Raw genomic sequence first — 115,343 nt, 5'->3', positions numbered from 1 at the left:
GTGCAGACCGGTCACCCGAATTCGGAAGGAGTTATGCAAGGCAGATCTCAGAACAACTGAATCCGACTACAGATATATTATTTTCTCACAGCTCTACTCTTATGTCTTATCTGAAAACAAATAAGCATAAGGTTATATATACTGATGCTACGTTTGCTTCGATGATAAATTACTATGACTATTTTACAAATCTTAGTCAGCAGTATATTAAAGAAGGAAATCAGATGGAGCAATTATCATTAGACTCAAGTAGTTTGGCTATTTATAGTTCTCAGTGGGCTGCTGATAGTGCAATCAAAGATTATAATGCGGATAGGGATAAAGTAAGGATTGTACCCTTTGGTGCAAATATCTCTACTCAGAAAATATCTTTAGAGGAGATAAAAGATATACTTAAAAAAAGAAGTACAGATGTTTGTAAGATTCTTTTCCTAGGTGTTGACTGGTTTCGCAAAGGTGGTGATATTGCTATCGATGCTGTTAGGTATTTGAATGAAGAACTACTTCAATCAGCCGAATTACATATTGTAGGTATCGATGATTTGTCGGTAGAAAACTTACCACCTTATATAATCAATCATGGGCGTATAAGTAAAGCTACTCCCGAAGGGATGAAAAAGGTAGAAGATTTAATTTTACAAAGCCATTTTCTTTTTATCCCATCACGGGCAGATTGTACACCGATTGTTTTTTCTGAAGCGATGTCGTATGCTGTTCCGTGTGTATCGGCTGCAACAGGAGGAATTCCTTCTATCGTGAATGATACGAATGGGATAATCCTAAGCCCCCAAGTAGAACCTAAAGAGTATGCGCAACAGATATATAAAACATTCGAGGATAAAAGCTATTATAATGAGTTGGCTCTGTCGGCTTACCATGACTTCGAATCCCGATTAAATTGGGATACAGCAATGAAGACCATTGTAGGTTATATGAAAGAATTGTAAGGATTATATTCCGCTTATAAGATTATCTATTATAGAAGTTTTTTAAGGATAAAGTAACAATAAAGAGTATACTGATAAGTGTTACTTTTACGTACGTTTCGCTCCTGTGACCGTTGGTTGTCACCTTTTAATAGAAAGTCAGAGTTCTTAAAATAAAAAACTATAAGGTTTATGGAAAAAGGTTCTACTGTATATCTATTTTGTATAGAACCGATAAAACCTTATAATCATGAAATATATGAAATTTGAAGTAGATAGTCAGACAAAAAAAGATCTAGAAATCTTTGAAACAGTCAAAGAAGGATTGTCTGTTGTTGGTTTATTTAATCATACACAATGCATTGGAGGTAAGAAAAAGTTATACGAGTATCTTGCAAATCCTTTGGCTGACTATAAGCAGATCACGGAAAGAAAGGAGACGATTGCCTTTTTTCATAAGCATTTCCCGAATGGTCTGAACCTGGATAAGGATGCTTTGGATTTTACTGAATACTATCTACGGCAGCCCGATTATCCGACACGGATGCCTTCTTGGTTTACGGCTATAGAGAAAATGATTGCGGACAAAATAAGTACAAGCAGTAATGAATACTACCTTGCCGAAAAAGGAGTTACTTCGACTGTAGACCTCCTAAAGAATATATATGAGTTTTCTATTATCTTGTCAGACAAACTTAAAGAAGCTGATGCTCCTGTATTCTTAGTGAAGAATAACGAAATTGTTCTGGAACTTTTCCAAAAAGAGGCATATAAAGAGATAAAGGATATGAAGAAATACAAGTCTTATGATATAATGAGGCTCGATTATATGTTTCGCTACACCGATAAGAAACATATACATTTCTTCCTAGACCTTGTACATGAATATGATGCCTTGTTTGCGGTGGCAAAAGCGGCTGCTAAATATCATTTGCAATACCCTGAAATATTACCTGAAACAGAGACTGTACTTGACTTGGAAGGGCTATTTCATCCTTTTGTAGAGAATGCTATCTCGAATGATGTGCATTTCGACAACCAGTCGAATCTATTATTCATATCGGGACCTAATATGGCGGGTAAGTCAACATTCCTAAAAGCGCTAGGTGTGGCTGTATACTTGGCACACGCAGGTTTTCCTGTTCCTGCCGGTAAAATGAAAATCGGTATTTTGTCCGGATTAAGTACAACTATAAATATTTCGGATAATCTGAGTACAGGCTATAGCCATTTCTATGCCGAAGTAATGAGGATCAAGGATCTGGCTCATCGGCTGGAAGCAAATAACAGAATATTGGTTCTATTCGACGAGCTTTTTAGAGGAACAAATGTGAAGGATGCTTACGATGGAACAGTAGCCGTTGTTTCTGCCTTTGCTAAAATTAGAACCTCATTTTTTGTTATATCAACCCATATTGTAGAAGCGGCAAGAGAGTTGGAATCAAAAGCTAATATTCAGTTCAGTTACTTTGATATAAAGGAAGAGGACGGGCATCCGGTTTATACCTATAAATTGAAAGAGGGAGTATCGGATGTAAGACTTGGGATGTACATAATAAACAAAGAGGGTGTGATAGATTTGATAAATAATATAAATTGTACATAAAAATAGATTGAATGGAATTTAAAATTGATAGTCAGACATTAAAGGATCTTGAACTTTTTGAAACAGTAAAGGGAGGAAAGTCTGTATTCAATTTATTCAATCTTACCCGTTGTTTAGGTGGTAAAAATAAGCTTTATGATTTCCTGAGATATCCTCTTTGTGACTATCTTGAGATAAACGAAAGAAAAGAGGCAATATCTTTCTTTAGTTCGAATCAGGTAAAAGAAGAATTGGAAATAGATAAAAATTCTCTTGATTTCGTAGAGCATTATTTAATACAAGAGAATTATCCGACAACGCCACCATCCAAATTGGGTGCTATAGAGAAAAAGTTTATTAATAAATTAAACCCTAAGAATGAATATTATATAGTTGAAAGAGGTGTTGATTATACTATCGATATGATAAACATAATATATCGTTTTTCTAAAATCTTGACACAAAAAGAGTGTCCGACCTTAATAAAAAGAAATAATGATAAAGTTCTGGCTTTGTTCTCTGAGACAGAATATTCAGAGATACTAAAGATCAAAAGCCTCGAAAAGATTGATAGTTATAGTACTGCAAAGTATGATTACATATTTCGCTATACGCATAAAGAACGAATTCGTTTTTTACTTCATCTTATATATGAATATGATGCATTTATAGCAGTAGCAAAGGTCGCTAATAAGTATAAATTCTCTTATTCAAATATATTGCCATCGGGTCAAAATAGAATGCAAATAAGTGGATTATTTCATCCCTTTGTAGAGAATTCTGTAAAGAATGATGTAGGGTTTGAATCAGAAAAGAATATACTTTTTGTAACAGGACCTAATATGGCAGGTAAATCTACGTTCTTGAAATCTTTAGGCGTTGCTGTATATTTGGCTCATGCAGGTTTTCCTGTACCTGCTGAAAAAATGGATATTAGTGTTCTAACAGGGCTATATACAACTATAAATATAGCAGATAGTCTAAATTCGGGCTATAGTCATTTCTATTCAGAGGTGTTGAGGGTAAAATATGTGGCGAACGAATTGAAAGAAAACAGAGCATTGGTTATATTTGATGAGTTATTTAGAGGTACTAATGTAAAAGATGCTTATGATGGAACTTTGGCTGTTGTTGAAGCATTAACTGAGGTGAAGAATTCGTTCTTTGCGGTATCCTCTCATATTGTAGAAGCAGCTTATAAATTGAATGACATATCGAACATACAATTTGCTTATTTAGAAATTATAAAGCGAGATAATATTCCCGAATATACCTATAAACTAAAAGAAGGGATTTCTGAAAACAGACTTGGAATGTATATACTTCAGCAAGAGAAATTGATAGAGACAATAAAAGAAATAAATAACTAATTAATATATACAAAATGAAATTATTTGATGTGTTCCCATTGTTTGATATTAACATAGTGAAAGGTAATGGATGCTATGTATATGATGACAAGGGAAATGAATACTTGGATTTGTATGGCGGGCATGCTGTGATATCCGTAGGACATACTCATCCGTACTATGTAGAAAAGCTAACAGATCAATTGAATAAGCTTGGGTTTTATTCAAACTCTGTTATAAACAAATTACAACAGGAGGTTGCTCAAAAACTTGGAGAACAATGTGGTTATCCCGATTATTTTTTATTTCTGATAAATTCGGGTGCAGAAGCAAATGAAAATGCCATAAAGCTTGCTTCCTTCCATAATGGACGAAAAAAGGTGTTAGCTTTTGCGAAAGCGTTTCATGGGCGCACTTCAGCTACAGTTGCGGCTACAGATATTCCGGCATATTCAGCTCCTGTGAATATGAATCCGAACTATGTGTTTGCTCCATTTAATGATATTGAATTTATAAAGAAAGAGCTTGCTACTAAAGAATATTCATCTGTTTTGATTGAAGGTATTCAGGGTGTTGCAGGAATACAAGTTCCTGAGGACAGCTTTTTAAAGCAGCTTCGTGATGTTTGTACCGAGACAGGAACGATCCTTATATTGGACGAAATACAATCGGGATATGGGCGTAGTGGTAAGTTTTTCGCTCACCAGTATGCAGATATACAAGCTGATATTATAACTGTAGCTAAAGGTATCGGTAATGGTTTCCCTATGGCAGGCGTGCTCATCAATCCGATGTTTAAGGCTGTATATGGTCAGCTTGGTACTACCTTTGGTGGAAATCATTTGGCTTGTGCTGCTGCTATTGCAGTATTGGATATTATGAAAGAAGAGAGGCTGGTCGAGAATGCTTACAATGTTGGTGAATACCTGATGCAAGAGTTGAAAAAGATTCCTCAGATAAAAGAAGTTCGTGGACGAGGATTGATGATTGGGATGGAATTTAACGAACCTATTAAAGAGAAACGTTCGAAGCTTCTTTTCGAAGAGAAAGTATTTACAGGAGCTACAGGAACTCATGTGTTCCGCTTATTGCCTCCTCTTTGTTTGACTATCGATCAGGCAAATATATTCCTCGAAAGATTTAAGAAAGTAATATAATGAAAAGTGGCGAAAGCCACTTTTTTTCTTTTACCGAGGAGGAGATAAGTAAATAAAAGGAGATATGGGTATGTTTCGTAGAATAAAGAATATGACTAATACGGCGATAAAGATATATCCCAGCTTCCCCGAAAAGTTAAAGTATTTCAGATAGTTCTTATTCTTTAATATGTAAACCTGAGCTAAGAGGAAATATATATATAGCAAGAAGGGGAGTATAATTATTAATAGAGCATTATACCGTAATGCTTGCAATATATTTCCGTGTAGCAGATGATAAAAAGATCGTTGACCGCCACATCCGGGGCACTGAAGTCCTGTTAGCTCGTGAAAACTACACTGTTTGCTCCATATATTCCCTGTTGTTGCATAATAATTGTAATAGACAAATGCTATGATTAAAGGAATAGCTATGATAATGATATATCCTATATATTTTCTCATATAAAAAAGGAAAGGTAATTGCTACGATTACCTTTCCAAATATATTAATAATTTAGTATTTATTTATTCAGCATATTTTAGAACCTCTTTGTATTGTTCAAGTACAGCATCCATTCCGCCTGTGATAAACATAATAATACCATAGATTAAATTGAGAGCGAATAATCCGATGGCAATCAGAGCAAAAATCTTAGCCTTTTGTGCATTTCCCTGTGCTGCCTCATATTCTCCTGCATTATATTTTGAATCTACTTGTGTAGAAAATACGATTGCAATAACACCTAATATCAGTCCTATACAGCATGGAGAGCATAGTCCTAGTACTGTACCTACAATTGATAAGACCAAGTTATTATCGGGTTTAACAGGTTTAGCAAAATCATCTAAATTATTAGCCTGATAGGGAGAAGATTGGTAATCTTGATTTTCTGTATTAAATTCTGACATAACTATCTGATTTTTAAGATTAATAATTTTTATCAAAAATAAATATAATTTCTACATATTAAAAGAAAATAGTAATTATTATCTTCACTAAAAATAATATTATCGTGTTAACTTTAATATCTGTATGAAAAAGAAACTCATCATATATTCTTCCCTTGGTGCAATACTGATTATAGCTGTTGTTATAACCGGATTGTATTTTGCTTATACCAAAGGGTATATACGAATGAACTACCCTTCTTTTGAAGAGTATCCGGTACAAGGCATAGATGTTTCTCATCATCAACAAACAATTGATTGGGGAAAATTAGACAAGCAATCCGTTCAATTTGCTTTTATAAAAGCTACAGAAGGAGGTAATCATAAAGATTCTCTTTTTCAGGAAAACTGGAGACTAGCCATTCATCATAATGTACCGGTAGGTGCTTATCATTTTTTTACATTTTGTAAAGATGGAGATGCACAGGCCCGAAATTATATTCATTATGTACCTAAAGATAGTATAGACCTTCCGCCTATTATCGACTTGGAGTATGGCGGAAATTGTCAGCAGGAAAATCGTAAAGAAGATATTATCGCAGAAATTGCCAAGTTTATAGAGATTCTGGAAAATCATTATCAACGGAAGGTGCTTATCTACACTACAAATGAGTTCTATAAAAACTACATGATCGGACAGTTCGTTGATAATCCCATTTGGATAAGAGATATAGTTTCTAAGCCAAAGCTGCCTGATGGGCGTAAATGGTTGTTTTGGCAATATACGAATAAAGGGAAAATAGAAGGTATAAAAACGGATGTTGACCTGAACGCATTTGCTGGAACTAGAGAGGAATTTAATCAACTGATAAAGAAAGATTGACAATAAGCCTATAAAATAAAAATGGGTTCGTTTTCTACGAACCCATTTCTTTTAAAACCTATTTATATTACCAGATATCAGCTCTCTTTTCTTTTGGAATATATAGAGAATCTTTTTCTGTGATATTAAATGCTTTATACCATGCATCGATATGAGGTAATGTACCATTTACACGCCATTTTCCTAAAGAGTGTGGGTCTGTTTTTGTACGACGTAGGATTTCTGCATCACGAATATTACCTGCCCATACTCCTGCATAAGATAAGAAGAAACGTTGAGCCGGAGTAAAGCCGTCTATTTTATCACCTTTTTTAGCTTCATCTGTTTTTTCGAATGCATTGTATGAAATTTGAAGTCCACCAAAGTCTCCGATGTTTTCTCCCAGAGTAAATGTTCCATTTGCAAATACACCCGGAAGAACCTCTATCTTGTTGAAGTGTTGAACAAGCACCTGTGCTCTTTCGTTGAATTTCTTAGAGTCTTCTTTTGTCCACCAGTCCGACAGGTTACCTTCTTTGTCATATTTAGATCCTTGATCGTCAAATCCGTGAGACATTTCATGACCGATAACAACACCGATGGCTCCATAGTTAACCGCATCATCTTCGTTTAGATAGAAGAATGGAGGTTGTAGAATTCCCGCAGGGAAGCAAATTTCATTTGTTGTTGGATTATAGTATGCATTCACCATTTGTGGAGGCATATGCCATTCACTCTTATCTACAGGTTTGTTGATCTTTTTGATCATTTCGTTATGATCGAACTCACTTGCCCGTACTACATTTTCCCAATAAGAGTCTTTCTTTATATTAAGCGTTGAATAGTCTTTCCATTTGTCCGGATAACCAATCTTAACAGTGAAAGAGTTCAGTTTTTCCTGAGCTTTAGCTTTCGTTGCATCGCTCATCCATGTCAAGTTGTTGATGCGTTCGCCCAAAGTTACTTGCAGATTTTTCACCAACTTCAGCATTCTTTCTTTAGCTTCAGCAGGGAAGTATTTTTCTACATACATTTGTCCTACAGCTTCACTAAGAGCTCCATCCACAACTCCTACAGCACGCTTCCAACGAGGTTGTAATACTTTGCGACCGCTTAGTTGTTTTCCGTAGAAGTCAAAGTTTGCATTTACAAAATTGTCACTAAGATACCCGGCTGCAGAATTTATCAAGCACCATGAAAGATAAGCTTTCGATTCGTCGATAGGTAGTGTATGTATCAAATTTACGGCTGTTGCAATCGGTTTTACCTGAGCTACATTGATCTCTGTAAAATCTTTAGCATCGGCTGCATCGAAAAAGGCTTTCCAGTCAAAATTAGCTACTGATTTATTCAAATCGGTAACATTCATTTTGTGATAATTCAATTCAGGAATTCTAGTATCTTCTTTTTTGAAGTGATCTTTTGCTAAAGCTGTTTCTATTTTTAGAACTACGTCAGCTGATTTTTGTGCATCAGCTTCGCTGTAGCCCGCATTTACAAATTGAGTCTTTATCAAGTTGAGATATCCTTTACGGATAGCAACCGATGTAGAGTCTTGTGCTACGTAATAATCGCGTTCTCCTAATCCGAGACCTCCCTGGTATAGTTGAACGATATTCATAGAGCTATTCTTGTCGTCGGCACCTACATATAGACCAAAAAATGGAGAGTTCGCGTACTTTCTTAGTTCTCCCGTTAGTTTTACTATATCAGCTGCTGTAGAAGCTTTGTTTATATTATCCAACTGAGCTTTTATTGGTTTTGCTCCGTCGGCATTCAGCTTCGTACTATCCATTCCCAACGCAAACAGGTCTCCAATCTTCTGAGCGATAGATCCTTGATCATGTTTTGTTTTACCCAATTCTTCAATAAGACCTTTTACTTGCTCTTGATTTCGTTCAGCCAATTGATCGAACGAACCATAGCGTGCATATTCGTCTTTCATAGGGTTTGCCTTTGCCCAACCGCCTGTAGCGTATTGGTAAAAGTTATTGCCGGGGATAGCTGTAATATCCAAATTAGCAGTATCAAATTTCTGTGCGATATTCATAATATCAGCATCCGAGTCCTGTGCGCTTGCCTTTTGTTTACAGCTCACTTGCGTTAGAGCGAGAGCGGCAATCGGTAAATAGAAATAGATTTTGTTCATATAAATTAAATTAGTTACTCCTCTACATATTTTCGTATTTGGTCTACCCAAACTGTGTATCCGTTATCGTTCAGATGTAATCCGTCCGTTGTGTATCTGGTATCTAAGGTTCTGTCTTCGCTCAAAAATGCAGGATAAATATTGATAAAGGTTATATTCTCCTTTTCACAGAAAGCTTTTAACTCTTTATTCAACTGTTCTATCTGCCACTCTTTATTCAACATTCGTTGATACACATTTCTATTGTTGTTGATTGGCAATAGACTTTGAACATAGATTTTTGTATAAGGCGAGCCTGTTTCTATTTGGTAGATGATAGACTTGATGCCTATCATTATTTTTTCATTCGATCTGCTGAGAGATATATCATTGATTCCTGCCATGAGGAATACTTTCTTTGGCTTAGCAATTATAATTTCGTTTAACCGATTGAGCATACCCAATGTATTGTCACCAGATATACCTCTGTTTACAGGTTTTTGATTTGGGAAGTATTCATTCCATTTCCCGCCTTGTGTCAAACTATTCCCTAAAAATATTATTTGCCCATTAGTCAGAGGGTTTGCCTTGAAGTAAGCCATTCTTTCGAGATAGGTTTTATTTTCAAGGATATTTTCTTGTATTTCCTGTGCCGATAAAATCATAGTACAAAATAACATCAAAATTGACAATATAGTTCTCATAGAATGCAAATTTAGTCTTTCGAAATATTTTGAAGTTCAACAGTCAATTCTTCCCATTTGAGCATATCGTCTTCCAACTCTTTTGATAATAGTCCATGTCTTTCGAATAGAGAAGCGTCGGCCGCACCTTCCGGTGTTGTTAGTTTAAGTTCTATTTCGGCTATTTCGTTCTCTTTACTTTCTATACTTTTTTCTATATCCGAAATTTGTTTTTCTACTCTTTTTATTTGACGAGCTAATTCTTTTCGCTCTTCGTAAGATAACTTATTTACAGATTCTTGATCCGTAGTCTTATCAGATTCGTTAAGCGGAGATGTAGATACTTCAAGTTCTTTGAGGCTATCCATTTTTTTCTTTTCAAGAAATTCATAGATTCCGCCTAAGTGCTCTATTACTTGTTGGTTGCCAAATTCGTAAACTTTTTCTACAAGCCCGTTTAAGAAATCTCGATCATGGGATACTACGATAACTGTTCCGTCAAATTCTTTAATTGCCTTCTTCAAAACATCCTTCGAACGCATATCGAGGTGATTGGTCGGCTCATCGAGAATAAGCAGATTGACGGGTTCGAGCAGCAGTCGTATCATTGCCAAGCGGCTACGTTCTCCACCCGACAATACTTTTACTTTTTTGTCAGACGCTTCTCCCCCAAACATAAAGGCTCCCAGTATGTCTCTGATCTTAGTTCGTATATCACCTACAGCCACATAGTCTATTGTTTCGAACACGGTATGATCCCCGTTTAATAACTGAGCTTGATTCTGTGCGAAGTAGCCTATTTTTACATTATGTCCTAGTTCGAGTTTGCCTTTGAAATCAATCTCGTTCATAATGCATTTCACTAAGGTAGATTTCCCTTCTCCATTCTTTCCTACAAAGGCTACTTTATCTCCTCTATGTATTGTAAATGTCACATCTTTGAAGATCAGATGATCTCCATAGCTTTTTTCTACATTTTCTACAATTACAGGATAAGAACCTGAGCGTGGTGCAGGAGGAAATTTAAGATTCAGCATAGCATTATCTTCATCATCTACTTCCAGCCGTTCTAGCTTATCCAATTGCTTTATGCGAGATTGTACTTGTACCGATTTTGTCGCTTTGTAGCGGAAACGCTCTATAAACTCTTCGGTTTTCTGTATTTGCTTTTGCTGATTTTCAAAAGCACGTATTTGATGCTCGCGGTGCTCCTGCCTCAGTTCCACATATTTGGTATAGGGTACTTTATAATCGTAAATACGTCCGAGAGATATTTCTATTGTGCGTTGGGTTACAGCATCCAGAAAAGCACGGTCATGCGATACGAGTAAGACGGCATTGGCTCGGGTCGAGAGAAATGTTTCGAGCCACTGAATCGACTCTATATCAAGGTGGTTAGTCGGTTCGTCGAGTAAAAGTACGTCTGGACGTTGAAGAAGCAGTTTCGCTAATTCGATACGCATACGCCATCCTCCACTAAACTCACTGGTTGGACGTTCAAAGTCTGTACGTTTAAACCCCAGACCAGTCAGTGTTTTTTCTATTTCTGCCTGAAAGTTGCCGCCTCCGGACATCATAAACTCCTCGTTGAGATAAGATGATTTCTCAATCAGGTTGTGATAGGTTTCCGATTCATAGTCGGTTCTTTCAGCCAACTGTTTGTTTACATACTCTAATTCGGTTTCTATCTTCTGTATGTGAGAAAATGCTAAAGAAGCCTCTTCAAAAACAGTATTACCTTCTTTTAGGGTCATGTGCTGCGGCAGATAACCGATCGTTATGTCTTTGGGTACGGAAAGATTTCCTCGTGTAGGAGCTTGCAGCCCCGCAAATATTTTAAGCATGGTTGATTTACCTGCTCCATTTTTACCAACAAGGGCTATTCTCTCCTTCTTGTTGATAACAAAAGATATATCGTCAAAGAGGCTGAAACCTCCAAATTCTACCGTTAGTCCTTCTACTGAAATCACATCAATTAAGTTTATAAAACGTACAAAAATAGTCAATTTTACTGCATCTGACTATTTTTGATCTTTATTTTCAGCGTTCAAGCCTATTCCGACTCGAATTGTATATCAGATCTTTCGAGTTTTTTATATCTTATGTCTAAAACATTTAATATGACAGATAATACAATAAGCATTTCGAATGGAAAGCTAAATCGGGAATTTGTTCCGTATGTAACAAAAGCTTGTAGTATCGATGCTGTGAATACTATTATAGATATTGTAAGTTGAGGGGTAATCTTCTTTTGCTTTATACCTCTGAATATATTGTAAGGGATGAGGATTATAAACGCAATCTTTATTAATTGTAACAGAATCCTTTCTAAGTAGCATATATACAATAGTATTTCATTGGCATGAGGAATAGCAAATTTATCATATTCCCAATACAGTGATGTTTTCCAAAAGTCACGCCAGGAGATAAAAACCTGCTGCAAGTACGCTGTCGGGTTCTCTTTAATTGTAGCGATACTATAATCATAGAGCCTCTTGGATAAGTCGGGGAACGATAAACCTGTTTCCGATTCCAATTCAGGGTATGCTTCCCAGATAGTCATTGCTATTTCCTTGTCCGAAATTCTATTGTCTCTATACTTGGCATATATATTGCCTATTGGAGCATATTCAGGAGTCGTTTTTTCTGCAAAGTTGACACAGTTCTGAGCAAGATTGAATCCGTAAAAAGTTGTGGAGGTGAAATAGCCTGTATTCTTTTTGTTTACATAAGACCAACCTAGAAAAACAAAAAGAGGAATTATTAAGATAAAGGATAGTCTGGTTAATAGGTACTTAAATGAACTTCCATTTAATAATATAAAAAAGAGAATTACGGGTAAGAATATATAAAAAGGCTTTATCAAAACAAGGTATCCACACAATATACTTAGTCCTATATATTGATTCGACTGCCCCCTTCGAATTCTAAAAAACAGGTAAAATGTAAGCGTTATAACGAGTAATGTTAGTGTTTCGGTAAGAATAGTTACCTCGAAGAAAATAGTTGGTAAATAGCAACTTAATATAATAGTTAAGTAAAAGGATATCTTTTTGCTCAACCTCACCGATAGGCATGTTTTGTAGAAGTAAATAAGAGTAACTATTCCTATAATAAACTGTAGTGCACCTGTTGTAGAATAAGAGATATTACTCAACGCAAGTAAAATAGGATATCCCGGAGAACGTTGACCTTCATAGCCTGAAAAATCAAAGTTGAGTATTCTCTTAGCTAACTCTACATACCCTTCACTGTCAGGATAGAGGGTTATATACTGATATAAAAAGGCAACAGCTAAGCGAACTAAAGTACCTACAATAATGATGCTTTTTATCGGATTATCTGTTACCCATTTTCTTATTTTAGCGAATGTGTTCAATAAATTTTTTTTGATAAAATTAAGCTTTATATCGATTGGTGATGTGTATTGCAATAAATAATTATTTTTGTAATACCATTAGCGAACTTTTTATACTCCTTTTTGATTTTATATAATAAGAAAACAAACTTAAAAAATATAATCCAATGTATGATAATGAAAAAAGAGCTTTTATAGCTATTTCTCCCGAACAGGAAGTTTGTATGGTTCCTAAAATGGCTAATCGACACGGACTTATCACCGGAGCCACAGGCACAGGAAAAACAGTGACGTTACAGACCTTAGCTGAGACATTCAGTAAAATGGGAGTTCCTGTATTTGCAGCAGATGTGAAGGGAGATTTATCCGGTGTAGCCGCCGTTGGAGGAAATAAGGAGAGCGTTACCCAACGTGTAGAATCATACAAATTGGCAGACAAAGGATTTAAATTTCAAGATTTCCCTGTTCAGTTTTGGGATGTCTTTGGAGATCAAGGATCACCTATCAGAGCTACGGTTGCAGATATGGGGCCGCTTCTATTAAGCAGGCTTTTATCTCTCAATGATACTCAATCGGCAGTTCTCTCTATTATATTTAAATTGGCAAAAGATGAGTCTTTAGATATCATTGACTTGAAAGACTTACAAAAGCTATTGGAATATGTAGGAAATAATGCCAATCGTTTTACAACAAGCTATGGCAATATCTCTACGGCAAGTGTTGGAGCTATACAGCGTGGATTAATTGCGTTAGAGCAAGAAGGTGCTGATAAATTCTTCGGAGAGCCGAATCTGAATATCGACGATCTGATACAAACAGTAGGAGAGAAGGGCGTTATAAATATATTGGCAGCAGATAAGCTAATGAATTCTCCACGTGTATATACTACGTTTTTGATGTGGCTGATGACCAAGCTGTTTGATGTAATGCCCGAAGTCGGTGATCCGGACAAACCGAAACTGGTATTCTTTTTCGATGAAGCTCATTTACTGTTTAGTGATGCGCCGAAGGCGTTATTGGAAAAGATAGAGCAGGTGGTTCGTCTCATTCGTTCGAAAGGGATAGGCGTCTATTTTATATCACAGACTCCTGCAGACATTCCCGACTCTGTATTAGGTCAGTTAGGGAATCGTGTACAACATGCTTTGAGAGCCTATACGCCGAAAGATCAGAAAGCCGTCAAGGTTGCGGCGCAAACTTTCAGAGCGAATCCTAAATTTGATACAGAACAGGCAATCTCGGAACTGGCTACGGGAGAGGCCTTAGTTTCTCTTTTGGATGAAAAAGGACGTCCAAATATGGTCGAAAGAGCTTTTATTCTACCCCCTGAAGGGCAAATCGGCCCATTGGATACTGCTACCCGTAATCAGATGACGCAGGGTTCTATATTGTATCGCCATTATGCACAAGTAGTAGATCGAGAATCAGCTTACGAAATCTTAACGGAGCGCTTGCAAGGTACTTTGAGTGAGAAAGAACAAACGGCGCAGGATAAAGCAACCGCAAAAGCTCAGAAAGAAGCCGAAAGGGCACAGCGTGAACAGGCTAAGATTGACCAAAAGAATGCTGTAGAAAACAAACGATTTTGGAGTAGAATGGCAACGACAGTGTTTGTCCCTATTGCCAAACAGGTGTTGAATGCATTTTTCAAAAGCTCATCAAAGAAAAGATAGAGCCTGATATATAAATTATAGAAAGACAGTCGACTGGAATCATCCATTCGGCTGTTTTCTTTATAGATACAATCTTTGTTTATTTTTTTTCAAAATTTACTGTCGGATTAATTTATCGTCCTACCTTTGTAGTCTTGAACCCAGAAAACAATAAAATCTTCAAATACGAACATTTGTTGAGCATTGATTTCGCTTTCAAATTCAGACTGAATAAAAGGAAATAAAGATGCAATTACTCAGACCGCAGCATTGGAAAGATTATGAACTGATCGACTCGGGCGATTATGAAAAATTAGAACGTTTTGGTAAATACATTATCCGACGTCCCGAACCACAGGCAGTATGGCGTAAGTCTCTGCCCGAGAAAGAGTGGGAGGACGCAGCCGATGCCACTTTCAAGAAGGAGAAAGGGAAGACTTCTCAAGATGGCAACGACAAAGGTGTTTGGGTACAAAAAAATGGAATGCCCGACCAATGGTTCATCAACTATCAATATAAGGAAATGAAGCTTCGATTTCGTCTGGGGCTTACATCTTTCAAGCATGTAGGGGTGTTTCCTGAACAATCGGAGAATTGGGACTTCATATACGATACAGTTCGAAGCCTCAATGTTTCCGAACCAAAAGTATTGAATCTTTTTGCATATACAGGTGGGGCTTCAATTGCTGCTAAAAGTGCAGGAGCTGATGTGACGCATGTAGATTCTGTGAAGCAGGTAATCACGTGGTCACGTGAAAATATGGATGCTTCTGATCTGCATGATATACGCTGGATTGTAGAAGACGCACTTAAGTTTTGTCGCCGCGAAGTAAAAAGAGGTAAGAAATATAATGGGATAATACTAGACCCTCCTGCATATGGTCGTGGTCCTGATGGCGAGAAGTGGATATTGGAAGAGAATATAGCCGAAATAATGTCTCTTTGTGCGCAATTGCTGGAGGAATCAAACTCATTCCTTATACTAAATCTATACTCTATGGGCTTTTCGGCTGTGATAGCTGATAACCTTATAAAGGATTATTTTCCTGATGTCAAAGATCGCACTTACGGAGAACTGATTGTTCCTGAAAAATCCGGTAAAAATTTACCTCTGAGTATTTATATTCGTTTTATCAGAAAATAGTGTCACTTTCTGTATATTTTCGTTTCTTGTGTAAGTGTCTTGTATATATAGTGTTATGTGGGTTTTTTTGAGCAAAAGGTGACAAAAGTGACAGTTGTTCGTATGTTTTTATTTGTAACTTTTGAGATGTTTCTTTTTTTACATTTACTCATAATATATGATAACTTTCAAGAATAATCTTTCATGATATAACTATATACGAACATAATATATTTCATAACATGACTTATAACAAAATTGCGAATAAACCGTTAATAAAATAAACAAACACAAATACATAGTATAAAAATCGAAGAGAAAAGTATGAAAAAAGCTCTAACTATTGCGGGTGTTGTTGTCGTTGTGCTTATAGTGACTATGATAGCAATTCCTTTCTTGTTTAAAGATAAAATCAAAACTGCCGTATTGAATGCCGCAAACGAAAAACTAAACGCTACAGTGGATATTAAGGATTTTGGACTAAACTTGTTTTCCAATTTCCCTAATGCAACACTCTCCCTAAACGATGCTTCGGTAGTAGGTGTCGGAGACTTTCAGAAAGATACACTATTGAGTGCTAAATCGGCAAGTGTTACTATCGACTTGATGAGCCTTTTTGGAAGCGAATATAATATATCCAAAATCAATCTGGATAAGGCTTCTATATATACAAAAGTGCTTGAAGACGGACGTGCCAACTGGGATATAATGAAGGTTGACTCTACTGCATCTGCTTCAACCGAAAGTGAATCTGCTTTCAAACTCAATTTGAAAAAAATTACGGTCAACGATTGTAGTTTTGTTTATCAGAACGATTCTACAAAGATGAAAGTGACACTTAATAAATGGAATGGAGACCTGCATGGCGATTTTTCAGCTAGCGAAACAACATTAAATACGAATTCTACTATCGGCGAAGTTACATTTGTTATGGATGGCATTCCATATTTGAATAAAATACAAGGTGTGGCAGATGCTACCATCAATGCTAATCTTGATAAGATGCAATTCTCCTTTAAAGAAAGTAACCTACAACTAAATGACCTTAAAGCATCTATTGACGGTACTTTTGCTATGGTGGGCAAGGATTATGAAGATATGGAGTTCGATCTTAAGCTGAATGCGCCGGATACCCAATTTAAAGATATCTTATCTCTTGTTCCGGCTATGTATACAGCCGATTTTAAAGATGTGAAAACGTCAGGAACTGCAAAGTTGGAGGCATATATCAAAGGTCTTATGCATGGTGATAGTTATCCTGCATTTGATGTAAAGATAATGGTGAACGATGCGATGTTCCAATACCCTTCTTTACCCAAAGCTGTCAATAATATAAATGTTGCTATGGCGATAAACAGTAAAGGAGGCTCGTTAGATAATATGATTATTGATATCAGCAAGTTTAGCTTCAATTTGGGTGATAATCCTTTCTCGGGAAGCCTGAAAGTGTCCACTCCGATGAGCGATCCCAATCTGAAAGCTCAGGCAAATGGAACGATTGATTTAGGTATGATTAAAGATGTATATCCGTTAAAAAAAGGAACAGCTTTAAATGGTAAGATGATTGCTAATCTGAATGTTGCAGCTCGGATGTCTGTAATCGAAAAAGAACAATATGAGAATGTGTCGGCAGCAGGCAGTTTGAAATTGAGCAATATGACTTATAAGTCTCAAGACATGCAAGATGTGGTGATTAACGATGCCGGATTGGAATTTTCGCCACGCTATGTAAATCTATCGTCACTGAACCTGAAGATTGGCAAAAATGATCTGTCAGCTACAGGACGACTCGAAAATTTTATTGCTTATGCATTGAAAGATCAAACACTGAAAGGTCAGTTGAATATAAAATCAAACTATCTGAATGCGAATGATTTTATCAGTAGCGAAACTGCCGGAACAGAAGAAACAGCATCAACAACAACAGAAGACATTATTATTCCTAAAAATATAGATTTTGTATTGAACGCCGCCCTCAACCAAATTGTATATGGAAAAATGAACATTACAAATATGGTTGGCAATATGACTGTTAAAAATGGAGTGCTTACTCTTAATAATGTTGGAGCTAATGCTTTGGGTGGTTCTTGTAAGGTTAGCGGAACGTATGACACATCAAGCCCTAAAACTCCGAAGGTTAACTTTGATCTGGCTTTGTCGAAAGTATCCTTTGCTGAAACATTCAAGTCGGTCGAATCAGTGCAAAAATTTGCTCCTATATTCGAAAAATTAGGAGGAACATATTCTATGAACTTCAAATTTAATACATCTTTAGGTGAGACAATTATGCAGACTTTAGCAGGTCTTACAGGTAGTGGTGCGTTACAAACCAATGATGTGAAGATAGAAGGTGTTGAGGCTTTGACCGCTTTGTCTTCTTCATTGAAGACTGATGCTTTGAAATCATTCTCTACAAAAGATTTAAATCTGCCTTTTACTATAAATAATGGAAAACTGAATACGAAGCCTTTCAATGTAAACTTTGGCAATGGCGGTGTTATGAAATTAGAGGGGGCAACAGGTCTTGATCAAAGTATAGACTATAAAGGCACTGTTACGCTTCCTAAATCGTTGGCAAACCACTACGTGTCGTCTGTGCCGATTACAATAGGCGGTACATTTACAAATCCCAAAATTGGAATAGACACCAAGGCGTTGGTTGCCGGAGCTGCTTCGTCTGCCGTAAATGAGCTTTTGGGTGGAGAGAAAGGAGCTGATGTTTCAGCGAAGGTGTCTGAAGAAAAAGCGAAACAAATAGAAAGGATTAGATCGGAAGCGGATGCGACGGCAACAAAGTTGGTGGCTGAGGCTGAGAAACAATCACAGGCTTTGGAAGAAAAGGCAGGAAGTAATCCTCTTGCAAAAGCCGCAGCTAAGGCGGCAGGAAAGAAGCTTGTAGAAGAAGCTAAAAAGCAAGGTCAGAACTTGAGAGATAAAGCCGAAGAACAAATAAAGAAAGTAGAAGGCACGGGTAACTGATAAATAATATAATTAAAAGCTGTCTGAAAAGAAGACTCAGAATGACAATATACAATACAAATCTTCTTTTCAGACAGTTTTTTTTAGTCCCTATTAAGCCCTCCGCCCAATGCTTTGTAGAGAGCAACTAACGAATAGAGTTCGTTTAACGTAGCATTATTCAAAGCTATCTCGGCATCGAACAACTGACGTTGTGCATCCAGGACATCGATATACTTAACAGCTCCGTTTACATATTGTAACTTAGCCAGCTCGTGATAAGAGTTAGCTGAATTGTATAAAGCTTCTTGTGACAGATATACCTCTTTCATTTTATTGAACGTAATGATAGAGTTGTTTACTTCCTTAAATACATTCAATACAGATTTTTCGTAGCTATATACTTCTTGCTCGTATGCAGCCTTTGCCACATTATGTCTTGCTTTGTTTTTGCCCATATTGAATATAGGGCCGGTAAGTACTCCCGAGATAAACCATGTCGGACTTTTAAGAAAGTCTGTCAGTTCGGTATTTTCTCCACCTAAACGCCCTGTAAGTCTTAACGAAGGAAACATATCCGTGTAGGCCATCCCTACTTTAGCATTAGCCTCTATCAGCTTTTGCTCTGCCTGTATCATATCCGGACGGCGTTTCAGTAGCGACGACGGTAAGTCGATAGGTAGGCTGGCTGGAACTTGCAGGTGGCTAATGTCATCTTTCCCTCTGGGAATGTTTCCGATGGGAAATTCTCCAACGAGTACAAAAAGGTCATTCTCTTTCAGCTTTATCTCATTTTCGAGATTTGGAATCAGCGTTTCGGTACGGGCAAGTTCAACAAGGCTTTGCCTGTATGGTATTTCAGATGTCAAACCACCTTCGTAGCGCAATTTGGCAAAACGAACTCCTTCACGTCTGGCATCCAGAGTCTGTTTCACTATTGTAAGCTCTTTATCTAATGCTTTTAATTCAAAATATGCCTGAGCAACCTGTGCCACAATGGTTAAGTGCATAGCTTTTTGCGCTTCTACCGTTTGCAGATATGCAGCAACTCCGGCTTCGTTGGCCCATCTCAGTTTGCCCCATATATCCAACTCCCACGATACATTAAGATTGGCTCTAAGCTCAGGTGAATATTTCTTCGAATCGCCTCCATAGTTCAGATATTCCTTTTGTCCTGCGACTTCAGCCCCTACTTCAGGGAATAGGTTTGCAAATGATATCCGTTTGTTTGCAGCCATTTCTTTTATACGGGCAGCCGCTATGAGCATGTCTTTGTTGTGGTCGAGAGCTTTTGTGATGAGTCCTTGTAATACAGAATCCTTATATAGGGCGCTCCATCCGATGTCAGAAGCATTTCCCTCATTCGTTATTTTTGCATCAAATGCCTGAGGTATATTCATTTCCGGCTGTTCGTATTTCTGACCTATTTTACAAGATGAGAATAATACTGTGGAAATGAGTAGTATATATGTGAGTTTATTCATTGTTATCTCTTTTTATAAGTTTCTTTATTTTGGGGAATTTAGGAAACTTAAGCTCCGGAATCTTAAACTTATCCTTTACTTTATATACTATCACAAAGAAGAATGGCACAAGTATTATTCCTAATGTAATAGCTACAATCATACCGAAAAATACACCTGTTCCTATCGAATGCCTACTGGCTGATCCCGGTCCGGAAGCTATTACCATCGGTAACATACCGAGTACGAATGCTAAAGATGTCATCAATATCGGGCGGAAACGTAATTTGGCTGCCTGCATTGCCGCAAATATGGGTTGCATACCTGCATCGACCTGTATCTTGGCAAATTCTACGATAAGGATAGCATTTTTAGCGGCTAATCCAATTAAGGTTACGAGTCCGATCTGAAAATACACATCGTTATCCAGTCCTAATATCCAGATGCCGATAAATGCTCCTAGCGCAGCAATAGGTAAGGATAATATAACGGAAATTGGTACAGTCCAACTTTCGTATAATGCTGCCAAAAACAAGAATACAAATATTAGAACCAGTACTAAGACTGTACCTGTTTGCCCGCTGGCCTTTTGTTCCTGAAAAGAGAGACCGCTCCACGCTACCCCGATATTGGCGGGGAGGTGTTCTTTTGCGATGTTTACAATTTCGCTCATCGCTTGTCCCGAGCTATGTCCTGCCGAAGGGGTAACCTGCATAGATGCCGATGTGTACATATTGAAGCGTGAGATATTCCCCGGTCCTGTAGTATAGCTTGTTTTACCCAAAGCTGTAAGCGGAACCATGTCGCCGCTTTTCGTTTTTACGAAAAATAGATTAATATCGCTGGCTGTTGCCCTGTATGATTGATCAGCCTGAATGTATACTTTGTATATGCGGTTAAACATATTAAAGTCATTTACATATACTGACCCCAGATAGGCTTTCATCGTTGAAAAAATATCAGACATTGGCACTCCGAGCAGCATTGCCTGGTCTCGATCCACGTCAAAATATAGTTGAGGTATTTCTGATTGTAGAGAGGAAGAAACATTTGAAATGATCTTAGACTTATTGGCATAATACATAAACGTATCAGACGCAGCCACCAGATCATCCCACTGAGCATCGGAGCGGGCTTGAAGCTTCATCTCTACACCTCCAGCCGATCCGAGTCCCGGAATGACGGGAGGGCGACTCACAAATGCTCTTATTTCGGGGTAATTATAAAATTCTTTTTGTGCATCGCGCATTACCTGATCCACTCCCGTACTTCTTTCTTTCCACGGTTTAAGGATAACCGTCAACGTTGTGCGTCCCTGATTGGTTCCTACACGAGGGCTTGATCCTGTTACATTTTGCACATATTTTACCGCTTCATGATTGTCAAGATAAGCTACTGCTCTATCCGTAACTGTTCGCATACGCTCGAGTGTTGTTCCTTCGGGCATTTCAAGCTCTACGGTAAAATAACCTTGATCTTCTTGCGGAATGAAACTGGTAGGAACTATTTTATTCAATACGAAAATAAATACAAGCACCATACCAAATGCAGCCATCGTACGTCTAGGGTTGTTTATAACCTTTAGTAATATGTTTGCGTATTTCTTATTTCCATTCCCTAGCCAGATATTTATTTTGCGGAAGATGAAGTGCTTTTTCTTTTTTGATGGCTTTAATATTATTGCACACATGGCTGGACTGAGGGTCAGAGCTACTACTGCAGATATAAGTACCGATACTACAATCGTTACAGAAAATTGCCTGTAGAGTGCTCCTGTTATTCCATCAAGGAAGCTTACCGGAACGAATACAGCAGCAAGGACTAACGATGTGGCAATCAAAGCACCTGTCAGTTCTTTCATTGCCCTGTGTGTAGCTTCCCGTGCGTTTACCCCTTTCTGTTCCATAATGCGTTCTACGTTCTCGACGACGACAATCGCATCATCCACAACAATACCGATCGCCAAAACCAATCCTAGGAGAGTCAGCATATTGAGGGAGAATCCCATCATAAGCATAAATCCGAATGTGCCGATCAAGGAAATAGGCACGGCAACTATCGGGATAATAGCCGCACGCCAGTTTTGTAGTGAAAGGAATACTACTATAATAACAAGCGTCAGAGCTTCGAACAATGTTTTATAAACTTCATGAATAGATTCTCCGATGTATTCTGTCATGTCGAAAGGGATCAGATAATCTAAGCCTTCGGGAAAATCTTGTTTTATATTTCCCATGGCTGCCTTTATTTCATCCGCTACTTCCATCGCATTAGCACCGGGAAGAAGAAAGATGCTCAGCATGGTTGCATATTTACCGTTCAATCCACTCTCCGTACTATATGATGATGCCTCCAGAGACACTCTTGCTACGTCTCTCATACGGATAAAAGAGCCATCGTTATTGGCTTTTACTACAATATCTTCGAATTCACTCACTGTAGACAAACGTCCTTGTGCTGTGATAGGCATAGTCACATCTACGTGGACTATCGGTTGTTTACCGAGTTCACCCGCAGCAGACTCTCTATTCTGGTCTCTTAGAGCATCTTGCAAATCTTTGATTGTTAGTCCAAAACTGGCGAGCCTGTCGGGATATACCCATATTTGCATGCCATAATATCGGCTACCGACATTCGAAACACGTCCCACTCCGGGTATACGCCTGATAACGTCCAGTATATTTATAGTTGCATAGTTGCTTAAGTATATCTCGTCATATTTAGGGTCGTCAGATGTCAAAGCAATAGTCATTAATTGTCCGGGTGCTTGTTTTTCAACAGAAATTCCACCTTGTAGAACTTCAGCCGGTAAACGACTTTCGGCTAATTTTACCCGGTTTTGTATTTCTACTGCTGCGAGGTCTGCATTGGTATTTACATCAAACGTAACGGTGATGGATAGTCCTCCCGAGTTGGAACTGCTTGATTCCATATATATCATCCCGGGCGTACCGTTCAACTCTTGTTCGATGGGTGTTGCCACTGCTTGAGAAACTGTTGTGGCATTTGCTCCCGGGTAAGAAGCTCCTATTTTTACAACGGGAGGTGTTATTTGCGGATACTGTTCGATCGGCAATAATACGAGCCCAATGATACCTATAATAACAATCAGTAAGGATAAAACGGTAGAAAGTACAGGCCTGTCTATAAATAATCCCGGCTTCATTTTTTATCCTCCTTCTTTTTTTCATCCGCTTTCTCGAGAGCCTCTATTTTTGCTTCCTCTTTAGTACTCCTCGATATAACCTTTTGTCCGTGAGTAAGCTTTTGATATCCTTCTACAACAATGTGTTCATTCGGGCTCAATCCACGGATAACTACTATCTTATTATCATGTTCGGGGCCCGTCTCTACATAGCGTTTTTCCACTATATTGTCCGGACGTATAACGAATATATGAGCTCCTCCTTTTTCTATCGAAATAGCTTTGCGGGGGATAACAACAACATTCTCCAATACATTTAGTAATAGTTTTACACGCGTGAATTGTCCCGGTAGAAGAACCTGATTGGGATTAGGCAATACGGCACGAACGCCAAAAGTTCCTGTTTTAGGGTCAACAAGGGGGGATGCAAAGTCTACAATTCCTTTTTCGTTGTATACAGAGTTGTCGGCAAGCGTAACAGTAACAGTTGGCTGCCACGACCGGGTTGTATCCAGTTCGCCTAAATGCACATTCCTGCGTTGACTTCTTAGATAGTCGAGAGAAGTAAGTTTGAAATCGACCAATACGGTATCTCTTTTTACTACTGTAGCTAGTAACGACTTTGAATTTCCTACCAAAGTGCCTATGTCTACATACCGCTCACTAATATAGCCGGATAGGGGAGACCGTACCACTGTATAACTTAATTCCAATTCGGCTTGTTCCAAATCGGCTTTACTCATAGCCACATCAGCTTTCGACATATTCAGTGCAGCTACTGCATTGTCAAGGTCTAGCCTGCTGGCAGCATTTTGATTATATAAAGGTTCTATCCTTTTGAGATCACTTTCTGCTTTTAGAGCTTGCGCTTCATCTCTTTTGAGCTTTGCTTTTGCTTTTTCAACTTTAGCTTTGTAAGTTCTGTCGTTAATGTAAAATAAAGGCTCTCCCGCCTTCACTTCTTTTCCTTCATTAAAGGTCATCTTTTCGAGGAATCCCTCTACACGTGCATGAATTTCCACATTGCGTGATGCTTTAATAAGACCTACGTATTCTCCGTATATTTCGAAATTATCTGTTGTTACAGTTTCAACTTCAACAATTGGAGCCTCGACTTGAGTTTTTTTACATGCGCATAGTAGTAATGTACTAAGTAAGGTGATAGATAAAATACTTCTTATGTTATTCATAAATAATTAATTGTAGTCAAATCTTAAACAACCTATTAAGCTTTTTTGTTTAACATATATTGAGTTTATATTATTTCTTTTAGTGTACAGGGGACGGCAATTCAGAGTCTTCTATATTTGTGTATATATATCGTATAGAAATTGTCTTCGTTTCGAAATAAGTTTTGCTAATTGCAAATGTCCAGCATATAATCGCAAATGTACACATTCATTTAATATATTGTGTATAATGGTTATATTAAAGATTATAAAAGGTTGATAAACAAAATATATGTTACAATCCGATTGCAATCGTTTGCATAACAAAAAGCAGCTTTTTATAAAATCTTTTGATACAAAACAAAATAGGTCTTCTCATATTTGTACTATAATCCTAAAATGTCATGAAAATACAAGTGTTTCTAATGTTAAATCTAAACCAAGATTTATTTAAAAATATACAAAATATAACATTTGTCTCTTCTGTCCTCTATTCAAAATTCAGGGTTGATCAGAATTTTATTGAATACGAATAGTATGTTATGCACGATAGAATATATAAACCGATTATATAGAAATAAGTAATAAACTAATCAATATTAATGTTAATCTTAATATTATTTCGCATGAAAAGAAAGATTAAGAACAGATGTTTAAATGTATTCCTACTATTTATGTTAGGAATATTGGTGTCAACATCAAATATTTTTGCGCAAGGCGGAAATATCACAGTTAAAGGTAATGTGAAGGACAATAACGGAGAACCTATCATTAGTGGTAGTGTTGTTGTTAAGGGTACAACCATAGGTACTGTAACTGATGTTGATGGTAATTATGCAATCAATGTACCTTCTAACGGTACGTTAGTGTTCACTTACGTAGGATTCAAATCACAAGAAGTTTCTGTAGCCGGAAAATCTACAATTAATGTCACATTGGAGGAAGATACCGAAATGTTGAAAGAAGTTGTAGTAATCGGATATGGTAGTGTGAAGAAAGAAGACCTTAGTGGGTCAATCGTTGCAATCAAGGCAGAAGAGATAAACAAAGGAGCAATAACATCACCGCAGCAAATGCTACAAGGTAAGGTTTCCGGTTTGTTTGTGCAGCCGGGGAATGGTGCTCCAGGTTCGGGTTCTACAATTCGTATTCGTAGTGGTGCATCATTAAGTGCAAGTAATGATCCTTTGATCGTTATTGATGGTATTCCTACATCGAATGATGCTGCTCCAGGAACTCCAAATGCTTTAGCTACAATCAATCCGAATGATATTGAATCATTCACAGTGTTGAAAGATGCTTCTGCTACAGCGATCTTTGGTTCAAGGGCATCAAACGGTGTAATTATTATTACAACAAAAAAAGGAAGCCAATCTAAAGGAGTGAAAATCTCTTATAGTAGCACATATAGTTTTAATGACCCTTATAAGAAAATTAAAACGATGAATGCTCAAGAATTCCGTGATGTAATTTCTACTTATTATCCTAAAGGAACAGATGCAGGAGATAATGCTCAAGAACTGTTGAATAAATATCCAGATCAATCGACAAACTGGCAAGATGAAATCTTCCGTACAGCCTTTAGTACAGACCATAACTTGGGATTTAGCGGAAAAGCAGGAATATTGCCATACCGGGTGTCAGTGGGTTATACAAATGAAGATGGGACATTGCAAACCTCAAATTATGAGCGTTTTACGGGAAGTATTAGCTTGAGTCCGAAGTTTCTTAATGATCATTTGAGTGTAAATATTAATGTTAAAGGAACAATAAATAATAATAGATATGCAGATTCCGGAGCAGTAGGTGCTGCAGCTTTTTATGATCCGACAAAACCAATTTATGATGAAAATGGATATCATGGTTATTGGAATCACATGCAAGGAACTGAACCGAACAAGTTAGCTCCTGTCAATCCATTGGCATTGTTATATGATGTCGACAACTCCGGAAAAACTAAACGCAGTTTAGGAAATATTCAGTTTGATTATAAATTCCACTTCTTACCTGAACTACGTGCTAATTTAAATCTGGGTTATGATATTGCTACTTCTACAGGTAATAACGGACCTTCAGCAGGGTCATACCAAGCAGCGAAAGATTCGGACCTGCCGAATATAGGAAGATATACATCTTGGGATAATTTGCGCCGAAATCAATTGTTAGACTTTTATCTGAACTATAATAAGTATTTTGAGTCGATAAAGAGTAATGTTGATATAATGGGTGGTTATTCTTATCAACATTTTTATAAATCAGATTTTGATAAAACGTTCTCTAATTCAACAAAATCTATTGGAACTATAAATGGATTTGAATACAATGAATCTACTAGTCAATATGTTTGGACAGCTAGTCGAAAAATCCCTTCTGAAAACTATTTGATATCATTCTTCGGTAGGTTGAACTATAACTTCATGGATCGCTATTTATTGACAGCAACTTTGCGTGATGATGGTTCTTCTCGTTTCAGTAAAGATAATCGTTGGGGTTTATTCCCATCTGCAGCATTTGCTTGGACAATTTCTAAGGAACCATTTATGCACGGTAAAATTGATGCATTATCTAATTTGAAATTGCGTGTAGGATATGGGGTTACAGGTCAACAAGATATAGGTAAGGATTATGCTTATATTCCATCTTATATTTTTGGAACAAATCCGAATGGAACATATTTAGGGTCGGGTCTACTAAAACCTGATGGATATAATCCAAATCTAAAATGGGAGCAAACTGCTACGACAAACTTTGGTATTGATTTTGGATTTTTGAATAATCGTATTAATGGTAGCATCGAATATTATCAAAAGAAGACAAAAGATTTGCTTAATACAATAGATTCTCCTGCAGGAACTAACTTCTCTAATGTAATTGTGGCTAACGTTGGTACAATGAAAAATGATGGAGTTGAGTTTAATATCAATGCTGTAGCTATAGAAACTAACGATTTTTCATGGGATCTAGGTTATAATATTACGTGGAATAAGAGTGAGATTACTAAGTTGACCGCATCTTACAATCCTGATTATCCGGGTATACAAATCGGAGACCCTGGTTATGGAACAGGACTTCGCACACAAAAACATCAAACAGGATATGCTCCTAATACTTTCTGGTTATATCAGCAGGTTTATGGAGAAGATGGAAAGCCTCTTCAAAATGTATTTGTAGATCGTAATAAAGATGGACAAATTACAGAGGCCGATCGTTACCTGACAGGAAAGAGCCCTATGCCAAAGGTATTTATGGGATTTAGTTCAACATTCAGATATAAAGATTTTGATTTAGGATTTAATTTACGTGCTAATTTAGGTAATTATGTATATAATGCTTTTGCTGCACAAAATTCAACGCCATTGACTTTCAACAATCAAGGATTCCTTTCTAATATTTATACAGGAGTGTATGAAACCGGATTTACTCATAAGAATGGAACAGAGCAGCAGCTGTCTGATTACTTCCTAGAGAATGCATCGTTCCTAAAATTGGATAATCTGACATTTGGCTATAGTTTCAAAAATATATTGTTTAATAAACTATCCGGACGTGTGAGTTTTTCTGTTCAGAATGTATTTACTATCACCAATTATAGTGGAATTGATCCTGAAAGCTCTAATAATAAAGATTATCTTGGCATTGATAGGAATATATGGCCACGTCCAAGAACCTATACATTTGGTTTAAATCTTAACTTTTAATTGACATGAAAATGAAAGCAAAATATTTATTGACATTATTTAGCGGATTAGCGTTGACTTTAAGCTCTTGTTTGGGAGACTTAGATGTACAGCCGTTGGATGAGAATGTAGTGACTGGCGAAATAGCTTATTCTGATGCTGCCAGTTATACCAAAGGATTAATGAAAATATATTCAGTATGGGCTATTAGTGGACAAGATGGTGAAGGTAGTTCCGATATTGAAAATCTCGATCCGGGTAATGCTCAGTTATTGCGTTCATGGTGGAATCTGCAAGAAGTGTCTACCGATGAGTGTAAAGTAGCGTGGGCAAACGACTCATGGGTTCCAGAAATCAATAACATGACTTGGTCTAATTCTAAGAATGAATCTATAGAAGGCGTTTACCAAAGATGTATGTTTATTGTAGCATTGGCTAATGAATATCTGAAACAGGTAGGAAATGCCCCAACGGATGCTAATCCTACTCAATTGCGTGCAGAAGCTCGTTTTTGTAGAGCGTTGGCTTACTATGTGTTGATGGATCAATATGCTAGACCTCCTTTTATCACAGAGAGTAATTATTCAGTATCTCCGTCCCCATTAAGTAGAGAAGAACTCTTTGTCTGGATAGTAAAAGAATTAACAGAGATAGAAAAAGATCTTCCGGCTGCACGCCAGGGTATATATGGGCGTGCTGATCAAGGTGCTGTAAATGCTTTACTTGCACGTGCCTACCTGAATGCAGAAGTATATACAGGAAAAGCGATGTATACAGAATGTATAACAGCATGTAATAAAGTTATTGCCGGCGGATATGCATTGACTGCAGATTATTCAAACATATTTAAAGCCGATAATAACGTGGTTGCTAAAAATGAAATAATTTTCCCTATTTGTTTTGATGGGGCAGCAACTAAAACTTGGGGAGGTATGACATTCCTTATTTGTTCTTCTCGTGGTGGTGCTGAATATGTATTAGCTACTGACGGCGTTAGTTCAGGATGGGATGGAACTCGTTCAACACAAAACTTAGTGAATAAGTTTGCATTCTCAAGTAATAATAAAACTGCAGCAAATATTGTAGATAAGCGAGGCATATTCTACTCTGAGGGCCGTTCTGTGGAAATAAAAACTACACCTCTAGGAACATTTACCAGTGAGGGTTGGGCTGTATACAAATTTAAGAATGTAAAATCAAATGGAAGTTTGGCTTCTGATACTCAATTCCCTGATACAGATTTTCCTATGTTGCGTTTAGGTGATGTATATCTGATGTATGCTGAAGCGGTTCTTCGTGGAGGAGCAGGAGGTGATAAAAATACTGCTCTGGGATATGTAAACGAGCTTCGCAAACGTGGATATGGAGACGACTCAGGTGCTATTACATCTACTGAACTTACAACAGACTTTATATTGGATGAGCGTTCTCGTGAATTGTATTGGGAAGGAACTCGCCGTACAGACCTCATTCGCTATGGATTATATACATCTGGATCTTACCGCTGGCCATTCAAGGGAGGAGTATTGGAAGGTGTGGGAGTAGATAATACTCGTAACATTTTCCCAATTCCAGTAACAGATCTTTCTGTAAATGGAAATCTGACTCAAAATCCAGGATATTAAGTAATAATTGTCTTATAAATATAAAATAGATATGAAACTATTAAAATATATACCTGTTGTTTTTCTTTCTCTAATAACTTTTGCTTCGTGCGATAGTGATTTGGATAAAGTAACATATCATGAAGAAGATGCAAAAATAGGGGCTTTAAATCCAATTGCATCATCTTATGTCCTTGATGATAAAAAGGCTGATGAGGTAGTCGATACGTTTAAATGGACGAAAGCTTCATTTGGTTATGACGCTGCTATTATCTATAAATTGGAAGTTGATGTGGCTGGTAAAGATTTTGCTAATAAGAAAACTATTTCGTCTCTTATAGGAAAGACTCAAGCTGCTATAACTCATAAAGAATTGAATAATGTGTTATTAAGCCTTGATTCTATATATAATATTCCCCCAAGAACAGAAGCTACTTATGATATACGTATATCTGCAACTATTGGTGATGTTATAACTCCTTTGTATACAAATGTAGTAACCTCTAAAATTACTACCTATTTATCATATCCTAAGAATGTATATATGATAGGAGCTGATTTTGGCGGATGGAACTGGAGTGATGCCGGTATTGTAGATATGACTCCTGTTTGGGGACTTGACGGGACTTTCTGGGCGATACGATATTTTAAAGCAGCAAATGGCTTCAAATGGAATACTTCTAAAGCGTGGGATGGTTCAGACTTTTATGAATTGGATTCTAAGGAAGGATATACAACGAATGGAGGCAATGCATTTGTTCCTGCCGATGGCTTTTATATTGTTTATATGGATATGCCTAATAAAAAGATTACAATAAAAGCGGCAGAAGTCTATGGAATGGGAGACTGTTTTGGTGGATGGAGTACTGCTACATATCCATTTACCGCATCTGGCAACAAAATGTCTATAACAACTACAGGTGCAGGTGAATTAAGAATGTATGCTGGTTATCCTGCAGTTGGAGGTGATTGGTGGAAAATGGAATTTATTATTCTTAACGGAAAAATAGAATATAGAGGTAAAGGTGGTGACCAAGATAGAGTTTCTGTTGCTGCAGGCAAAAAAGTTACTCTTGATTTCAATGCCGGTACAGGTACAATAGAATAAATTAGATTGATAGAAATACTGATTAGAAGAGGTGGCTGATTTGGTCACCTTTTCTTTTTGCTATAATCTGCAAACGTTTGCAGATTATTTTGTTTGGTTTACGAGAAAAGGATTCTATCATTGAACTCTAAATGTAGTTTCTTTGTATATAGGAAAATATTTTTTTAAGAATCATGAAAAAAATCATTAGTATTTCTATTTTTATTGGCTTTTATTTAATCTTTGGAACAGTGAAAGCGCAAGAACTCAAATCACCAAATGGAAATCTTACATTAAAGTTTTATTTGCAAGGTAATGGTGTGCCAACTTATACTTTAACGTATAAGGGAAAAGATGTAATTAAGCCTAGTAAGCTGGGTTTGGAGTTGAAAGACAATAGTGACTCTCATACCGATTTCAATGACTTTTCTATAAAAGGAAATACAGACTCACAAAAAGAAGACAAGGTTTCTTTACTCGACGGATTTCAGCTTACAGATAGCAAGACCTCATCTTTTGATGAAACATGGCAGCCTGTATGGGGTGAAGTAAAAGAAATACGCAATCATTATAATGAATTAGCTGTGACGCTAAATCAGAAATCAACAGACAGGCATATCCTTATCCGTTTTCGCCTCTTTGATGATGGCTTAGGTTTTCGCTATGAATTTCCCGAGCAAAAGAATCTTATATACTTTGTTATAAAAGAAGAGCGAACTCAGTTTGCTATGGCCGGCGATCATAAAGCATTCTGGATTCCGGGCGATTATGATACACAAGAATACGATTATACGACATCGAAGTTATCAGAGATAAGAGGGCTGATGAGTAAGGCTATTACTCCTAACTCATCTCAGACGCCGTTTTCTCCAACAGGGGTACAAACTGCTTTGATGATGAAAACAAATGACGGGTTGTATATCAATTTGCATGAGGCTGCTTTGATAAACTATGCATGTATGCATCTAAATTTGGATGATAAGAACATGGTATTCGAATCTTGGTTGACACCTGATGCACAAGGCAACAAAGGATATATGCAAGCTCCATGTAACACGCCGTGGCGTACTGTAATAGTAAGTGATGATGCACGTGATGTATTGGCATCTCATATTACACTGAACTTGAATGATCCGTGTAAGATTGAAGATACATCGTGGATCAAACCTGTAAAGTATGTAGGTGTATGGTGGGAGATGATTACCGGTAAAAGCACATGGGCTTATACCGATGATGTGTACAGCGTACAGTTAGGAGTTACAGACTATTCTAAGACAAAGCCAAATGGTAAACATGGTGCAAATACAGCCCATGTGAAAGAATATATAGATTTTGCAGCAGAACATGGCTTTGATGCTGTATTGGTTGAAGGCTGGAATGTAGGCTGGGAAGATTGGTTTGGTAAATCTAAAGATTATGTTTTTGACTTTGTTACTCCATATCCAGACTTTGATGTGAAAGGATTGCATGATTATGCGAAGAACAAGGGTGTTAAAATGATGATGCATCACGAAACATCTGCTTCGGTTCGTAATTATGAGCGCCATATGGATCAGGCATATAAGTTTATGGTGGATAATGGTTATAACTCTGTAAAAAGCGGATATGTAGGAGATATTATTCCTCGTGGAGAATATCATTACGGACAATGGATGGTAAATCATTATCAATATGCACTGGAAAAAGCAGCCGATTATAAAATAATGTTGAATGCTCATGAAGCGGTTCGTCCTACAGGTTTATGTCGTACATATCCAAATCTAATAGGTAATGAGTCAGCCCGTGGTACAGAATATCAGGCATTTGGAGGTAGCAAACCGAATCATGTTACCATACTACCTTTTACCCGTTTGATTGGTGGTCCGATGGATTATACTCCGGGTATTTTCCAGATGGATGTGAGTAAAATTAATCCTGATAATCATTCGCATGTGAATAGTACATTAGCAAACCAATTGGCACTGTATGTGACGATGTATAGTCCGTTGCAAATGGCCGCCGACTTGATAGAAAATTATAAACAGCATCTTGATGCTTTCCAGTTTATAAAAGATGTAGCTATCGATTGGGACGAAAGTAAGATACTTGAAGCAGAGCCGGGAGAATATATCACAATAGTACGTAAGGCAAAAGGTTCAAATAATTGGTTTATAGGAAGTGTATGTGATGAAAACGGACGTACATCAACTATTACATTTGATTATCTCGATCCGGCAAAAACATATATTGCTACAATATATAGCGATGCAAAAGATGCTCATTATAAGACCAATCCGCAGGCATATACAATTCGAAAAGTAGTGATTTCTAATAAGTCCAAACTGTCTCAATTCTGTGCTCCGGCCGGAGGGTATGCGATAAGCATTGTTGAAGCAGGGAAGAACGATATAAAAGGTTTAAAGAAACTGTAAAAGGCAAGATACAGTTAGTTATAGGGTTTGGTTATCTAGGTTTGGGCCGCTCCATTTGGGGCGGCTCTTTTATTTCATTTATTTCAATTAATGAATCATGAGTGTTATTTGCTAGTCATTATTTTCAATACCAATTTATCTGTTTCTTGCATGCCTACGGCACCTATACTTGTCAGGTTCTCTATGGTTTTGTCCACGTCGTCATCAACAATACCCTCGAGTGAAGAAACTACTTTCTGCTCCATTGCCATAATTGCCGAAAGCACGGCTGTAGACACTCCGCTGGATATTTTCAAGGCACAGCTAGGCTTTGCTCCGTCACAGATCATTCCTGTTATATTACCAACCATGTTTTTTACGGCAAATGTTATTTGGTTGTAATCTCCTCCCATTAGATAAGTTATGCCACAACTAGCGCCCGTCGCAGCTGCAACACAGCCACATAGAGCCGATAAACGTCCTAGTTTCTGCTTTATATATACTACTGTAAGGTGGCTGAGAATTAACGCCCTTATCAGACTCTCTTCCGAGCAATTTGTATCTTCTGCATACGTCAGAACCGGCAGCGTTGCCGTAATTCCTTGATTCCCACTGCCCGAATTGCTCATTACCGGTATCATAGCACCATCCATACGTGCATCACATGCAGCGGCGGTATACGACATCATATGAGTGAGCATTGAATCTCCGAATATTTGCTTGCCCAATGCTCCTGTCATTGTTTTAGCGACATTGTGACCATAACTTCCTTGAGCCGACAGCTTCGAAGCAGTGCGGTTTAGTTCTGCCGCTTGAAGTATAAAACGAATATCTTCTATCGGAGTAGTAGTCGCAAACTCATATACTTTTGAAAAGGATAATTTTATCTCCTCTTTACTCTCTTCACAATGGTTGCTATCGCATTCGTTTATAATTACTTCGCCATTTTTAGATATATGAGAAAAGTGTGTATGTGTTCCTTTTATTATGGCTACAGCTTTTTTGTCGTTCTTAAGGCAGTGCACCTCAATATATAGATTATCGTCTATATCTTCTTTAAGCCCTATTTCTATCCGTTTTTCCTCAATATATTTTTTCCCTGTATCTACATCTTCAGGCTTCAAGTCTTTCAGCACCTGTAATCCATATTCACTTTTACCTATCAAAGCACCTAGTGCAATCGCTATGGGCAGTCCTACCATCTTTGTCCCCGGAATACCAACACCCATTGCATTTTTCAATATGTTGGCGCTCAGGTATACTTTTATCTTCTCCGGCACGGTTTCCAATACTTCAGTGGCTTTGGCTACACATAGTGAAACCGCTATAGGCTCTGTACATCCGATAGCCGGAACAACTTCTTTTTTGATTAAACTGATGATTAGACTACGTTCACATTCGTTTAGCATGCTCATTTAGCTGATTTAGGTTTTATTGAGACAAAGATACAGGTTCTTCTTTCTATTTATTGTTAAAGGCTTCATAAAAAAGGAAAAGCAAAGAAATAATTGACAATAAGTCAAACAATAGATCATGTTTTAGTTTATCAAAGATGTAACTAAAGTTATTTTTTGCAATCATCATATAAACAATTGCTTATACTCAAAAGGTGACAACCAATGGTCACAGGAGCGAAGCGTATGTAAAAGTGACAGTTTTTGATGTTATTTTATTGTGTTACTTTTTGTTTTGTATACCCAATACTATAGTAATCTATGAAAATCTTTCTTTATATATAAGATAAATTTAGAATATAACGTTATAGAGAGAACGATAATAGGATAGCATCAATAGCCATTTTAAGTGTCATATAATTCAATACTCATTTATTTTGACAGTGATAGTTAAAAGAGTATTTTTGTACGGCAAAACAGATTCATTTCATTATGGTTCAGAAGAAAAAAATATATGTAATAATCAACCCTAAATCGGGTACTTCAGCTAAGCAAAATATTCCGCATAAGATTGCTGAAGCATTTGACGCCCATAAGTTTGATGTGCATATTTTTGTTACCGGGTATCCCGGTCATGGATCAGAAATAGCCACTCAGGCAATAAAAGATAAGGCAGACTATGTGGTTGCTGTGGGGGGAGATGGTACCGTAAATGAAGTAGGGGGGGCTCTCGTAGGCTCAGATGTAGCTCTTGGTATTATACCAATGGGTTCGGGAAATGGTTTAGGTCGCGACCTGAACATCCCAACCGATCCGAAGAAAGCAATGGATATTATATTGGAAGAAAATATAATATCGATCGATTACGGAACAGTGAATGACCGCATATTCCTTTGCACTTGCGGAGTAGGGTTCGATGCTGAAGTGGCAGCTAAGGTCTCGGGCAGGAAAAATAGAGGCTCTTTGATGTATCTCAGAAATATGCTTGAAATATTTTTTCAACAAAAGCCGCAAGAGTATATAGTTACATGCCCCGAAGGAACAATAAAGGATAAAGCCTTCGTTGTTACTTGTGCTAATGCTTCGCAGTACGGATACAATGCTCATATTGCACCTCATGCCGATATACAGGACGGGTTGATGAATGTGGCGATATTGAAACCCCTTTCGATATTGGATGTGCCTCAAACTTCGGTACAATTGTTTACTAAAAAAATAGATGAGAATAGTAAGATGGTTGAGCTTTTGACCAATGAAGTTACTATTATCAGAGAGCAAGCCGGGGTGATGCACATTGACGGTGATCCGGTAGAGATGGGGAAAGAAATACATGTGAAAATAATTCCATTCGGATTGAAAGTCCTCGTTCCTAAAAAACCACAAAAGAAACACCCTCTTGATCCTCAAGAACTACTGTTGAGAGTTTTAGGTTCTATCTAACTTTAGAAGGTTAGCTCGAATGATATTCTGATTCCGTCTTTATCTACATTAGGATGGTAGAGATAGTTTACCCTTCTTACATAATCTACTCGGAAGAATTTAAAGACATTCTCAATACCAATGTTATATTCCATATAAGGGGTATTTGTGGTTGCAAACGTCTCTTGTGGAAATAACAATAAATTGTGATTAAACCGAGGGTTGTTGCGCTTACTCAAATCTCCATAGAACCCCCTGAACCCAAATACTTCTCGCCATTTCAACCATTTAAGTACAGGGACTCTATTAAATAACCAGCCTCCCAAATGGTAATATATTTCCCATGATACCTGAGCATCGTGCACAAACTCCAACGGCTCTATCAAATAATAGTTACCACGTTGGACTGTATATGAATTGTTAGCACTTGGTGTAATCAAGAATGGAAAAGGAGCTTCGCCCCACAGCTTTTCAGCCTGTGCCGATAAGGTCAGCTTTCCGTAGGGAGCTACCCACATTTGTTTGAAGAATGATAATGAAGTTCTGTTGTAATTGTATTGCCCCCCAAAAAGATTATTTACGGCCATCACATGCGATAAGGTATAAATGGTGCGTGGTGAAGTTAACGAACTTCTCTTTCGACGCATCTGGTAGAATTTTTCATTCGGTGCATAGCGTAAGGTAAGCATTGTTTCGGTGGTACGTATCCTATTTACATTGTACTTGTTCCCTTCTTCGTCCATCTTCTCAAAGAGAAGTTTTCCGGCTGCTTCTTCATCAAAAGTATGTCCGGTGAGCGTGAATGAGAATCCTCCGTAAAATTCCTTATCGTACGATATTTCAGTCTGGCGATTGTATGTCATCTTCACATTATTCGATCTGCGAAACGACATAAATATGTTATCTTTTTCGGCTTGTGTCTGTCGTTGACCAAGTGTGTTTACATCATATTTATAAGCTACCGTCAGGTTGTTTCTTGGGTATTCGTCTTTGGTATATTTTACATCGTTAAAAGCCCATGTTGCTTCGCCATAATATTTAAACTTTTCGTCTTTAGTACCATAAGCCGCATATCCGTATAAGAAGAGATGTTTATGCAGATTCTTCGTTGTATTGAGGGTCAACCTAAAACGATTCCCTTCAACAGGGTTGAAACTATACATTGTAGGGAGTCTTCCAATTTCCAGCTTTGTATCCTCCTTGTTTTTGGTGGTAGGAAAATAGCCTGTTGATAACACACTTCCGGCATTCAGTAAAACTTTAAAGAGAGCTACTTTGTTTACATCTTCCATCATCTGATCCATCCGGTAATCTTTCTTGAAATCCGGAGGGCGGTTGTTAGTCCAATATTTTTTATCTCTTTTCAGGTAGTCTTTTTCAAATGCTTCGGGAGCAGCCAAAGCAAAAACGGGATCCATCGGATTGTCTATTGCAAATCTCTCGTATGACTTTACTTTATCTACATAGAATTTTACCATGTTTATCATCGACAGGTCTATGGCCATGCGCTCTTTGTCCGGAATCCATTTGTTGTCTGCTGTTTTTTTGAAATCGAGTTGTATGATCAGTTCATCTACAAAATTAATATTCATCTTTTGGGGAGTTCTCAATATTGCTCTTTTTACAGCATACATACTATCCAGAGAAATAAATAAGTTCCCTGTAAAGCCAATATCCCGTGAATTGAACGGGGCAAAGTCGAGCTTCATATATCGGTTATGATCTATATTAACTGTGTCGGATATATACCAGCGATAGAAATTTACAGAGCTGTGATCACTTAGCGGGCTGACAAACTGTTGAAATAGTAAAGTGATTGAGTTATCTGTAATATTAATATCCTTAAAAACTTCTTTGATAATGGCATCGAGAGCTTCGGTCTCGAAAGTCTGGTCAAGACCTTCTATATGATAGCCTTTTACAATACGTTTGTTGCCTTTCGGATCTTTACGATAGAACACATCTGTTAGCTTCTCTCTTACCGATACAGGCAAAATAGGCTTTTTATCTATTAAAGATGTGTCTATATAATTAGGGAGAAATTTGTAACGTTTAAATTGCGATTGTTCAGGCTTGAACTCATTCAGAGCAATAAATGTACGCTCGTACTCTTCATACTGATAGTACTTTAATGCCAAAATACTATTGATATCTTTGTGGGCTATTACTTTCTTGATCAGTTCTACAGCTGGATTATTCTTTTTAGAATATTTTTCTTTTTGTGGCCGTACTATTACTTCTTTCAGTTGTTTGTCTTCGGGTTCTAATAGTATCTCTCTTGTGGTGGTTACACCGGGATGTATCGTGAATGATTGGCTTTTGTATCCTAACAGTGACGCCGAAACTGTCGTTCTATTTCCCCTATAGCTTAGTCTATATTCACCATCTTCGTCCGAAAATGTTACCGAAGATGTATTGTCGATCGTAACACTTACGAAAGGTAACTTTTCTTTTGTGACAGCATCTCTTACAACACCACGTACCACTGTGAGGGATTGGGCGTATGTCATGCCACAAAAACAACAGAATAAAAAGAGAAAAACTGTCTTCCTAAGTATTATATATTGTGGAGTTTTACTCATTCTTTTATTGGGGAATCACATTTGTTTTTTGTATTTAAAAATCAAGAGTAAATATCGATATTTACTCTTGATTATCAATACTAATTAGACTATGTAATTTCTGTAACGTTGCATAAACGTTACTTTTTTTAATTCATAAGCTTACGATAGCGGATACGTCTTGGTTCAACGTTGCCTAATCGTGCTTTTTTGTTCTCTTCGTATTCGCTATAGCTGCCTTCGAAGAAGAAAACTTCCGAGTTTCCTTCAAATGCCAGTATATGAGTACAAATACGGTCGAGGAACCAACGGTCGTGGGAAATAACCACTGCACAACCTGCAAAGTTTTCGAGCCCCTCTTCAAGTGCACGTAAAGTATTTACGTCAATATCGTTGGTTGGCTCATCCAGTAGCAATACATTCGCTTCCGATTTCAATGTAAGTGCTAAATGTAAGCGGTTGCGCTCACCACCCGACAATACACCTGTCAGCTTTTCCTGGTCGCCTCCCGAAAAATTGAAACGAGAAAGATAGGCACGTGCATTGATTTCTTTGCCTCCTACACGAACAAATTCACTCCCTCCGGATATTACCTGATATACACTTTTGTTAGGATCTATATCAGCATGCGATTGATCTACATATCCTATTTTTACTGTCTCACCCACTTCGAATGTGCCTTTATCTGCTTGTTCGAGTCCTTGTATCAGTCTGAAGAGCGTGGTTTTTCCTGCACCATTCGGTCCTATGATACCCACAATGCCTGATGGTGGAAGCATAAACTCGAGATTGTCGAATAATAGTTTATCTCCAAATGCTTTGCCTACACCGTGTGCTTCTATCACTTTGTTTCCTAAACGAGGACCATTCGGAATAAATATTTCTAGTTTTTCTTCACGTTCTTTCTGGTCGGCATTCAAGAGTTTCTCGTAATCGTTCAAACGGGCTTTACCTTTTGCCTGACGAGCTTTAGGAGCCATTCTCACCCATTCCAACTCGCGTTCGAGGGTCTTGCGGCGTTTGCTTGCTTGTTTTTCCTCTTGTTCCATACGTTTGGTCTTTTGTTCGAGCCATGAGGTATAATTTCCTTTCCAAGGAATACCTTCACCGCGGTCGAGCTCAAGAATCCATCCGGCTACATGGTCTAGGAAGTAGCGGTCGTGGGTAATACAAATTACAGTACCCTTGTATTGTTGGAGATGTTGTTCCAGCCAGTCAATTGATTCTGCATCAAGGTGGTTGGTTGGCTCATCCAGCAATAATACGTCCGGTTCTTGTAATAGCAAACGGCACAATGCTACACGGCGGGCCTCTCCTCCCGACAGATTGGCTGCCAATTGGTCTTCAGGCGGACAACGAAGAGCATCCATTGCACGCTCTAGTTTATTATCTATATTCCAAGCGTCACTTGCATCTATCTTGTCTTGCAATTCTGCCTGACGTGCAAAAAGGGCATCCATTTTGTCCGGGTCTTCGTAATATTCAGGCAGACCGAATTTTTCGTTTATGCCTTCGTATTCCTTTAGTACATCCATTATCGGTTGTACTCCTTCTTGCACAAGTTCTTTAACGGTTTTTGCAGGGTCAAGTTTTGGATCTTGTTCCAAGTACCCAACCGAGTATCCTTTATCTGATACAATTTCTCCCTGATACTCTTTGTCTATACCGGCTATGATCTTTAGTAATGTTGACTTACCCGAACCGTTGAGCCCGATGATGCCAATTTTAGCCCCATAGAAAAAAGAGAGGTAGATATTCTTTAATACTTGTTTTTGTGGCGGGTACGTTTTACCTACGCCAATCATTGAAAAGATGATTTTTTTATCGTCTACTGACATGTCTGTTATATAAAATTATTTGTACCTAATTCTACTAATTTATTTATTGTTTTTATATTTCGAGAAGTGCAATATTCATCTGCTTTCTGCAAAGCATTGGCTAATTTCGAATTTCTGATAGTTTTATCAAATAAAACATATACATCCCGATTGATTATTTCAAGCCTGTCATTTCCTTGTTTTCGTGCTGATATACGTTCTTTGCTACTTTCAGATAAAGCTTCTTTATACAGAAACAAATAGAACACTTCACCTTCTGCATTTTGCTCTATATATCGAATATCATTCTCCGAAAATGGAATACAATTCAAAAGTTGCTTTAATTCTGTTAGAGTTCTTAATATAACCGCAATATTTAGTCCGAATGTTTCAAAAATAGATGCTTCTATTTTTGTCTCTAAAGCTTCCTCCGTATCATCTGATGTGAAAAGAATATTGCCGCTTTGGATATATGTTATAGCATCCGATATTCCCATGTTAGCAAACATGAGTTTCAGGTCGGACATCTTTATGATATTTTTCCCTCCAACATTAATTCCCTTGAGGAACGCAATATATACCACCTTGGAATATTATTTATCGTTGATACAAGAATCGTTTTATACTCCGTTTTGGCGTTTTTTCGAATTCTTGCTCCTGTATTCTGAAGTTTGCAACTTGACTATAGCTTGGCAGTCGCTTGTTGATAGATTTTCGTTCAGTAAGGAAAATGTCGGAATACTCGCTTTCCTTTATATCATGCTTCTTCATATAGTCCTTGTCCGGGTATATGAGAGCGATCAGTTTCCCATTTTCTTCTATGATGAGCGATTCGGATACAAATGGAGAATTATTATAAAAGCCTTCTATCTCTTCCGGATAAATATTTTGTCCTGAAGCTCCGAGTATCATCGTTTTGCTACGACCTTTGATAAATATAAAACCATCCCTGTCCATTACGCCTAAATCACCTGTACGTAACCATCCGGCTTCGTCTATGACATGCTTTGTCGCTTCTTCATTCTTGTAGTATCCAAGCATTACATTCTGCCCTTTGACCATGATTTCTCCTGTCTCGGTTTCCATATTCGATGATTCGATACGTACACTCATTCTGTCTACAGGACGTCCGCAAGATCCGGGTTTGTACGTTTCCCAATACTCGTAAGAAATCAGTGGCCCGCATTCTGTCATACCATATCCAACAGTGTATGGGAATTTTATGTCTGTAAGGAACTGTCCTACTTCTTTGTTGAGAGCAGCACCGCCAATCACAACTTCGACCAGCTTACTACCAAACATCGGTATTAGTTTGTCTGCAATCTTTTGATATACTTTTTTTCTGAAGAAAGGAATTTTTATCAGCGTTTTCACCGGCTGCTTCTTTAACTCAGGAAACACACGCATCTGTATGATTTTCTCAATAATCAGCGGCACAGCCAGTACTAAAGTCGGATTTACCTTCGCAAAGGCATCCATTATAATTTGAGGAGACGGAACGCGTGTCAGATAATGAATATGACAGCCTTTGGCGATGGATAATAAAACTTCAAAGGCTAATCCGTACATGTGAGCCATCGGTAGCATGCATACAATACCGTCACCGGCTTTTACAAATTCGATATTATCTATAGCAAACCGTGTATTAGACCATAGGCTACGATAAGGAACCATAACGCCTTTCGGGTTGCTTGTTGTACCTGATGTATAATTTAGTACGGCTAATTCGTCGGGCGACTCGTCGTGTACTACTACATCTTCTTTCGTAAAGCCATTGGGGAATTTTTTCAGTAAAGCCTGATCTAAATTGGCACAGGATGCTAATAATTTGGCAGACCGTGATTTCTGTACAGAAAAGTCATCTATCAAAAGGATAGTTTCCACAGTAGGGATTTGTATCGGGTCTATTTTCGACCATACAAACTCATCGGCAAAGAATACTTTCGATTCCGAGTGATTTACTAGGGAATGTATACTTTCTCCACTAAAGTCGTGCAGTATTGTTGTTATCACAGCACCATAGGTGAGGGATGCAAAAAAGGCAACTGCCCAGTTTGCTGAATTTCGTCCGCAAATAGCTATTTTATCACCTTTTTGGACGTCCATATCTTCGAATAGAATATGCAATTGAGCCATCTTTGTGGCGAAGTCCTTATATAGATATGTTTCGCCATTATAATCTGTGAGAGCCGGTCGCTCCCAGTTGTTACATATTCCGTCTTTTATGAGGGTTAGAAATTTTCCGCTTTCCATATTTTAAATTGTACTAGGTAATGTATACAAATATACACAAAAAACTAACTTTTTTGTGAATTAGGTAGAATCATAACTTAATTTTGTTTTTTAGGTTGCTATACAGTTGTTAAATCTTCCATATTCGTATCAACATGTTTTAATATGAAAGATTTGATTTTTTCTACATACTGTGGCTGTATCTTATTCTTATTGTAAGCTAAATAGAGTGTATTCGTTGCCGTAATTGTTCCTTTCCATAATGTCTTTACCCATTTGTTTTCTAAAGCCTTTCCTGCTATTATGTCAGATGATACAGCAAGACCACTATTGTTTTTTATGGCTTTTAGGATAGATACGTTATCCGGAATTACAGCATGTAATTTCAGTATAGGGCGTTTTTTGAAGCTCTCTCGCCAGAAGCGCCTGATAAGAGGCAGATTATTGTCGTAGGCATACCACTTATGAGCTTTAAGCCATTTCTCGGCTTCGCTCAAATTGTTTTTTGCTATTAGGTCATCAAATACTGTTGTGTCCATACTCGAATTGCATACAATCATAAATGACTCGGTGAATAGAGGCTCATAGGTGAGCGTATCATCTGATTTGCTCTGCCTGGTGATGATTGCAATATCCAGATCATTGTTGATAAGCTTGCCTGTGAGTTCGTCTGCCAATCCGTATTCAACGGTTAGGTGCAGATCATCTTGACTACCTATATGTTCGGCCAGATAATCCGAAAAGAGTTCTGCCGGAGTACCAAAGCGTATGCTTGGAGCTTTGTTGAGTACCGTTCTTTTAAATTCGGTTTCAACTCGTTCGAGGTTGTCTATTGATTCTACTATCTGCGTGTAAAGCTGTTTTCCATACTCCGTCGGAACCATTTTGCGAGGCATTCGTATAAATAGAGGCTGACCGATATAGCTTTCTAGGGATGCCAATTGAATGCTGACATTGGGTTGAGATACCATAAGTTCCTGTGAAGCCTTTGTGAGCGTACCATATTGATAAATGGCTTTAAATGTCCTGTACCATTCTAAGTTTACCATTACTATTTGATTGCAAATTATAAATTCATGAATTGAAATTGAACAATCTTCAGGGTTACAGAGTTCTATATTTATTAGAAACTATTAGCAACCAAAGACTAATGAAATACAAATCTATAATTTTTTTTATGATAATGTATAAATATTGCTATTTTGTAAATAGAAAATGATAATTTAACTTTGCATCATATTTAATAGAACAAATCGATTAGTATTTAAAAATTATAAATAATATGAAAACATATTTATTAGCTATTGCGGTAGTATTGTTTGCCGTGTCTTGCAATACAACAACCAAGAACAAGGTAGAAGGAACAGATGCTCAGTCGGCAGCAACAGGAACAGGTGAACAATTGGTAGTAGATACAACAGCGTCTACCATTAAATGGAAAGGGTCTAAGGTTGGAGGAGACCATGTAGGAACAATCGCATTGAAGAGTGGACAGTTAGCTGTAAATGGAGAAGAGGTAGCTTCAGGTAGTTTTGTGATTGATATGAATAATATTGTAGATGAAGACCTTCCTACTCAGATATTAAAAGATAAACTCACAGGTCACCTTAAAAGTGGAGATTTTTTTGATGTCGCTGCTTATCCCGAAAGTACATTTACTATTACTAAAATAGCAAAGGCTGCTCATCCTACCGATAGTGTAAACTATGAAGTGAGTGGCAACCTGAAACTGAAAGATGTAGAGAAAAATATTACATTTGGAGCTAAGATAACAAAAGAAGGAGATGTATATAAAGCTGTTACAGTTCCATTCTCTATAGATCGTACGCAATGGAATGTAAAATATGGATCTAAAACTCTTTTTGCAGACTTGAAAGAGAATATCGTAAACGATAATATTGAACTACAGATAACTATAGTAGCAAAGGCAGCTCAGCAACAATAAATATATTTATAAATAGGTAGATGAGATTCAGCTCTGATCGTAGGTCAGGGCTGTTTTTGTATATAAGATTAGAATTATGACTCTGAAAGAATTACATAAAAAGGTTATGTCTTTTGATGATACTCCTTTGATGCCTGTTGTTTTTGTGGGACATGGAACCCCAATGAATGCAATAGAAGATAATGAGTTTGTGCATGAGTGGAATCGGCTGGGAAGTGAGCTGCCAAAGCCTCGTGCTATTCTTTGTATCTCAGCGCACTGGGAAACAAGGGGGACATTTGTGACAGCAATGGATATGCCTAAAACAATTCATGATTTCTACGGTTTTCCAAGAGAATTATATAATCAGCACTATGCTGCGCCCGGTTCACAAGACTTGTCAACTATTGTGAAAGATCATGTAAAAGCAGTAGAACTTGATTACGAATGGGGCTTAGATCATGGTAGCTGGAGTGTGTTGAAGCATATCTATCCTTTGGCTGATATACCTGTTGTACAACTTAGTATAGACCACTTTAAAGGACCAGAGTATCACTATGAACTGGCTCGCGAACTGTTTTTTCTGCGTTCTAAAGGCGTTTTGGTAATCGGTAGTGGCAATATGATCCATAATCTCAGAATGGTGAAAGTAGAAAATGGAGATTTCAATACGGAATATGGTTATGATTGGGCGTTTGAACTGAATGATATTTTCAAAAATAAAATCCAAGAAGAGAATCACAATGCTTTGATTGACTTTAGCCATCTGCACGATTCTGCACGACTAGCTATTCCTACTCCGGAGCATTATATTCCGCTACTCTATATCTTAGCCTTGCAAAAGAAAGGAGAGGAAGTCCGATTTTTTAATGATAAGGTTATAGCCGGATCTTTGAGTATGACGTCTTTGATTATATCTTAGAGTGGAGAGAAATCTACTATTTTGTGCTTACTATTTTATCGCCTCTGAAGTTTAATTGTCCTGCCGGATAAAACCATTGTTCAGTATTGCCATTTTTAACGACTTCTGTAGGCTCACCCCATGCCAGGCGAGTCATATCTTTGGTCATACCAACCCTGATTTTGTTTTGCAATATACGGCGGAAATTGTTTATATTATATTTCTTTGTCAACTCGTTAGCTTCAGTTGCAGTGTATACTTTTTTTATACCTTCGTTGTTATTCAAAAGAGAGTAGGGGATTGCGGTTTTTAATCCACCTTTGCTTTCTAATATCAGAGATAATTCATTGTTTGTGTTATCTATTGTCAGATCGGTACATTTCCACGTTTGACCTGTTGTAAACGATAGCGCTTTTCCGGTAGAAAGATTACGTGACATTTTCAGGATGTCGTCGGGTAGAACATATTCTTTTCCCGTTTGTATTGTTTTCTGTTTTAGAAAAAATCCTGTAACGATAAATGGAAATGTATATTCGGAATCGACATTGTATTTATAAAACAATACGTCTCCACTCGATTTTTCTTGAAGTTTCAGATAATAATCATCTGCATAGTCTTGTTTGCTCGATTTTGCTTTTGGGTGATTCAAAACTTCTAAAATCTGGAAATATTTTCCAGCCAGATCTTCATAGCGAGAATTGTAATTATCATTCGGTTTATAGATGTTCTTTTCGTCGTTTAGTATGTCGTCATCCTTTTTATACTTGAGGATAAATCCACTGTATCCATATTTTTGTGAAGGCTTATCAAGGCCTTTAAGAAATAATTCTTGTCCTGTATATTGTAGAACATCTTTTCCTAGAAAGTTTCTAGTGCTGTCGTATGGGTGAATATCTATCTCTTGCTTTTTGTTCTTTTGAGCAAATATTGAATAACTCAGTAAAGCCAAGACGGCTATTAGTAATGTTTTTCTCATTCTTTATCTTTTAAAGGGCATAAAAGTAAATATATTCGATAGAATATTCGGCTTGATGTTTGTTGTAAGTGAATTAGATTTAGTTTTTTTTGTATTTAATAAAAATCTTTCTAAAATATTTTATTGCCTCATTCGTCATAAATAATAGAGATATTTTTGAGATAAAATAAATAATGGAAAAGAAAGATATAAGTAAAACGGCTGTCCCTATAGCAATTATAGTTGCTTCATTACTGATGGCAACGATTAGTATACTTCATTTGTATTTCAGTGTGATAGAATAAGAGTTTGAGAAATAAAAGGATAAACAATATGAAAAATTTTAAAAGAAAAAAGATCGCGTACTTTTTTATATTTATTGCTGTTTTTGCAGCATCCATAGCTGTTGTAATGCTTCTGTGGAATGCTCTGATACCTTCAATAATCGGGTGGACGTCTATTAATTATTGGCAGGCGGCCGGGCTTATGATACTGTCGAGGTTACTGTTGGGCGGATTTGGACGTTTTGGTAAATTTGGAAGACATCCTCGCCATGATAAGCGAAATGAAGATTTCTACTATTGGCATGCATTAAGAGCAAAAATGAAAGATATGCCTCTTAGTGAGCGACGCGAATATATTCGGAAGCACATGAGAGAAAGATGTGAAAGAAGAGGTTTTGAATCAGATATGGCCAACGACAATAAAGAATGACAAACGATTTAGCTAAAGGACAACAGAATGTTACCGATATTTTCTATAAATATCGCGTGCAGCTGAAAAATTATATAGCTAAACGAGTCTTTTCGAAGGAGGATAGGGAAGATATTTTGCAGAATGTTTTTTATCAATTATCAAAAATAGATATGATAGAAAAACCAATTGAGCAAATGTCTGCGTGGTTGTATTCAGTGGCCAATAATCAGATCATAGACCGTAGTCGCAAACATAGGGAGGTGGATATGCCTTATGTGACAGCTAAAGATGATGAAGATACATTCTTGGCGGAGGTCTCTAGCCTTATGTTTGATAAAGATGCATCTCCCGAGACTACATATTTGCGGGCTTTGGTTTGGGAAGAATTAGACGCTGCTTTGTCCGAACTTCCGATTGAAAAACGGGAGGCATTTGAGCTGACAGAGCTTGATGGCTTTTCCTTTAAGGAAATATCAGAAGCTACCGGAGTAAGTGTAAATACACTGATCTCTCGCAAACGTTATGCCGTGCTTCATTTGCGAGAGAGGCTAGGTAATTTATATAAAGAGTTGTTAGAGGGGTGAAGACTGTTTGAGTGTTTCTTTATAGAATACTTCAATAGCTTCATCTTCTAAAAAGACTAAGAGTGGATCGCTTTTAGTCTTTTTTTGTTTTTTATAAAGGTTATAAAGGAGAATAATATCATATTTTATGTTAAAAGAGTAACTTCTTTATACTTTATGCGTTATTTATAATAAGAAGTATAACATTATTATTTCTAGAAATAATTATAATATCACTTTTTTATTTAAACACTACCATGAAGCACTTAACTGAGACAGATAAGTGCTTCTTTTTTATATAAATCAATTGAGTTTGAGTATCCGTTTTTTTTATACCTTTGCCAACATATATATCAATACAATTTATGCGCAAGACAAAGAAGATTTCACAAACACACAGTAGGTTATACTTTCTGATTCTTATTATATTCCCTTTGGTTTTTGGCTCGTGTAGATTGTTTGATAAAGATATCAGGCAAGATAAACATATTGTCTCTTTTAAGCATCAGATGGGACGGGTTGCAGATAGCTTAGATACACCGGCCGAAAGAATTAATGCATTGAAGACAATATTGGAGAACATAGAAGCCGATGAGGATTTGATAACTCCTCGAAAAAAAAATAAGTTGCTGATAGAGGCAAATTTTTATCTGAGCAATGAATATTTTAATGTCAAGAATTATAAAAAGGCAATAGAATGTACCGATATCGCCATAGGGCTTGATACTACTGATGCTACCGGGTATTATAATCGGGGAAGTATTTACCAATCGATAGGAGATGATAGCCTTGCCATGAGGGATTATACGCAGGCTATCAGACTAAATAATAATTATGCCGATGCATATTACAATAGAGGTATAATCTATGAAGTAGGTGGAGAATGTGAGAAAGCACTTGAAGACTACAATCGGGCGATAAAAGAAGAACCAAAAAATGTTGCAGATATCTATAATAATAGAGGAAATATATATTTGTCTATGAAAGATACCAGCAAAGCATTAAGCGACTATTCGAGAGTATTGGAAATAGACACTGCGAATATAAATGCATATACCAACCGAGCCGAAATATATATACTCCGCCAGGAATTTGATAAAGCTTTAGACGATTGTAATAAAGGACTTATTCTCGATCCTGAGAATATACGCCTGTATTACAAACGTGCTGCAATTTATGAGCGAAAAAATGAATATGATGAAGCTATAGCTGATTATGAAAAAGTTCTGGACTTGGATAGGCATGATTTGTATAAAGCACGAATTAAGACCAAGGAGTCTATAAGGAAATTAAAAATATTGGCTCGAAAAAGATGATATGACTATTTGATATAGTCTTCTTTTCAGAAGGGAGCTTAATAATATCTAATCTCTTTAAATAATATATAAAACGTATAGCAGCAAATAGGGAAAATCTATTTGTTGCTCTTTTATTATGCGGATTTGTTGTAGAAGTTTGCATTATGATATGCATATTTCAATATGTTTTTGGTGTGTGTTCCTCTTTTTGTAACCCTATGAGTGAGGCAAGATGTTATACTTTTCTACCGTATTTTTGGGCTCTAGAAAATGTGATAAAAATACAATTAGGATTCCTTGTAATTGTTTCCAGGCCTACTTTTACATATTTATGTGATTTTGTAAAACTAAACATATTATTCTCTTGTTTTTATATGATGAATATTCAATATAATTAAGGCTTTAATATTATTATTAATCAAGATTTATTTCTAATCTTTTCTCTCTACAACATAAATGTCATGAAAAACGAATTAAACAGTAAATTAATTATATCTATCAAAGAAGCCCTTCCTCCTCAGATAAAGGTTGCAACCTACTTAATGGATTTGCTTTCTATCGGGCGTGAAGCTGTTTATCGTAGGATAAGAGGGGATGTGTCTTTTGACTTAGAGGAGCTCTCTGTAATATCTAAAGCGTTAAGCATATCAATTGATGATGTTTTGGGTAAGAATGATACTACAGCGTTATTTAGCATAAATATGATTCAAGAAGAATCATTTTTTGAGCAATATTGTAATTCTTTGATTTTTTATACAGATATTTTTAGTAGAATGAAAATGTACTCTGGTTCTCAGGTACAAGGTGCTAATAATGAGTTACCTTTTTCATTTTACCTTTCTTATGAAAAAATAGCTAAGTTCTATTTATACAAATGGGTATATCAGCTTCAGACTTCCAAGCCTACTGTTCCGTTTTCTGAGTTCTACTTGCCTCAGAGAGTTATCGACCTGAATAAAAAGTATATTTCAGAATCTAACTCTTCTTGTCATACAACGTCTATCCTATCTCAAAATGTTTTGTCTTCATTTCTGAATACAGTAAAATACTTTTATAGACTTAATTTGTTGAACAATCAGGATCTAGAAGAAATTAAGAACGAGTTGTTGTGCATGTTGGAGAGATTGGAGTCGATGTCTATATCAGGAGTTTGGATGGATGACTTTGAATTTAACTTTTATATATCCAATATCGATTTTGATACCACTTATAGTTATATGCAGTGTCCTGAATTCGAATTGTCTACGATACGTGTATTTTCTATTAACGTAGTAAGGTCGTTTACTCCTGAAATATGTCAAGCTAACAAGAAATGGATTGAATCATTGAAGCGCTATTCTACATTGATCTCTAAAAGTGGAGATTTATACAGAACAGAATTTTTTAATAATCAGAGAAAGATTCTACGAGATATATTTATCGACTGATTTTTTTAATATAATAAGATAATTCTCAATATCTAGTTATGTTGTATTTAAGTACACTGAGTTTTTTGCGGAGGCGAATATTCTATTTATTTGCTTCTGTATGTATAATGTCCTGTCACTTTATAGCTGAATAAGCAATCTTGCAAGACTTGTCCTTGCCCTATATTATGTACTATTAGCGGCCGTTTCTTATCCGCAGACATGCGGTCTGTAACTATGCCTATATGTGTAATCCCTCCGCCTAGATCCCATGTAACAATATCTCCGACAATATAGTCCTCTGCTTTATCTGAAATTTTCTTTACAGAGCCAAACCTACTAAAAAAAGTGGCTTGATTAGGTACTCTTCGATGATCGATATTCTTATCCGTTGATTTCATACCCCATTTCTTAGGATACTTGCTAAAGTTGGCTTTCATATCTTCATGTATCTTTTGCTGCAAGTCTATACCTAGTTTGCGATATGCTCTTATTATCACATCAGTACAGACACCTTTGTCTGCCGGCACATCTCCATTCGGATAAGGGATTGTGTAATAGCCGGGATCATAAACAACTTTATCCTTAGTCAGTTCTATAGCTGCATTTGATAACCTTTTATAGAAATCGCTTTTCTGAGCAGAAATAAAGACGGATATAATGAATGTAAAGAGTATTGTTAGGCTAAGTCTCATTCTTTATTTCGGGATTTGTGATAAAGATACTAAAATATACAAATAAGATAAATGTATTTTCATTACTGACTATATACATCCAGAGAGTTTATTTCTTGTAGAATACCGGGGCAAAGTATGGCCTGTTCACCCATTTCCCGTTGAATGGATTAAGCTCACGGATTACACCGCCTTCGATTCCAAATTTTTCAGTGATTTTGACCTCTAGCGTGCCTCCGTAATATGTTTGAGGATACATACCCATCATCGGGCCTTCTACTCCGTTATGTTTTCCTCTCACGGAATATTGTCCGCGGGCATTTATTCTTATTCTGTCGCTTAAGATGAATTTCATATTTCCTCCTGCACCCACATCGTTGTAGTTTCCTCCATATAATGCATATTTTGAGGCGTAGGGACCAGCCGAAATTACTAGCCAATCTGTTGGTTGATAGTTAAAGTACATACTTACAGACCTTACTGCGCCTATGGATGGATATGTATTCTGTATAGAAGACGAACTCAGCCAAGCTTCGTTATCCAGATTCATTCCTGAATAATAGCTGTAATCATTGGCGAAAGGATACCGTGTAATCGTATTGCTTTCTACAGGAGGTCCGAGATATACATCAAGCGGAGGAAGTATTAAGTCTATAGTTGCATCATCTCCTTTTTCTAAAGGTTTATACAAATCATATTTGCTTGCAGATGATTTGTTGTTGCCCGATACATCCAGGTTCAAATAATTCTCCAACCTTTCATCAAACTTGAAAGATCCTTTCTTTAGAGGAGGAAAGCTATCTTTAGGAATCTCAGTTTGGGAATAAGAGGTAACTGAGACGAGTAAAAGTAGTATAAAGACTAGATTTTTCATGATTTCTTGTTTTTAATTACTACAACAGTAAAGTTAATAAATAATTGTGAAATAAACACATATTTCTTTGTAAAAAGAAGTTGTAAATAGCTGATAGATTTATGATTTATAGCTCATCTAGGAAATGTTTCCCTACCAAAAGGTGACAAAAGTAACAGTTTTTATCTGTTTTTGTGCTGTCACTTTTACTCATTCTTATTTACCCATATTCTTTTTTGTTATTTATATAATAAGATAAAATTAGAATAAATAAATTTATATAAATCCTTGTTCTATTGCATTGCCTTTCTGATCTATGTATTGCAATATTGTATAAATATATTTATATATATGTATGATTTATCTTATTTTGATAATAGATGGATAGTGCTTATCTTTGTAATATAAAAATAAGGTGTATTGCTATGATATACTTTATATTATAAATAGTTACTCATCAGATATAACAGAAAGGGTAGTTTTATGAAAACAACATTAATTAGAGCATCTTCAAGAGGATCAGCAAACCATGGATGGTTGAACACACACCATACATTCAGTTTTGCAAACTACTATGATCCCAACCGTATACATTTTGGCGCATTAAGGGTTATAAACGACGATATAATTGCCGGAGGAGAAGGCTTTGGGACTCATCCTCACGACAATATGGAAATAATTACTATTCCCTTGTATGGTGATTTGGAACACAAGGATAGCATGGGGCATACAGAAGTGATAAAGGCCGGAGAAGTGCAGGTAATGAGTGCCGGATCGGGTATAACACATAGTGAATACAATGCTAATGAGTATAAACCGGTAAGTCTTTTCCAGATATGGGTTTTTCCATCTCAAAAGAATGTAGAACCTCGTTACGACCAACGTGAATTTGATTTTATAGATAATAAAAATCAATTCATCCAAATTGTTGGACCGAAGAGTGATCCTTCAAATACAGCACTTTGGATACATCAGGATGCTTGGTTTAATATGGGTACTTTCGATAAAGGTGTCAACACAAGCTATCAGGTGAAGAAAAAAGGGAACGGTGTATTTGCTATGGTTGTTGAAGGAGAGTTTTCTGTCGAAGGGCAAAAACTATATCACAGAGATGCACTTGGAGTATGGGATACAGATGGTATAAATATCACTGCAGAATCTGACAATGCACGCATACTGCTGATAGATGTGCCGATGGTATTTTAATAGAAGAGGTTGAATTATATACATTAGTAAAAGGATCTCAAAGCCGAGCTTTGAGATCCTTTTTTATAATAAAAGTCAGTAGGCTTTATAATTATCATTCAGACGTTTTACTTTACTTGTCTTTACCTTTACATCGTGGCAATAAATAAGGGTATAGTTTTCTTTTTCTGCTTCAACGAGAAATCGCTGTTTCTCTTCGGCCGATTTTAATGCATTAATGTCGTAAGCTGAAATCCATTCTAACGGGACATGAGCACTTGTTGGTATCAGATCCCCGGGAAATGTATATACACCCGCATCTGTCTTGATATATACAACTAACTGCCCTATACTATGTCCGTCAAACAATCTCACACTTACCTCTTTAGATATCTGCATGCCTTCGTCAACAAAGCGTAAGAGTGCGGCATCGTGTATCGGCTGTATGTTTTCAGCTAAGATAGAGTCTGCTTCCAGTATGTTAGGAGTTAAATAATTGTCCCATTGTTTGCGGCTTAACCAATAAGTAGCTTTAGCGAAAGAAGGGATTATTTTACCGTTTTTATCTCTTTTAGTTGCATATCCGCAATGGTCGAAATGCAAGTGGGTCAATATCACATCGGTGACATCTTCACCCGAGAAGCCATATTTCTTTATTTCTTCTTCAATGTTAATCAGAGAGTGTGGTTGGTAGTAAGACATTCTCTCGGTATGCTTATCTCCCATACCGGTGTCTATCAATATGACCCTGTTTTCGGATATGACGAGTGCACACCGCATAGCTAATGTGCACAAGTTGTCGGCATTGCTTGTGTATTTTCTTTGCCAGGCACGCTTCGGTATAGCTCCAAACATAGCTCCTCCATCTGCCAGGATATAACCGCTTTCTATTATTTTTATGTCAACCATTTTTTTCTAAATATTCAGCTAATATACAAAAAAGAAGAGATGATTATCACAATCATCCCTTCCCCTCTTAACACTAATATAAAACTAACATATACTATGATAAAACAGGTAAAAAATCAACTAAACAATCTATCTAACACACTATGAAAAAAGTAAATCATACCTGTTTTACATTAGAACATCAAAGACAACATGTTTGTTCAGAATACTTTGTATTTGTTTTATTTATGTAGCGATAGATAAGGTTTATATAATAGTGTATAAATCCATCTTAAACTTTATATATAAAAAAATACTATTTTTGTACTCTGTTTTGTATATAAACAAAGCATAATCTATTATTGTTTATCATTTATTCTTAAAAATAATAATTTTGACAACTATGGAAAATAAGAAAGTTTTAGTGTTTCTGGCAAAGGCATTTGAGACTATGGAGTTTTCTGTTTTCATAGATGTTATTGGTTGGGCAAGAGTTTGTTATGGTCATGGTTTGTTTGTCGAAACTTGTGCTTTTACTAAAGAAGTTATAAGCACATTTAATGTGCCTGTAAGAGTAGATAAAACAATTGAAGAGATAAATGTTGACGAGTATGCTGCATTGGCAATACCTGGTGGATTTGGCGAATTTGGCTTTTATGAAGAAGCCTATGACGAAAGATTCTTAGACTTAATTAAGGAATTTAATACAAAAGGTAAAATCATTGCTACAGTTTGTACTGGAGCTCTCCCCTTAGGAAAAAGTGGAATTCTTAAAGATCGGAAGGCTACAACTTATCACTTAAATAACGGTTATAGGCAAAAAGAGTTGAAAGAATTTGGGGTGAATGTTGTGAATGAACCAATAGTAGTTGATGGTAAAATTATAACGTCTTATTGTCCTGAAACAGCTCCAACTGTTGCATTTGAATTATTAAAGATGCTGACCTCGGAAGAAGAAATGACAGTAGTAAAAAAAGCGATGGGATTTTAAGAAGGAGTTTGTTTTATTCCTTTCTATAAGAGAGTTATTGATTAGATAAGGGGAAAACATATACTTGAGATTTCCATGAAATTATTTACTTTTATCTCCCAATTATTTGAATGTATTTTATTGTAAAAGCTCAATATGTATAGTTTGTAAATCATTGTTTCAGGAATTAAAAACATAAAAGGCTTATTCTCTAATGGGTTAAGTCAAACTGATGGAAATCTAAAATAAATTATGCTGATAGCTAAAAAACTAAAAGAAGAAAATATCGCCGAATATCTATTGTATATGTGGCAGATAGAGGATATTATAAGAGCCAACAAATTAAACATCGATATAATTGATAAGCAAATAATATCAGGGTTCGAACAGCCTCAAAATGTGAAAAATGAAATAAGGGAATGGTACGAAAACCTTATTGACATGATGAGGAGAGAAGACGTGATGGAAAAAGGGCATCTGATTATAAATAAGAATGTAATATCGGAGTTGACCGAACTACATAATAGACTGCTGAAGTCGCCGCAAGAAAACGAATATACTGAAGCCTATTATAAAACCTTGCCTTTTATTGTTGAATTACGTTCCAAGACGCAAGATAAAAATACTCCGGAGCTCGAGACCTGTCTTGCCGCTCTATATGGTTTCTTGTTAATGCGCTTGCAAAAGAAAGAAATTTCGGGCGAAACTCAATCTGCACTATCGCAAATAAGCTCATTCTTGAGGTTACTCTCTCTTAAATATCAGGAGTATAAAGCCGGGAAGTTAGATATTTGATAGTTTGCTTATATTTAAATTCTACCGTAAGCTTCTGTTAATCTTTGTGCTTCTTTTCTTTAATCCGTCTGCGGATCAGCGAGTCACTTATAAGGAGTAGTACTCCGACACAAGCTACAGATACCACGAAAGGATTAAATCCTACCGATGGGACATTGAATGTGATATTTGATCCCATGCCTTGAATATCTTCCTTGAGAGGTAATCCCAAAAGCCAAAATATAAGCGTTGGAATTCCAAGCATTCCTACAATGCCGAACGTAATAGAAAGAATTGAAATAATGCTTCTCTTCCGATTTTGTTTTGCCGCAACAATATGTACTCGTTGCATCAACCGACTCTCGAAGTCTGTCGATGGTTCGTCTAGTTTTATTTCCTGAAATAAACTCTTTAGCCTATCTGTATTTTCTGTATTCATGATTGTATGAGCTTATTTATTTCAAAGTTTATAATTTTTCTGATTCTGTACAACTTTACTTTTACATTTGCTTCACTATTTCCTGTGATGATGCTTATATTTTTTACGCTTTGGTCGTTTATATAGAACATACTGATCAGCAAGGCATCGTCTGGGGGCAGTTTTTTTAGTACTGTATCTAAAAGCTGCAACTTATCCTCGGTTGTAATCTCATCCAGTGTTTCTGATATTTCGTCATCAGGAATATTTGAGAAATTATCGTCAATGGCAGTAAATTCATGTTTACGCTTTCGCAATTCTGATATAGTTGTGTTGTATGCGATTCTGTACAACCATGTTGCAAAGTTCGATTCTTCACGAAACTGTTTTAATGACTGAAATACCTTTATAAATATCTCCTGAACAATATCTTCGGCTTCTACCCGACGAGAAACTATTTTATTGACAATGGTAAATGCCATTCTCTCATATCGACGTACAATGTGTATAAAAGCATCGGTATGTCCGTCCTTTATTCGGCGTATAAAATAGATATCATCAAATTCAGCCATACCCGTATGACGCAAGAATATTTGATAGGTTACAAATGTAATGTAAAATCTTTTCAAAAAAATATTTTTTTATTTTGTTGTAACCTTTTAAAAATGCTTGCGTCAAAATGAGCAAACGGATGAAACAAAAATGTTTAATTAATAAAAATAGAAAATTATGGATCAAATTATGGCAATGGTTATTGTGGCTACAATAGCATATGCAATCTACCGCTTGTTTGAGTTGTTTGCTCGTCGTAGAGAACGCTTAGCTTTTATCGAAAAAATTTCAGAAGGGATAGACCCGAATCTACTGAAAGGGCAATTGGATATGTCTCCGAATAAAAGCAATGTAAACAACTATGTAACCTCATGGGCTATTCGTGTTGGGCTCTTATTAGTAGGTGTTGGGTTAGGGGTGGCTATCGTCGCTGTTATAGACTTGTTGGCTGTGGCTCCTCCAAGTGCGGACGAAAGAGCTTTCTATGAGTTTCGCAATACTATATCTATTTTATATCCGGCATGCGCTGCTATATTTGGTGGTATAGGGCTTGTTATTGCTTACTTTATAGAGAGGAAAGATTCTAAGAAAGAACAGGATAAAGAGGTCGAATAATTGGTGTCGGATATGAACAAAGAATTACATTCAATTCTGTTTACTCTAATTATTGTGGCCGTAGTTATAGGTGGTTGGCTGATTGGGCGTAATCAAGGGTGGTTTGTTCGTAGCTCGGCAAATGATATCAATATATGCCGAAATGTAACAGGAGATACCTTGTACTTTAATTCTAAAAATCCAATCTATACGGTTTCGGGCTGGAGTGCTTCTCGTCATGATGATGACATTCTACACGTAGATCTGAAACTAAAAAGAAATAGGCAGAACACTAGGATAGAGATGTATTTAGATACAGCAAATGTTCGCTATGTAGAAATCTATGGTAAGGTGATGCCGATAAACGATATTCCATTTAGTAAATAAAATTTATCTGTAGATGAGTTGGCAAGAGACATCAGGTAAGCAGAGCCTGGTGTCTTTTTTTTGTGAAAAAAGTGTCGTTCTGTTAAAAATGATAAAATATTTATTGCTTTAGTGATAAATGTATAATTATGGCGACTAGTAAGCATATCTCAGTTAAACAGATTAAATCTATGTATATCTTAGTCAGCTGAAAAACAACTAAAAAAACGAAATATATTTATAATTATACTAAACTTATGAATGTCCGCATTTTATTAACTTTTCTATCATTGCTAATTTCATCATTAGCATTCTCTCAATCCAGCCCACTAATAAATGTCCAGATTAAAGGTGTAGTAACAGATTCATTAACAAATGAAACAGTTCCCTACGCTACAGTAAAATTGTTAGGTAAGGCAAATCCGAGAAGCCCGTTAAAGGCTGTAGCAGCCGATGATAATGGAAACTTTCAGTTTTCGATGAATAAAAAGGGAGAATATCTGCTCACGGTAGAATATATCGGTAAAAAGACCCTTGTTAAGCCTGTTGTTGTAGGTGACGCAAAGATAGTAGACCTAGGTACAATATATATGAGTGACAATGAAAATGCCTTATCGGAGGTTGTTGTTTCGGCACAGAAGCCACTGGTAAAAGTTGATCTCGATAAAATTGTATATAGTATGGAGAGTGATCCTGAATCAACTACGAATAATCTATTGGAAATGTTGAAAAAAGTTCCGATGGTAACTGTTGATGGCGAAGATAATGTACAGCTGAAAGGATCTACTAATTTTAAAATATATCTGAACGGAAAACCGTCTAACATGATTTCTAACAATCCGAAGGAAGTTCTCCGCAGCATGCCTGCCAATACGGTGAAAGATATACAGGTGATTACCGATCCCGGAGCAAAATATGATGCTGAGGGTGTAGCAGGTATTATCAATATTATAACCAATACTTCTATGGGTGGATATACTGCCACTTTGAATGGTAGGGTAGACTCGCAAGGTGGATATGGTTTAGGTGCTTACTGGACCATGAAATATGGTAAAGTTGGCTTCACAGGGAATTATAACTATTACGAATGGAAACGTCCGGAAGGAACCACCTCTTCTTTTAAAGAAAATAATTTAAGTAATAACCCAAAGTATCTAACAGGAGTAGGCCCTTCAAAGAATAATGGGCTCGGACAGTTTGGTTCAGGAGAGTTAAGTTACGAGATAGATACCTTAAACCTTATTAATATCGGATTCAATAGGTTCGAAGGTAATTATAAATCCAGAAGTAACATTTTGAATGAGGGGCTCGGAATAAATAAGGAGAGCCAATATAGATATGATCAAAGAGGCTATATGAAACAAACGTATGGCGGTACAGATCTGAATGTAGATTATCAGCGCACTTTCCATAAAAAAGAACAATTGCTGACCGCTTCTTATAAGTTCAGTATGAATCCTAATGACTCGGAATCAAATTCGGATATTACGGAACTATTTGGTGAACTACCTAAGTATGTATATACTAACAAACAATATTCTGATGCGGATATGAAAGAACATACCTTTCAGGTAGATTTTGTAACTCCTTTGAATAAGTCTGATGTCCTATCTCATAGTGTCGAAACAGGAGTAAAGTATATCATCCGTATAAATAATAGCAATAGTGGTTTAGATAGCCTTAATGCTACAGGTAATTGGGTAGCCATAGAACGTCCGACTGATAGATTTAGGCATACACAAGATATATTGGCTGCGTATGGCGGTTACAATGCCAAGTTTAGAAATGTTTGGGGGTTCAAAGCCGGATTGCGTTATGAAGCAACATGGTTGAATGCTGAATTCCCAAAGGATAAAGCTCAAGATTTTAAAGTAGACTACTCTAACATCGTACCCTCTGCAACAGTTACATATCAGATAAATCCAATGCAAAACTTGCGTTTTGGGTACAATATGCGTATATCACGTCCGGGTATCTGGCAATTAAATCCTTATGAGAATACCTCCGACCCGAATAATATACAAAAGGGGAATCCGGCATTAGATGCTGTGAAAAATCATACGATAAGTACCAACTATGGGCTTTTCAACCGTAATCTGACTTTGAATGTGAATTTGGCTTATAGCTTCGAGAATAATGGAATTGAACAAATTACGACAGAGCAAAATAAAGTAGTGACCTCTACCTACGAAAATATAGGAAAAAGAAAAGATATTGGTTTATCTTTAAACCTGCGATGGACTCCTAAAATGGGTGGAGATAAATATAAATGGCTGGAACAACTGAGTATATTCTCTAATATGGGGGCACGGTATGTGGATATAAAAGCAAATAATGGGTCAGGATTAAAGAAAGATGGAGTATCCGCGAATGTCTTTGGAGGTGCGCAATATTCATTTCCTAAATCGTGGAAAGCTTTTGTTAATGTAGGCTATTTCTCTCAATCTATAAATTTACAAAGTGAAAACTCTTCGTTTTTCTTTCACCGATTTAATGTAAGCAAAGGCTTTAATAATGACAAATTGAATATATCTGCTTATGCTCAGAATCCATTTAAACGCATTCATGATTTCAGAAGCACAATGAATAACCAAGCGTTTTATTCAGAAACAATCATGTCTAATAAAATTCAAAATTTTGGAATCTCTGTATCTTTCCGTTTTGGAGAGATGAAATCTCAAATACAAAAAGCAAGACGTGGTATCAAGAATGATGATGTTATGTCTGGAGGACAAGGAGAACAAAGTGGAGGAAGTGCTGGAGGTCAAAACTAAACGGCTTGATTTATAATATATGCCCCAAAGAGAATGAATCTTTGGGGCTTTTTTTGATTAAAAGGGTATCTTTACAGAATATTTATCAACGATGAAACAAGCATTTGTTAAGTTGCACTTATCTATTCTAATTGCCGGATTTACGGGTATATTCGGCAAGCTTATAACCCTGAACGAAGGTATGCTCGTTTGGTACCGCTTATTGATTACCTCTGTGTTACTATTAATAATGCTATCGGTGACAAAACGGTTTGTCCGATTGCCGATCAAAGATTTCTATAGGATTGGTTTTGTTGGGCTATTATTAACACTGCATTGGCTGTTTTTCTATGCGAGTATTAAATATTCGAATGTTTCTATCGGTGTAGTCTGTTTCTCGATGACAGGCTTTTTTACGGCTGTTTTAGAACCTGTCGTGAGCCGTCGGCGAATCTCTCTCAGAGAATTGTCTTTTAGCATTATTGCTCTCTTGGGGATTGCGCTGATTTTTCATTTCGATACTCGTTACAGAACAGGTATAATCTGTGGGGCTATTTCGTCAGCTTTGGCAGCTAGTTTTGTGATTGCGAATAAAAGAGTTGCAACAAATACTAATTATTCATGGGATGTTACTTTGTTTTATGAAATGATTGGAGGTTTCCTTAGTTTAAGTATTATACTTCCTTTTTATTTGCAATTATTTCCTGTCATGTCTTTTTTTCCGAGTAATACAGATTTAATCTATTTGTTAATATTCTCAGTGGTTTGTACAATCGGTCTGTATATGTTGCAAATACAAGCATTGAAGAGCATATCTGCTTTTACTCTTAATCTCAGCTATAACTTAGAGCCTATATATAGTATTGTATTGGCTATGATTATTTTTGGAGAGGCTAAAGAGTTAAACTTTTCATTTTATACCGGTTTGCTGTTAATCATACTTTCCGTATTACTTCAAATGTATACTGTAATGAAAGAGCGCAAAAGGATTGATTTGGCCGAGCAGCGAAGTGGGTTTTGACCCTATCGTCCTTTATTTCTGAAATAAGCATAAATTTTATTGTTTAAAAAGGTTCTTGTCGAAAATTTTTGGGAAGAGCCTTCTTGTATTCTAACTACATTGAAATCTTTTATAAAATGCAAAAAGCCCGCAAATTCACTTCGCAGACTTTCCAACCTTAACACAAACTTTACAAAACTACACAATAATAGAGTTAAATTCTAAATCTAGTCAGGTTTAGAATTATAAATATACTCCTCATATATTTACGCTACGAAGATATGAAGATTGGAAGGGTTGTTTATTACAGATATCTGCCTGCTTTTTCAGAATTCGTGCCTTTTCTTAATGGCTAGGGTTCATAGTCGCTTTTTGTTGGCGAATTTTGCCCGGAGTATTGCCGAAATTGGTTTTGCAGAAGTCATTAAAATGTGATGGGGACGAGAATCCGTACTCGTCACTTATTTCTTTAAATGACTTATCGGTACTGTTTATTTGATAAAAAATTGATTTTGATCGCTCTTCTTTCATCCAGTGATAAGCAGGCACTCCAAATACTTTTTTGAAACGTTTTTGAAATCCTGAAAGGCTATAGTGCATCATGTCGGCTAACTCTTGTACTGTTTTTGCCTTGTGATGGTTTTTAAGGACAAACTCGGAGAAAGAAAGGTCGTGGCTAATGAGAGGGAAAAAGAATGCCAGTAAATCTCTTTTTGTATAATATGCTCTTAGTAAAAAGTAAAATTCTTTTGCTTTCAGTGCGAAATAATATGTGCACTTTAAGCCTTCTGACATGCACGTGTTTAAGAATGTGAGGTATGAGTCTACTCTTTCATTTATAGCCAGATAATGTAGACCTGGTTCAAATTCTTCATTTTTTTCTTTTAGTAGTAAATCAAGCGAGAAGCAATCGCATAGCATCTTAGTGTTATGCAACCTCATAATAATTACTGTGGTATCTTTATTTGCTTTACTGTTTAGGTGACAACCTGCTGGTATCATCATCATTTTTTTTTCAGAAATGACTTGGTTAGTTAGTTCATCCAAAGAAAAAGATAAAGACCCTTCTATGATAAATATAACTTTGTTCTCAACTGAAAATATATTCCAAGATTGTCCATCTTGTAAAGATATTTTCTCAATTGTTGGCCGGTTACCTTTTTCATAATTGTAGCAAGTGAGATGCTCTTGTTTGTATAATAACTCCATACCGGATATTATGATGTATACTCTATTATTGTTATTTATTCTTTACGTTTAAGTAAGAATAATGTGTTTCTGGCTTTAATACTATAAGTGTTGAATACGCTTTTTACCAACGTCACAAATATAATAAAAAATAATAATAACAGGAGTAGTTAAATAAATAATTGTTATTAAATTCTTGATAGGATAAATTTATAAATATCAATATCTTATAAAGCGAAAGGACATAAATAATATTATTTATGCCCTTCTTTCTTATAGTGTAAACTCTATGATAGATCCTGATACTATTGAGCTTTAGGATCCGAACCATACTGGTTGTCCCCTTTATTCCCTTCTGTAATCGCTAAAATGAGATTGTAGATAGGGATTAATATAAACCATCCACTTTTGCCAACATCATGCATTCTTCTTACATAAACAGCGATTGAAGGGATCAGGATTGCAAGGTACGCCAATCCTACTAATCCTAAGACGATTGATCCAATAGTTGTGGAAACTGATGCTAGGATAATACCTACTATGTATAGGGCAAAATATCCTATCATCACAAAAAGGTTGTACATCCAAAATTCTTTTCGTCTAGCTCTTCCGTTAAAGTCTGCGTAATGTTCTTTCACTACTTTTAAAAACCACTCCATTATAATATTAGTTTTGTAAAAAATTATCCTACTCTTTTGGCTTTTCGGTTCCGCCTCGTTTTTTTGTATGGTTTCAGATCTCCATGTCGTTTATGTTATTCGGCAGCAAAAGTATATAAAAAACCACTACTTCCTAAATATATTTACTGATAATGCTTATTTGTGCATAAGGCTTCTCTCTATTGTAAAAGAGAAAATCTATTTCTTTTCTTCATAATTACTTTTTTGTCTTTATTTGGTTTTTTATCATGGCTTATTGTAATATTCAATAGTGTTAAGCTGTCTTTTATCTTTTTGTGAAAAAGGGGGTAATTTGTGAGACAAATTTTGTTGATTTAAAAATATTTTCCCTGTTTTTACAATTATAGTAATTATGCATCGCTTCTAAGTTTTTTTAATCAGCATAAAAAATATTCAAATATTTTGGTGTAATCAAAATATATAATATATTTGCAGTGTATTAATAAACTAGTACACTGTTATGGTAGAAATAAATAATCTTACTTTTTATTACAGGGAGCGTAAGCCTATTTTTGAGAATGTTTCATTTGAAATGAAAAATGGTATTTATGGTTTGCTCGGAGAAAATGGTGTTGGAAAGACCACATTGTTGCGCATTATTAGTGGGTTGTGTTTTCCTAAAAAAGGAAGTTGTCAAGTATTAGGTACTGAAACGGCATTTAGAAATCCCGATATGCTGAAGCAATTGTACTATCTGCCTGAAGAGTTCATTGTGCCATCGCAGACAGTTAAAAGCTTTGTAAAGTTGAATTCGGTATTTTATCCCAACTTTAGCAATGAACAGTTTAATTCATATTTAGATGATTTTCATTTGGATATTGATTCTCGGATGAAAGAATTGTCTTTTGGACAGAAGAAGAAAGTTCTTATTGCTTTTGCTATTTCTCTGAATACACCGGTTACCTTGTTGGATGAGCCAACCAATGGGCTGGATATCCCTTCTAAATCTCAATTTAGAAAAGTAATAGCTTCTGCATTTGACGAAAACAAATGTATCTTGATTTCCACTCATCAAGTTCGTGATTTGGAAAGTTTGATAGATCCTATCATCATTCTTGATCGCAATCAGGTGTTACTTAATAATACGGTTGAGGAGATATCTAAAAAACTACTGTTTACTTATTCTACAACAAGGCCTCAAGACGCTTTATTCACAGAGCAAACTATGTTGGGATACACTTCGGTCTTGGAGAACAAGTACAATGAAGAAAGTACATTAAATATTGAAGCTTTGTTTAATGCGGTGGTTACGAATAAGGAAAAAATAAGAAATATATTTAACGCTTAACGAAATGGATATGACTGCTGTAATTAATATAGAACGTTTTTGGAATTTGCAGAAAAGGGAGTTTGCAATGTATTGGAAGCAATACCTTTTTATTGTATGTGGTATAGCTGCGTATTATACAATTGCGACTGTTTGGGGATCTATCGATACCGGATGGTTATGGAATATGCTTCCTCCCGTTTATGTTGCGATTATCATTTGCAGTATTTCTTTTGATAAGAATTTAAGCGATGCTAATAGTACTTTTTATTTTACGTTGCCGGTATCTACTTTTGAACGATTTTTGGGCCTGTGGATCAAATATATTGTTATTATACCTTTGCTGGTTTTTGGCGTGTCAGTGTGCTTAGATTTTATATCCTCTCTATTTGTATCCACTACACATCCTGTCGTTAAGTTTAGCGATTGGTGGGATTATCATATGCTGTATGCTGCTCAATCAGTTTTTTTGTTTGGATACGCATGTTTGAAGAAAAGGTCTTTTGTGAAGACATTGTCATTAATCGCTGTGTTTTTTATTTTTATAATAATTGTTTCTAAGATTATTATAAGTCAATTCTATCCGGAGGTATCCTATATAAGAAGTTCTATGGATCCGATTTCTATTCTAAGCTTTAATGGCTATTGGATTCCCGAAGGCGATTCATCGCGTTTTGTAGCAACACAGGCAACATTGCTGTATGATGTAGCTAAATATATACTGGCAACGATATTCCCTGTTGGAATGTGGGTGTTGACGTATTTCAAATTAAGAGAAACAGAAGTATAGTATTATGGATTTCAAAGCAAATAAACCAATATATCTTCAAATAGTAGATTTCTGCTTTCAGCATATCCTTACAGAAGAATGGCCCGAAAATGATCGGATTCCGTCTGTGAGGGAGCTGGCTATGACATTGCAGGTGAATCCTAACACGGCTATGAGAGCATTTGAATATATGCAGTCTGAGGAAATTATATATTCGAAACGTGGGATGGGATATTACGTCGCAGAAAATGCTAGAGGACAGATATCGAAGCTTCAGAAAAAAGAATTTTTTGAAGAAGTACTACCCGAAACTTTTCGTTCTATGAATTTACTCGATATAAGTATCGATGATATCGTAAAGCAGTACGAACAATTTAAAAAGGAAGTAAAATGAAAAAATATACAAACAAAATTTTAAATATTATGATTGCAGTCGTTATTATTTGTTTTATTCTAATGATATTTCAAATAATGGAGATGATAGTATCTTCTCTATAATACTTAATTTATAAATCTCATTCCTGCTTAATAGAATTCAATTCGTAAAAGGCAAGGGTGTAATAGGGGGTAGAACATCCAATCTATTATGTCACACCGAATGGAGTGAAACATCTCGCTTTTCTTATTCGAGATACTTCGCTTTAATCAGGACGAAATAGCGGAAAATATAACCAGGGTTAAAAAAAATCTAACCCCTATTACATTTCTTGCCTTTATTTTCCTTTTGTATATAATATTTTTTTTACAACTGCATTTGTGACACGCACAGACGAAATTAGTTTTCCTGTTGTCTCCGAGAAGACGTCAACATTCCAGACGTGAGTAGATCTTCCTTTGTGTTGTAGGGTGCCTATGGCTCTTACCACATCGCCTAGTCTTGCACTAGATATATGACTGGCACTTATTTGCATGCCAAAGCATTGCTCATCGTGTGCACATAGTGTGTTAGAACCTACGCCGGCAACAGATTCTGCCAGAGATATTGTTGCTCCTCCGTGTAATACGCCCATCGTTTGACTCAAATGTTTTTCTACAGGCATAATAGCTTCAAGAGACGTTTGATCATCCGATTCTATGAATGTGATGTTCAACGTCTCTATCAATGTATCTTTAATACGTTCTTGAATGTTATTGGTGTTCAGCTTCATTTAATTTTATTAATCAACGCCTATGATAAATCCGTTGGCAATAATAGAGCCCCCTTCTTCGAGCTGTATATTATAGCCCATGATTGGTTCGAGTATGCCTTCTATAATAGCAATTCTATCCGAACCAGTACTCAGTATATCATAGAATTTTAAATAATCGCCCACATTGCATGATTTTACTGATGCATATTTGGGATTTTGAATTGTCATTTCCGGATCGATAGAAACCCAGCCTCTTTCGCTCCAGAAGGGATATTGAGAAGTAACAAGTACCTGCATCTTGTTTTCTAAGACGATACGTGCTAATCTGTTGAACATGATTTTGTCCACTCCTGTTACTTTTTTCTTTTCATATAAGTCTTTTGTGTAGTCATAAGATAAAATAACGTCGCCCACAGTAACATCTTCCACTCCTTTTCTTAGATCGTCTCCCATTGTTATTTGAGTTCCTGTTGCAAGATAGTTTTGGGCATTAATACTCAGATTCAGTGCAAACAAAGAAAGAAACGTGAGTATCAAAATGTTTGTTTTCATAATTTTATGTTTTTGTGTAAAGTTTATGCAAAGATAGAAATATTTTGAATATCGGATTCAAAACTTGATATATATTGTGAAAACAAGCTGTCTATTCAACCGTTACAGATTTTGCCAGATTGCGCGGCATATCTACATCTCTGTTTTTATTTACAGCAATATGATAGGCAAGTAGTTGTAGGGGTATGACGGTTAGTAAAGGGTCGAGGCATTCTATTGTCGTAGGTATTTCAATATAATGGTCGGCTATTGACTTCATCGTTTCATCGCCTTCGTTTATTATGGCTATCACTTTGCCTCTTCTGGCCTTTATTTCTTGTATGTTGCTGACTACTTTGTCGTATATGGCACTATGAGTTGCAATCGTTACCACCGGCATTTCATTGTCTATAAGTGCTATTGGTCCGTGTTTCATTTCGGCTGCCGGATAACCCTCGGCATGTATGTACGATATCTCTTTTAGCTTGAGGGCCCCTTCCAAAGCTATAGGATAATTGTATCCACGACCGAGGTAAATAAAGTTTTGTGCATAAGTAAAGATATTGGATAGTTCCTTAATCTTTTCATTGCTTGATAAAACTTTTTTTATTTTTGACGGAATAGACAGAAGCTCTTTGGTGATTTCTATATATTTTTCGTCCTCTATCACCTTTTTTTCTTTCGCAATAGTCAAGGCCATTAATATGAGGGTTGTAACCTGTGCTGTGAACGCTTTGGTCGATGCTACTCCTATTTCGTGTCCACAATGCGTGTATGAGCCCGAATTGGTGTTGCGAGGAATTGATGATCCTACAACATTGCATACGCCATATACAAAAGCTCCGGCTTTGCGTGCCAACTCGATTGCTGCAAGCGAATCGGCAGTTTCTCCCGATTGAGAAATAGCGATTACGATGTCGTCGGCATAGATAACTGGATTTCTATATCTAAATTCTGAGGCATACTCTACTTCAACGGGAATGCGGCAAAACTCCTCGAATAAGTATTCTCCTATCAGTCCGGCGTGCCATGAAGTTCCACATGCGATTATAATGATACGTCGTGCATTTATGAATTTTTCTTTATGGTCTATTATCCCCGATAGAGTTATGTTCGTGCCTTCTATATTAATGCGCCCGCTCATACAGTTTTTGAGCGTATCAGGCTGTTCGAATATTTCTTTTAGCATAAAGTGCGGATAGCCGCCACGTTCGAGTTGGCTGAGATTCATTTCTAATTGTTTGATCTCCGGAGTTTTCTGTATGTTGGAGATCGTAATTATCTTAGGCTCTTTATCTCTTTTGAGTATAGCTATTTCTTCATCATCCAGATAAATAACCTTGTTGGTATACTCTATAATAGGAGAAGCATCCGATCCGATGAAAAACTCGCCATCACCAATTCCGATAACTAACGGGCTGCTTTTGCGTGCTGCAATTATCTGGTCGGGCTTTCCTTTTTCTATAACGGCTATGGCGTATGCACCTACTACCTGATTGAGTGCAATTTGAACTGCTGTAAACAGATCGCAATTATTTAAGCTTTTGATATATTCAATTAGCTGTACCAGTACTTCCGTGTCGGTACTACTTTGAAAACTGTACCCGTTTTGTGTTAGCTGAGCCTTAAGTACTGCATAGTTTTCTATGATTCCATTGTGTATGAGGGCTAAAGATTCCGATTGAGAGTAGTGGGGGTGTGCATTGCAGTTGCTCGGTTCGCCATGTGTGGCCCATCTGGTATGTGCTATGCCGATTGTGCCGGTTGTGTCTTTTCCTTTCGTATATTCCTCAAGGTGCTGTACTTTGCCTTTTGTTTTGTATACCGAAAGGTTGTCTTCGCTATTTATTATTGCTACTCCGGCACTGTCGTATCCTCTATACTCTAGTCTATGTAACCCTTTTATCAAAATGGGGTAGGCTTCTCTAAAGCCAATATATCCTACAATTCCACACATATTGTTTTTTTCTATTTGGCTGTAAAGATATATATAGTATTGTTAAAAATATTGTTTCCAAATATTAAAAACGTTAATATTAACATAAATGTATTTTACGGATTTAATAAAATATAAATACATACTAGACTTGAGTAATTTGTATATATTTGTTTGTAAAAAAGAGCCAAAAATGAAATTTGTACATACTGCCTTATTTATATTCTTGTTTTGTATATTAACCCCTGTTTATTCACAGAAAGCTATTACTGCAAAGCTCTTGACAAAAGAAACATCGTCATTGAATGGTGTTCCTCCTCACTATAAGGATGGCGAGAAGGCGTTATACGAATTTCTAGAGACTAATATAAAATATCCTCCTATTTTGATAAAGATAAAGATGGAAGGGGATCTGGAGTTGAAGTTCAACGTTGCTAAAGATGGTAGTGTAAAAGATATAGAAATAGTAAGAGGATTTGATCCTGATGCAGATGACGAGGTTATACGTGTTTTACAAGCGATGCCCAAATGGTCGCCTGCGTTACTTGATGGTAATCCTATAGATTTTGCTCAGCATCTTTCTGTCACTTTCAAGTTGACCGATACGTTAATAGCACAAGCAAAGGAGCAGCCTAAAAGCGAAGAGCAGAAATTAACAAATGAGTCTTCTTTGGTAATGATTCCGACAGATACTTTGACTCGGATACAAGAAAAACAGATTGTTCAAGAGCCTGATTCTTTAAACACTGATCCTCAATATCCGGGAGGGCAGGAGGCACTAGATACTTACTTGAAGACTAATATGAAATATCCGAAGCGTGCCATTAAATATGGAATAGAAGGTCGGGTTATATTTAATATAGAGGTGTCGGCAGAAGGTGAGATATCAAAGATATGGTTGTTTAAAGGCGTGTTTCCGGATTGTAATGAAGAAGCCTATTATTTGATAAAGAAAATGCCTAAATGGATTCCCGGATTGAAAGATGGATTGCCTGTCGCAAAGCAGCTGATGTTGCCTATTTCATTTGAATTACCTAAATAGAAAATAACTCTCATGTGAACTAATTTAACTTTTCATTGTTTTATATCTGTAACGTAAATAGTAACAGTATATATTAATGAAAACATTAGAACGTAATACAGATTTAGGACTACTTATTCTAAGATTAAGTGTTGGTATATTAATGCTTTTGCATGGGATAGCTAAATTATCACATGGGGCAGGAATGATAGAACAAATGGTGGAGGGTGCAGGACTACCTTCTTTTATCGCTTATGGAGTGTATGTTGGAGAGATTATAGCACCTTTGTTTATAATTTTCGGATACGGTACACGTGTTGCTGCAGCGATATTTGTATTTAATATGTTGGTTGCAGTTTCGCTCGCTCATAGCGGTGATGTATTCTCTCTAAATGAGACCGGAGGCTGGATGGTGGAATTGCAAGGATTGTACTTCTTCGGGGCTTTGGCTTTAGTGTTTACCGGTGGTGGCAAATATGCTCTTAGTAAAAAGCATATCTGGGATTAAAAAAGAAAGATATTTTTTGTAAAGCATGAGGCTAGTCTATAGTCTCATGCTTTTTCTTTTTATATAAAATACTATCTTTGTCGCATCATGCAGAGAGTGCAATTTTGTATTTCGAATTTTAATACCAAAAAACATATTTTAGAAAAATGACAAAAAGTGTCCACCGTATTGATGTTGCCGATGCCCTGAGAGGTCTTTCGGTACTAGGCATAGTGTTAGTACATAGCCTCGAAAACTATAATCTTTTCAATTTTACTCCGATAGATACTCCATTTATGAAGTTTTTGGATTCGGCTCTGTTTGATTCTACCTTTTTTATTTTTGCAGGAAAAGCTTATGGTATATTTGCCTTATTATTTGGCTTTAGTTTCTTTATTCAAGATAATAATCAGTTGAAAAGAGGTAACGATTTTCGTCCTCGTTTTTTATGGCGTTTAGTTTTACTTTTTGTTTGGGGAATGATCAATTCTCTTTTCTATACAGGCGATGTTCTGGTGATGTTTTCACTCATTGGTATTGTGCTTATATTAACAGCGCGTTTGTCTACCAAGACTGTATTGATTATAGCTACAATCTTTATTCTTCAGCCTATAGAGTGGGGGCGGGTGATATATGCTTTGGTTAATCCGGACTATGTAATGGGCGAAAGTATGGTAGGATACCATTATGGTAAGTTAAATCCTATCTTGATAGATAAATCGGCAAGTTTGAGTGAGATATTTAATGTAATGTTGCATCATGGAGAATGGGGCAGCTTTATGTGGGCATGGGAAAATGGACGTTTTTGTCAGGTTGCCGGACTTTTCTTGTTCGGAATGCTTATAGGGCGTACAGAATTTTTCCTTCATCCCGAAACCAATATTCGCAAATGGGTTCGTATGCTAATTCTTGGAGTTGTTTGCTTTTTCCCTCTCAAGGGGCTGACTCTTATGCTGCCCGGATTTATTGAAAATAAAGCAGTTTTAGAGCCTTTGGGAATAATAGTTCAATCTTTTGCCAATGTTTCATTTCTGTTTTTCCTTGTATCATTAGTCCTTATTGTCTATTATTCTACTGAAAAAGGACAATCCTTATTAAGAAAGTTGATACCTTATGGTAAAATGAGCCTTACCAATTATATAACTCAATCTTTGCTCGGCGGAGCTATATTTTACAGCTGGGGACTTGGTTTATCTGTGAGTATAACAATGTCTTTTCTGATCGGAGTAGGGATATTTATCGTACAATATATATTCTCTTGTTGGTGGATGAAAAATTACAAGCATGGGCCTCTGGAATATATCTGGAAAAAGGCAACGTGGATTGGATCAAAGAAAGATTAAAACGTTTGTATTGATATAAAAAATAAAACCTCAAAAGCAGAATGAAGCTTTTGAGGTTTTATTTTAGGTTTGTATGATATTCTCTAATTCGAGGGTTTCAACCCTTTTTCGAAAACTTCTGTAATTGTAGCCTCTATGATCTTGCTTTCACTGATTTTTAAATCTTTTGCAATTTGGCTTTTCAAATCAGATTGAACGTAAATCAAAGGATCTTCGCAAATTACTTTCTTTAATCCCCTTGAGTCATCCAGTGTTGCATAATCTTTATCCTGCATTTTATATTTACCTTTTAGAGGGTCTGCGAAATTAAGATAATAATAATAGGTCTTATCATTCTTAAATTCATAGCTTGTATGCTCGGATATTACATTTTGTTTGATGTATTCTTCAACTTTTGTTTTTAACGCCGGATCTGTAACGGAGATATCAACTTTTGTTGCTGTATATATCCAATGCCCTTCTATGGTGCTTGTGGGTGGGTTTTCGTCCCCATCACAAGACAGCATAAAGAGACCTATAGAAAAGGCCATCAGTATATATGTTAAAAATTTCGCTTTCACAGCTTTAATATTAATAATAATTTACAAATGTACATATATTAAACGTAAAAATAGCTAAAATGTTGCATCTTTTTCGATAAAAAATCGGACAAAAAGATTTATCCGATTTCTTAACACCAAACTTATTATCTATTATCATTCAGTAGGTAATGCATCTTTTATATAAGATGTTCTATTATGACTTCAATCAATAGTAAAATTGTAAAAACAACGATTATAACCATATCTGTTTATATTTATATTGAAATCTTTATAAGATCTGTTTAAGGGATATTCTTTTATAACTTTCTTATCACGTGGCGTTTTTATCACAATCTCAAACGTTTCCAAACTCCATGGGTTTGAATTTGTATGCCATGTAGGATTAATTGTTAATAAAGAATCAGTCAGGGTGTAATCTAAGTGTAAATCTTCAACTTTTCTTTTAGCCGTCATTTCGTTGTCAGCGAAATTCTTCTTATGTATTTCAATTACATAATTGGTTAATGTTGTATCCACACTGGTTTGTATCGAAGGTAACACACACAGCTTTTTGTTGTCCGAAGATCCGGTATATAAAACAAATGGATTGTTCGGTTGTGATTCTGCGCTTAAATATTCGCTACCCAATTTTACGTATAGGGAATCTGAGGTTGTATTTGCATCTACACTCTCAACAGCTTCCGCAGTGTGGCGATGATTTAATCCGAATTTAAATCCGGTATTTCCCAAATAAAAAGAAGCCCCTAACCATAATACAAATCCTATAACAAAACTTATTAATGTCTGAGTTGTAAATGGAGATCTTTTCAAGATTTTAATCATTAGAGATAGCAGCCCCATTAGTGGAATTAAAGATGCTAATAAGAATGCAATCTTTAAATTAATCGAACTTAAACCTAATAGTATAAGATAATTATTCAGACCTAGGATTGTTGTGTCGAAATACAACCAAATAAAGGAAGCAATCATCGCAATGATGATGAGAAACAAAATAACAGCTAAAATACCAATGAATACATTCACAAGAATACCTATTGCCGAAGCCAAGGAGCTACCTTTATATTTTCGGGCTGATTGAGTCCGGTCTTCTTCAATATTTGAAATAGAAGGATCCGATCCGGTCATTGATAGTTTTTGCTTGAAAGAGTGAGCCGCAGGCATTACTGCCCATAGTATACCATATATCAACACTATCACCATGCATGACGGGCCTTTGTGCATGAAGAATAATAAGAAAAGGAATATTCCCGAGAATATCAGACGCATGATAGTTGTGTCTATTCTGAAATAGTGCCCCAATCCGCTACACACTCCACCAATAAATTTGTTGTCAGTGTCTCTGTATAGCTTTTTCTTGAACAAATCTTGTGTGTCGTCGGTTGCATAGTCTGATTTACCAAAAGATTTCTTTTCAGAATCTTCTTCAGTGTATTCTTCTTGAGGAGCATCGTCAAAATCTTTTGGGCTTCCCATAATTTTTATAATATCCAACGCATCCGCCATAGATACGACCCCATCAGCCGAGCTTACACGCATTTGTAATAATTCGCTCAAACGAAGTTCGATGTCAGATATGATTTCTCCCGATTCTGAATTCTTTTCAAAATGCCTTCTTAAGGCTTTCAGGTAATCGTCGAGGACACGGAATGCATCTTCTTCGAGATTGAAAGCTAAACCTCCTATGCTAACTCTAATTGTTGGTTTCATTGTTATCAGATTTTATTTATTTCTAATATTGTCTATTACTCTTACCAGATCAGTCCAAGCACCATCCAGTTCTCCTAATACAGCATTTCCTTTTTCTGTTATTGCATAATATTTGCGGGGTGGCCCTTGTGTCGATTCTTCCCATCTGTAAGAGAGTAATCCTTGATTTTTTTGTCGTGTAAGCAACGGATATAATGTTCCTTCAACCACGATCATCTCCGAATCTTTCAGTTCATTTATTATATCTGATACGTATGCGTCTCCTTTAGATAGAATACTGAGGATACAATATTCTAATATGCCCTTACGCATCTGAGCCTTTATATTGTCTACATTTATAGTTTCCATATTGTTCAATTATTTGTGTTGTGATGTAAATTTTCTAATATTTTCGGCTGTCGGAGCATAACCTCTCAACTCCAGCTTCTGAGCTACACTTATAGCTCTAGGCATTACAATCCAAAGAACACAGTATACAAGGATGGCGGTACCATACAAGAAAGAAGTAGCAGCAAAAATCACCCTGATGATAGTTACGTCGATACCAAGGTATAGTGCTAAACCACTACATACACCTGATACCATTTTTTCGTCAATATCTCTATACATGCGTTTATCTCCTCTTGTATATTCTTTATCTGAGCTTTTATAATTTTTATATTCAGTTTCCTGTTCTGACGATTTAGAGTCTACTTCGCCTAAATGGTCTATTACTGTTTGTACTTGTTTCATGTCTACAACTTGATTTGAATATTTCATTTCTTTTTGTAATATCTCAGCTACACGAGCTTCAACATCTTCCATTACTTCACGAGCTTCCTGTTTGTCAGGAATAGTTTCTTCGAATCGTTTCAGATAATCTTTTAATCTGAAATATGCATCGTCTTCCATTGTGAAATTGATGCCTCCTATACTTACTTCAATAACCTTTTTCATATTTTAGACTATTTGTTTTTTGTATTCTATTACCTAATATTATCCTATACAATGTTGTTTGTAATGCAAATATATAAATAAATATAAGTACTATGCAATACATAGTACCTATGGGTAAATTGTGTTTTTTGTTTATGTTGTTGATATATAGTTTTTTATGTGTTTTATATTATTGGATAATTAACTTTAATTAACTGTTTTGTTTGTTCATTATTGAAAAAATGATATATGAATAATAAAAAAAGCCGTGTGAGTAAGATATATAATATCTAACTAACACGGCTTAAAGAATTGTGTATGTCACCGAAAATAGGAGACAGGCCTAGATTTATTTTAAACTTAATTTATACTACTATTTTCATCTTTTAATTATGATTAGAATCCTCGTCTGCTATTTGGTCTGATTTATTATCATCATTGTACCAATTTACTCTTCTCAATACAAACATTACGATAGCTAATGCTATAAATAGGCCAATAGCTCCGAATAGCAAAGAGAGGTTTTCCAATTGTAATACTATATACAGATAGGTATATAGTCCCGCAAGGAATAGCCCCATCATACCTGCCTGTTTGGTGCTCCGAAACATTGTTATTGAATATAAGGAAATGAGGATAGTGGTTGCAGAACTCGAAATCAGATATGATAAACCAAAACTGAGGTGCTCTGATATCGCAAGTAATAGTACATAGAATATAATGAGCCCACTGCTTACCAATAAATATTGTACAGGGTGAATCCTTTTTCGACTAAGCAGTTCAACTAAGAAAAACACAACAAAAGTGAATACTATAAACATAATTGCATATTTTACCGAACGCATTGTCATCTGGTATTTGTCAACCGGGAATTTCATATCTACACCTAAGGCAGATGATTTTAATACGTCGTTATCTCCAACCCACATTTGTACATAATTACGGTTGTAATCGAATATATTCCACTTAGCATCAAAGCCGTCTTTATTCACGGTGCGTTCTGTCGGTAAGAAGTTGCCATCAAAAGATACGGTATTCCATGACGATTTAAGGTGTATGGTACTTTCTTTTCCCACAGGGTTGATGTATAATCCTTCGCTTCCATTAAGAGCCAGTTCGAAATTGAAATCGTAACTGTTGATAGCGGCATCTAAAGGTGTTTCAACTGTCACTCCCGAACTTACACAAGAATTATTCTTAATCCCCGGTTGGACGATCTGTGGCTTTCCATTTACATTAAAAACAATTTTATTCTTAATCCCTTGCAGATACGTGATACCAATCAGGACGAAAGCTTTATCCCACATTACTTGCTCGGGTTTTATGTTTAACTTAGCATAGTCTGGTAGAGAGAAAGTTCCACTTACATGCAAATTAGACTGATATAGTAATGTCTTGAAGAGTGTGCGAGAGCGTTCTTCTGTTTTTATATTTCCTTCAACATTGAAGCTGTCGGGAAGGAAATAAGCATAATTTGTAATTACATTTTGATTTTTATCAGTCTCACTCAGTACAGGTAGTACCAATACAGGACCAGATATAGTTTGAATCCCACTCCATTTCTGGCTTATTTCGTCTTGAACTGCTTTCTGATTCCCTTCGCGTTCTTCAACGAGTGATCTTACCAGATTGATCGGTAATAGCATAACGGCAATTAAAACTGCAACAACAATGACTTTTACAAAAATCATGTTCACTCCGATATCGAATTTTGTTTTCATAAATAATTAAATTAATAATATGTATAAAAGTTCTTTGAAATTCAAAGTATATAAGTAAAAAAAATTACGACAGAGGATTAAGCAATCTCTCGAGAGCGTCTATATGTTCTTTAAATAGTTTCTGCCCCAGAGGAGTTACCTTGTAAGATGTATTGGGTTTTCTTCCCAGAAATTGTTTTCTGACCTCAATTACTTCCTCTTTTTCTAAAGCCTTCAAGTGGCTGGCCAGATTTCCGTCGGTAACGTCAAGCAGCTCTTTCATTGTATTGAAGTCTACACTGTCATTTACCATTAGTACCGACATTATACCTAATCGGATGCGGCTGTCGAAGATTTTATTCAATCCTGATATAATATCTTTCATAATCAACCGTTTTTCTCTGATTTTACATCATATTTGTAATGAATGAGTATGCCATATACAATGTGTAAGATACCAAAACCTATTCCCCAAAATATAAGATCATAGCCTACAGTTATAGCTGCAGCCAATCCCAATATTATTTCGCATGCTCCTAATACCTTTACATCACGGAATGTGCGAGAACCGGCAGCTATGAGCCCTAGTCCGTAAAAGATGAGCATGCACGGTGCTACCATAAAGTAAACATCTTTGTAAATAAGGATAATGGATAATAGACCTCCTGATACTAATGACACGCTAAAATCTTTAGCTATCTCTAACGTTACAGGCATCCAAAGTTTTGAATTGCTTTTTTTAGCCTTGCGGGCTGAGAAATATAATCCCACTGCAACAGCACTAATGAGTACAACCGTGGCAATCAAAATAAGATCATATAGAAGATTCCCTGTAAAAGTAAATTTGCCTATCAATACAAAATAAGCCAATATAGCACCCAATATTGCAAATGTACCTGCCATAACACCAGACATACCGCTGATCGATAAGAATTTGCTCGAACGTTCCATCATGGAACGTATGTGTTTTATATCATCTAAATTTGTATCCATAATATTTACTTTGAAATACAAAGTAATATGATATATTTTGATTGTGCAACAAAATAACCGAAATTTTTTATAGAGACCGAGAATGAAAAACTCCCTGCTTAACATCTTGTATAAGCAGGGAGTTTTTAAGTTTTAATTATCTCTAAACGAGTTCTCTATGTTAGGCGTTTAAAAACACTTCTCTTTCCTTCAAAACTTTTATCATGTCAGCAGTCATTTTCTCCAGATCATATTCAGGACGCCATCCCCATTCGTGACGGGCGCAAGTATCGTCAAGTGAGTTTGGCCATGAATCTGCTATAGCTTGTTTTAGAGGGTCTACTTCGTATTCCATTACGAAGCTAGGATAATGTTTCTTTATTGCTGTATAGATCATTTCCGGGTCGAAGCTCATAGATGCAATATTAAACGAGTTTCGATGGATAAGTTTTGTCGGGTCGGCTTCCATTATATTTATTGCAGCATTTAGAGCATCGGGCATATACATCATATCCATGAATGTTCCCGGCTTCAGAGGACATATAAATTTTTCCTCTCTTACTGCATTATAATATATCTCAACGGCATAGTCTGTCGTACCTCCACCGGGATGAGTAAGGTTGGATATAATACCCGGAAAACGTACCGAGCGAGTGTCTACTCCCCATCTGGTATAATAATAGTCGCTAAGCAGTTCACCCATTACTTTTGTAATTCCATACACTGTATTCGGACGTTGGATAGTGTCTTGAGGCGTCTTGTCTTTTGGTGTGTTAGGACCGAAAGCACCTATAGAACTTGGAGTAAAAACAGCACAACCAAGTTCGCGTGCAACATCGAGGCAATTCATCAGGCTATTTACTCCGACATCCCACCCTAACTTAGGATTTTTTTCGGCTGTAGCTGATAATATTGCTGCCAGATTGTAAATAGTATCAATTTTGTATTTTTTTACTGCGTCAGCTATTTGCTGTATGTCTGTAGCATCTATTTCTACAGTAGGGCCCGATTCGAAAAAGTTTTCAGGAAAAGGAGGTTTGTAATATCCGCAGATAACATTACTCTCTCCATAAATAGAGCGTAATTTAATACTTAATTCCGAGCCTATCTGGCCCGTACTGCCTACGATAAGAATGTTTTTCATAAAAGAAAAATCTGATTGTAAAAGGGTGATTGTTTAGTTGTATCTTGTTTCAATATTCCACTTACTTAATAACGCCCAGTTCTTTTCCTACCTTCGTAAATGCGGCGATACATTTATCGAGATGTTCTTTTTCGTGTCCTGCTGATATTTGCACACGGATACGAGCTAAATCTTTAGGTACTACAGGATAGTAGAAGCCTGTAACATAAATACCTTCGTCTAATAATTTTGCAGCCATATCCTGCGATAGTTTTGCATCATAGAGCATTACGGCACAGATAGAAGACTGAGTAGGTTTGATATCAAACCCTGCTGCTTTCATTTTTTCTACAAAATAATCGGTGTTAGCATGCAACTTGTCTTGCAACTCATTTGTGCGATCCATCATTTCAAACATTTTAATACCTGCTGCAGCTATAGCCGGAGGAATAGAGTTTGAAAATAAATAAGGGCGTGAACGTTGGCGCAACATGTCGATGATTTCTTTCTTCCCTGTCGTAAAGCCGCCAATAGCCCCACCGAAGGATTTGCCAAGCGTGCCCGTAATGATTTCTACCTTTCCACGAAGATTAAACAGTTCGGTTGTTCCGCGTCCTGTTTCACCAACCACTCCCGCAGAGTGCGATTCGTCGATCATAATCATGGCATCATATTTTTGTGCCAGTTCATATATTTTATCCATCGGAGCCACATTGCCATCCATAGAGAAAACTCCATCGGTCACTATTATTCGGAAACGTTGGGCTTGGGCTGCTTGCAATTGTTTTTCCAGATCAGCCATATCTGCGTTTGCATAACGATATCGTACAGCCTTACATAAACGTACACCATCTATTATTGAAGCATGATTTAAAGAATCGGATATAATAGCATCTTGTTCGTTCAAAAGCGGTTCGAACACTCCGCCGTTGGCATCGAAGCAAGCTGCATATAAAATTGAATCTTCTGTGCCGAAGAATTTAGCAATAGCTGCTTCCAATTGTTTGTGCAGATCTTGTGTTCCACAAATAAAACGCACGGAAGAAACGCCAAATCCACGTTCATCCATAGCATCTTTGGCTGCTTGTATAAGTTCCTTATTGTTAGATAATCCCAGATAATTATTTGCGCAGAAATTAAGGACTTCTTGTCCGGTATTTACTTTGATTGCAGCACCCTGAGGTGATACAATAATACGTTCGTTCTTATATAATCCTGCTGACTGAATGTCAGCTAATTCGTTTTGCAGGTACTTTTGAAAACCAGAATAAGTGCTCATGATAATTATATTTTTGAAACAAAGGTAATAAAATGCTACTAACTAAAAGAGTCAACATGTTTAAAAATAGTGTCCTCGATGTCATTATTAGTATCTCTATCTTATCCTTTAACTCAGTATAGCGCACTTCTGTTTGAGATTGTAGGCGTGATAAGCAAAAAGAGGGCTTATTGTACAATATATCCAATTTAAACTTTCAGCGAAAAAAAGATTATTGGTATCTTTACAAGTCAATATAAAAGATGAGATTTTTATTATGAAAAAAGTTATTTTGTTATTCGTGTTGCTAAGTGTTTGTTTTATCCATACATACTCTCAGAACCAATTTCTTGTATTGGATAGTTATACTATCCCGGTAAATAAAAAGGGTGCTCTGGTAGGAAAAGTCATTTCAGAGCGAAGTGAAAAGATTACATTAAAAGATCCTTCCGGGCTATTTGAAATCGATAAAGAAAAAAATATAAGGCTAAAGAAAGGAAAACTGCTAACTGCAAATTCGCCTATTTCTTATAACATAATATTGAAAGATGGAAACGCCGAAAAATCATTCGAGCTGGTAAAAGATGAGTTTTTACAAAATAGGGTGATTGCTCACAGAGGAGCTTGGAAAGATCGTGATTTTAGCCATAATTCGATGAGCTCATTGAAGCATGCAGTAGAGATAGGTTGTGAAGGCTCAGAACTGGATGTATGGATGTCATCAGACGATGTTGTTGTGCTTTCACACGATCCTTCGATAGGCGGGAAGGATGTTGAATCAACTACAGCAGCAGAATTGTCTGCTGTAGCATTGAAGAATGGAGATTTTGTACCAACTCTAGAAGAGTATATCAACTATATAAAAACACAAAATAAAACAAAACTAATCATAGAAATAAAAGGAACAAATAAAGGAAAGGCTATCGCTGACTCTGTTGTGCATTTGGTACATCGTATGAAAGCTCAGGCGTGGGTAGATTATATATCTTTCGGTATGCAATACCTTACTCGAGTTAAAGAATTAGACCCTGCAGCAAAGGTACTTTATTTAGGATCCGATAAAAGTTTGGAGGAATTAAAAGCAGCAAATATAGATGGTATTGATTTTCATTATTCATTATTTCAGAAAGATCCGGAATTAGCTGATAAGGCGAAGTCAATGGATTTGCTTACTAATGCTTGGACGGTGAATAAAGAAGAGGATATGCAATCAATGCTCAAATTAAAACTGGATTTTATAACAACAGATGAGCCCGAATTGCTTCTTAGGTTATTAGAAAAATAGAGGAGAAAGACATATTGATTAGAAACGCTGAAAATACTTTCAGCGTTTTTTTATTCTTTTATGGAAAATCAAATGAATAAATCTCTACTAAATAAAAGGTATTGAGTATTAACCGCTAATAGTATAAATTATGAGTAACCGATCGTCTGTGTTCGCCGTATGTCTAATCGGGCTTATTGTGTCCATTCCCCTATATCACTTCAAAAGTAGATCTCTTAGAAGTATTCCTTTTGAAGAAGCTTCTGTTAAGCCTAATCCGTTAACCATTGATACATCTGCCTATCCCACTATAGAAAGCGTTTTACAAAGAGCGGAATCTGAATTAAAGATTATGTATGGAGCAAAAATAGTCGATTCTGAAAAACCTTTATTGGTAAGTCTTGAAAATAATATATGGACTGTTGTCGGGTCATCAAAAGATGGAGGAAAAGGTGGCGTTTCAGAAATTAAGATAGATAAAATAACAGGAAAGATAGTCCACCTTTCTCATGGAAAGTAACTTTCTGTATATGGCTATTTTCCTTAGCCTTGCCCTAATTGGGTGATGAAAATAGAATGTCTTCTCTGTCCTCATTACTTGCAATCAGGGGACATTTGTATATTTTTTTAATTTTTCTTTTTCTCTTTTTGAATGTATGAGAATGAAGTTATATAATTCTCAAATGTTTTATTGTACTTTGTTGTTCCAGACATCACGATTTGAGAAACAAGGTTGTTTTCGTCAAAAGTATAATTGTATTTTATATCAGCATACTTTCTTTCCCCTTCCATTTGGATAATTTCTGCTTGGATAATATTGTTTTTATTTTTTGTACCCATATGCTCCGACAGAAACGGAAGACTTGCCATTAGCCAACATGTACTTGCCATATTGAATGTATTGCGTGGCATCTCATAGCAATAGTCCGATGGTGCTGCGTATTCCTTATCATCGTATGTATACACAAACCTGTATCCTTTAGATGTTGTGATCTCTGTTATATTTCCATCCTTAATAGTGTAGTTTTCAGTATAATTCAAAGATGAGGTAACACCAGTTTTGTCATAATGATCAAGCTGTTTGATATATCCCGCATCATCATAAATAAATGTGGTAGAGTCGTTGATAGTCACCTGTTTGGAGATCTTTCCGTTTGATGTTCTTTCTGTGTGTCTTACATGTAAAGCATATTCAGCTTGCTTTTTATCATTACGAAAGACTAACAAGCTATCATAATATATTGTAGACTCGCTTTGTTTTATTAATCTGGAATATGATACTTTTTTGTCGCTTATATAGTCTACTACTATTGCAGAATCTTTGATGTTAGAACTTTGTATCGTTTTCATCAAATCATTATCTGTATATGTAAATTCCTGACTATAACGAAAAGAAAACCCGGGATTATCTTCCGGATAAGTAACCGTTTTTAATAACCAATAGTATTCAGGTATTTCGGGCTCAGGTTCAGGATCTTCTTGCGGAGGATGATATAATCTTATTGATTCATCCGAGCAGGATAAGCATGTGATAATAAGTATTATACTAGATATTACATAAGAGGAGAATTTCATTTTCTTAGTTTTGTTTAGGCTTTACTATTAGACACACAAAGATAATAAATATAATATTAAAAAGTAATCTAATTTGTTAAAGGTATGATATGAAATATTTCAAAAATCAGATTTATGAAGAGACACAAACTCATTCTATAATTTGTACATTTGTAGTATATAAAAACACTAAAAATAAAGATATGAAGTTCAGGTCAGTTATTCTATTGCTCAATTTGATTGTCGCAGTCACTTTGTTTGGGCAGAAAAAAGAGAGCTTATTACAGGCATATACCACCCCTCCGGTAACAATCGTAAACCCACTAAAGATTGATAGTGTAAACCTGAAAGGAGAAAAGTTTTCTGAATCAGATTTGCTAAAAATGTCGATTTCAATACCAGAGCAGTCTGCTTTTGTAAGGCCACTGAAAGCCGATAGTGATGGTTTTTTATATCCTGAAAAACCGCAGGATGGAGCCTTCTCTTTGCAATTGATATCATTTTATATTACTTCAGATAGATATGCGAAGGGAACATTGAGGGTGACTAGTCCTAATATGTTGGAGATATACATTGATGGAAAGCTGGCTGCTTCAAAAATAACAAAAGAAAAAACTTTTCGGTCTGACAAAAAAGATATAACGGCTTCGATAAATCCTTATCCTCTACAAAATCGCGTCGTAATAAAACTTTTGGCTTCGGCTAAAGATGAAGTACCCCCTACTTTGAAAATTGAAATAGAAAACGAAAAAACTGATTCTGTCTCTAATTTTACAATGTCAAATACTGTAAACCGAAATGTAAACTTCTCAGACATGCTTCTGGGGAAACGAGTGACAAATGTAAGTTTATCAGCAGGAGGACAATATGCCTTACTATCTTATAGAGAAACATTTGGAGAAAAAAGTGTTACAACCACTGAGTTATATAACCTGAAGACTCGTAGTAGTCTCTTGATTGATACCGACGGTCGTAAAAGCCAGCTCGCCTGGATGCCCAAGAGCGAGAAAATGTTTTATGTTTCTAAAGATGACTCAGGCTCAGAGCTAAGGGCAATAGATCCTGCAACATTGCAGGAAGCTGTTCTCGCAAAGAACATACCGGATGAAAGCATCATGTTTTCGCCTGATGAGAAAACTCTATTCTATAGCAAGCTTGAAAAAGAAGCTGAAAATAAAAATGATCTGAGGCTTTTAAGGTCACCGGAAGATCGTCAATCCGGTTATGGAAACAGGTCTTTTATATATAAATATGATTTAGCTACAGGGTTAAGTCAACAATTGACATTTGGCTCTCATTCTACAGCACTGAATGATATAAGTGCAGATTCGAAACAATTATTGATTTCAATATCAGAAGAGACTATTACCAGTAGGCCCTTCAGTACAAATTCTATGTATAAACTGGACTTATCAACTATGACCGTTGATACTCTTTGGACAAAAGAAGATTTTGCATATAGTGCATCATTTTCTCCCGATGGGAAGAAAATCCTTGTTGCCGGAGCCGGTGAAGCATTTGATGGTATAGGATTGAATATTGATGAAGGGCAGGTTGCGAATAGTTATAATACTTTGGCTTTCATAATGGATTTAGAAACGAAAAAGATAGATCCGATAACTAAAGATTTTAATCCCAGTATTGATACCTATTTTTGGAATAAAAAAGATAACCTTATATACTTTCGCACAACAGACAAAGATTGTGTGAATATGTATACTTATAACCTTTCGACTAAAGCATTTTCTAAACTCCCTTTAGACGAAGAAGTTATTCGTACATTTAGTACTGCTGGGAATGCCTTTTTAGGTATTTACGCCGGTGTTAGCGTATCTAACTCTACCAGAGCTTATATCTATGATCTTAAGACCCAGAAGTCGATTCGGATAGCTGACCCTTATGAAGAAAGATTATCTCAAATGACATTAGGTAAGGTTGAGGGTTGGAATTTTACAAATTCAGCCGGAACAGAGATTACCGGAATGTTCTACTTACCGCCGAATTTTGATCCTACGAAAAAATATCCAATGATTGTTTATTATTATGGTGGCACCATGCCTACATCCCGTACATTCGAAGGACCATATCCCGGTCATGTGTTTGCTTCGCAGGGATATGTTGTTTATGTTGTGCAGCCAAGTGGAGCTACCGGCTTTGGACAGAAGTTTTCGGCTCTTCATGTTAATGCTTGGGGAAAGCGTACTGCTGAAGATATAATAGAAGGAACGAAGCAGTTTGTGAAAGAACATCCGTATGTGAATGATAAGAAGATTGGTTGTATCGGAGCTTCGTATGGCGGCTTTATGACGATGTATCTTCAAACCCAGACTGATATGTTTGCTGCTGCTGTTTCCCATGCCGGAATCAGCTCTATCAGTAGTTATTGGGGTGAAGGATATTGGGGTTATACATATAGTTCGGGGGCTAGTGCCAATAGTTATCCTTGGAATAATCCGGACTTATATGTTAAACAGAGCCCTTTGTTTAGTGCAGATAAAATAAAAACACCTCTTTTGTTGACACACGGAACTGTTGACACGAATGTTCCTATTGGAGAAAGCATTCAAATGTACACGGCTCTCAAAATACTCGGAAAACCGGTTGAATTTATTCAGGTGAAAGATGAAAACCATGGAGTCGTAAATTATAAAAGACGTGTGGAATGGAATAATTCTATAATGGCTTGGTTTAGTAAATGGCTAAAGGAGGATACTGCTTGGTGGAATAGTTTATATCCTGAAAAATAAAAATTCTCAGACAATTTTAATAAATAGATAATGATTTATAAGAAAAGGATGAACTGTTCATCCTTTTCTTATAAATACATTTGTAAAAGTCTACTAAATGTCTTAATTTCGCATCCGATACAAAACAACATAATATAGAGAAGACAAATATATAGCACAGTAATTAACTTATCCTATTAGAAATATAATCTATTTATTTCAACTTTTTGTTCGAAAAGTTGTAGTTGCTACTGTACTAATTTAATTAACTTATGAAAACAAAACTATCAATTTTGTTATTCTTTCTGTTGTATATTACAGGAGGGATGACGGAGATTTATTCTCAGGTAACTATAGGAGCAGGTGAACCTGCTGAAAAGTATGCAACTTTGCAAATTAGAGATAAGACATCTCAAAGCTTAAATGATTTGGGTGGGGTAACGTCCGAGAAGGGTGGCTTGTTGTTGCCTCGAGTCGAATTGAAAAAAAAGGATCAACTACTTCCTTTTGCTACACAAGATGAAGTGGATTTGAATAACCAAGCTTATAAAGATGCTAAGATTGCGCATATCGGGCTTATTGTTTATAATTTGACAGAAGATGCAAGTCAAGATCTGTGCCGAGGCCTTAATCAATGGGATGGTAATCAGTGGAATTGTTTCCAATATAAAATGGGAAATGCCATTGCAGTTTTAGGTAACTGTGATTCTTTACTCTTTCTAGGTCAATATCAGAATGGAGTATCCCTAAAAAGTGAAAACTATATGAATATTCCTCTACATGTGACTAAGCCGGGTGGGTATACGATTTCTGCAAAATCAGATAAAGATAATGGCTATTATTTTACAACCAGCGGAATCTTTTTGACAACCGGATATTATTATGTCTCAGTTCCCGGTGCAGGTACTCCAAACAAGCATACGACAGGTACTTCAGGGGATTTAATGAAAGTAAATATTAATGGTAAAGAAATAACCGGATGCGAAAAATATATAGATGTTATTGATTCTTCAAAAAAAGCTTCATTCTTAATGAACTGCTTAGATATTAAAGTGGGGGGAGTGTATAAGGTTAATTATTCTCTAGTAGCTAGTCAACATTACATAGATATACCATTAAGGGTTGATAGCGAGGCTCTTGGTTCAACTTATGTCATCAGAACGAATGAAGTTGATGGAATTTCGTTTAGTGGAGAAGGGTTATTGACATCTGTTAATCAGACAGTCAGGTTGATAGGCACAGGGATACCGACCAATACAAAAAAAAAGTTGATGACTATTACTTCCAATAGTACGAAGTCGGCGGCAATATGTGAAACTACTATTGCAACATCGATCCCTAAAAAGAGAATATTAGCTTTAGGGCAAGGGATCAACAACGTCGCTAATTACCAATCAGGAGGGAACGTTTTAATGAATAATCCTCGGGCATTTGGAACCCTTACCAGCAGTATTGTAGCTTCAGAAGGATTTGAAATTACATCTATTTCAGATTCAATTCCCCCGGCTGCAACTTTAAAGGCACTATTAGATGCTAAACCGGATATTGTTATTATTGGCAGGGTAACTCATATTCGCGCAGAACAAGCAGGATATCTCTCTGATTATATAAACAAAAAAGGAGTAGTGTTACTCTTTAGCGATGGTGATGGTGGTGAGGATGCAGGATCTGTTGGCAATATAATGAGAGCTGTATTTGGTAAAACGACTATTTACCAAAGGAGGATGCATAATGGTGGAGTTATTTATAAATTTGGAATGGTAAATGATGAAATATTAAATGGTCCATTTGGTGATGTGAGAACACGATACTGGGGTAAGGATTTGTCTCCAACTTGTGCATTAGAGGGAATCCCTTCCGATAAAATAGACGTGTATAGTTATGGTTTTACTCCAACTAGAGTGTTGACTGTAAATGAAACTGAGTATGTAACAGCATTTAAGCACAAAAAACTAAATTATATATATGTAGGAGATGGTGGCTTCTTTTCTTATGCTGCAGGAATACCTGTCAGTACTGATAAAATGCCATTCAGACTTGAAGTAGGTACATTGCTTCCTATTGAAAGATTTAGATTTGGTATAAATGAATTCGATTCTAGGATGAGTATGAGGTATTCTGTTTGTAATTCAATTTTCTTTGCAAATGCACTGGCGTGGGCAATAAAACAAGCTGAATTAAACGGTATTAATACACCATAATAAAGATATAAGATATAGGATGAAATAGCAGCAAGTAAATTTACTTGCTGCTATTTTTATTGAAAAATATGTTCTATTTTAATCATTAGAATGGGGGGATGTCCTAAGCTTTTGAAAAATAATCTACTTTTGTAGAATAAAGAAATCAAAGCTATCGTAGATTATGAAAAACGGAGTGATGATGCAATACTTCGAATGGAACTTACCAAATGACGGTAAACTGTGGAAGCAACTTTGTGCAGATGCCGGGCATCTACATGAAATTGGTATTACTGCTGTTTGGATACCTCCTGCCTACAAAGCTGATGAACAACAAGATGAGGGGTATGCGACGTATGATCTCTTTGATTTGGGAGAGTTCTATCAAAATAATACGGTAAGGACAAAATACGGAACGAAGGAAGAGTTGAAGTCTATGATTGCCGAGCTGCATAAATATAATATTTCTGTATACCTTGATGCTGTGATGAATCATAAGGCGGAGGGAGATTATACTGAAAAGTTTACAGTTAGAGAAGTAGACCCTGAAGAAAGAAATCGTGACATTTCTGATGATTTTGAGATACAAGCTTGGACTGGGTATGATTTTTTGGGACGCGCAGATAAATATTCTAGTTTCAAGTGGCATTGGTATCACTTTTCGGGTGTCGGGTTCGATGATATAAAAAGGAGAAGCGGTATTTTTCGAATTATAGGTGAAAATAAGAATTGGAGTAGGGGGGTAGATTTAGAACATGGTAATTATGATTTCTTGATGTACAACGATCTGGATTTGAATCATCCCGCGGTCATTACCGAACTCAATCGTTGGGGAGTCTGGGTAGCTAACGAACTGAATCTTGATGGGATGCGTTTGGATGCCATTAAACATATGGATGATAAGTTTATCAAACAGTTTATCCAGTGGGTTAGAATGAACAGAGGCGAAGATTTCTATGCGGTAGGCGAATATTGGAGTGGTAATGTAGATACTTTAAATAACTATTTGGAAGCAGTGGATAAGAGCATCGATCTTTTCGATGTGCCTTTACACTATAGTTTCTACGATGCTTCCAGAAAGAAAAAAGAGTATGATATGAGAAATCTATTGAAAGACTCTTTGTCGGTTATGCATCCTGAGTTAGGTGTGACTTTTGTTGATAATCACGATTCGCAGAAAGGAAGTTCGTTAGAGTCTGAGGTTGAAGATTGGTTCAAGCCATCGGCATACGCCTTGATATTATTAATGAAAGACGGATATCCATGTATTTTTTATGGAGACTATTATGGTGTGAATGGTAAAATATCCAATCATCGAAAAACGATAGATACACTACTAAAAACGAGACATAAATATGCATACGGTCATCAGGTTGATTATTTCGATCATGCAGCTATTGTTGGTTTTGTGAGACTCGGTGATACAGATCATTTAGATTCAGGTCTGGCTTTACTCATATCCAATGGTGAAGATGGGAGTAAAATGATGAATGTTGGCACTCACCGAAGTGGCGAAGTTTGGTGTGATTTAACCCGGAATGTAGAATATGATATACTTATAGATAAGTATGGTTATGGAGAATTTGCAGTTAAAGAGGATCGTTTTTCCGTGTGGGTAAAAAAGTCGAACGGCTGCAAAAAATATTAATATCTCATCTTTTACAGCCGTCACTTATATTATATTTTAATTACTTAAATAGTAATGGCAAAAATTCTGATAAGTATACACGCCAGTTGCTCCAAGTGTGTCCACCCTCAGATTCTACATAAGTGTATTTAGCACCCATATTATCAAGTTTGGCTCTGAATGCTTCTACATCTTTATATAAAAAGTCTGTCTTTCCTATTCCTATCCAATAAAGTTTATAGCCATTATTTATTTGTCCTGATAGTGTTCCATCAATATCTTCATAAACTTTTGAATTCTTATTTGGCGGATTTATCGCAGGAGAAAACAAACCAATGTAGTCGAATGTATTCGGATAATATCTTGAGATATGCAGCGAATGATATCCTCCCATTGATAAACCGGCTATAGCACGTTCCGAACGGTCTGTGTAGACGCGATAATTGCTTTCTATGAATTTTATTATATCAGGAAATGTTTCTTCCATCTTTCCATCCATGGTTTGAGGTAACTGGAATACAGGTTTGTAAAACCCTAAACTCGATTCTCCGGGAGCAGCCTCTTGAGATACATTCCCGTTCGACATCACGATAAGCATTGGTTTAGCTTTGCCTTGAGCAATAAGATTATCTACGATCTGTGAAGTTCGCCCCAGAGCCATCCATGCTTCTTCATCTCCACCCATTCCATGTAGTAAATATAAAACAGGGTATTTATCTTTACCTGTTTCATATCCCGGAGGAGTATAGATTGTAATACGGCGTGTTTTATTATTTCCGGGAGAGTCGTACCAACGACGAGTAACCGAACCATGAGGTACGTTTTGCACTTTATATAGATCTCCGTTGCCGTTACCTACTATAAATATATTAGATACAGTAGCTACATCTCTGTTGAGATATACATTATTAGGGTCTTTTGTTTCTACTCCGTTTATAAAGAATGAATAGCTATAAAGATCAGAAGGTAAAGCTTCTGTCGTGTAAGACCAAAGTCCTTTTGCGTCTTTAGTAAGGCTTACCATTCCCGGCTTCCAATTATCTCGAGGAATCCAGTCTCCTGTGATTTCTACCGTGTTTGCATTCGGAGCATATAGACGGAATGTAACAGTATTATTACTGTGCACTTCCGGAGACGTAATGTCCGAACCCTCACCCAATGCCTGTTGTGCATGGATATATACCATTGATATGATTAAAGTAATGGTAAATAAAAAAGTTCTTTTCATGTTTATAAATTTAGGTTTTCATCATCTTTATAGTCGTCAATAGTCATTGCAGTGTCTTTTTCATCTAAATACTCTCTCTTGAATATATCAATGCAAAGGATAAATACGGAAAGCAGTAAAGGACCGAATATTACACCCCAAAAACCAAATAATGTAAGACCGATTATAACTCCGAATACAGTTATTAACGGATGCGTATCGGCCATTTTCTTTTGCAATATAAAACGGATCAGATTGTCGGAGTTGGATATTACGATCAGAGCATATATAGCTAAGCCAATGGCATTAAACCAATCGCCGGTTAGTGCTAAATAGACAGCCAACGGGAACCATATCAGCGATGTACCGATTAATGGTATAATTGTGGCAAAACATGTAAGGAATCCGAAAAGAATAGGGCTGGGCGCATCAAATATAATGTATCCGATTGTGGCAACAACACCTTGTATTATAGCTAATAGAGGTATTCCGATAGCATTTGATGTTACCATCATTTTTACAGAATGTATAACGCTCTTTTTATTATCATCATCGAACGGAAGGAGTGAGAAAAGATATTTCTCCATTCGTTCACCACCGATTAGCATAAAATAAAGCACAAAGACAAGTACCAGAGAATTGATGATAAAACTGCTGACACTATCTAGTAATATCTGACCTATTTTAGGTAAATAAGATGCTGCACTTATCAAATTTTCTGAACTGAGTACATTATACCCTGTCTTTTGTTGAATTAACTCATTGAAATGTTGTATTCCTGATATGTAAGACGACGGGTCAAGATTTATATTGTTCAGTTCTCCTACTAATAACCATACTGCCACAGAAATGGGGATAAGAAAACATAATATGGCCTCGATAACAATAAGAATAGCAGACAAAGCCCGTCCCAAATTCTTTTTCTGCGTAAGATATCTCATTTGCCCTCTTACCATAACATAGATGGTAGATGCTCCCAGTACCCCACTCATAAATGGTGCAAGTTCTCGGAACAGGACAACGGCTATGAAAAGAATAAGTATTATAAGGGAATACTTCCAGTACTGAGCTTTAATGTTTTCCATCTGTTCTGGTGTAATTATTAATCTACAAATCTATAAAATAATTATACAGCATTGAATCTTATAAATCAAAAAATATTTTTAACCAAATCCTAGTCTTGTATTATTTCTGAATTCAAAATATCCGATAACCTAAAGTTAAAAACAAAGCACTGTTATATGATGAAGCACTCCCTCTAGAGTAATTAATCAAACCATGTTCGTAACCAAAGTTCAGTAATATACGTTTATATTCTATTCCTGCAGATCCGGCTAAGCCCATGTCGAAGCGTTTCAGTGTTTCGCTTGAAAAAGTGTCATATTCAAACTCTGAATATTCGGTATAAGTACCATTCGATAATTCACGATCCCCCGGTAGAGCCATTTTTAGAGCTTCTTTTGCTTTATATTTTCCACCAATACCGTAGGCAAGATATGGTCCAAAAGTAAAATTGAGGCGTACCACCCTTGATATATTAAGTCTGTAGCCCGCTTTAATGGGTAAGATAAGATATGAAGCTCTCACCTTTTCTTCTGCCATATAAAAATCAGGAGAATAGCCATCTCCGTTAATGTCTCCGACTGCCATTGAATTCGAATTTGCTCCTTTCATAGCAAAATCCAATCCTGTTTGCAAAAATAAATTATTAGGGAGATTCATTTCCAGGCCTACCCCTCCTCGAAATCCATATTTGGAATCGGTGGAACTACCCTTTACCCGCATATCGGAAAGACTTCCTCCTGCATTGATAGTAAAAGACAATGGAGTGCTTTGAGCTGCAATATAATTCCCTGTAGAAAGTAGTATTGCAAGTAATAAAAGTTTAATAGATTTCATATTAGTTATTTAGAGTTAAGTTCTGTCTTGTATCTTACATAAGCAAACTGTTTACTGTCTGGCGACCAAGAATTGACATTGAATGTTCCTTGACCTCCAAAAAGTTTTATTAATGTCTTAGGTTTGCCTCCTGTAGCCGGTATTATGCGAATCTCTATATTTTTGTAGCGTAGATGCTCGTGAGGTTCAAGATCACCTTTTTTGTATGCTATATAAACTACATGTTTGCCATCGGGTGAGATATGAGGAAACCATGAGTTGCTATCTTCATCAAAAGTCATTTGAGTCTGTTCCGAACCGTCTGTTTTCATTCTCCATAGTTGCATCAATCCGGTACGGACTGAGTTGAACCAGATGTATTTACCATCAGGTGTGTATTCCGGCCCGTCATTCAATCCTTCCGAGAAAGTAAGACGAGTTTCATTCGTTCCATCTATATTTATAGTATATACATCCATTTCTCCTTCTCGGTTTGCGCAATACGTCAGTGATTTTCCATCAGGACTCCACCCGTGCAGATAACTCGGAGCTGATGGTGTCACTTGTCTGGGAGTACCACCTTCGGCGGGCAGTATAAAAACAGTAGGTCTCCCTTGAGGCAATGAACGATGGCTTACTGCAAGCGACTTGCCATCGGGAGAAACGAGATGGTCATTATTACATTGGTTTGCAAAGCCGGTATCTATTAATTGCGGTTCGCCTCCCGATGCAGATAGTTTATATATTAATCCCTCACTGTTATATATGAGCCATTTTCCATCAGACGTCCAGTCGGGAGCTTCTATGAGATAAGGAAATTCTTTTATTAATATACTTTTGTTTGTAGAGATGTCGAATATTTCGAGTATACTGGTAACTTTCTCCGGTTCGGGATTATAATTCATTTTATTATTAATTGTTTAGACGATAACTTACAAAGACGATATATTTACTATCGGGTGACCATGAATTAACATTTATAGTACCCTGCCCTCCAAATAGTTTTGCCAATGTTTTAGATTCTCCTCCATTAGTCGGCATGATTCGTAATTCTACATTCTTATTAGGCAAGTGTTCATCGGGCTTTAGATCATCTTTGTAATATGTAATAAATACAACAAGCTCACCATTGGGTGATATATGTGGAAACCAAGAGTTACGTGTTTCGTCAAATGTCATTTGAGTTTGCTCCGTTCCGTCAGCTTTCATTCGCCATATCTGCATTAGGCCTGTGCGCACTGAATTGAACCAAATATAATTTCCATCGGGCGAGTATTCCGGACCATCATCCAAACCGTCCGAATGTGTGAGTCGTTTTTCTACACCACCTTTAGCCGGAATAGAATAAACATCATAATTGCCTTTTCTTTCGGCACAATAAGTTAGGTATATTCCATCAGGACTCCAGCCATGTAGGTAACTTGGTGCTAATGGGGTTATGAGTTGAGGATCTCCACCGCCAATGGGTAATGTATAGATGCGTGACAGCCCATCTTCTTTTGTGCCGTGGCTGATTGCTATTTGTTTTCCGTCGAAAGACAATACATGGTCGTTGTTGCAATTGGTTGCAAAACCTGTGTGTATTTCTTGTGGCTCATCAGGAGTGGCAGGGGAGAGCTTCCAAAGTTTACCTCCGCTATTATGAATAAGCCATTGTCCGTCATAAGTCCAGTTTGGCGCTTCTATCAGATAAGGGAATTCTTTTACTGTGGTTCGCTCACCTGTCTCGATATTCAGTATTTCAAGAATACTGGTTATTTTATTCTGTTGTGCTTGTATAGATAACAAACAAAACGACAGAAAAATCAGCAGGGAGGCATTTCGTAGCATGGCTTGTCATTGTTTTATAATGTAATTAAATCCTATTCCTATTTGTATAGGTGTAGAGTTTTTGAATTTAATAGCTTCCGGTTTAACTTTTGAGAAATCGAAAGTATTATAGCCTAACCAACAGTTAATAGCCCATCTTTCTGTTACAGGAAATTGATAGCCAGCCCTAATCTCGTACTGAAGTCTGTATTTGTGAGCAGATCCCTCCATGTTGGTTATCTTGTCCAGATTGAGATTCATTCGGGTATACGATAATCTATTCTCAAGATACAGATACTGAGCTCGATCTCTCTTGTCGTCATAACCTATCGGGAAATATAATTTGGGGGCAATATAGGGTGCCCAATATGTGCCTCTGTATATGTCTTTGAAATCTCCGTTGGTTTCACCTATCCCTCCTTGTCCTATATTAGGATTTGTGTAACCTACCTTTTGATTGAATCCACCAAAACGAAATCCGGCTTCTACTCCGAAGAAAAAGATAAAATCATACTCGTATCCTATGCTACCACCAACAGCTGTGGGGTTGTTCTTCTCACTGTTGAAATAATGCATTCCCCAAGACATATCTATCCCGGCATTAAGCTTATGACCCTCTTGTGCAGAAGCAAATAAGAATGTCAGTGATAACGATAATAGAGATATTATATTTTTCATAATGTAATGGATTTACCTATTGTATCCAAATGTTTTGTACAGTAGCATTGTTATGTACAAATCTAATGAAAATAGAATAAATTACGCCATAAATTGAATATATTTTGTTGATGTCAAAATTCGAAGCTTTCCCCTGTGTGCTGCCACTTTATAAACTTACAACCTTTGCTTTCTGCATATTCAGCAAATGCGTTTGCCTTATCATAAGCTTCTCCAAAGTGCATTGGTGCAAAAAGGTTTGTTTGTATAGCATCTAAAAATTGTTCAGCACCTTTCATATAATCTTTCCCCAACCTGGGATCTACAGGAAACATGGCTAAGTCGAGATGTTTAACTTTGTCGATTACTAAATTCAGTTCTTTCTGATAAAAGTCCTCCGCTTCATCTATCTCTTCTTTAGTAGACTCTTCATTCCAATGCCAGTTATTCAAATCACCTGCATGAAAGATGATTTTTCCTTCTACATTTATCAAAAAAGAAATACCTAAGTCGGTAGAGCCAAAGGCTTCAATAGAGAGTGTTTCGTCACTGTATGTATCCGATTTGTCAAGGTATATAGCATCCCTCTCTTTCGCTTTCCTGTATTTTAAGATGTCTTTCGAAAAAATATAAATAACATTCGGGTGTTCCCATTTCCATTTTAGTATTTCTTTGTTGAAATGGTCGTGGTGTGAATGAGTACAGAGGACATATAGCTTTTCCTTTTTTTTCAGAAGCTCTTTGTAAACGATGCCTTCGCCGGATATATCAGACGAGTCTTTGTAATAATCTATAATGATCGTAAAATCATCACCTTCTATTGCATAACCGCTATGAAAAATATAAGTCAGTTTCATTTTTTTATTGATAATTCTTTTTTCTTACTGAGTTGTCTATTATTAAACTCTAAACTCTAATCATTTGTTTTGGCAATACAATCTTCTCTGCATATTAGAAAGGTTATGAAGCACAACATCTAAAAGTTATCGATTTTAATAATGAGTATAAATTAGCAAATAATACTATGCTATAACAAATGTAGGGAAATAAAGATTGGAATTAAATATATCGTGCCTGTTAGGTTACATAAAAGGTTTATGTTAGATTTGCATCTCAAAATAGAAGAGTATCTCAACATTTAAATCTTAAAAAATGCCCGTATCGACTACTCTAATCAGTAATAATCGTATTGAGATCGCAGATGTATTGCGCGGTTTCGCTGTAATGGGAATTACCCTTATTCACTTTATTGAACGTTTTAGTCTCTATAGTTTTCCGGAGGAAACATCAAATTTTATGATGTTTACCGATAGAATAATTTGGGATAGTATATTTTTTACTTTTTCCGGTAAGGCTTATTGTATTTTTGCATTACTTTTTGGCTTCAGTTTTTTTATTCAAGACAATTCACAAAAAGAAAAAAGAAAAGATTTTCGTGGACGGTTTGCTTGGCGATTAGTATTACTGTTTTTTATAGCGTGTATCAATTCTGCTTTATTTCCGGGTGAAATATTAGTACTCTATGCTTTACTCGGTTATGTGCTGATAGCAGTTTGTCGTTTTTCTACTCGTACGGTAATGGCTATAGCTATTGTTCTTCTTCTGCAACCTTTTGAATGGGGACAAATAATATATGCTCTCTTCAATCCCGAATATACCGGGATTAATACTCAGTTAGACGCTCCATATTGGGAGATAGTCAATGTAGCTCAGAAAGAAGGCTCTTTCTTCGAAATGTGCAAAACAGCTATATGGACAGGTAATATTGCCAATATGGGGTGGATGTTATTACATGGGAGGGTTACACAAACTGCAGGATTATTTATGATCGGTATGTTAATAGGACGTGGAAGAATATTTCCTTATTCCGAGAAAAATATAAAATTATGGATTAAAGTATTTATTATAGCAGTCATAGCATTTTTTCCAATTTATGGCTTGATTGCTACTCTTCCTGAATTTGTGAGTCGGGATGCACTGCTTGTTCCTTCTATCCTTATACTTAAATCTCTTTCGAATCTTGCTTTTACGGGAATATTGTTTGCCGGAATAATACTTGTTTATTATTTGACAAAGTTTAAAAATATTCTTCACCAATTAGCACCTTATGGACGCATGAGTTTGACAAACTATCTGTCGCAGTCTTTGATAGGTAGCTTCCTGTTTTACAATTGGGGATTAGGTCTTTATAAATACACAGGTATTACTGTATGTTTCTTGATGGGTATTGGAATATTCCTTATTCAGTTTTTCTTTTGTCATTGGTGGCTTCGTTCTCATCGTCATGGGCCATTGGAATGGCTGTGGAAAAAAGCAACCTGGATTAAAATAGTAAAAGAATAGCTTCTTTAAGATCATTATTAATCAATGTTTAGATAACCCTTATTGTTAACTTTAATAAAATAGTAGGGCGATATGTAGTTTGTGGCTGAATAATGAATTTATGTTATAAAACATAAAAAATAAGGTTGTAAGCCTGTTTTTTTATATGCTTGAATATTAGTTTTTTACAAATATTTAGCAGCTGTGTGTTCGCACACACGTTTTGATTTTAATAAATATATGCCTTATTTTGTATAGCTCATATTTATATAACACTTGGTGACTATTAAAACTAAATATATAATACATGGTAACACGCAGAAATTTCTTAAAAACCGCTGCAATGACCTCTGCCGGTATCGCTGTAGGTACGATGAACCCATTGAATGCGGCAAGTTATAGCAGAGTAGCGGGAGCAAATCGCAAGGTGAATATTGCTTATATAGGTATAGGTAATAGAGGCGAACAGATAATCGATGACTTTGAAAAAACGGGCTTGGTGAATGTCGTTGCTCTATGTGATGTAGATATGGGCGCGAAGCATACCCAAAAAGTGATGGGCAAATATCCTAAAGCAAAGCAGTTTAAAGACTTTAGGGTGATGTTCGACAAAATAGCAAACGAGTTTGAAGCTGTTGCTATCGCTACACCGGATCATTCACATTTTCCGATCACAATGTTGGCTATGGCTAACGGTAAGCATGTGTATGTCGAGAAACCAATGGCTCGTACTTTCTATGAGGCTGAATTGATGATGAAAGCCGCCCGTAAGTATCCGAATGTGGTTACTCAGGTCGGAAATCAAGGGCACTCTGAAGCTAATTACTTTCAATTCAAAGCTTGGCAGGAAGCAGGTATAATAAAGGACGTAACTTCTGTAGTCGCTCATATGAATAATCCCCGCAGATGGCATACATGGGATACCAATATTTATAAGCTGCCTGAGGCGCAGCCTATTCCGTCCACACTAGACTGGATGACTTGGAATTGTGCTGTTCCGTATCATGACTATAACGAAAAATATCATTATGGAGAATGGCGTTGCTGGTACGATTTTGGTATGGGAGCTTTAGGTGACTGGGGCGCTCATATTTTAGATACTGTACATGAATTTCTGGATTTAGGACTACCTTACGAAATCAATCCGGTGAAATTGACCGGACACAATGATTATTTCTTCCCTACATCTTCGACTATTCAGTTTAAATTTGGTCCAAGAGGTGAGATGCCGGCTTGTGATATAACATGGTACGATGGTGTGGATAACCTTCCTCCAATCCCTGAAGGATATGGAGAGTCGGCTCTTGATCCTAATATTCCGGCATCCGGAGCAGGTGAAATAAAGAAAACGTCTCTAAATCCGGGAAAGATTATTTATAGTAAAGATTTGATTTTCAAAGGAGCTTCACATGGTACTACACTTTCTATCATACCAGAAAGCAAGGCTAGGGATATGGCTTCTAAATTGCCGGAAGTACCGAAGAGCCCTTCAAATCATTTCGCAAACTTCTTACTAGCATGTACAGGAGTAGAAAAGACTCGTTCTCCGTTTGAAATTCATGGACCATTAAGTCAGGTTTTCTCTTTAGGAGTAATGGCTCAACGCTTGAATACGAAATTTTATTTCGACAGTAGAACAAAACAAATAACAAATAATGCGTTTGCCAACGCAATGCTGACCGGAATTCCTCCGCGCAAAGATTGGGAACAATATTATAAAATATAAAATCAGATATCATACATGAAGAAATATATATTAGCGGTTGCTATAAGTTTATTTACGATGTCTCTGTTTGCTCAAGATAATGTATTGACCGAACAGGAAACAAGAGATGGATGGAAATTATTGTGGGATGGTAAAACAACAGAAGGATGGAAAGGAGCTCGAATTAGTACTTTCCCATCTAAGGGTTGGGTAATAGATAATGGTATTTTGAAAGTACTGAAAAGCGGTGGCGGCGAATCAACGAATGGCGGAGATATCGTAACTACCCGTAAGTATAAGAATTTTATACTAAAAGTAGATTTTAAAATTACAGAAGGAGCAAACAGTGGAATAAAATATTTTGTAAACCCTGATTTAAATAAAGGTGAGGGTTCCGCAATTGGCTGTGAGTTCCAGATACTTGATGACGAGAAGCATCCGGATGCAAAATTGGGTGTAAAAGGAAATAGAACATTAGGTTCGTTGTATGATCTGATTCCTGCATCGGCAGATAAACCTTTTATCAAGAATGGTTTTAACACCGCTACTGTTGTAGTTATTGATAATAAAGTTCAACATTGGTTGAATGGCGTTAAAATTGTAGAGTATGAGCGTAACAATCAGATGTGGAATGCATTGGTTGCTTACAGTAAATACGCAAACTGGCCTAACTTTGGAAATGCAGCGGAAGGCAATATTTTACTACAGGATCATGGAGATGAAGTGTGGTTTAAAAATGTAAAAATTAAGGAACTGAAGTAACAAACCTACTAATTATAAAGATTAAAGAGGTTGTGCCGAAAATATTTTTTATCATCTGTCTAGTTTGAATGAAGTGAAACATCTCGTATCTCAATAGCCGAGATTCTCCATTACACTAAAAAAGACAAGACGGATAATGATAAAAGTATTTTACTTTTGGTACAACCTCTTTTATGTTATCTCTTGTTTAGTTTACTATGCTTAATTCCGTAGGTGAAGTAAATAACGAAACCTATAACCATCCATACTATCAACCTGAGCCAAGTATCCAAAGGCAAGGCAAGCATCTGTGACAGACATATTAGAACGCCTAATATAGGAACAAGAGGAACAAGAGGAGTTTTGAATGGACGCTCTACATCCGGACGCGTTTTGCGTAGAATTATTATTGATATACATACCAGCGTGAAAGCCATTAAAGTTCCGATAGACACAAGCTCTCCGAGTACATTTATCGGTAGAAGCCCTGCTATAAGACCAACAGCAATACAGGTTACAATCGTTGAATTGTGAGGTGTGCTATACTTAGGATGTACTTTCGAAAAGAATTTAGGAAGTAACCCATCTCTGGATATAGTATAGAATATACGTGATTGGGCAAGCATCATAACCAAGACAACAGAGCTTAGTCCTGCTATGGCACCTATTTTGATTGGCATACGCAGCCATACAAGACCTTCTCCCGCATTGTCTATAGCTAGAGCGATGGGAGCAGGGACGCTCAATTCTTTGTAATTTACTATTCCCGTTAACACAACCGTAACGGCAATGTATAAGATAGTACATATAAGTAACGATAGCAGTATTCCTTTGGGCATATCTTTTTGTGGATTCTTGGCTTCTTGCGCAGTTGTTGATACAGCATCAAATCCAATGTAAGCAAAGAAGATAACTCCTGCACCACGAAATATTCCGCTCCAACCATAATGACCAAACTCTCCTGTATTTTGAGGAATGTAAGGTGTCCAGTTGGCAGTGTCTATAAATGATAGCCCGAAACCTATAAATAAGAGTATAACAACAACTTTAACGACAACTACGATATTGTTTAACGTAGCAGACTGACTTATTCCCCGAATCAACAGTACAGACATAACTGCCACAACAAACATAGCCGGGAAGTTTATAATGCTACCGGTTGTGACCCAACCTCCGGCGGAGGTGTGATCGAATGGTGCTAGGCGCATATTCATTGGTATATGTAATCCGAAATCGTCGAGAAAACTCACAAAATAGCCAGACCACCCAACAGCTACAGTTCCGGCCGTGAACAGATACTCGAGTATTAGATCCCAGCCTATAAACCAGGCAAAGAATTCTCCTAATGTAGAATAGCTGTAAGAATAAGCACTTCCTGCTACGGGAATCATGGATGCAAACTCCGCGTAACAAAGGCCGGCCATTGCGCATCCTAATGCAGAAATGATGAAAGAAATTGTCAGCGCAGGACCAGCATAATTTGCAGCGGCAGTTCCTGTAAGAACGAATATTCCGGTACCTATGATCGCTCCTATGCCTAAGGCGATTAAATGCCTGACCGATAAGGTCCTTTTCAACCCGCCTTTTTCTTGGAGGGAATCTTTGAGAATGGATGAAATATCCTTCTTGCGGAGTAGTTGTTCTTTCATTAAGTTGTTATATTTTATGCGTGTTGACAAAAATAACAACTTTTTGAAATATTTTGTATTGGTTGTGTATCAAAATGATCGTAAATATCGAAATTAAATTTCTTAAAGGTGCAAATTGATGCTAAGAGGATTGTACGAACTTACTCCTTCTGCACAATGCCTTACTTATTATTCAGTTTACTATGCTTAATGCCATAAGTGAAATATATAATGAATCCAAGAATAGTCCAGCCAATCATTCTTTCCCATGTGCTCCAAGGTAGAGATACCATTTGTACGATACATATAGCAGCACCTAAGAGTGGAACAAATGGAACAAGTGGTGTTTTGAATGGACGCTTTAGGTCTGGCTGAGTTTTACGTAGTATAACAATTGATATACAAACTATAGTGAATGCCATTAACGTACCGATTGATACCAATTCGCTGAGTACATGCAATGGAAATAGACCCGCTATTAACCCTGTTACAATACTGGCGAATATAGTTGCATTATGAGGAACACCATGTTTAGGACTTACTTTAGAGAAGATACTTGGTAATAAACCATCTTTTGAAATAGCATAATATATTCGCGATTGTCCTAACATCATAACTAAGATTACGGAACTAAGTCCGGCAATAGCTCCAAGCTTGATAAAGGGACTTAGCCATGCTAAACCTTCACCTGCACGGTCGATCGCTAATGCGATGGGTGCATCTACGTTGAGGTCTTTGTAATTTACTATTCCTGTCAATACTGTTGTTACACCAATATAAAGAACAGCACAGATAAGTAATGATATGAGGATACCTTTTGGCATATCTTTTTGAGGATTACGGGCCTCTCCCGCAGCAGTAGACAGGGCATCGAAACCTAAATATGCATAAAAAACAACAGCAGCCCCACGAAGGATTCCTGTCCATCCGAAGTTTCCATACCCTCCTGTATTTTCAGGGATATATGGCACCCAGTTGCTTGTGTCGATATATGATAAACCAAAACCTATGAATAATAGAATAACACCGACTTTTATAACTACAATCACATTGTTGACAAGAGCTGATTGCTTTATGCCTCCTATAAGAAATGCGGAAACTATGGCTACGATAAATACAGCAGGAAAATTGATGATTTTTCCTGTCCACACCCAGCTTCCGTCTTTCAGGTGATCGAAAGTGGCTCCTGCTATTTGCTCGGGAAAATGTATTCCCCATTCATTTAATAAGCTGAGCATGTAACCAGACCATCCCACAGCAACGCTGGAGCATGCAAAAAGATATTCAAGAACTAAAATCCAACCTACAAACCAAGCTAATACTTCGCCCATTGTAGTATAGCTGTATGAATACACTCCTCCTGATACCGGTATCATTGCGGCAAACTCAGCATAGCATAAACCAGCCATAACACATCCCAGTGCTGATATAACAAAAGAAATAGTTAAAGCCGGGCCCGCATACATTGAAGCTGCCTGACCGGTAATAACAAAAATACCTGTGCCTACAATGGCTCCAATTCCTAAGGTTATAAGGTTGGTTGCAGTCAGACTTCTTCTAAGCCCTTCTTTGTTTTCTGAAGGCTCTGCAAGTATAACCGAAATGTCTTTTTTCTTGAATAATCTATCGAGCATAATTTAGAATTTGTGCAAAAGTAAGGAAAATGAAATAATTATCTTGTTATTGGAGGTGTTTTAGATAAAAAAGAAATATTTTTTGATAATTTTACGTTTTACTGATATCAATCAGGCATTAAAATACAGAATGCAAAAAATAGTAAATGGTGATAAAGAAATAATATAACGAGTAAAGCATTAACTGTTTTTTATTACCACAAAAGAAGCTTAACAGGTAAGAATGGCTATATTAGATGACTTTTTAGACCGTATAGAATTATTGAACGATGATTTTATGTGGTACAATTATAAAAACAGTCCGGCAACAATAGAGCAAATTGAAGATTATGAAAGATCGTATGGAATAAGTTTTAACGAAGAAGTGAGGACGTTTTTACTCTCATTAGGTGCTGTAATACTCGAAGTAGAAGAGAAAATTTGGCCTAGACCTCAAGAATATGATGTAGTTCCGGCATGGGAATTTGGGTATGGAATGTTTATTTATGGATTATCCTCAGATAAAGATATGCTATCATGGCTTACTTATGATGAAAAATACAAGGAGACGGCAAGTTCTGGCAATGGGGATTATGGACAGATGTTTTATAAACGAAGTGGAAATCTTTATAGGGCATATATAAACAGTGAAGGAATAATAACTGTTTTAGAAAATGGAATAAAAGAGGAAGGGATTATATTTGATGGTAATTTCTATGATTTCCTCATGAATGAGATAGATAAATTGGAAGAAGATTATAAAGACTATATAAAGAAACACTATAATAAATAAGTATATGAAAATATCGATTATAGGCGGAGGAAACATGGGTGGAGCTATTGCTCGAGGATTGTCTACCGGCTTACTTTTTAAAGCTCACGATATAACGGTCATTACGAAGACTTCGGTTTCGGCAACTCGGATGAAAGATTCGGTTGCAGGCTTAAATGTAGTCGCCAGTGAGTACGATTCATTAGATACAGCCGATATTGTAATTGTTGCAGTTAAACCATGGCTTATAGAGGAAGTATTGTTACAAAACAAAGATAGATTGAAAAATCCAGCTCAGATATTGGTGTCTGTTGCTTCCGGTATTTCATTAGAGCAGTTAGCGAGTTGGTCGGTAGTCGGGAAAAGCATCTTTCGGGTGATGCCAAACACAGCGATTGCCGAAAAACAAAGTATGACTTTTGTCTCTACTCTGAATGCTCAAAAAGAAGATATAACACAGATTGTGGAAATATTTAATGAATTAGGAAAAACAGAATTAATCGATGAAAAGCTACTACCTGCAGCAACGTCCTTGGCGTCGTGCGGTATAGCCTACGCGTTTCGTTATATTAGAGCGGCGATGGAAGGTGGCGTAGAAATGGGTTTGTATCCAAATCAGGCTAAAGAAATAGTGATGCAGACTTTGTTGGGTGCAGTGAGGCTGCTTGAGGCAAATAGCTCCCATCCCGAAGCCGAGATTGATAAGGTAACCACTGCCGGAGGTATAACAATAAAGGGACTTAATGAAATGGAGCATGCAGGGTTTACATCATCGGTTATCAAAGGATTGAAAGCAAGTAATGTAAAGTAATATTTACTCTGAATGATATAGAGTCTTACTCAAAATAGTAAGACTTTTTTTATACATATAAATCACTCGATAGCCTGATTGTATTTGTGTTTTACGCATAGATTATTCTATCATAATAAAAAATAAAAAGTAAAATCGGCGATACTGATTTCACTTATATATATTATCTTTACGAATTCGTACTAGGCTACTTTTCGATATAAATAGCCGTACTAAGAGATTGGCAAAAGGGCATATTGTTGTCATATTTAACAAAAAAATGCTAGCCTATCTCTCTTGAGACAGAAGAAAGAAAAACTATATATAATGATTTACAAATGGAATTACGAAGCCCTAACAACCCAGCAAAAAGAGCAGAGAGATGAGCTTGCTAAGAAATTAGGCATAAGCCCTGTTCTTTGCCAACTCTTGATCCAGAGAGGGATATCTTCTGCCGAAGAGGCCCGTAAGTTCTTTCATCCTAGTTTGAGAGACTTGCATGACCCCTTCTTGTTGCCTGATATGGATAAGGCTATAAAGAGAATAGAAAAGGCACTGGGACAAAAACAACGTATACTTATATACGGAGATTACGATGTAGACGGAACAACTGCGGTTGCTCTTGTGTACAAGTTTCTTCGGAAGTTTACCACCAATCTGGATTATTATATTCCCGACCGTTACGATGAAGGTTATGGGATATCCGAACAAGGTATAGACTATGCAGAGGAAACAGGCGTTAAGTTGATCATTGCGCTCGATTGCGGTATAAAGGCAAATGAGAAGATAGACTATGCTAAAAGCAAGGGGATCGATTTTATCATTGGTGATCACCACATGCCCGATGATGTCTTGCCCGATGCGGTAGCGGTAATAGATGCCAAACGCTTAGACTCTACCTATCCTTACGAACATCTTTCGGGATGCGGAGTCGGCTTTAAGCTTGTGCAGGCATTGGCTCAGAGTAATAAAATCGATTTTTCTGAAATTACAGATTTGCTTGATCTGGTAGCTGTAAGTGTGGCATCCGATATTGTACCTATCACAGGAGAAAATAGGGTACTTACCTATTTTGGGTTGAAACAGATAAACTCCAATCCGAGTTTAGGACTTAAAGGTATAATTGATATTTGCGGCTTAACATATAAGAACATTACAGTCAATGATATAATTTTCAAAATCGGACCACGTATCAATGCTTCGGGTCGCATGATGAAAGGGAAAGAGGCTGTAGATTTGCTTTTGTCCAGCACAATAGAAGATGCTCGTGAGAAAAGTATGAATATAGACCATTATAATGATGATCGCCGCGAGCTCGATAAACGAATTACAGAAGAAGCAATACAGTTTATCGATGAAAATGTAGATATGAAAGAGAAGAAAAGTATCGTTATCTATAATGAAACATGGCATAAGGGTGTTATCGGGATTGTCGCTTCACGTTTGACTGAAAAATATTTACGGCCAGCAGTCGTTCTTACCCAGTCTCAGGGATTAATTACCGGTTCTGCCCGTTCTGTAATGGGTTTTGACGTTTACAAGGCGATTGAAGCGTGCAAAGATATCTTGGAAAACTTTGGAGGACATACCTATGCTGCCGGATTATCATTGAAAGAAGAAAATTTAAAGGAATTCAAAAGCCGTTTCGAAGCTCTTTCTCTCGAAATGATTGCTCCCGAGATGATGCGTCCTCAGATACGTGTCGATGCTGAACTCTCGTTTAAGGAAATAAATCAGAAGTTTACTGAAGATTTAGCTGCATTTGCTCCTTTTGGTCCTGAAAACCTGAATCCTATATTTGTTACGTGCAATGTAATGGATTATGGTACAAGCAAATTAGTGGGAAAAGATAATGTTCATCTCAAGCTTGAAATGATAGACGATACAATGTCGACACCGGTTAATGGAATTGCTTTCAGGCAACAGGATAGTTCAGATAAGGTTAAAAGCGGTAAGCCTTTTGATATATGTTATACATTGGAAGAAAATACGCATAACGGCAAGACTAATATCCAGCTTTATGTGAAAGATATTGATACCGGACAATTTTGCTAACTTCAAAATTATAAGCTTATGAGGAAATCATTATTATCAATATTCGTATTAACTACAGTTTTATTCGTTTCTTGTGGTAATAAATCTACAGCAAATTCATCTGTAGTGTCAACCGATTCATTAAGTATGAATACTCAACCTGAATATATTAAAGCGGATGTGTATGAAACCAGTGCTGGGTCATTGAAAGTGACTCTGGTTGGTCATGCCTCACTTATGTTCGAGTTTGGAGGGAAAATAATACATGTAGATCCGTACTCAAAAGTCGCAGACTATTCGAAGTTGCCTAAGGCCGATCTGATACTGCTCACTCACGAGCACGGAGATCATCTCGATAGTGCTGCTATTGCTGCCGTGAAAAAGGCAGATACACATTTTATTGTATCTAAAGTATGTAATGAAATCCTTAAATACGGTGATGTAATCAACAATGGTGATCATGTTCACTGGGCTAATCTGCATATAGATGCTGTGCCTGCATATAACATCGTCAATAAAAAGCCCGATGGAGAAGCCTATCATCCAAAAGGTAGAGGAAACGGATACATTATAGCATTCGGAGATAAAAGAGTATATGTAGCTGGGGATACCGAAAATATTCCTGAAATGGATAAGTTGAAAGGTACGATAGATATCGCTTTCTTACCCAAAAATCTTCCTTATACAATGAATGACGACATGTTTGTTGATGCTGCTAAAAAAGTACAGCCGAAAGTTCTTTACCCTTATCACATGTCAGAATTTGATCAGGAAAAAATAGGAAAATCCTTGGATGGTACTAATATAAAATTAGAGATTCGTCCAATGAAAAACTAATATAGGAATAAACTGAATTTAATGTGCCAATATGCCAATATTATAATCAAATTGGGATGTTGGCATATTTATTAATAGGTTTTTAGAATGGATATATATCACAAAATATTAAAGCAATATTGGGGTTACGATGAGTTTCGTCCATTACAGGAAGATATTATCCATTCCGTTAGCCAAGGAAAAGATACATTGGGGCTTATGCCCACAGGAGGAGGGAAGTCTCTAACTTTTCAGGTTCCGGCAATGGCTATGGAGGGCATTTGTATAGTTGTTACCCCTCTTATTGCATTGATGAAAGACCAGGTGGATAATCTTCGTGAAAGAGGAATTAAAGCTTTGGCTGTATATTCGGGAATGACTCGCCAAGAGATTATAACTACACTGGAGAATGCAGTATTTGGTGATTATAAGTTTCTATATGTATCCCCTGAAAGACTTGCTACCCAACTTTTCCTGAGCAAGCTTCAACATATGAATGTCTGCTTACTTGTAGTCGATGAATCGCATTGTATCTCTCAATGGGGGTATGATTTTCGTCCGTCTTATCTCCGGATAGTAGAAGTACGTCAGCATATACCCGAAGTGCCTGTATTGGCTCTTACTGCGACTGCAACAGCTGATGTGATCGATGATATTCAAGAGCAGCTTCACTTTAAGGACAAAAATGTATTCCGAAAAAGTTTCGAGCGCAAGAATTTGGCATATATCGTTCGTAGCACAGAGGGAAAACAAGAAGAGTTAGTTCGAATTCTCGAAAAAATAAGAGGGTCTACCATTGTATATGTGCGTAGCAGGCAGCGGACGAAAGAGATATCTGATTTCTTAATTAAAAATGGTTTTTCATCCGATTTCTATCATGCAGGATTGAATGCTTCGGATAAAATACGCAAGCAAAATGCATGGAAGAATAATGAAATCAGAATAATAGTTTGTACAAATGCCTTTGGAATGGGAATCGATAAGCCTGATGTCCGCTTGGTAGTGCATACCGATCTGCCTAACTCTATTGAAGAATATTTTCAGGAAGCGGGACGTGGAGGACGTGATGGAGAAAAGTCTTATGCTGTTATACTGTACGATAGAAATGACAGTGCTAAACTCAAAAAGCGCATAAGAGATGAATTTCCTGAAAGAGAGTTTATCTTTCACGTGTATCAATCATTAGCTTATTTTTTTCAAATAGCTGAAGGTTATGGAATAGGCATGATTTACGATTTTAATATTCATCAGTTCTGTTCGGTGTATAAGTTGCCGATATTACCTGTACATAATGCTTTGAAAATTCTTGATCTTGCCGGTTATATTGAATATACGGATGAAGTAGATAATCGTTCTAGGCTCATGTTTACTGTTTACCGAGATGATTTATACCATTATAATTTTGATAAGGAGTATGAGCAATTGGTAAACACAATATTGCGACTTTATACCGGACTTTTTACCAATTATGCAACTATAAATGAGGCTGAGATAGCTTTAAGAATGGATAAGTCGCGGAATGCAGTTTATGAGATGCTCAAGGTGCTAGATAAAAGAAATATTATTGATTTTATACCTCATAAAAAAACTCCACTGATTGCTTATACCCAACCTCGTATAGATGTTAAGTATCTTAATATCCCCCGAATAGTGAACGAAGATCGTAGATTTCGCTTCGAAAAACGCATAGAGGCGATTAGTCATTATGCAGAACAAAATGAAATCTGTCGGAGTCGTATCTTACTCTCTTATTTTGGCGAAAAGAAAATAAATGATTGCGGGCAGTGTGATATATGCTTGGCGAAGAATGGTTCGGGGTTGAATAATAAAACGTTTAATGAAATATCTCAGGCTGCAAAGGAGGTGATAAAAAGTGATTTATTGTCTGTGGATCATGTTGTCGGTTCTTTGCCGGAATATAATCAAAAAGACATCTTGGATACCATTCGCTTTTTAGTTGATCGTGGCGAATTGGAAATGATATCGGGTAAAGTACGTGTAATAAACGCCTAACACTTATCTTATAACTTACAACTTTATATTATCTTTACAGGATTATCGTTTTACTTTAAAAAAAACGTCATTTTGTTATGGATAAATATGAGGATTTGAGAATATTGGAAGATCTAAGATCGAAAGGAGCCATATCAGAAGAAGAATATCAAATGGAAAAGGATAAAATCCTGAGTTCCTCTTTTAGTGGCCAAACGAAAAATTCACTCGGTATGGAAGAAAACACATACTTGATGTTGATGCACCTTTCTCAGTTTGCCGGATTCATTATTGCCGGATTGGGTTTTGTTATACCAATTGTGATGTGGTTGGTTAATGCAGATAAGAGTGAGGCTGTAAGCAGGCATGGCAAGAATATCGCCAACTTTATGTTGAGTATGCTTATCTATATAGTTATATCAATCATACTTTGTCTCGTCCTTATTGGTATACCTATGCTTATCGCTTTAGGAATAATTGAGATTGTGTTCATTATTATTGCTGCCTTAAAAGCGAATAATGGAGAGTATTGGAAATATCCTCTAAGCATACCGTTTTTTACCTGATATAAATGATAGAAATAATTCCGGCTATAGATCTCATTGATGGGAAGTGTGTACGCCTTTCGCAAGGAGATTATGAAGCCAAAAAAGTATATAATGAAGACCCCTTGGAGATTGCCAAAATGTTTGAAGGTGCCGGTATTCGGCGTTTGCATTTGGTAGACCTTGATGGAGCTAAGGCAAAGCATATAGTCAATCAATCAGTATTGGAGAAAATCGCATCCAACACATCCCTTATCATTGATTTTGGAGGAGGTGTGCAAAGTGATGAGGATATTGAAATCGCTTTTAATTCGGGCGCATCAATGGTTACCGGAGGCAGTATTGCTATCCGAAATAAGGAGCTTTTTACTTCTTGGATAACCAAATATGGAGCAGACAAGATTATACTTGGAGCCGATTGTAAAGATCATAAGATTGCTGTTTCAGGTTGGCAGGAAGCAACCTCAGTCGAGGTAATACCTTTTATCGGCGATTATAACCAAAAAGGTATATCGAAAGTTGTTTGTACCGATATAAGCAAAGATGGTATGTTACAGGGGCCATCAATTGATTTGTATAAGGATATATTAAATGCTTTTCCGAATTTATATCTCATTGCCAGTGGTGGTGTCAGTTGTTTTCAGGACATACTTGATTTAGAAAAATCGGGAGTGCCTGCCGTTATTTTAGGAAAGGCTATTTATGAGAATAGAGTAACACTAAAAGAACTGAGTAGGAGATAAAATAAAACGAATAAATGCTAGCAAAAAGAATTATACCTTGTCTTGATGTAAAAGATGGGAAAACCGTAAAAGGGACGAACTTTGTAAATCTCAGAGAAGCTGGAGATCCGGTCGAATTGGGAGTACGTTATAGTGAGCAAGGAGCCGATGAATTAGTCTTTCTTGATATCACAGCGTCGCACGAAGAACGTAAAACTTTTATAGATCTTGTTAAGCGTATTGCTGCAAATATTAATATCCCTTTTACTATAGGTGGTGGTATCAATGAGCTTTCTGATGTAGACAGGCTTTTGAATGCGGGAGCTGATAAGATATCAGTAAATTCTACGGCTATCAGAAATCCGAAGATAATAGAAGAGATAGCCAAGAATTTTGGTTCTCAGGTATGTGTGTGTGCGATAGATGCCAGCCTCAAAGATGGACTGTGGTCTTGCTATACGAGTGGTGGACGCAACAAGACTGATAAAGAACTCTTCTCGTGGGCAAAGGAAGTTGAAAATTTAGGAGCAGGAGAGATTCTATTTACTAGTATGGATCACGATGGGGTGAAGACAGGCTATGCGAATGAAGCTTTACGCATGTTATCCGAAACATTAAATATCCCCATCATAGCATCCGGAGGCGCAGGGAATATGCAACATTTTCGGGATGTCTTTGTCGGAGGTAAAGCCGATGCAGCACTTGCAGCGAGTGTTTTTCATTTTGGGGAGATTGCAATAAAAGATTTGAAAGAGTATTTGAAAAAAGAAAATATAAATGTAAGATGAAACTTGATTTCGATAAAGTGGGTGGACTTATCCCTGCAATTATACAAGATAATGTAACAAACAAAGTTCTAATGCTGGGTTACATGAACGAAGAGGCTCTGAATAAAACTCAGGAGACAGGAAAGGTTACATTCTTCAGCCGTACGAAACAACGTTTGTGGACAAAAGGAGAAGAGAGTGGAAACTTTCTTCATGTGATTAGTATAAAAGACGATTGCGACCACGATACCTTACTTATTAAGGTAGACCCTGTTGGCCCTGTGTGTCATACAGGTGCTGATACCTGCTTTGAGGAGGATAATAAAGAAGATATTCTTTTCTTTAAATATCTACAGCATTTTATAGAGAAACGTTACAAAGAAATGCCGGAAGGCTCATATACAACATCTCTTTTTCAGTCAGGAATAAACCGTATGGCTCAGAAAGTGGGAGAGGAGGCATTAGAATCTGTAATAGAAGCATGTAATGGTACTGATGATCGCCTGATTTATGAATCTGCCGATATGCTTTATCATTTGATTGTTTTGCTAACATCAAAAGGTTTGAGTATCGAAGATTTAGCTAGAGAGCTTCAGAAGAGGCATAAGAAATAAAAGACGTAGACTGTGAGCAAATAGTATCTGCTAATTGTTTAACTGTTGAAATAGAGTAATTATGGATACAGAAAAAGAAGTAATTGTAAAATACGAAGGAGTTGATCTCGAACGAGATGGCAACACAATATTAAGTGATATTAATCTGACTATCAGAGAAGGCGACTTTGTGTATCTGATTGGTAAAGTTGGTTCAGGAAAAAGTACTCTTCTCAAAAGTATGTATCATGAGATACCTTTAGTTAGAGGTACAGGAAAAGTTTTGGACTATGAGTTGGAAAATATCAAAAAGAAACAAATTCCTTACCTGAGAAGAAAGGTCGGTATTGTTTTTCAGGATTTTCAATTATTGATTGACCGCTCGGCTGAAAAGAATCTTGAATTTGTATTACGGGCTACCGGATGGAAAAACAAAGATTTAATAAGTCTACGGATTAATGAAGTACTGACTCAGGTTGGTATGCAAAATAAAGGCTATAAAATGCCACATGAACTTTCGGGTGGAGAACAGCAACGAATTGTTATTGCTCGTGCTCTACTCAACTCACCGGAGGTTATATTGGCTGACGAGCCAACCGGAAACTTAGATCCTGAGATGGGGGGGCAGATTGTTCAATTACTTCATACCATAGCAGGAAATGGTACGGCTGTAGTCATGTCGACGCATAATTATGCCGTTGTACAAAAATATCCTGGGCGCATCGTAAAATGCGAAGACGGTTACTTGAAAGAAGTAAAAACCAGCCAAGGGAATTAATAAAAATAACACAAGAAAATGGAGATTAAGGAATTAGATATATCAAATCATGCAGAGGTTTCGTTTATAGAGAATCTTTATATCGAATCTTTTCCTCTTAGCGAACGACGTGCTTTCGAGAAAATGCTGGATTTGCATAAAGGCAAGAGCCCATTTGTTATATCTGTAACGATAGAAGATGGTAAATTAGTTGGTTTTCTCACATATTGGGACTTAGATAAATTTATTTTTGCAGAACACTTTGCTATTTCAACCGACTTTCGTAATGGAGGTTACGGACGTAAAGTGATGGAGTTGTTTATGCAAGCCTCTAGGCCTATAATTCTTGAAGTAGAACTTCCTACGACTATATTATCCGAGCGTCGTGTTGGTTTCTATCAGCGTTTAGGATTCAGATTGTGGGAGAATGTACAATATCAACAACCCGCTTATCATAATGATGGGAATGCCATTCCGATGAAACTAATGTCTTACGGAGATATTGATATTGAGCGTAACTTGGTAGATATTCGCAGTAAAATATATAGTGTTGTGTATAACTGTTGAAATAAGTATAATTCTATATAAAAAGCAAAGGAGCTGTCTAATCAGACAGCTCCTTTGCTTTTTATCATTACATTTTCTTATTCAATGATTATCTCGTCTACAAATACGAATGAGGGACTTCCTTTTCCTACATGCCATTCAGGGATTGACTTGGTAACTTTTACTGTTATTTTTACATAACGAGCTTTCTGTGTTGGGAATTTCGCTACTAAATCCTGCACTCTGTCACTCGGGCTCTCTTTATCCACTATTGGATATTTTTCTTCGAATACTTGTTTGAAAGATTCTCCATCTTCAGAAAGAGATACAATATATCCTGTTGCTCCAAAAATCCACGATCCCGGACTAACAAAAGTCCCGGTAGTAACCTCTGACATTTCTGTCGGTTCTTTCATGTCAATAGTTGCAACGAAATCTGTATTATAAAAACCGAGCCATTCACCATTCGCGTGAGAGGTACCGCCTCTTTTTCCATTTACCAACGTGATTGCTCCGTTGTAAGTATAATTTTTGTGAGGGGCATTCTCCAGTTTGATGTTTTTGAATGTGGCTTTATTGAACTCAAAAGATTCGGTATATTCTTTACTTTGTTCCTTGTCTCTGAATGCTATAGCCTTTATAGTTGCTGTTGAACCAATCTCGATAGGGTGTTCATATTTTATACTCTTAGTCGATGGCGTACTACCATCTAGAGTATAGTATATAGGAGCGTTATCATAGGTGAAAAGTTTTACATTCACTACACCTTTAGCAACATCTTGAATAATTTCGGAACTAATGTCTACTACATGCGTTGCAAAGTTGTAATCCAGCTTTTTATATAGGTCCATCAATTTGCCAAGGCGAGGCAGGAAAAATTCATAGTTCTTCTTTTCCGGCATCGTCCATTGCACTTCGCTTAATGCCGCAGCTCTAGGCAATACCATATATTCAGCCTGTTTAGAGTCTACTACATACTCTGTCCATAAGTTAGCCTGAGTACCTATTATATATTTGCTTTCTTCCGCTGTAAGTTCACTAGGAACAGGTTCGAAGCTATATACTTTCTTTACAGAAACAAACCCTCCGAAAGCAAGAGGTTCTCCCGTTGTGTCATCTGTCTGATAATAATCGAAATATAAATGAGATGTAGGAGTCATCACTGCCTCGTGTTTCATTTTTGCAGCAGATGCACCGCCTTCCATGCCTCTCCACGACATGACTTTAGCATTAGGGGCTAATCCTCCTTCGAGTATTTCATCCCAACCAATGATTTCACGTCCTTTACTATTCAAGAATTTCTCCATATGAGATATTACATAGCTTTGTAGCATGTCTTCTTTCGTATGTTTTGCATCTCCTTTAAGTCCTAATTCTTTAATTTTAGCCTGACATTTAGGACATTCCTTCCATCTCACTTTAGGACATTCATCACCACCTACATGTATAAGTTTAGATGGGAATAGCTCTATAAGCTCAGAATATACATTCTCCAGGAAAGTGTATATCTCTTCATTACCGGCACATAGCACATCGTCAAATACACCCCAAGATTCACCCACCTTATATGGGCCTCCTGTACAACCAAGATTAGGATAGGCTGATAATGCTGCCAACATATGGCCCGGAAGGTCTATTTCCGGAACAATCGTTATAAAACGTTTTTGAGCGTACGCTACTATCTCTTTTATTTGCTCTTGTGTATAATAACCACCATAAGGTTTTCCGTCATACTTAGCAGAGTTTCTTCCGATAACAGTCTGAGCACGTTGAGACCCTACCTTGGTGAGTTCGGGATATTTTTTTATTTCTATTCTCCATCCCTGATCATCAGTAAGGTGCCAGTGAAAACGGTTCATGTTGTGTAGAGCTAAGATATCTATATATTTTTTTATAAACTCTACAGGAAACATATGGCGACCTACGTCAAGCATCATTCCTCGGTATTCGAAACGTGGGTAATCCTTTATTTCTACAGCCGGAAAAATAATTGTACTGTTTGATGCATCTTCGGGGATCGATTTTCTTAATGTTTGTACTCCGTAAAATGTTCCGGCATTGTCTTTCCCATTAATGATTATCTGTTTGCTGTTTACAATAAGACTGTATGATTCAGGCTTCTCTCCCTGATAATCAGCTTTCAGTATAAT

The 115,343-nt window shown here is 36.6% G+C and carries 96 protein-coding genes and 1 pseudogene (2 of these 97 running past the window's edge); 51 read left to right on the top strand and 46 right to left on the bottom strand.

Translation table 11 applies throughout. The features are described 5' to 3' along the window. The 4 genes from PKC55_RS04050 to PKC55_RS04035 form a co-directional block, all read left to right on the top strand. Positions 1-947 carry the 3' portion of a glycosyltransferase family 4 protein gene (locus PKC55_RS04050; protein ID WP_283686361.1) on the top strand. 184 nt of this gene lie to the left of the window's left edge, so the window shows 947 of its 1,131 coding nt (coding positions 185-1,131); the start codon falls outside the window, past its left edge; the stop codon is at positions 945-947. A gap of 229 nt (positions 948-1,176) precedes the next feature. Continuing rightward, a complete protein-coding gene (locus PKC55_RS04045; RefSeq protein WP_291126526.1) occupies positions 1,177-2,532 on the top strand; it encodes a MutS-related protein in 1,356 nt (451 codons plus the stop codon). 11 nt (positions 2,533-2,543) lie between these two features. Beyond that, positions 2,544-3,881 carry a MutS-related protein gene (locus PKC55_RS04040; protein WP_291126525.1) on the top strand — a complete coding sequence of 446 codons (1,338 nt, stop codon included), beginning with the start codon at positions 2,544-2,546 and terminating at the stop codon, positions 3,879-3,881. A 14-nt stretch (positions 3,882-3,895) separates the two neighbouring features. Further along, positions 3,896-5,017 carry an aspartate aminotransferase family protein gene (locus tag PKC55_RS04035; RefSeq protein ID WP_291030500.1) on the top strand — a complete coding sequence of 374 codons (1,122 nt, stop codon included), beginning with the start codon at positions 3,896-3,898 and terminating at the stop codon, positions 5,015-5,017. Positions 5,018-5,047: 30 nt separating this feature from the next. Here the strand turns inward: PKC55_RS04035 and PKC55_RS04030 are convergent, their stop codons facing one another. Both PKC55_RS04030 and PKC55_RS04025 read right to left on the bottom strand, forming a co-directional pair. After that, positions 5,048-5,461 carry a DUF2752 domain-containing protein gene (locus PKC55_RS04030; RefSeq protein ID WP_291030498.1) on the bottom strand — a complete coding sequence of 138 codons (414 nt, stop codon included), beginning with the start codon at positions 5,459-5,461 and terminating at the stop codon, positions 5,048-5,050. A gap of 63 nt (positions 5,462-5,524) precedes the next feature. Then, entirely contained in the window at positions 5,525-5,908 is a 384-nt protein-coding gene (locus tag PKC55_RS04025; RefSeq protein ID WP_135103918.1) for a CD225/dispanin family protein, read from the bottom strand. 124 nt (positions 5,909-6,032) lie between these two features. Here PKC55_RS04025 and PKC55_RS04020 point away from each other — a divergent pair, with 124 nt between their 5' ends. Beyond that, positions 6,033-6,770 carry a glycoside hydrolase family 25 protein gene (locus PKC55_RS04020; RefSeq protein WP_324371966.1) on the top strand — a complete coding sequence of 246 codons (738 nt, stop codon included), beginning with the start codon at positions 6,033-6,035 and terminating at the stop codon, positions 6,768-6,770. 67 nt (positions 6,771-6,837) lie between these two features. Here PKC55_RS04020 and PKC55_RS04015 read toward each other — a convergent pair whose 3' ends face one another. From PKC55_RS04015 to PKC55_RS04000, 4 genes are all read right to left on the bottom strand, one after another. Further along, the gene (locus PKC55_RS04015) at positions 6,838-8,898 is read right to left on the bottom strand and encodes a M13 family metallopeptidase (RefSeq protein ID WP_291126521.1); all 2,061 of its coding nucleotides are present in this window, start codon (positions 8,896-8,898) and stop codon (positions 6,838-6,840) included. 14 nt (positions 8,899-8,912) lie between these two features. Further along, the gene (locus PKC55_RS04010) at positions 8,913-9,581 is read right to left on the bottom strand and encodes a GDSL-type esterase/lipase family protein (protein WP_291126519.1); all 669 of its coding nucleotides are present in this window, start codon (positions 9,579-9,581) and stop codon (positions 8,913-8,915) included. Positions 9,582-9,592: 11 nt separating this feature from the next. Continuing rightward, positions 9,593-11,530, bottom strand: a complete 1,938-nt coding sequence (locus PKC55_RS04005; protein ID WP_291126517.1) for an ABC-F family ATP-binding cassette domain-containing protein — start codon at positions 11,528-11,530, stop codon at positions 9,593-9,595. 83 nt (positions 11,531-11,613) lie between these two features. After that, entirely contained in the window at positions 11,614-12,939 is a 1,326-nt protein-coding gene (locus PKC55_RS04000) for a hypothetical protein (protein ID WP_283686370.1), read from the bottom strand. A gap of 146 nt (positions 12,940-13,085) precedes the next feature. On the opposite strand from PKC55_RS04000, the gene PKC55_RS03995 reads away from it, so the two are divergent. The 3 genes from PKC55_RS03995 (at position 13,086) to PKC55_RS03985 (ending at position 18,672) form a co-directional block, all read left to right on the top strand. After that, on the top strand, positions 13,086-14,591 hold the full coding sequence (locus tag PKC55_RS03995) for a helicase HerA-like domain-containing protein (protein WP_291126514.1): 1,506 nt from the start codon (positions 13,086-13,088) through the stop codon (positions 14,589-14,591). A 226-nt stretch (positions 14,592-14,817) separates the two neighbouring features. Further along, positions 14,818-15,714: a class I SAM-dependent methyltransferase gene (locus PKC55_RS03990; RefSeq protein ID WP_324371960.1), complete on the top strand. Its 897-nt coding sequence runs from the start codon at positions 14,818-14,820 to the stop codon at positions 15,712-15,714. Positions 15,715-16,017: 303 nt separating this feature from the next. Beyond that, positions 16,018-18,672, top strand: coding sequence for an AsmA family protein (locus PKC55_RS03985; protein ID WP_291124123.1), 2,655 nt, complete (start codon positions 16,018-16,020; stop codon positions 18,670-18,672). Positions 18,673-18,755: 83 nt separating this feature from the next. Here the strand turns inward: PKC55_RS03985 and PKC55_RS03980 are convergent, their stop codons facing one another. From PKC55_RS03980 to PKC55_RS03970, 3 genes are read right to left on the bottom strand one after another with little or no spacing between them, the layout of a single operon-like run. Continuing rightward, positions 18,756-20,135: an efflux transporter outer membrane subunit gene (locus tag PKC55_RS03980; RefSeq protein ID WP_291124125.1), complete on the bottom strand. Its 1,380-nt coding sequence runs from the start codon at positions 20,133-20,135 to the stop codon at positions 18,756-18,758. Further along, positions 20,128-23,280 (bottom strand): efflux RND transporter permease subunit, encoded by a 3,153-nt coding sequence (locus PKC55_RS03975; RefSeq protein WP_291124127.1) that lies wholly within the window; start codon positions 23,278-23,280, stop codon positions 20,128-20,130. The genes PKC55_RS03980 and PKC55_RS03975 overlap by 8 nt, the downstream gene beginning before the upstream one ends. Then, positions 23,277-24,449, bottom strand: coding sequence for an efflux RND transporter periplasmic adaptor subunit (locus PKC55_RS03970; protein ID WP_291124128.1), 1,173 nt, complete (start codon positions 24,447-24,449; stop codon positions 23,277-23,279). The genes PKC55_RS03975 and PKC55_RS03970 overlap by 4 nt, the downstream gene beginning before the upstream one ends. A 605-nt stretch (positions 24,450-25,054) precedes the next feature. Here PKC55_RS03970 and PKC55_RS03965 point away from each other — a divergent pair. The 4 genes from PKC55_RS03965 to PKC55_RS03950 all read left to right on the top strand — a co-directional run bounded on the left by PKC55_RS03965 (position 25,055) and on the right by PKC55_RS03950 (position 33,207). Further along, a complete protein-coding gene (locus tag PKC55_RS03965; protein ID WP_291124130.1) occupies positions 25,055-28,126 on the top strand; it encodes a SusC/RagA family TonB-linked outer membrane protein in 3,072 nt (1,023 codons plus the stop codon). An 11-nt stretch (positions 28,127-28,137) separates the two neighbouring features. Continuing rightward, positions 28,138-29,730 carry a RagB/SusD family nutrient uptake outer membrane protein gene (locus PKC55_RS03960; RefSeq protein WP_291124132.1) on the top strand — a complete coding sequence of 531 codons (1,593 nt, stop codon included), beginning with the start codon at positions 28,138-28,140 and terminating at the stop codon, positions 29,728-29,730. A 31-nt stretch (positions 29,731-29,761) separates the two neighbouring features. Next, positions 29,762-30,817 (top strand): SusF/SusE family carbohydrate-binding protein, encoded by a 1,056-nt coding sequence (locus tag PKC55_RS03955; RefSeq protein WP_135103932.1) that lies wholly within the window; start codon positions 29,762-29,764, stop codon positions 30,815-30,817. Positions 30,818-30,990: 173 nt separating this feature from the next. After that, a complete protein-coding gene (locus PKC55_RS03950; RefSeq protein ID WP_291124134.1) occupies positions 30,991-33,207 on the top strand; it encodes a glycoside hydrolase family 97 protein in 2,217 nt (738 codons plus the stop codon). Positions 33,208-33,311: 104 nt separating this feature from the next. On the opposite strand, the gene PKC55_RS03945 is transcribed toward PKC55_RS03950, so the two are convergent. Further along, positions 33,312-34,595 (bottom strand): L-cysteine desulfidase family protein, encoded by a 1,284-nt coding sequence (locus PKC55_RS03945; RefSeq protein ID WP_291124155.1) that lies wholly within the window; start codon positions 34,593-34,595, stop codon positions 33,312-33,314. 477 nt (positions 34,596-35,072) lie between these two features. Between PKC55_RS03945 and PKC55_RS03940 the strand changes: the two genes are divergently transcribed. Further along, on the top strand, positions 35,073-36,020 hold the full coding sequence (locus tag PKC55_RS03940) for a diacylglycerol/lipid kinase family protein (RefSeq protein WP_291124136.1): 948 nt from the start codon (positions 35,073-35,075) through the stop codon (positions 36,018-36,020). Positions 36,021-36,022: 2 nt separating this feature from the next. Here PKC55_RS03940 and PKC55_RS03935 read toward each other — a convergent pair whose 3' ends face one another. The 5 genes from PKC55_RS03935 to PKC55_RS03915 form a co-directional block, all read right to left on the bottom strand. Continuing rightward, complete coding sequence (locus tag PKC55_RS03935) at positions 36,023-38,581, bottom strand: DUF5686 and carboxypeptidase-like regulatory domain-containing protein (protein WP_324371954.1); 2,559 nt, start codon at positions 38,579-38,581, stop codon at positions 36,023-36,025. 128 nt (positions 38,582-38,709) lie between these two features. Beyond that, positions 38,710-40,398 carry an energy-dependent translational throttle protein EttA gene (gene ettA / locus PKC55_RS03930; protein WP_135103936.1) on the bottom strand — a complete coding sequence of 563 codons (1,689 nt, stop codon included), beginning with the start codon at positions 40,396-40,398 and terminating at the stop codon, positions 38,710-38,712. A 5-nt stretch (positions 40,399-40,403) separates the two neighbouring features. Beyond that, the gene (locus PKC55_RS03925) at positions 40,404-40,961 is read right to left on the bottom strand and encodes a DUF1697 domain-containing protein (RefSeq protein ID WP_291124139.1); all 558 of its coding nucleotides are present in this window, start codon (positions 40,959-40,961) and stop codon (positions 40,404-40,406) included. A 13-nt stretch (positions 40,962-40,974) separates the two neighbouring features. Further along, positions 40,975-42,630 (bottom strand): AMP-binding protein, encoded by a 1,656-nt coding sequence (locus PKC55_RS03920; protein ID WP_291124141.1) that lies wholly within the window; start codon positions 42,628-42,630, stop codon positions 40,975-40,977. Between the two features lie 98 nt (positions 42,631-42,728). Further along, on the bottom strand, positions 42,729-43,658 hold the full coding sequence (locus tag PKC55_RS03915) for a LysR family transcriptional regulator (RefSeq protein WP_291124143.1): 930 nt from the start codon (positions 43,656-43,658) through the stop codon (positions 42,729-42,731). Positions 43,659-43,891: 233 nt separating this feature from the next. Between PKC55_RS03915 and PKC55_RS03910 the strand changes: the two genes are divergently transcribed. Then, on the top strand, positions 43,892-44,554 hold the full coding sequence (locus PKC55_RS03910; protein ID WP_291124145.1) for a YceI family protein: 663 nt from the start codon (positions 43,892-43,894) through the stop codon (positions 44,552-44,554). A gap of 76 nt (positions 44,555-44,630) precedes the next feature. Continuing rightward, positions 44,631-45,455: a 4,5-DOPA-extradiol-dioxygenase gene (ygiD, locus tag PKC55_RS03905; RefSeq protein WP_291124147.1), complete on the top strand. Its 825-nt coding sequence runs from the start codon at positions 44,631-44,633 to the stop codon at positions 45,453-45,455. Between the two features lie 16 nt (positions 45,456-45,471). Here ygiD and PKC55_RS03900 read toward each other — a convergent pair whose 3' ends face one another. Next, positions 45,472-46,410 carry a hypothetical protein gene (locus PKC55_RS03900; RefSeq protein WP_291124149.1) on the bottom strand — a complete coding sequence of 313 codons (939 nt, stop codon included), beginning with the start codon at positions 46,408-46,410 and terminating at the stop codon, positions 45,472-45,474. Positions 46,411-46,722: 312 nt separating this feature from the next. Between PKC55_RS03900 and PKC55_RS03895 the strand changes: the two genes are divergently transcribed. The 4 genes from PKC55_RS03895 to PKC55_RS03880 all read left to right on the top strand — a co-directional run bounded on the left by PKC55_RS03895 (position 46,723) and on the right by PKC55_RS03880 (position 50,373). Then, positions 46,723-47,103 carry a hypothetical protein gene (locus tag PKC55_RS03895; RefSeq protein WP_291030457.1) on the top strand — a complete coding sequence of 127 codons (381 nt, stop codon included), beginning with the start codon at positions 46,723-46,725 and terminating at the stop codon, positions 47,101-47,103. Next, complete coding sequence (locus tag PKC55_RS03890; RefSeq protein ID WP_291124151.1) at positions 47,100-47,669, top strand: RNA polymerase sigma factor; 570 nt, start codon at positions 47,100-47,102, stop codon at positions 47,667-47,669. Before PKC55_RS03895 ends, PKC55_RS03890 begins: the two co-directional genes overlap by 4 nt. 344 nt (positions 47,670-48,013) lie before the next feature. Then, positions 48,014-48,964: a tetratricopeptide repeat protein gene (locus PKC55_RS03885; protein WP_324371945.1), complete on the top strand. Its 951-nt coding sequence runs from the start codon at positions 48,014-48,016 to the stop codon at positions 48,962-48,964. A 443-nt stretch (positions 48,965-49,407) separates the two neighbouring features. Then, entirely contained in the window at positions 49,408-50,373 is a 966-nt protein-coding gene (locus tag PKC55_RS03880) for a hypothetical protein (protein ID WP_291126229.1), read from the top strand. A gap of 86 nt (positions 50,374-50,459) precedes the next feature. Here the strand turns inward: PKC55_RS03880 and PKC55_RS03875 are convergent, their stop codons facing one another. Both PKC55_RS03875 and PKC55_RS03870 read right to left on the bottom strand, forming a co-directional pair. Next, positions 50,460-51,047 (bottom strand): DUF1287 domain-containing protein, encoded by a 588-nt coding sequence (locus PKC55_RS03875; protein ID WP_291126231.1) that lies wholly within the window; start codon positions 51,045-51,047, stop codon positions 50,460-50,462. An 88-nt stretch (positions 51,048-51,135) separates the two neighbouring features. Further along, a complete protein-coding gene (locus PKC55_RS03870; protein WP_135103948.1) occupies positions 51,136-51,900 on the bottom strand; it encodes a hypothetical protein in 765 nt (254 codons plus the stop codon). Positions 51,901-52,362: 462 nt separating this feature from the next. On the opposite strand from PKC55_RS03870, the gene PKC55_RS03865 reads away from it, so the two are divergent. Continuing rightward, complete coding sequence (locus PKC55_RS03865; protein ID WP_283686395.1) at positions 52,363-53,085, top strand: pirin family protein; 723 nt, start codon at positions 52,363-52,365, stop codon at positions 53,083-53,085. 75 nt (positions 53,086-53,160) lie between these two features. Here the strand turns inward: PKC55_RS03865 and PKC55_RS03860 are convergent, their stop codons facing one another. Next, a complete protein-coding gene (locus tag PKC55_RS03860) occupies positions 53,161-53,973 on the bottom strand; it encodes an MBL fold metallo-hydrolase (protein WP_291126233.1) in 813 nt (270 codons plus the stop codon). 382 nt (positions 53,974-54,355) lie between these two features. Here PKC55_RS03860 and PKC55_RS03855 point away from each other — a divergent pair, with 382 nt between their 5' ends. Next, a complete protein-coding gene (locus PKC55_RS03855) occupies positions 54,356-54,943 on the top strand; it encodes a DJ-1/PfpI family protein (RefSeq protein WP_291126235.1) in 588 nt (195 codons plus the stop codon). Positions 54,944-55,174: 231 nt separating this feature from the next. Beyond that, entirely contained in the window at positions 55,175-55,717 is a 543-nt protein-coding gene (locus tag PKC55_RS03850; protein ID WP_291126238.1) for a DUF4924 family protein, read from the top strand. Positions 55,718-55,754: 37 nt separating this feature from the next. Here PKC55_RS03850 and PKC55_RS03845 read toward each other — a convergent pair whose 3' ends face one another. Both PKC55_RS03845 and PKC55_RS03840 read right to left on the bottom strand, forming a co-directional pair. Beyond that, a complete protein-coding gene (locus PKC55_RS03845) occupies positions 55,755-56,135 on the bottom strand; it encodes a hypothetical protein (RefSeq protein WP_291126240.1) in 381 nt (126 codons plus the stop codon). Continuing rightward, complete coding sequence (locus PKC55_RS03840; protein WP_324371940.1) at positions 56,132-56,743, bottom strand: RNA polymerase sigma factor; 612 nt, start codon at positions 56,741-56,743, stop codon at positions 56,132-56,134. Before PKC55_RS03840 ends, PKC55_RS03845 begins: the two co-directional genes overlap by 4 nt. A 100-nt stretch (positions 56,744-56,843) precedes the next feature. Between PKC55_RS03840 and PKC55_RS03835 the strand changes: the two genes are divergently transcribed. The 4 genes from PKC55_RS03835 (at position 56,844) to PKC55_RS03820 (ending at position 61,400) form a co-directional block, all read left to right on the top strand. Beyond that, positions 56,844-57,281 (top strand): DUF6249 domain-containing protein, encoded by a 438-nt coding sequence (locus tag PKC55_RS03835; protein ID WP_135103953.1) that lies wholly within the window; start codon positions 56,844-56,846, stop codon positions 57,279-57,281. Positions 57,282-57,293: 12 nt separating this feature from the next. Beyond that, positions 57,294-57,647: a hypothetical protein gene (locus PKC55_RS03830; RefSeq protein WP_291030439.1), complete on the top strand. Its 354-nt coding sequence runs from the start codon at positions 57,294-57,296 to the stop codon at positions 57,645-57,647. A gap of 236 nt (positions 57,648-57,883) precedes the next feature. Next, complete coding sequence (locus PKC55_RS03825) at positions 57,884-60,400, top strand: TonB-dependent receptor (protein ID WP_324371935.1); 2,517 nt, start codon at positions 57,884-57,886, stop codon at positions 60,398-60,400. Between the two features lie 91 nt (positions 60,401-60,491). Beyond that, on the top strand, positions 60,492-61,400 hold the full coding sequence (locus PKC55_RS03820; RefSeq protein ID WP_324371933.1) for a DMT family transporter: 909 nt from the start codon (positions 60,492-60,494) through the stop codon (positions 61,398-61,400). Positions 61,401-61,724: 324 nt separating this feature from the next. Here the strand turns inward: PKC55_RS03820 and PKC55_RS03815 are convergent, their stop codons facing one another. Next, positions 61,725-62,588: a helix-turn-helix domain-containing protein gene (locus PKC55_RS03815; protein WP_296948329.1), complete on the bottom strand. Its 864-nt coding sequence runs from the start codon at positions 62,586-62,588 to the stop codon at positions 61,725-61,727. 284 nt (positions 62,589-62,872) lie between these two features. After that, on the bottom strand, positions 62,873-63,226 hold the full coding sequence (locus tag PKC55_RS03810) for a DUF805 domain-containing protein (RefSeq protein ID WP_291125943.1): 354 nt from the start codon (positions 63,224-63,226) through the stop codon (positions 62,873-62,875). Positions 63,227-63,707: 481 nt separating this feature from the next. On the opposite strand from PKC55_RS03810, the gene PKC55_RS03805 reads away from it, so the two are divergent. Genes PKC55_RS03805 through PKC55_RS03795 form a run of 3 tightly spaced genes read left to right on the top strand, consistent with a single transcriptional unit; the run spans position 63,708 to position 65,677 of the window. Continuing rightward, positions 63,708-64,535 carry an ABC transporter ATP-binding protein gene (locus tag PKC55_RS03805; RefSeq protein ID WP_291125946.1) on the top strand — a complete coding sequence of 276 codons (828 nt, stop codon included), beginning with the start codon at positions 63,708-63,710 and terminating at the stop codon, positions 64,533-64,535. A 10-nt stretch (positions 64,536-64,545) separates the two neighbouring features. Then, positions 64,546-65,304 carry a hypothetical protein gene (locus PKC55_RS03800; RefSeq protein ID WP_291125948.1) on the top strand — a complete coding sequence of 253 codons (759 nt, stop codon included), beginning with the start codon at positions 64,546-64,548 and terminating at the stop codon, positions 65,302-65,304. A gap of 4 nt (positions 65,305-65,308) precedes the next feature. Beyond that, positions 65,309-65,677, top strand: coding sequence for a GntR family transcriptional regulator (locus PKC55_RS03795; RefSeq protein WP_135103961.1), 369 nt, complete (start codon positions 65,309-65,311; stop codon positions 65,675-65,677). 319 nt (positions 65,678-65,996) lie between these two features. Here the strand turns inward: PKC55_RS03795 and PKC55_RS03790 are convergent, their stop codons facing one another. The 3 genes from PKC55_RS03790 to glmS all read right to left on the bottom strand — a co-directional run bounded on the left by PKC55_RS03790 (position 65,997) and on the right by glmS (position 68,901). Beyond that, positions 65,997-66,431: a PaaI family thioesterase gene (locus PKC55_RS03790; RefSeq protein WP_135103962.1), complete on the bottom strand. Its 435-nt coding sequence runs from the start codon at positions 66,429-66,431 to the stop codon at positions 65,997-65,999. 9 nt (positions 66,432-66,440) lie between these two features. Further along, complete coding sequence (locus PKC55_RS03785; RefSeq protein WP_135103963.1) at positions 66,441-66,965, bottom strand: Hint domain-containing protein; 525 nt, start codon at positions 66,963-66,965, stop codon at positions 66,441-66,443. Positions 66,966-67,056: 91 nt separating this feature from the next. Next, complete coding sequence (glmS, locus tag PKC55_RS03780) at positions 67,057-68,901, bottom strand: glutamine--fructose-6-phosphate transaminase (isomerizing) (RefSeq protein ID WP_291125951.1); 1,845 nt, start codon at positions 68,899-68,901, stop codon at positions 67,057-67,059. Positions 68,902-69,073: 172 nt separating this feature from the next. On the opposite strand from glmS, the gene PKC55_RS03775 reads away from it, so the two are divergent. The 3 genes from PKC55_RS03775 to PKC55_RS03765 all read left to right on the top strand — a co-directional run bounded on the left by PKC55_RS03775 (position 69,074) and on the right by PKC55_RS03765 (position 71,731). After that, positions 69,074-69,922: an energy transducer TonB gene (locus PKC55_RS03775; RefSeq protein ID WP_291125954.1), complete on the top strand. Its 849-nt coding sequence runs from the start codon at positions 69,074-69,076 to the stop codon at positions 69,920-69,922. A 76-nt stretch (positions 69,923-69,998) separates the two neighbouring features. Further along, positions 69,999-70,409, top strand: coding sequence for a DoxX family protein (locus PKC55_RS03770; RefSeq protein ID WP_283686415.1), 411 nt, complete (start codon positions 69,999-70,001; stop codon positions 70,407-70,409). Positions 70,410-70,555: 146 nt separating this feature from the next. Then, positions 70,556-71,731, top strand: a complete 1,176-nt coding sequence (locus PKC55_RS03765; RefSeq protein ID WP_291125960.1) for a DUF418 domain-containing protein — start codon at positions 70,556-70,558, stop codon at positions 71,729-71,731. A gap of 83 nt (positions 71,732-71,814) precedes the next feature. Here the strand turns inward: PKC55_RS03765 and PKC55_RS03760 are convergent, their stop codons facing one another. The 9 genes from PKC55_RS03760 to kbl form a co-directional block, all read right to left on the bottom strand. Beyond that, a complete protein-coding gene (locus tag PKC55_RS03760) occupies positions 71,815-72,261 on the bottom strand; it encodes a hypothetical protein (RefSeq protein ID WP_291125963.1) in 447 nt (148 codons plus the stop codon). A gap of 213 nt (positions 72,262-72,474) precedes the next feature. Continuing rightward, on the bottom strand, positions 72,475-73,980 hold the full coding sequence (locus tag PKC55_RS03755; RefSeq protein WP_291125966.1) for a PspC domain-containing protein: 1,506 nt from the start codon (positions 73,978-73,980) through the stop codon (positions 72,475-72,477). A 12-nt stretch (positions 73,981-73,992) separates the two neighbouring features. Continuing rightward, positions 73,993-74,328 carry a PadR family transcriptional regulator gene (locus PKC55_RS03750; protein WP_006842604.1) on the bottom strand — a complete coding sequence of 112 codons (336 nt, stop codon included), beginning with the start codon at positions 74,326-74,328 and terminating at the stop codon, positions 73,993-73,995. 9 nt (positions 74,329-74,337) lie between these two features. Further along, complete coding sequence (locus PKC55_RS03745) at positions 74,338-74,916, bottom strand: PspC domain-containing protein (RefSeq protein ID WP_291125970.1); 579 nt, start codon at positions 74,914-74,916, stop codon at positions 74,338-74,340. A 365-nt stretch (positions 74,917-75,281) separates the two neighbouring features. Next, the gene (creD, locus tag PKC55_RS03740; RefSeq protein WP_291125971.1) at positions 75,282-76,616 is read right to left on the bottom strand and encodes a cell envelope integrity protein CreD; all 1,335 of its coding nucleotides are present in this window, start codon (positions 76,614-76,616) and stop codon (positions 75,282-75,284) included. Between the two features lie 64 nt (positions 76,617-76,680). After that, positions 76,681-76,980, bottom strand: a complete 300-nt coding sequence (locus PKC55_RS03735) for a winged helix-turn-helix domain-containing protein (protein WP_135103971.1) — start codon at positions 76,978-76,980, stop codon at positions 76,681-76,683. A gap of 2 nt (positions 76,981-76,982) precedes the next feature. Then, entirely contained in the window at positions 76,983-77,588 is a 606-nt protein-coding gene (locus tag PKC55_RS03730) for a hypothetical protein (protein ID WP_291125972.1), read from the bottom strand. 160 nt (positions 77,589-77,748) lie between these two features. Beyond that, the gene (locus PKC55_RS03725) at positions 77,749-78,711 is read right to left on the bottom strand and encodes an L-threonine 3-dehydrogenase, SDR-type (RefSeq protein WP_324371923.1); all 963 of its coding nucleotides are present in this window, start codon (positions 78,709-78,711) and stop codon (positions 77,749-77,751) included. A gap of 61 nt (positions 78,712-78,772) precedes the next feature. Beyond that, a complete protein-coding gene (kbl, locus tag PKC55_RS03720; protein ID WP_291129748.1) occupies positions 78,773-79,969 on the bottom strand; it encodes a glycine C-acetyltransferase in 1,197 nt (398 codons plus the stop codon). Positions 79,970-80,225: 256 nt separating this feature from the next. Here kbl and PKC55_RS03715 point away from each other — a divergent pair, with 256 nt between their 5' ends. Both PKC55_RS03715 and PKC55_RS03710 read left to right on the top strand, forming a co-directional pair. Then, entirely contained in the window at positions 80,226-81,233 is a 1,008-nt protein-coding gene (locus PKC55_RS03715) for a glycerophosphodiester phosphodiesterase (protein WP_291129745.1), read from the top strand. A 130-nt stretch (positions 81,234-81,363) separates the two neighbouring features. Beyond that, positions 81,364-81,732, top strand: coding sequence for an NTF2 fold immunity protein (locus PKC55_RS03710; RefSeq protein ID WP_291129743.1), 369 nt, complete (start codon positions 81,364-81,366; stop codon positions 81,730-81,732). Between the two features lie 107 nt (positions 81,733-81,839). On the opposite strand, the gene PKC55_RS03705 is transcribed toward PKC55_RS03710, so the two are convergent. Continuing rightward, positions 81,840-82,787 carry a hypothetical protein gene (locus tag PKC55_RS03705; protein WP_291129739.1) on the bottom strand — a complete coding sequence of 316 codons (948 nt, stop codon included), beginning with the start codon at positions 82,785-82,787 and terminating at the stop codon, positions 81,840-81,842. Positions 82,788-82,969: 182 nt separating this feature from the next. Here PKC55_RS03705 and PKC55_RS03700 point away from each other — a divergent pair, with 182 nt between their 5' ends. The 3 genes from PKC55_RS03700 to PKC55_RS03690 all read left to right on the top strand — a co-directional run bounded on the left by PKC55_RS03700 (position 82,970) and on the right by PKC55_RS03690 (position 89,320). Next, positions 82,970-85,513 carry a S9 family peptidase gene (locus tag PKC55_RS03700; protein ID WP_291129734.1) on the top strand — a complete coding sequence of 848 codons (2,544 nt, stop codon included), beginning with the start codon at positions 82,970-82,972 and terminating at the stop codon, positions 85,511-85,513. Between the two features lie 251 nt (positions 85,514-85,764). Next, positions 85,765-87,693 carry a phage tail-like protein gene (locus tag PKC55_RS03695; protein WP_324371918.1) on the top strand — a complete coding sequence of 643 codons (1,929 nt, stop codon included), beginning with the start codon at positions 85,765-85,767 and terminating at the stop codon, positions 87,691-87,693. A 163-nt stretch (positions 87,694-87,856) separates the two neighbouring features. Continuing rightward, positions 87,857-89,320 carry an alpha-amylase gene (locus PKC55_RS03690; RefSeq protein WP_291129724.1) on the top strand — a complete coding sequence of 488 codons (1,464 nt, stop codon included), beginning with the start codon at positions 87,857-87,859 and terminating at the stop codon, positions 89,318-89,320. A 40-nt stretch (positions 89,321-89,360) separates the two neighbouring features. Here PKC55_RS03690 and PKC55_RS03685 read toward each other — a convergent pair whose 3' ends face one another. The 7 genes from PKC55_RS03685 to PKC55_RS03655 form a co-directional block, all read right to left on the bottom strand. Next, on the bottom strand, positions 89,361-90,527 hold the full coding sequence (locus tag PKC55_RS03685) for an esterase (RefSeq protein ID WP_283686432.1): 1,167 nt from the start codon (positions 90,525-90,527) through the stop codon (positions 89,361-89,363). Between the two features lie 2 nt (positions 90,528-90,529). Beyond that, positions 90,530-91,591, bottom strand: coding sequence for an AI-2E family transporter (locus PKC55_RS03680; protein ID WP_006842618.1), 1,062 nt, complete (start codon positions 91,589-91,591; stop codon positions 90,530-90,532). A 112-nt stretch (positions 91,592-91,703) separates the two neighbouring features. Next, the gene (locus tag PKC55_RS03675; protein WP_291129715.1) at positions 91,704-92,405 is read right to left on the bottom strand and encodes a porin family protein; all 702 of its coding nucleotides are present in this window, start codon (positions 92,403-92,405) and stop codon (positions 91,704-91,706) included. Between the two features lie 5 nt (positions 92,406-92,410). Further along, positions 92,411-93,289, bottom strand: a complete 879-nt coding sequence (locus tag PKC55_RS03670; RefSeq protein ID WP_324371913.1) for a TolB family protein — start codon at positions 93,287-93,289, stop codon at positions 92,411-92,413. A 7-nt stretch (positions 93,290-93,296) separates the two neighbouring features. Further along, on the bottom strand, positions 93,297-94,214 hold the full coding sequence (locus tag PKC55_RS03665; RefSeq protein ID WP_291030390.1) for a TolB family protein: 918 nt from the start codon (positions 94,212-94,214) through the stop codon (positions 93,297-93,299). A 6-nt stretch (positions 94,215-94,220) separates the two neighbouring features. Continuing rightward, a complete protein-coding gene (locus PKC55_RS03660; RefSeq protein ID WP_291129712.1) occupies positions 94,221-94,871 on the bottom strand; it encodes an outer membrane beta-barrel protein in 651 nt (216 codons plus the stop codon). Between the two features lie 113 nt (positions 94,872-94,984). Further along, a complete protein-coding gene (locus PKC55_RS03655) occupies positions 94,985-95,707 on the bottom strand; it encodes an MBL fold metallo-hydrolase (protein WP_324371910.1) in 723 nt (240 codons plus the stop codon). Positions 95,708-96,002: 295 nt separating this feature from the next. On the opposite strand from PKC55_RS03655, the gene PKC55_RS03650 reads away from it, so the two are divergent. The 3 genes and pseudogenes from PKC55_RS03650 to PKC55_RS03640 form a co-directional block, all read left to right on the top strand. Next, a complete protein-coding gene (locus tag PKC55_RS03650) occupies positions 96,003-97,193 on the top strand; it encodes a DUF418 domain-containing protein (protein WP_291129704.1) in 1,191 nt (396 codons plus the stop codon). 286 nt (positions 97,194-97,479) lie between these two features. Further along, the gene (locus tag PKC55_RS03645) at positions 97,480-98,898 is read left to right on the top strand and encodes a Gfo/Idh/MocA family oxidoreductase (protein WP_135103987.1); all 1,419 of its coding nucleotides are present in this window, start codon (positions 97,480-97,482) and stop codon (positions 98,896-98,898) included. Positions 98,899-99,000: 102 nt separating this feature from the next. Beyond that, positions 99,001-99,639 (top strand): annotated as a pseudogene (locus PKC55_RS03640) (3-keto-alpha-glucoside-1,2-lyase-like domain-containing protein); the annotation flags it as partial. A gap of 176 nt (positions 99,640-99,815) precedes the next feature. Here the strand turns inward: PKC55_RS03640 and PKC55_RS03635 are convergent. Next, positions 99,816-101,267, bottom strand: a complete 1,452-nt coding sequence (locus PKC55_RS03635) for an amino acid permease (RefSeq protein WP_291129698.1) — start codon at positions 101,265-101,267, stop codon at positions 99,816-99,818. 161 nt (positions 101,268-101,428) lie between these two features. Beyond that, entirely contained in the window at positions 101,429-102,880 is a 1,452-nt protein-coding gene (locus PKC55_RS03630) for an amino acid permease (protein ID WP_135103990.1), read from the bottom strand. Between the two features lie 223 nt (positions 102,881-103,103). Between PKC55_RS03630 and PKC55_RS03625 the strand changes: the two genes are divergently transcribed. The 11 genes from PKC55_RS03625 to PKC55_RS03575 all read left to right on the top strand — a co-directional run bounded on the left by PKC55_RS03625 (position 103,104) and on the right by PKC55_RS03575 (position 113,214). Further along, entirely contained in the window at positions 103,104-103,652 is a 549-nt protein-coding gene (locus PKC55_RS03625) for a hypothetical protein (RefSeq protein WP_291129691.1), read from the top strand. Between the two features lie 4 nt (positions 103,653-103,656). Continuing rightward, positions 103,657-104,442 (top strand): pyrroline-5-carboxylate reductase, encoded by a 786-nt coding sequence (proC, locus tag PKC55_RS03620; RefSeq protein WP_291129686.1) that lies wholly within the window; start codon positions 103,657-103,659, stop codon positions 104,440-104,442. Between the two features lie 306 nt (positions 104,443-104,748). Beyond that, on the top strand, positions 104,749-106,476 hold the full coding sequence (gene recJ, locus PKC55_RS03615) for a single-stranded-DNA-specific exonuclease RecJ (RefSeq protein WP_135103993.1): 1,728 nt from the start codon (positions 104,749-104,751) through the stop codon (positions 106,474-106,476). A gap of 18 nt (positions 106,477-106,494) precedes the next feature. After that, entirely contained in the window at positions 106,495-107,292 is a 798-nt protein-coding gene (locus PKC55_RS03610) for an MBL fold metallo-hydrolase (RefSeq protein WP_291129682.1), read from the top strand. An 87-nt stretch (positions 107,293-107,379) separates the two neighbouring features. Beyond that, positions 107,380-109,284: a RecQ family ATP-dependent DNA helicase gene (locus tag PKC55_RS03605; RefSeq protein WP_291129679.1), complete on the top strand. Its 1,905-nt coding sequence runs from the start codon at positions 107,380-107,382 to the stop codon at positions 109,282-109,284. A gap of 77 nt (positions 109,285-109,361) precedes the next feature. After that, on the top strand, positions 109,362-109,829 hold the full coding sequence (locus PKC55_RS03600; protein ID WP_291129677.1) for a magnetosome magnetite crystal formation protein family: 468 nt from the start codon (positions 109,362-109,364) through the stop codon (positions 109,827-109,829). A 5-nt stretch (positions 109,830-109,834) separates the two neighbouring features. Continuing rightward, positions 109,835-110,551: a 1-(5-phosphoribosyl)-5-[(5-phosphoribosylamino)methylideneamino]imidazole-4-carboxamide isomerase gene (hisA, locus tag PKC55_RS03595; protein WP_291129674.1), complete on the top strand. Its 717-nt coding sequence runs from the start codon at positions 109,835-109,837 to the stop codon at positions 110,549-110,551. 14 nt (positions 110,552-110,565) lie between these two features. Beyond that, on the top strand, positions 110,566-111,318 hold the full coding sequence (gene hisF, locus PKC55_RS03590) for an imidazole glycerol phosphate synthase subunit HisF (RefSeq protein WP_291129671.1): 753 nt from the start codon (positions 110,566-110,568) through the stop codon (positions 111,316-111,318). Further along, positions 111,315-111,911, top strand: coding sequence for a bifunctional phosphoribosyl-AMP cyclohydrolase/phosphoribosyl-ATP diphosphatase HisIE (gene hisIE, locus PKC55_RS03585; RefSeq protein WP_291129668.1), 597 nt, complete (start codon positions 111,315-111,317; stop codon positions 111,909-111,911). The genes hisF and hisIE overlap by 4 nt, the downstream gene beginning before the upstream one ends. A 61-nt stretch (positions 111,912-111,972) precedes the next feature. Then, positions 111,973-112,668, top strand: a complete 696-nt coding sequence (locus PKC55_RS03580) for a cell division ATP-binding protein FtsE (protein WP_135104000.1) — start codon at positions 111,973-111,975, stop codon at positions 112,666-112,668. 18 nt (positions 112,669-112,686) lie between these two features. Next, positions 112,687-113,214, top strand: a complete 528-nt coding sequence (locus tag PKC55_RS03575) for a GNAT family N-acetyltransferase (RefSeq protein WP_291129666.1) — start codon at positions 112,687-112,689, stop codon at positions 113,212-113,214. Positions 113,215-113,291: 77 nt separating this feature from the next. Here PKC55_RS03575 and PKC55_RS03570 read toward each other — a convergent pair whose 3' ends face one another. Continuing rightward, positions 113,292-115,343, bottom strand: the 3' portion of a protein-coding gene (locus tag PKC55_RS03570; protein WP_291129662.1) for a glycoside hydrolase family 20 protein. The gene runs 285 nt beyond the window's last position; only the last 2,052 of its 2,337 coding nucleotides appear in the window; its start codon lies off the right edge, out of view; its stop codon occupies positions 113,292-113,294.

The sequence above is a fragment of the Dysgonomonas sp. genome, assembly GCF_035323175.1.
Classification (GTDB): domain Bacteria; phylum Bacteroidota; class Bacteroidia; order Bacteroidales; family Dysgonomonadaceae; genus Dysgonomonas.
This window is presented reverse-complemented; position numbering and strand designations above follow the sequence as displayed.

Coding starts and splice junctions, on each gene's coding strand:
- PKC55_RS03775 (WP_291125954.1), top strand. CDS start 69,074: ATGAAATTTGTACATACTGCCTTATTTATATTCTTGTTTTGTATATTA.
- PKC55_RS04030 (WP_291030498.1), bottom strand. CDS start 5,461: ATGAGAAAATATATAGGATATATCATTATCATAGCTATTCCTTTAATC.
- PKC55_RS03815 (WP_296948329.1), bottom strand. CDS start 62,588: ATGGAGTTATTATACAAACAAGAGCATCTCACTTGCTACAATTATGAA.
- PKC55_RS04015 (WP_291126521.1), bottom strand. CDS start 8,898: ATGAACAAAATCTATTTCTATTTACCGATTGCCGCTCTCGCTCTAACG.
- PKC55_RS03760 (WP_291125963.1), bottom strand. CDS start 72,261: ATGGCCTTTTCTATAGGTCTCTTTATGCTGTCTTGTGATGGGGACGAA.
- PKC55_RS03850 (WP_291126238.1), top strand. CDS start 55,175: ATGCTGATAGCTAAAAAACTAAAAGAAGAAAATATCGCCGAATATCTA.
- ygiD (WP_291124147.1), top strand. CDS start 44,631: ATGACTCTGAAAGAATTACATAAAAAGGTTATGTCTTTTGATGATACT.
- PKC55_RS03865 (WP_283686395.1), top strand. CDS start 52,363: ATGAAAACAACATTAATTAGAGCATCTTCAAGAGGATCAGCAAACCAT.
- PKC55_RS03630 (WP_135103990.1), bottom strand. CDS start 102,880: ATGCTCGATAGATTATTCAAGAAAAAAGACATTTCGGTTATACTTGCA.
- PKC55_RS03835 (WP_135103953.1), top strand. CDS start 56,844: ATGGATCAAATTATGGCAATGGTTATTGTGGCTACAATAGCATATGCA.
- PKC55_RS03710 (WP_291129743.1), top strand. CDS start 81,364: ATGAGTAACCGATCGTCTGTGTTCGCCGTATGTCTAATCGGGCTTATT.
- PKC55_RS03800 (WP_291125948.1), top strand. CDS start 64,546: ATGACTGCTGTAATTAATATAGAACGTTTTTGGAATTTGCAGAAAAGG.
- PKC55_RS03825 (WP_324371935.1), top strand. CDS start 57,884: ATGAATGTCCGCATTTTATTAACTTTTCTATCATTGCTAATTTCATCA.
- PKC55_RS03660 (WP_291129712.1), bottom strand. CDS start 94,871: ATGAAAAATATAATATCTCTATTATCGTTATCACTGACATTCTTATTT.
- PKC55_RS03755 (WP_291125966.1), bottom strand. CDS start 73,980: ATGAAACCAACAATTAGAGTTAGCATAGGAGGTTTAGCTTTCAATCTC.
- PKC55_RS03920 (WP_291124141.1), bottom strand. CDS start 42,630: ATGGAAAGCGGAAAATTTCTAACCCTCATAAAAGACGGAATATGTAAC.
- PKC55_RS03765 (WP_291125960.1), top strand. CDS start 70,556: ATGACAAAAAGTGTCCACCGTATTGATGTTGCCGATGCCCTGAGAGGT.
- PKC55_RS03960 (WP_291124132.1), top strand. CDS start 28,138: ATGAAAGCAAAATATTTATTGACATTATTTAGCGGATTAGCGTTGACT.
- PKC55_RS03750 (WP_006842604.1), bottom strand. CDS start 74,328: ATGGAAACTATAAATGTAGACAATATAAAGGCTCAGATGCGTAAGGGC.
- PKC55_RS03805 (WP_291125946.1), top strand. CDS start 63,708: ATGGTAGAAATAAATAATCTTACTTTTTATTACAGGGAGCGTAAGCCT.
- PKC55_RS03635 (WP_291129698.1), bottom strand. CDS start 101,267: ATGAAAGAACAACTACTCCGCAAGAAGGATATTTCATCCATTCTCAAA.
- PKC55_RS03770 (WP_283686415.1), top strand. CDS start 69,999: ATGAAAACATTAGAACGTAATACAGATTTAGGACTACTTATTCTAAGA.
- PKC55_RS04035 (WP_291030500.1), top strand. CDS start 3,896: ATGAAATTATTTGATGTGTTCCCATTGTTTGATATTAACATAGTGAAA.
- PKC55_RS03950 (WP_291124134.1), top strand. CDS start 30,991: ATGAAAAAAATCATTAGTATTTCTATTTTTATTGGCTTTTATTTAATC.
- PKC55_RS03600 (WP_291129677.1), top strand. CDS start 109,362: ATGGATAAATATGAGGATTTGAGAATATTGGAAGATCTAAGATCGAAA.
- PKC55_RS03900 (WP_291124149.1), bottom strand. CDS start 46,410: ATGAGAAAAACATTACTAATAGCCGTCTTGGCTTTACTGAGTTATTCA.
- PKC55_RS03690 (WP_291129724.1), top strand. CDS start 87,857: ATGAAAAACGGAGTGATGATGCAATACTTCGAATGGAACTTACCAAAT.
- PKC55_RS03810 (WP_291125943.1), bottom strand. CDS start 63,226: ATGGAGTGGTTTTTAAAAGTAGTGAAAGAACATTACGCAGACTTTAAC.
- PKC55_RS04045 (WP_291126526.1), top strand. CDS start 1,177: ATGAAATATATGAAATTTGAAGTAGATAGTCAGACAAAAAAAGATCTA.
- PKC55_RS03885 (WP_324371945.1), top strand. CDS start 48,014: ATGCGCAAGACAAAGAAGATTTCACAAACACACAGTAGGTTATACTTT.
- PKC55_RS03705 (WP_291129739.1), bottom strand. CDS start 82,787: ATGAAATTCTCCTCTTATGTAATATCTAGTATAATACTTATTATCACA.
- PKC55_RS03580 (WP_135104000.1), top strand. CDS start 111,973: ATGGATACAGAAAAAGAAGTAATTGTAAAATACGAAGGAGTTGATCTC.
- PKC55_RS03650 (WP_291129704.1), top strand. CDS start 96,003: ATGCCCGTATCGACTACTCTAATCAGTAATAATCGTATTGAGATCGCA.
- PKC55_RS03870 (WP_135103948.1), bottom strand. CDS start 51,900: ATGAAAAATCTAGTCTTTATACTACTTTTACTCGTCTCAGTTACCTCT.
- PKC55_RS04020 (WP_324371966.1), top strand. CDS start 6,033: ATGAAAAAGAAACTCATCATATATTCTTCCCTTGGTGCAATACTGATT.
- PKC55_RS03700 (WP_291129734.1), top strand. CDS start 82,970: ATGAAGTTCAGGTCAGTTATTCTATTGCTCAATTTGATTGTCGCAGTC.
- PKC55_RS03670 (WP_324371913.1), bottom strand. CDS start 93,289: ATGAATTATAATCCCGAACCGGAGAAAGTTACCAGTATACTCGAAATA.
- hisF (WP_291129671.1), top strand. CDS start 110,566: ATGCTAGCAAAAAGAATTATACCTTGTCTTGATGTAAAAGATGGGAAA.
- PKC55_RS04010 (WP_291126519.1), bottom strand. CDS start 9,581: ATGAGAACTATATTGTCAATTTTGATGTTATTTTGTACTATGATTTTA.
- PKC55_RS03610 (WP_291129682.1), top strand. CDS start 106,495: ATGAGGAAATCATTATTATCAATATTCGTATTAACTACAGTTTTATTC.
- PKC55_RS03575 (WP_291129666.1), top strand. CDS start 112,687: ATGGAGATTAAGGAATTAGATATATCAAATCATGCAGAGGTTTCGTTT.
- PKC55_RS03965 (WP_291124130.1), top strand. CDS start 25,055: ATGAAAAGAAAGATTAAGAACAGATGTTTAAATGTATTCCTACTATTT.
- PKC55_RS03730 (WP_291125972.1), bottom strand. CDS start 77,588: ATGGATACAAATTTAGATGATATAAAACACATACGTTCCATGATGGAA.
- PKC55_RS03855 (WP_291126235.1), top strand. CDS start 54,356: ATGGAAAATAAGAAAGTTTTAGTGTTTCTGGCAAAGGCATTTGAGACT.
- PKC55_RS03680 (WP_006842618.1), bottom strand. CDS start 91,591: ATGGAAAACATTAAAGCTCAGTACTGGAAGTATTCCCTTATAATACTT.
- PKC55_RS03605 (WP_291129679.1), top strand. CDS start 107,380: ATGGATATATATCACAAAATATTAAAGCAATATTGGGGTTACGATGAG.
- PKC55_RS03985 (WP_291124123.1), top strand. CDS start 16,018: ATGAAAAAAGCTCTAACTATTGCGGGTGTTGTTGTCGTTGTGCTTATA.
- hisA (WP_291129674.1), top strand. CDS start 109,835: ATGATAGAAATAATTCCGGCTATAGATCTCATTGATGGGAAGTGTGTA.
- PKC55_RS03695 (WP_324371918.1), top strand. CDS start 85,765: ATGAAAACAAAACTATCAATTTTGTTATTCTTTCTGTTGTATATTACA.
- PKC55_RS03685 (WP_283686432.1), bottom strand. CDS start 90,527: ATGAAAAGAACTTTTTTATTTACCATTACTTTAATCATATCAATGGTA.
- PKC55_RS03845 (WP_291126240.1), bottom strand. CDS start 56,135: ATGAATACAGAAAATACAGATAGGCTAAAGAGTTTATTTCAGGAAATA.
- PKC55_RS03790 (WP_135103962.1), bottom strand. CDS start 66,431: ATGAAGCTGAACACCAATAACATTCAAGAACGTATTAAAGATACATTG.
- PKC55_RS03725 (WP_324371923.1), bottom strand. CDS start 78,711: ATGAAAAACATTCTTATCGTAGGCAGTACGGGCCAGATAGGCTCGGAA.
- creD (WP_291125971.1), bottom strand. CDS start 76,616: ATGAAAACAAAATTCGATATCGGAGTGAACATGATTTTTGTAAAAGTC.
- PKC55_RS03910 (WP_291124145.1), top strand. CDS start 43,892: ATGAAAACATATTTATTAGCTATTGCGGTAGTATTGTTTGCCGTGTCT.
- PKC55_RS03945 (WP_291124155.1), bottom strand. CDS start 34,595: ATGCTAAACGAATGTGAACGTAGTCTAATCATCAGTTTAATCAAAAAA.
- PKC55_RS04025 (WP_135103918.1), bottom strand. CDS start 5,908: ATGTCAGAATTTAATACAGAAAATCAAGATTACCAATCTTCTCCCTAT.
- PKC55_RS03980 (WP_291124125.1), bottom strand. CDS start 20,135: ATGAATAAACTCACATATATACTACTCATTTCCACAGTATTATTCTCA.
- PKC55_RS03895 (WP_291030457.1), top strand. CDS start 46,723: ATGAAAAATTTTAAAAGAAAAAAGATCGCGTACTTTTTTATATTTATT.
- proC (WP_291129686.1), top strand. CDS start 103,657: ATGAAAATATCGATTATAGGCGGAGGAAACATGGGTGGAGCTATTGCT.
- glmS (WP_291125951.1), bottom strand. CDS start 68,901: ATGTGTGGAATTGTAGGATATATTGGCTTTAGAGAAGCCTACCCCATT.
- PKC55_RS03940 (WP_291124136.1), top strand. CDS start 35,073: ATGGTTCAGAAGAAAAAAATATATGTAATAATCAACCCTAAATCGGGT.
- PKC55_RS03955 (WP_135103932.1), top strand. CDS start 29,762: ATGAAACTATTAAAATATATACCTGTTGTTTTTCTTTCTCTAATAACT.
- PKC55_RS03935 (WP_324371954.1), bottom strand. CDS start 38,581: ATGAGTAAAACTCCACAATATATAATACTTAGGAAGACAGTTTTTCTC.
- PKC55_RS03625 (WP_291129691.1), top strand. CDS start 103,104: ATGGCTATATTAGATGACTTTTTAGACCGTATAGAATTATTGAACGAT.
- PKC55_RS03975 (WP_291124127.1), bottom strand. CDS start 23,280: ATGAAGCCGGGATTATTTATAGACAGGCCTGTACTTTCTACCGTTTTA.
- PKC55_RS03890 (WP_291124151.1), top strand. CDS start 47,100: ATGACAAACGATTTAGCTAAAGGACAACAGAATGTTACCGATATTTTC.
- PKC55_RS03995 (WP_291126514.1), top strand. CDS start 13,086: ATGTATGATAATGAAAAAAGAGCTTTTATAGCTATTTCTCCCGAACAG.
- PKC55_RS03665 (WP_291030390.1), bottom strand. CDS start 94,214: ATGCTACGAAATGCCTCCCTGCTGATTTTTCTGTCGTTTTGTTTGTTA.
- PKC55_RS03990 (WP_324371960.1), top strand. CDS start 14,818: ATGCAATTACTCAGACCGCAGCATTGGAAAGATTATGAACTGATCGAC.
- PKC55_RS03785 (WP_135103963.1), bottom strand. CDS start 66,965: ATGAAAACAAACATTTTGATACTCACGTTTCTTTCTTTGTTTGCACTG.
- PKC55_RS03655 (WP_324371910.1), bottom strand. CDS start 95,707: ATGAAACTGACTTATATTTTTCATAGCGGTTATGCAATAGAAGGTGAT.
- PKC55_RS03860 (WP_291126233.1), bottom strand. CDS start 53,973: ATGGTTGACATAAAAATAATAGAAAGCGGTTATATCCTGGCAGATGGA.
- PKC55_RS03970 (WP_291124128.1), bottom strand. CDS start 24,449: ATGAATAACATAAGAAGTATTTTATCTATCACCTTACTTAGTACATTA.
- recJ (WP_135103993.1), top strand. CDS start 104,749: ATGATTTACAAATGGAATTACGAAGCCCTAACAACCCAGCAAAAAGAG.
- PKC55_RS03875 (WP_291126231.1), bottom strand. CDS start 51,047: ATGAGACTTAGCCTAACAATACTCTTTACATTCATTATATCCGTCTTT.
- PKC55_RS03735 (WP_135103971.1), bottom strand. CDS start 76,980: ATGAAAGATATTATATCAGGATTGAATAAAATCTTCGACAGCCGCATC.
- PKC55_RS03715 (WP_291129745.1), top strand. CDS start 80,226: ATGAAAAAAGTTATTTTGTTATTCGTGTTGCTAAGTGTTTGTTTTATC.
- PKC55_RS03675 (WP_291129715.1), bottom strand. CDS start 92,405: ATGAAATCTATTAAACTTTTATTACTTGCAATACTACTTTCTACAGGG.
- ettA (WP_135103936.1), bottom strand. CDS start 40,398: ATGTCAGTAGACGATAAAAAAATCATCTTTTCAATGATTGGCGTAGGT.
- hisIE (WP_291129668.1), top strand. CDS start 111,315: ATGAAACTTGATTTCGATAAAGTGGGTGGACTTATCCCTGCAATTATA.
- PKC55_RS03645 (WP_135103987.1), top strand. CDS start 97,480: ATGGTAACACGCAGAAATTTCTTAAAAACCGCTGCAATGACCTCTGCC.
- PKC55_RS04040 (WP_291126525.1), top strand. CDS start 2,544: ATGGAATTTAAAATTGATAGTCAGACATTAAAGGATCTTGAACTTTTT.
- PKC55_RS03795 (WP_135103961.1), top strand. CDS start 65,309: ATGGATTTCAAAGCAAATAAACCAATATATCTTCAAATAGTAGATTTC.
- PKC55_RS03880 (WP_291126229.1), top strand. CDS start 49,408: ATGAAAAACGAATTAAACAGTAAATTAATTATATCTATCAAAGAAGCC.
- PKC55_RS03745 (WP_291125970.1), bottom strand. CDS start 74,916: ATGAAAAAGGTTATTGAAGTAAGTATAGGAGGCATCAATTTCACAATG.
- PKC55_RS03915 (WP_291124143.1), bottom strand. CDS start 43,658: ATGGTAAACTTAGAATGGTACAGGACATTTAAAGCCATTTATCAATAT.
- PKC55_RS03820 (WP_324371933.1), top strand. CDS start 60,492: ATGAAACAAGCATTTGTTAAGTTGCACTTATCTATTCTAATTGCCGGA.
- kbl (WP_291129748.1), bottom strand. CDS start 79,969: ATGAGCACTTATTCTGGTTTTCAAAAGTACCTGCAAAACGAATTAGCT.
- PKC55_RS03830 (WP_291030439.1), top strand. CDS start 57,294: ATGAACAAAGAATTACATTCAATTCTGTTTACTCTAATTATTGTGGCC.